The following is a 115,343-nucleotide window of genomic DNA, read 5'->3' as shown; positions in this document are numbered from 1 at the left end:
ACCGACTTCGCCGAGGCCTACGCGGCGTTTTTCGACGCGGTGCGTCGCGGCGGAACGCTGGGCCAGCTTTCGGCTTCGCGCGTGCTGATGGTGCGAGCGGTGCGCACGGGACTGTTCGAGATTCTCAAGGTGCAAGCGGTGGTGACGCTGCTGGTTTTCGCGTTCGGGGAAGACCTGCTGCGACTGGCGGGCGTGCCGACTGACAGGCAGGCGGTCGTGACGCTGTTGCGCGTGGACGTCGTATCGGCCGGATTGCAGGTGTTGCTGCTCGGTGTGCTCAATGTGCTGTTCTACCTGGATCGTCGGCGCGATGTGCTGCTGCTGAGCGCTTTGCTGGTGGCGCTCAACGCGTTCTTCACGTGGGCAAGTCTGCGTCACGGGCCTGCGTCTTACGGCTATGGGTTCGCGCTCGCGCTGGGGTGCGTGCTCGGACTGGGCGCCCATCGGCTGTCGCGCCGGCTCGCAGCGCTCGAATTCGATACTTACATGGGGCAGGGGAAGTGAAGCGATAAGCCCGACGCAAGGCGGACGACAACAAGGCCCACGACAGCAGAGCCGACGTGCCGATGGCACGCAAATGGCAGCGGTCTACGGCAGTCAGGCCTCGATGCCGGTAGATGAAACGGCGGCGCTGGCGGCCGTCGCGCGGGTGGCGCTCGGCAAGCGGCCGCTGCTCAACGTCTATGGCGGCGACTGGCCCACGCCGGACGGCACGGGCATTCGCGACTACATCCGTGTGGTGGACGCCGATCATTGGCGCTGGCAGCGGCTCAATCCCGACGGATACCGTTGAGCGCAACGGCCCCGGAGGCCCGTCCGATATGCCAGATAGGCATATTGATATGCCTTAAATGACTCAGGGGACAAATGAAAGCAATTCCCAATTGGGGTAAAATGGCGACGTTTTCCCGTCCATAACCGATAGTGCGTATACCTGATGCGCCTGGGAGTCCGGGCATCAGGGCCGTCAGGGACGGTCCGCGAAAGCGCTTTTCAGGCGACTCCAACTGAGCGGGCAAATTGTCCGGCCAGTGGCGCCGAAGTGCCGAGCCGCCGTTCTCCGTCACACGTCAAGTCAATATGAGCATTCAGAATCAACAAACCGTGTTGGAAGTCCACCACTGGACCGACACGCTGTTCAGCTTCAAGACCACTCGCGACGCTTCGTTCCGTTACGTCAATGGCCAGTTCACGATGATCGGCCTGGAAGTCGACGGCAAGCCGCTGCTGCGCGCCTACAGCATGGCGAGCGCAAATTACGAGGAAGAGCTGGAATTCCTGAGCATCAAGGTGCAGGACGGCCCGCTCACGTCGCGTCTGCAAAATATCAAGCCGGGCGACAAGGTGATCGTTGGCCGCAAGCCGACGGGCACGCTGATCGACGACAACCTCCTGCCGGGCAAGAACCTGTATCTGCTCTCCACGGGCACGGGGCTGGCGCCGTTCATGAGCATCATTCGCGATCCGGAAGTCTATGATCGCTATGAGCACATCATTCTGGTGCACGGCTGCCGCTTCACCAGCGAGTTGGCTTATCGCGACCTCATCACCCAGCATCTGCCGGAGCATGAGTATCTGGGCGAGTACGTTCGCGACAAGCTCATTTACTACCCGACGGTCACGCGTGAAGAGTTCGAAAACCAGGGCCGCATCACGGAACTGGTCGAGTCGGGCAAGATTTTCACGGACATCGGCCTGCCGGAGTTCTCGCCGGAACACGACCGCGTGATGCTGTGCGGCAGCCCGGCCATGCTCAAGGACACCCGCGAACTGCTGGAAAAGCGCGGCTTCGTCGAAGGCCATAACCACGCGCCGGGCCATTATCTGGTCGAGCGCGCATTCGTCGGCTAAGCCAACGAACGCAGGGCACAGACGCCCGTGTGACAAGTCTGGCGCAGCGTGCATCGCCGCGTCAGCAAAGGAAAGGCCGCTCATCGAGCGGCCTTTTTGTCATCTTTCCCTCATCTTTTCGTCACCGCTTCGTCATTACGTCAACCTCTCACGCGGCGATCAGAAGTCCATCGTGGCGCTGGCGAGGAAGGTGCGGGTCGAGCCCGGCAGCACGAAGCCGTTGTAGGTGGTCGTCCAGTAGTGCTTGTCGGTGACGTTGTTGATCGCTGCACGGAACACGACCGATTTGCCCGCAATGCGCGTGGCGTACTTTGCCGACAGGTCGATGGTCGTGAATGCGGGAATCGACAGCGTATTGGCGGCATCGACCTCTTGCTGCCCGGTCACCTTGACGCCTGCCGCCACAGTCAGGCCGCGCACGAACGGCGTGTCGTATTCAACACGACCGGTCACCACGTAGCGCGGCGTAGCGTAGATGCGCTTGCCCGCCACGCTCGGATCGTCGACGTCCACTGCCTTCGTGTTGAGCAGCAGCACGCCGCCCATCACGCGCCAGTCACGCGCCAGGCGCACCCAGCCGCTCGCGTCCAGCCCCTGAAAGCGCTGCGTCCCGTCCTGCACGTAGAAATTCGACTGGTTCGTGTAGCCATAGCCGCGCTCCACACGGAACAGCGCCAGATTGGCGCCCCACGAGGTCTTGTCCGCCTTCCAGCCCACTTCGTACTGCTTGCTCTTGAGCGGACCGTATGTCGTCGGAAAGTTGACGTTGGTGATGCTGGCCGAGCCGCCCGGCTCAAGCGATTCGACGTAGCTCACATAGGCCGTCGAGTCGGCGTCCGTCTTGTACATCAATGCCAGCGTCGGCGTGACCGGCTTGGCCGTGTACGAGGTGCCCGTTTGCCCGGAGATGTCGTAAAGGTCGTCGTTGAACTGGGTGTAGCGCAGGCCGACCAGTGCGGAGATGCGCGACGTAATGCCGACGGTGTCGCTCGCGAAGATGGCGCGCTGCGAAATCTTTTCGCTGCGATACGGCTGGTAGTCCAAGCCGATATCCTGATTCGGAAGTAGCGACGGGTTATAGATATTGCTTGTGCCGAGCGCGATGCCGTTGCCGCCCAGCCCGTTGTCGTTGAGCTTCACCTGGGTCTGATAGGCCACCCCGAACACCACGTCGTGCTTGAGCGGGCCAGTATCGAATTTGCCCTGCACCATGGCGTCCCACGCCTGATAGTAGTAGGCGGTCTTCCACTTGTACTGCGTGTCCGCATAGTCGCCGGCGGCATTGAGCACCGACAGGAAACTGTCGCCGTTCAGGCGATTCTGTCGAGCAAAGCGGTACTTGAAGTTCGCCTTCCACTGATCGTTGATGCGGTAGTCGATGGCGGTGCCGGCGGTCAGGGCATCGGTCTCGTAGTAGGTGAACGGCTGGGCGAGATTGCGGGCGACCTTGTTGGCGTCGGCCACGGCGCCTGCCCCTGCGAAACTCATGCCGAACAACGTGCCGGTCGTCTGGCGCTTCCAGTACGCCACGTCGGCCGACCAAGTGAGGTCGGGCGTGATACGGAAGTCGGTGGCAAACGAAATGGTCTTGCGGCGCACGTGGTTGTTCGGCTCTGCGGTGTTGCCTTCCTCGTTCACGACGTTCAGGCGGTAGCCGAAGCGGTTATCCGGGCCGAAGCGTCCGCCGAGGTCGAGCTTTTCGCTCCAGACATTGCTCGCTTCGTACCCGACCGAGAACTGGCGAAGGGGTTCGTCCGTGGGGCGTTTGAGCACGTAATTCACAATACCGCCGGGCGCGCCGAAGCCGTACATGAAACCGGACAGGCCCTTGAGCAGTTCGACTTGCTCGAACGGTTCGAGCGGAATGTCGGCCTGCCACGACACAAAGTTCTGCCCATCGATCTTCGTGCCGTCGAGCATGTCGACGCGCATGCCGCGAACCGCAAAGTACGAATTTTCGTTGCGCTTGTTTTCGGAAAGCGTGGTGACGGCGGGGTCCCACTTGAAGGCATCGGTTGCCGTTTGCGCCATCTGGTTCTTGATTTGCTCGCTGTTCACGCCAACGACGGAGAAGGGCGTGTCCACTGCGCGTCGCGTGCCGAGCGCACCGCTCGAGACACGCTCGACCTTCACGTCGTCGTCTCGACTGCCCGACACCGTAGTCGCCGGCAATGCGGCGGCGTCCTGCGTCGCCGATGATGTCGATGCCGCCGCCGACCCCGTTGATCCCGCTGGTGCGGCGGACGTCTGCGGTGCCTGCGAGGTTTGTGGCTGTTGCTGCGCGTGGACGGTACCGGAAACGAGCGTGAGCGATGCGGCGCAAACGGCGAAAACGCTGGCGACGGCGCGCGTGACGCAAGAGGGGGTGAGGTCGTGCGCAGCGTCGGGACGAGCGAATCCACGCTCCGCGAGCGGGCGGTGTTGCAACATCGGTAAATCTCCCTGTTGTCGACGCGACGTGTGCCGGCGCGTCTGTCCTGAATGATCTTTTTGTGTGGGGACGTGCGCGATGGCGGTGGCGAGCGCCGTCCGCCTGCGCGATCAGCCTCTCGCGGGATTCGGTGGTTCGGGCAGTGCCGTGGCCACCTTTGCGATCTTTGAGACTTCCGGCCCCCCCGAGTCGGGTGTGTCGCCGATGCCCCTGCCGGACGGCGTCGCCGGGTCGTCGGCCGACAGCCCGCGAGCGCTGGCCACCGGGTACGCCCACACGCTGTTCGGGTCGCCGTGTCGGGCGCGACGCCACGTCGCACGGGCGAACAGCGCGAAGATCGCCGCGCTCGCGAACGCGATCAGATCGACCCCCGCGAGAACCCAGTCGCCATTTGCCAGTGTGCGTGCGACGTTGTCCGGCGTGAGCGTTGCGTCGACCACCGGGATGGCAAGGCAGCCGAGTGCCGTGGCGACCAGCAGGCCGGTTGCGGCGACGGCCGGAGCGGTAGCCGCCGCGAAAAGCACGGCGAGTCCGAGCGTGACGACGAAGATCGACAGCGCGGTGGCCGTCGGCGCAACGACCGCGCCGACGAATGCCGCCGCGATCCCGAGACATGTGCCGAGGAAGACCCCGGCCGTCGCCTTCGCCATCCAGCGCAAGTTGGCCGGTTGGAGGGCCGCATTGCGCTTGCGACGCGATTCCAGCCAAAGCAGGTTGCCGCTATAGACCAGCACCGCACCCATCAGGCCGAGGATGAAATACACCCAGCGCATGGCGTCGCCCGCAAAGTTACCGAAGTGCGCGCCATAGATCATGCTGAGTACCGCGTGGTTTGTGTCGCGTACCCCCGGGCTGTGCTGGCCGACGATTTCGCCGTCGTTCAGACGCACGGCTACCGCGCCGAACACGCCCAGTGAATCGCTCGCCTCGCCATACACCTCGGCCACGGCGTCGGGCTTGCCGTAGCGCGACCAGGCGACAGCCGTTGTTTCCAGGTCGGGGGCGGCGTGTTCGGCCCGCGCGAGCACGGCCTGGAGATCGAGTGGCTTGCCCTCGACCGGCGCGATCTTCGCGGGGACAGCGCCCGTCATCTGCAAGAACTGCGGCGCGAGCTTGTTCTCGAACGTCAGCACATTGAACGCCATCATCAGCGGCAAGCTCAGGCAGAGCAGGGCGCCGGTGAGGGCGAAAACGATGTGGAACGGCAGGCTCAGCACGCCGATGGCGTTGTGCGCGTCTTGCCAGAAACGCTTCAGGTTGCGTCCCGGGCGCAGGGCGAAGATGTCGCGCGTGACGCGCGGCAAATGGACGATCACGCCGGAGATGAGCGCCATGCCGTAGAAAAGCGACACCACGCCCATCAGATACAGCCCGTATGTCGGGATCGATAACGAGTAGTGCAGCGCGTTGACCGTGTTCGACAGGCCGGGGCGCGCGTCGCCGGTTACCAGCGACGCCGCGCTGCCGTCCGAATGCAAACGCAGCCGGGCCTGCATCCATTCGCCGTCGGGCTGCTGCCAGTAGGCAAACGGTACGGGCGAATGACTGGGCAGCACCACGCCCATTTGCTCGCGTGCGGCTGGAAACTGTGCACGAACCAGATCGGCGAGTTGTTCCGTCTGCGCCAGCGTGAGCGGCGCATGACGCGTAGCCGGTTGCTCCCAGCGTTCGATCTCGTGATGGAAGACGGTCAGTGCGCCGCCCAGCATGGCGACGAACAAGGCGAAGCCGGCCACGATGCCAGCCCACGTATGGACACTGAGGTATTGACGTAGCGTTTGAGCGCGCATCGGGTGATCCTTACCAGACGGCGCGCGCCAGCAGCAGCGCGGCCCAGGCGACAACGGTGGTAGCGCCCATGCCGATCCAGGCGCGCGCCGCGGTGCGGCTCGCGTAGACCACGGCAAACAGGCCGAGCCACACAAGCGGGAAGAGGGCAATGACGGGGATGGCGGCCGTGTGCCAGCCGGACGGCGTCATGTAGGCGAAGGCGCCGCACAGTGCCATGGCCGCGAAGAAACCGAGCACCAGGCCCGCAAGCGTTCTACTCCACATGGGCGTCTCCGCGCAGCCAGTGCAAGCCGCCGGCGGCATACGGCCAGAACAGCAAACCGAAACACAGCGACATGAATGCCGAGGCGATGCCCGCCGACGGACCGGCGGCGAGCCACCAGCACAGCACGCTGGCGATTGCGGCGACGAGCGCCAGCGTTCGCGCCGGTTGCGCGTCGAGGCGATGCGCACGCAGGCGCTGGTGTTCCGAAGTGAGGTAGCAGGCGCCGCCTGCCGCCCATGCCAATGCAATGGCCAATGCAATCAACATGCTCGTGCGTCGTTGAAGATGAGCGATGGAAAACGGGGGCCGCCAGTGCAGGGCACCGGTAGCCCGGACAAATGCGGACTAACGAAAACCAAACGTAAACAATGTGAAAACGCCGCCCTTGGGCGACGCGACTGATGGCGTCACATCGCAAAGGGTGACGCTCGACGCCAGTTCAGGCATCACGCCCGCGCATTGCACGAACGCTCAGGGTTACTCATTGAACGTAAACGTTAACGAAAACGATTCGCATTTATATCATGATTCTGGCGATTCCCGAAAGCATTCGTCTGAATTCCGATACCGATGCAGGCCGGACGTGGCGCCCGGACGACGTCGCGCGAACCCGCCGTCCGAGCACCACATCCGGCAGTTCAGGGGAAGTCGCGCGACGCTTACACGGTGTCGCCGCGCAGGCTGCTCGCGGGCAACGGTCCGGCAAACTGCCGGAGCACCGCTCGCCAGTAGGCAATCACCGGGCCCTGGGTGGGTTGCGCGGCATCGATTTCCGGCAACAGATGCCAAGGGGCGGTCGGGTACTGGTGATGCACCCGGTGCAGATGATGATTGAGCACGAGCCATCGCCCGAGCGCGGTCGCATGAAAGTTGCGTGCTCGCGCCGGCTCGTCCATCGCAACGCCGAAGTGCGGCAAGTTGTCGGCGATCGACAGCCAGACGCCGCGGGCGACAAACGTCGCCACGAACACCGGCCACCATGGTCCGTACGCCCACAAGGCCAGCCCTAGGGCGGCGAGCAGGAATAGGAAGTCTCGTTGAATGCGCCGCCGGCGCACCGGGTCGGTGGCGAACATGACGGTCCGCCGACGAACGTCTTCGTCTATCGGGTCGGCGCCCAGTGCGCGCCGGGCGAGGGCGGGCAGCCGTTTAGCCGGAATCCATGTGATAAGCGGTGCAAACAGTTCGGATAACCACATGCCGCCGAGCAGACGCGACTGGTAGCCGATCCAGCGCCCGGCGCGCGAGGCGAGCGACGCGTCGGCGCGAAGCGTCGAGATGTCGGGTTGATCGTATGGCTGGCGGGTGAATCGATGGTGCATCAGATGCCCGAAACGCATGATCTCGTAAGGCAGGCCGAGCAGTAACGACAGGGCGCGTCCCGTGCGCTCGTTGGCGCGTGGCTTAAGGCGCAACTGGCCATGAATGGACTCGTGAATCAGGCCCCAGTGCATCGGGGTGAGCAGCAACACGGGCAGCGCACTCAGGGCAGCTAACTCCCCCCAATGGCGCAGCGCATATCCGAGGCCCAGCCATTGCCATAGGCCGGCTACGCCCGTCAGGCCGATCAACCATGGATTCCAGCGCGATGGTTTTGCGTGACGCCACAGGGCAGGAGACGGTATGGCTTCGCTCGCCAGCGTGGCGCTGGCGCAGGGTGTGTCCGACGGCTGCACAGGCGGGGTAACCGGAGGCGCGATGGCGGACGCGGCGCCCGACAGGCGCGATAGGCGGGACGGCTCGGCGCTTGCCGTATCGACCGGGATGGGGGCGAGGCTTGCGTGGGGAGAAGCAAGGGGGAAAGCGAGCGGGGAAGCGAGCGGGGAAGCGGCAGGGGCAGCGACAGGCGAAGCGGCGTCGATCTCGTCCGGGCGCGCAACGACGTTCTCCATGGGGTCTCCGGTCTCCGTGACGTGGCGTGAATGCAACGTGAATGCAACGTACAACGTAACAACGCAAATGGGGCATGCCGGACGCCATCTTACGCAAATTCAGCGTGCGCCCGGCACACGGCGTTGAGAGTGTATGCCGCGACCTGGGAAGAGAATATGTCAGTCGTGTTGCAGCGCCTTACTTTCGTCGCATTTCCGTCATATCGACGTCGCATCGACCGCGCCTCCGGTCACCGTCCGACATCGTTGCCGACAGTGGCATCGGTAGCGCCCGTATTGCGCAGGCTATCCAGTTGAGCGGCGCCCGCAGGGGTGAGTCGTGCCAGCGACAAACCGCGTTCGCCGTCGTCAAGCGCGACCCATCCGGCATCCGTGAGCACGCTGAGGTAGCGCAGCAGCGTGCTCATCGGCAGTGCGCTGCGCTTGGCGAGACGAGCGAGCGAGAGCGCCTCGCGACCTTCGCGTCGCCCGTCGGCCAACCGTTGGAGCAGACGAGCGAGATCCTGCGTGGTCTGCGCGAGATCGTCGCTGCCGCCGTCTACGTTGGCCCCAACGTTTGCCGGAATGTCATCCAACGCGTTGCTCCAGCAACACGGGGATCGACTTGGATGTCGGCGTGCCCGCGCCGTCGGCGATGGCGTCGAGCGGCACGAGCGCGTTGGTCTCCGGATAGTAGGCGGCGATGCTGCCGCGCGGGATGTCGTACGCGACAAGGAGAAAGTCCTCCGCCCGCCGCGCGATGCTGTCGTGCCACACGCCCACGATGTCGACGCGTTCACCGGCACGCAAACCCCGTGCATCGAGATCTTCCCGATTGGCGAACACGACGCGACGCTGCCCGAACACGCCGCGATAGCGGTCGTTGAGACCGTAGATCGTGGTGTTGTACTGGTCGTGCGAACGGATCGTCGCGAGTTGCAGCACCTGTGCACCCCGCTCGCCGGCCTGTCGGCGAGCCACGTCGATGGGAAGTTCGGCGGGCAGTGGATGGCAGGTGAAATTGGCGCGCGCATTGGCGGTGCGCCATTGACGCGCCGAGGGCGGGACCGGCAATCGAAATCCGCCCGGATGCCGCACGCGGCGATTGAATTCGGCGAATTCGTCGAAAGTGGCGGCGATGGCGTCGCGAATGCGGTCGTAGTCCTCGACATACCAATGCCAGTCGTCATGCCCGGCGAGCGCGCGGCCCATCGTGGCCTGAGCGATGCCGGCAACGATCGCAGGCTCCGAGCGCAAATGCTCGGACGCCGGAGCGTTGATGCCGTACGACATGTGCACCATGCTCATCGAGTCTTCGACCGTCACCCCCTGCACGGTGCCATGCTGCATGTCGATTTCGGTGCGCCCGAGGCAGGGGAGAATCAGGGCGTCGCGTCCGTGCACGAGGTGACTGCGGTTGAGCTTCGTCGCGACGTGCACGGTCAGGTCGCACTGACGCAATCCCGCCCAGGTGCGTGGCGTGTCCGGGGTGGCCATCGCGAAGTTGCCGCCCATGCCGATGAAGACCTTAATGCGGCCAGCGAGCATCGCGGAGATCGTGTCGACGACACCGAGGCCCTCACGGCGCGGCGGTGCGAAGTCGAACACCTTGGCGATCCGGTCGAGAAAGGCGGCCGACGGCTTCTCGTTGATGCCCACGGTGCGATCGCCCTGCACGTTGCTGTGCCCGCGCACGGGACACAGGCCAGCCCCCGAGCGCCCGATGTTGCCGCGCAGCAGCATCAGATTGACGATCATCTGAATGGTCGCCACCGCATGCTTGTGCTGCGTGATGCCCATGCCCCACGTCGCGATGACGCGCTCGCCCCGCAGGTAGACGTCCGCGATCTGACACATCTGCGCCCGCGATACGCCGGCGGCGCGTTCGAGATCGTCCCAGCGCTCGGTGTGCACATCGGCGGCGAAGTCCTCGAATCCGTGGGTGTGCTCGGCGATGAACGCGTCGTCGAGCAGTGCCGCGTCGCCATTGGCCCGTGCGTCGGCGTCGCGCTCCAGCACGTGCTTGATCACCCCCTTCACGAAGGCGAAGTCGCCCCCGATGGCCGGGGTCACGTAATGGCCGCTGATTGCGGTGCCCCCCATGCTCAGCATTTCGCCGGGGCTTTGCGGATCGGCAAAGCGCTCGAGCCCGCGCTCATGCAGCAAATTGATCGACACGATGGTGGCGCCCCGTTTGGCGGCTTCGCGAAGCTCGCCCAGCATGCGCGGATGGTTCGTCCCCGGGTTCTGGCCGAAGAGCAGTAGCGTATCCGCCTGCTCGAAGTCTTCGAGCGTGACCGTGCCCTTGCCAAGGCCGACAACGGGCGGCAGGGCCACGCTCGTCGGCTCGTGACACATGTTCGAGCAGTCGGGGAAGTTGTTCGTGCCGTACTGGCGAACGAACAACTGGTACAGGAATGCGGCTTCGTTGCCGGTGCGCCCGGAGGTGTAGAACGCGGCCTGATCGGGATCGGGCAACGCCCGCAGGTGTTCACCGATCATGGCGAACGCGGCGTCCCACGCGATGGGTAAATAACGGTCGGTCGCGGCGTCGTAACGCATCGGATGCGTGAGGCGACCGTAGCCTTCGAGCGTGTAGTCGTCGAGCGCCAGCAATTCGCTCACGGTGTGCGAAGCAAAGAACTCGGGGGTGACCCGCCGCTTGGTCGCCTCGGCCGCCACCGCCTTGGCGCCGTTCTCGCAGAATTCGAACGTCGAGGCGTGCTCGCGATCCGGCCAGGCGCAGCCCGGGCAGTCGAAGCCGCTGGGCTGATTCGCACTGAGCAACGTACGTGCCCCTTTGAGCGGGATTCCCTGCGTGACGAGTTGGATGGCAACGTTCTTGAGCGCGCCCCAACCGCCGGCGGGGCGATCGTACGGGGCAATTTTCGGGGCAGGCATGACGAGGTTCTGGCAAGGGTGGCTGACGCGCCGCGCGGAAGTCGGGGGAGCGGGGTGTCAGAAAAGCGGTGATAAGGGCGACGGCAAATGGAACGACAGTAAGAAGAACGGGAGCAGAAACCATTGACGCCAAATAGGCAATTTGATGCATAATTGGTTCACATCGCGGTTCGCATCAACTTGATCGAGAACGCCAAGATTCCTGTTTTTTCAACGTTTCCAGGCATCTTATCAGGAATCTGCATAGATTAATTTATGCAATGAATAGCATATAAGGTGGGGTCATGAAGCGTATTTCCATTGCACCGCAGTTGCGCTTTCGTCACGACGGCAACGAACTTGCGCTCGACAAGGTGCTGTCGTTGCTCACGGAAGTGCAGGCACACGGCAATTTGCAGGCGGCCAGTCAGGCGCTGGGGCAGTCGTACCGTGGCGCGTGGGGGCACATCAAGGAGGTCGAGTCGCTGATGGGCGCGCCGTTGCTGACGATGGCCCGGGGGCGCGGTGCGGTGCTCACTCCGCTTGCGCAGCGCTTGCTCTGGGGACAGAAGCGTTTGCAGGCACGGCTGGGGCCGTTGCTGGAGACGATGGCGTCCGAGTTGCAGACCGAACTCGACGATCTGTTGCTTGAGCAAAGCGATCAGTTGCGGCTCTTTGCCAGTCACGGACTGGCCGTGGCGGCGCTGGTCGACTTCGCGGGGCGTGCGGGGCTGCCGGTCGATGTGAGCTATCGCGGCAGTATCGAAGCGATCGCTGCGCTGGCCAAGCACGAATGCGAGGTCGCGAGTTTTCACGTACCGATCGGTGCGCTCGCCGAGCCTGTGCTCGATCAGTACGTGCCGCTACTCAAGGGGAAGTCATACCGTGTCGCCGATGTCGCCTCGCGACGCCTTGGTCTGCTTGTGGCGCGCGGCAATCCGCTCGGTATCCAGTCCTTGGCCGACGTGCCACGAACCGGCGCGCGATTTGCGAATCGGGAGCGCGGGTCGGGGACCCGCATCATCTTCGACTTGCTGCTCGCGCGTGAGGGCATCGACCCGTCCACCGTCGCGGGGGCCGAGAACATCGAGTTCACGCATGCGGCCGTCGCGGCCTACATCGCCAGCGGTCGCGCCGACACCGGTCTGGCGATCGAGGCAGCGGCAAGTCAGTTCGGGCTCGACTTCATTCCGATACTCACCGAGCGCTATTGCCTGATGTTCCCGGAAAGCGCTGGTGAATCGCCGCACCTGCAATCACTGCTGGCGATTCTCCAGAGCGATGCGTATCGCCAGGCCGTCCACGCCATTCCCGGCTACAGCGAAAGTGCCACCGGCCGGGTCACGCCGCTGTCGGAGGCGTTTCCGTCGCTGGGGTAATTAATATGCATTTAGTTGCATATTTCGTGCGCGGCGCTTTTTCCCGGGAAACTGGCTTGTTAGCTAGGTTTGTGTCGAAATCGCATGCCGTCATGCGTCGAAATGCGCGATTTGGGGCTATCGGTGTTTCCACGAGGCTTGTTGTGGCGCGGCGTTTGGACTAATGTCTAAGCACTGAGCCCCCAAAAGATGTGTGGTGATCATATGCAACCAAGAACATATGAAACACCATCTTGCCCCAGGAGACAATTCGAGATGGTCCCCACCCCTCATGCGACGCTCGCGCCGCTGCTGGCTCGCCACGCTGGCCGTGCACACGAGTTGTTGCCATTGCTGCATGCGTTGCAGGACAGCGAAGGCTATGTCGACCCGGCACACGTGCCCGGCATTGCTGCCGCACTGAACCTCTCCCGTGCCGAAGTCCACGGCGTCATCACGTTCTATCACCACTTCCGTAGCGCGCCGCCGCCGCCGACCGTCGTGCAGGTCTGCCGGGCAGAGGCGTGTCGCAGCCGCGATGGCGAAGCGCTCGTCGCTCACGTGGAAGCCGCTACCGGCGCGCATATCGACGGCGAGCCATGCCAAGGGATCGGGGTCGAATCGGTCTACTGCCTTGGGCAGTGCGCGCTTTCCCCCGCCGTGACCATTAACGGCGAATTGCACGCGCGGGTCAGTCCGGCGCGGTTCGATGCATTGCTTGCTGCCGCACGAGAGGAGGTCGCCCATGACTGAGACCTCCGGGATGCGCGCGCACCGTGTTTACGTCCCGCGCGATTCGGCGGCGCTGGCGCTCGGCGCCGACCGGGTGGCTGCGGCAGTGGCGGCCGAGGCCGCCAAACGAGGTATTGCCGTCGACATCGTTCGCAACGGTTCGCGCGGGCTGTTCTGGCTGGAGCCGCTGGTGGAAGTGCAAACGCCGCGTGGTCGCATCGGCTACAGCAACGTGCAGGCGTCGCAGGTGGCGGCGCTTTTCGATAGCGGATGGCCGGCGAGCGCGGCACTGGACGGTGAAGACCGTGAGCGCGAGATGTCGCCGCTCGATCCGGACGGAAGCTGGGAGGCGCCGATGCCCGCGTGCGTGGGCCGGGTGGACGCGATTCCGTATCTGGCAAAACAGCAACGTCTGACGTTTGCCCGTATCGGTGTGACCGATCCGCTGAGCCCGGCAGATTACGAAGCCCATGGCGGTCTGGCCGGTTTGCGCGCCTGTCTCGCGCTCGACGCGGAGGCCGCGTGCCAGACCGTGCTCGACTCGGGGCTTCGCGGGCGCGGCGGGGCGGCCTTCCCGGCGGGCATCAAATGGCGCACGGTCTGCCGTGCCGAGGCATCGCAGAAGTATGTCGTGTGCAACGCCGACGAAGGCGACTCCGGCACGTTCGCCGATCGTCTCATCATGGAGAGCGATCCGTTCGTCCTGATCGAAGGCATGGTGATTGCGGCATTGAGCGTGGGGGCGAGCGAAGGCATCGTCTATGTGCGCAGCGAGTATCCCCATGCCATTGCGATGCTGGAAGCGGCGATCGAGATCGCGCGTCGCGAAGGCTGGCTGGGGACCGATGTGCTTGGCTCTGGCCGGTCCTGCGAACTGCGCGTGGCCAAAGCGGCAGGCGCCTACATTTGCGGCGAAGAGACCGCGTTGCTCGAGAGCCTGGAAGGCAAACGCGGCGTGGTGCGCGCCAAGCCCCCGATTCCTGCCTTGTCGGGGCTGTTCGGCAAGCCGACGCTCATCAACAACGTGATCACGCTCGCCAGCGTGCCGTACATCTTTGCCCATGGCGCCCAGGCGTATCGCGAGTTCGGCATGGGCCGCTCGCAAGGCACGCTGCCCGTGCAACTCGCAGGCAACATCCGTCGCGGCGGCCTCGTGGAGCTTGCCTTTGGTGTGACGTTGCGCACGCTGCTCGACGAGTTCGGCGGCGGGACGGCGAGCGGGCGACCTGCGAAAGCCATTCAGGTCGGTGGCCCGCTCGGGGCCTATCTTCCGAGCGCTCAATGGGACTTGCCGATGGATTACGAGGCATATGCCGCCGTGGGCGCTGTGGTCGGGCACGGCGGTGTGGTGGTGCACGACGACACGGCCGACATGGCGGGACTCGCGAGCTACGCCATGGAATTCTGCGCACTGGAGTCGTGTGGCAAGTGCACGCCTTGCCGCATCGGGTCGACACGGGGTGTCGAAGTCATCGAGCGCATTCGGCGCGGCGACACGTCGACGCGTCAGGTCACGCTGTTGCATGACCTCTGCGACACGATGGTGTCCGGTTCGCTTTGCGCGATGGGCGGGATGACGCCGTTCCCGGTGCGCTCCGCGCTCGAACACTTCCCGGCGGATTTCGGTCTGCCCGATGGCGCGGGACGCGCCGAAGCCGCCTGACGTCGGACCTTCGACGTTGGCGCATCCGACAGTACAGAACGCCAGGAGGACGCACATGATCCATCCGAATTCGCAAGTATCCCCGGGCCACGGCCCGGACCTGGGCACGCCGCTGCGCCGCAGTGAAGTCGACGTCACGCTCGAGATCGACGGCCAGACCGTGACGGTGCCGGCCGGCACGTCGATCATGCGCGCTGCCGCAGGCCGCGACGTTAACATCCCCAAGCTGTGCGCCACGGACTCACTGGAGCCGTTCGGCTCATGCCGTCTGTGTCTGGTCGAGATAGAAGGGCGGCGCGGTTTTCCGGCCTCCTGCACGACACCCGTCGAGCCGGGCATGAAGGTGCGCACGCAGTCGCCGAAGTTGCAGGATCTTCGGCGCAACGTGATGGAGTTGTACATTTCGGACCATCCGCTCGACTGTCTGACGTGCGCCGCCAACGGCGACTGCGAGTTGCAGGACATGGCGGGCGTGACGGGCTTGCGCGAGGTCCGATACGGCTTCGAAGGCGACAACCATCTCCACAGCGCCAAGGACGAATCCAACCCGTACTTCACGTACGACCCGTCGAAATGCATCGTCTGTAACCGATGCGTGCGCGCATGCGAGGAGACGCAGGGCACCTTCGCGTTGACGATCTCCGGTCGCGGCTTCGAGGCCCGGGTGTCGGCCGGGCAGGATCAGCCGTTCATGGACTCCGAGTGTGTTTCATGCGGCGCGTGCGTCGCGGCATGCCCGACGGCCACGCTGCAGGAGAAGAGCGTCATTGCGATGGGGCAGCCCGAGCACGCCGTGGTGACGACGTGCGCGTATTGCGGCGTCGGCTGCGCGTTCAAGGCCGAGATGAAGGGCGGCGAAGTCGTGCGCATGACGCCGTACAAGGACGGTCTCGCGAACGAAGGGCATGCATGCGTGAAGGGGCGCTTCGCCTGGGGCTACGCCACGCATAAGGAGCGCATTACCAAACCGATGATCCGTCGCAAGATCACCGACCCGTGGCGGGAAGTGTCGTGGGACGAGGCGCTGGACTACGCGGCGTCGGAGTTCCGGCGTCTTCAGGCGAAGTACGGCGTGGACGCGATCGGTGGCATTACCTCGTCGCGCTGCACGAACGAGGAGACGTATCTCGTGCAGAAGCTGGTGCGTGCGGCGTTCGGCAACAACAACGTCGATACCTGCGCCCGCGTTTGCCATTCGCCGACCGGCTATGGGCTCAAGCAGACGCTTGGCGAGTCCGCCGGCACGCAGACGTTCAAGTCGATCGAGCATGCCGACGTCATTCTGGTCATGGGCGCCAACCCGTCGGACGGACACCCTGTTTTCGCCTCGCGCCTGAAGCGGCGTGTGCGCGAAGGGGCGAAGCTCATCGTGATCGATCCGCGCCGGATCGATATCGTCGACGGACCGCATATCAAGGCGGCATTCCATTTGCCGTTGCGTCCCGGCACCAACGTGGCGATGGTCAACGCGCTAGCGCACGTGATCGTGACCGAGGGGCTGCTGGCCGAGTCGTTCATTGCCGAGCGATGTGAGGATCGCGCGTTCGCCCAGTGGCGTGACTTCGTGGCGCTGCCCGAGAATTCTCCCGAGGCGGTGTCTGTCGTCACCGGCGTGCCCGCCGAGCAGATCCGGGGCGCGGCGCGCCTGTACGCCACGGGCGGCAACGCGGCGATCTATTACGGCCTTGGCGTGACCGAGCATGCGCAGGGCTCGACCACAGTGATGGGCATTGCGAATCTGGCGATGGCCACCGGCAACGTGGGCCGGGAGGGCGTGGGCGTGAACCCGCTGCGCGGGCAGAACAACGTGCAGGGGTCGTGCGACATGGGGTCGTTCCCGCACGAGTTGCCGGGCTACCGCCACGTGTCCGATACCCTGGTGCGCGAGGAATTCGAGGCCGCGTGGGGCGTGACACTTCAGGCCGAGCCGGGGTTGCGCATTCCGAACATGTTCGATGCGGCGATTCACGGCAGCTTCAAGGGGCTCTACTGCCAGGGCGAGGACATCGTTCAGTCCGACCCGAACACCCAGCACGTGGCTGCGGCCATGGAGGCGATGGAGTGCATCGTCGTGCAGGACATCTTCCTGAACGAGACGGCCAAGTATGCGCACGTGCTGTTGCCGGGCACGACTTTCCTTGAGAAGGACGGCACCTTTACCAACGCCGAGCGTCGCATTTCGCGCGTGCGTCGTGTCATGGCGCCGCTGCCTGGCATGGCCGACTGGGAGGTGACGATCGCCCTCGCCAAGCGTCTGGGGTACGAGATGCCGTACACGCATCCGTCACAGATCATGGACGAGATCGCGCGCCTGACGCCGACCTTCCGTGGCGTGAGCTACCGGCGTCTGGACGAGGTGGGCAGTCTGCAATGGCCCTGCAACGACGAGGCGCCGCAAGGCACGCCGATCATGCATGTCGACGCGTTTGTGCGCGGCAAGGGGCGCTTCATCATCACTCGCTACGTGCCCACGGACGAGAAGGTCACGCCGCGCTATCCGCTGCTGCTCACCACGGGACGGATCCTCTCGCAATACAATGTGGGAGCGCAAACGCGCAGAACGCACAACGTCCACTGGCATGACGAGGATCGGCTGGAGATTCATCCGCACGACGCGCAGGAGCGGGGCATCAAGGATGGCGATTGGGTCGGCATCCGCAGCCGCGCCGGTGAGACCGTGCTGCGCGCCGTGATCAGCGAACGTATGCAACCGGGCGTGGTGTACACGACGTTCCATTTCCCGGAGTCGGGGGCGAACGTCATTACGACGGATAACTCCGACTGGGCAACCAACTGTCCGGAATACAAGGTGACGGCGGTACAGGTGTTGCCGGTGGCGCAGCCCTCGGCCTGGCAGGACAAGTATTCGAAATTCAACCGCACGCAGCTCGAATTGCTCGATGCGGCCCGCAACCCCGCCGAACCGGTGCCGGCAAAGTAGGGGGGGCGAACCCTGGAATGAAGTGGAGTCAGCGTTAAACGATGTCCAACCCCTTGCTTGATACGGCAGAGACGGCAGAGGCGGCAGATATGACCGGTGCCGTCGGTGCGCCCGACGATGGCGTCGTCGCGCCTGTGTGCGACGTGGCGCCCGCCGCCATCGACCCCGAGAGCCTGACGCCGCATGCGACATTTGCCGTCCGGCGATTTCGTCACGGCGCGTGGCAGCAGGCGAGCGATGCGCTGGCCGAAGAGGTTCCCGTCGCGCTGGAATTCAACGGTATTTCGCACGTCGTGATGCTCGCGACGCCCGCCGATATCGAAGATTTTGCGCTGGGGTTCGCGCTGTCCGAGGGCATTCTGAATGACAGACGCGAGTGCTATGGCATCGAGGTCTCGGCGACCTCGCTGGGCATTACCGCGCACATTGAGATCTCGTCGCGGGCGTTCGCCGGGCTCAAGGAGCGGCGGCGCAACCTCACGGGGCGCACCGGCTGCGGGTTGTGCGGCACGGAAAGTCTGGATCAGGTCCTGCGTCCCTTGCCGTCGGCCGGCGAGCCGCTGCGCGTCACGCATGCGGCGCTGACGGCGGCGCACGCCGGGCTGGCGTCGCATCAGCCGCTCAATGCTGTCACTGGCGCGGTCCACGGGGCCGCCTGGTGCTCGCCGTCGGGTGAGATTTTGGTGCTGCGTGAGGACGTCGGTCGCCATAACGCGCTGGACAAGCTCATCGGCGCACTCGCGCGCGAGGGGCAGGCATTCGATCGGGGTTTCGTGCTGATGACGAGTCGGGCGAGCGTCGAGATCGTGCAAAAGGCCGCGCAGGTCGGTATCCCGATGGTCGCCGCCGTTTCTGCGGCGACGGCGTTGGCGGTGCACACGGCCCAGGCGGCAGGCGTGGCGCTGGTGGGCTTCGTGCGTGGCGAGCAGTGTGTCATTTACTCTGGCGGGGCGGCGCTCGACGAGCGCGCCTGACGACCAACGATACGAAAGCAGCAGGAGATGCTCGATGGACGGTAACAATCTCGTGCGGATGGCGAATCGCATCGCAGACTTCTTCGAATCGTTGCCCGATCGTGAAGAGGCGCTTGGCGAAGTTGCCGCCCATCTTCACAAGTTCTGGGATCCGCGCATGCGCACCCAGATTCTCTCGCTCGTCGGCACGCCGGCGGCCGACGACATGCACGCCTTGGTGCGCGAAGCGCTCGAACGACATCGCGCGCGGCTCACCCCGGCAGGCTGAGCCCTAAGCCCGCTCGAGGGGCGCTGACCTCCGCCCACTGCGCTCGTCGCGCGCCCCGGTTTTGGGCGAAGGTACGCTGCTCGCGGTATAGTAGGGGTGACGGTCGCGCACCGGCGCGGCCCTACGACTAGCGGAGGACTTGATGAGCGATACCCCCACGCGCAAGCCCAGCCCACAGCGCCCTGACAAGGAAGACGAAGTGGAACGCGACCTCGACGAAGCGCTTGAGGAGACGTTTCCGGCAAGCGATCCCGTATCGATCGAGGTCGACAAGCCCAAGCGCGGTTCGGCGTCGAAATCGTCGGTGGCCAAGCGGCTCGACGAGGGACTTGAGGAAACGTTCCCGGCGAGCGATCCGGTATCCATCGACACAGGTAAGTCGCCGAAGCGTTGACGTTGGCTGTGCGATGCCGGTAAATCGTGCCGCGATGCTTTCAAAATTCGCTCGCAGCCCCGTCCGGCGGGGCCGCTCGCGAGAAATAAATGTCCGTTCCGACGCGGGTTTGCCGCCCGGACAGGTCGAATTCGTGGCAAAATGCCGCGCCTGACTCTCTCAGGCTGGGACTGTAGGAAATAAATGGCGGCAGGTACGGTAAAAAAAGTTCGACGCTACGCGCTGGAAACCATCGACGTGATGGGACAGAGCGGGCTTGGCGTCGTCGAGCGTCCGGACGGGCGTTTCGTCATGTATCCGGAGTATTGGACACAGACGCAGGCGCTCAGCCAGAAAATGCGTACGCTTTACCGCCGTAACTGCCAGCTTGAGTATCAGCTGGCCAAGCTCACGCGCGAGCTCGACCGACTGCGCAGTGTGGTCGACACGCCGCGCCCGGCGGGCAATCCCCAGGCGTCGTTGCCCGGTACTGACGTGCCGCAGCCCGAACCCAAGCGCGAACGCAAGTCCACCACTGCCGCCACTGCTGCCGCTTCCCCCGACTTACCGCCACGACGACGCAAACGCGCCGCCTGAGCACGATGGCCGCAACGGCCGCCGTCCGTTTTTCGATTTGTGCGCTGCTCGCAAGGCAAGTCTTTCAGGTTCACCCGGTAATACTAGCGAATTCCCGTCATTAGCCAGCCTTCTGCCCGCTTCGCCGACCATCATGGCGCTTACTGCTTCGCAACTCGAAACCTTCCGTAACGACGGTTATCTGATCCTTCCGCACTACGTGGCGCAGGCCGACTGCGAGGCGATCCTGGCCGATGCGCGAGCGCAGTTGGCGGCGGCGACGCTGCCACTGGAGTTCGAAGCCGATGTCGGCTATGAAGGGGCGCCGCAGTCGCGCGACGCCGTCGGTGGTCAGACGGTACGGCGTCTGCTCAAGGCGTATGACCGGGGCAACGCGCTGCGTCGATGGGCCACGCGCCCCGATCTGATCGAATCGCTCGCGCAGATCTTCGGCGAGGATGTCGTGCTTACGCTCGCACACCACAATTGCGTGATGACCAAGCACCCGCACTTCGGCACGGCCACGGGCTGGCACCGGGACATCCGCTATTGGTCGTTCCCGGAAAACTCGCTGATTTCCGTGTGGTTGGCGTTGGGGCCTGAGACACGAGCCAACGGTGCGCTTCGTTTCATCCCCGGTTCGCATCGCGAGCAGCTCAAGCCGCATCAACTGGATTCGCTCGACTTTTTGCGCCCGGACGAACCCGACAATCAGCCGCTCGTCGCGCGTGGCAAGCAAGTTGAACTCGCGCAGGGCGACGTGGTGTTGTTTCACAGCGGCCTGTTTCATGCCGCCGGGCGAAATGAAGGCGATACCACGAAGTTCTCGGTCGTCTTCGCGTACCGTGGCGTGAGTAATCCGCCAAAGCCGGGCTCCCGCTCGGCATCGGCGGGTGAGGTCGAACTCGGCCACTGATTTTTTGTGCGGCGCCGCCAGCGCCGTTCATGTGGCGCAAAGGGCCGCCGGATATCCGGTACGGTCCGCGATGGACGAACCTCGCCCTTCCCATTGGCGTGCCGATGGTCCTGCCGATTGTGCTCGCGATAGTGCCCCCGATAGGCTCTCTTTAGGTGCTTTCCTAAACCGACAAGCATCTTTTCCCGCGTAGACTCTTCGGCCACCCTTGTGGTGTCTTGCGCTGGTGCACCTGCGCCGCGTCGGCGCGTCGCCGATGCCCCGGGCCGCACCAGTAATCTGCCTGACGCCATGCCATGAACCCGTGACGTATCAAAGCCATGCGGATGCCATGCCGCGGGCCGTGCGCGTCCGTTTCCGGAGGAAATACGTGTCCCGTTCACCCATCACTCCTGCTGCGCCCGCGGCACCACCCAATCGTTCGCCGGCGCCCGGCGCAGCCACTCGCGCCACCTGGGGCTCGCGACTGGGGTTCGTTCTGGCCGCTGCCGGCTCCGCCGTAGGGCTGGGCGCCGTCTGGAAATTCCCGTATGTGGTCGGCGAGCATGGCGGCGGCGCATTTCTCACCGTCTATCTCGGTTGCGTATTGACGCTGGGCGTCGCGCTGTTGCTCGCGGAGATGACCATCGGGCGACTCACAGGTCAGTCGATTACCACGGCGATGCGCACATTGGGCGGTCGCGCCTGGGCATGGGTTGGCCGAATCGCGACGTTCAATGCTTTCGCGATCCTGTCGTTTTACGTCGTCGTCGGCGGCTGGACCGTCGCGTATTTGCTACGCGCGATTACCGGCTCGGTGCTGGCCAGCGACACGACCCGGCTGGTCGGTGAGTTCTCGGCGTTCACCGCGAACCCGGTCGCCTCGCTCGCGAGCATGGGCGCATTTCTCGGTCTCACGGCACTCATCGTTGCCGCAGGCGTTCAAAAGGGCATTGAACGTGCTGGCAAATGGCTCATGCCGGCACTGTTTTTTCTGATGCTGCTCGTGATTGCCCGTGCGCTTACGCTGCCCGGCGCAATGGCCGGCGTCGCCTGGTTTCTCACGCCCGACTTCTCGGTCATCACGGGCGACACATTGCTCGAAGCGCTCGGGTTGGCATTCTTCTCGCTGTCGCTGGGCGCGGGCATGATCGTCGTCTATGGCTCCTATCTGCCCAAGGACGCGCGCCTCGCGGGATCCGCCGTCTGGGTGGCTACCCTCGCCACGCTCGCCTGTTTCCTCGCCGGCCTGATGATTTTGCCCGCGGTGTTCGCCTTCGGCGTCGCGCCCAACGCCGGCCCCGGCCTCACGTTCATCACCATGCCGGCGATCTTCGCGCAGATGCCGTTCGGCCACGCCATTGCCGTGGCATTTTTCCTGCTGCTGCTTTTTGCGGCGCTCACGTCTGCCGTTTCGCTCTTCGAGCCGGTCACGGCCTTTCTGATCGACGAGTATGGGTGGCGTCGCGGTCCGGCGGTCGTCGCGGTGCTCGTTGCGACGTTTCTTTTCGGCGCGCCGGCCGCCTTGTCCTTCGGCATCTGGTCGGACGTGCGACTCTTCGACCGAACGATCTTCGATCTGATGGACTACGTCACCGTCAATCTCCTGATGCCCGCCGGAGGGCTGTGCGTTGCGCTCTTCGTCGGTGGGCGTATCTGGCCCACCGCGCGCACCGTGCTCGAAGGCTCGCGTGCGCAGTGGTTCGTGCCGCTTTGGCGTGTATTGCTGCTGGTGCTTACGCCGATCGCCATCTTCGGTGTCTGGTATCAAAGCCTCTGACGCGTGGGGCCGACGCGGGCGGCGTGACCCGCGTCGATTGCTCACTCACGGGCCACTCACCGTGCTGATCGATGTGTCGAACCGTGTGGTCATGCCACCGGCGTGCGCATCGTCACCCATTCTTCGGCAGCGGTCGGATGCACCGCCAGCGTGCGATCGAAATCGGCCTTCGTGGCTCCCATCGAAAGGGCCACACCCAGCAACTGCACTTGTTCGCCTGCGTGATCGCCCACCATGTGCGCACCGACGATCTTGTCGGTCGCACCATCCACCAGAAGCTTCATCAGTGTTTTTTCCTGGCGACCCGACAACGTAGCCTTGAGCGGACGGAACGAGGCCTTGAAGACCTTGAGCTGCGCATACTGCGCGCGTGCCTCGCTTTCGGTCAGTCCCACAACACCGATTTCCGGCGTGCTGAAGACGGCGGTCGGAATGCGCTTGTGATCGACCCGCGTCGGGCGTTCTCCAAAAACGGTATCGGCAAACGCTTGTCCTTCGCGAATGGCCATCGGCGTGAGATTGACGCGATCGGTCACGTCGCCAACAGCGAAGATCGACGGTACATTGGTGCGCGAGAACTCGTCGACGATGACCGCGCCCTTATCGTTGAGCGCGACACCGCTGGCCGCCAGTCCAAGTCCTTGCGTGTACGGCACGCGCCCGGCTGCGCTCAACAGAACGTCGGTTTCGTGCGTGCTGCCGTCCGAGAGCGTGACGCGCAAACGGTCCTGAACCTTCTCCGCACGCTCGACGGTGCGCTCGAGTGCGATCTCGATGCCGCGTTCGCGGTAGGCCGCTTCGAGCGCCGTACGCACTTCCTCGTCGAACCCACGCAGCAGATGTGGTCCCCGATGCACGACCGTCACTTGCGAGCCCAGCCCGGCAAAGACGCCCGCAAACTCCAGCGCAATGTAGCCGCCACCGATAATCGTGATGCGCTCGGGCAGCGATTCGAGATGAAACACTTCGTTAGAGGAAATTGCGTGCTCGCGGCCCACGAAGTGCGGCTGGTCGGCGGGACGACCACCGGTCGCGATCAGGATATGGCGCGCCGTAATGCGCTCACCCGTGGCGGGCAGCACGACCGTGTGCGGTCCCTCGACCACGGCGCGCGCGGCGACGAGTTCAGCGCCCGCGCGCTCGAGATTGGCTCGATAGATGCCTTCGAGTCGGGCGATTTCCGCGTCCTTGCGGGCGATCAGCGTTTTCCAGTCGAAGGTCGGGGAGGGCACTTGCCACCCGAAACCTGCGGCATCCTCGAATTCGTCGGCGAAGCGGCTCGCGTAGACGAGTAGCTTTTTCGGCACGCAACCCCGAATGACACAGGTGCCGCCGACGCGAAACTCCTCTGCCACTTTCACGCGGGCGCCGTATTGCGCGGCGACGCGTGCCGCGCGCACGCCGCCCGAACCGGCGCCAATTACGAACAGATCCACATCGAACTGGGACATTGCTGACTCCTATATGTCATTGGGTGCATCGCACTGTGTGTCGACGCCCATGGCTGAATGCGTTGAGCGATTGTGCCAGAGACATGCGCCATACATCCGGCCACCCCTGTGTTTTAGGGGACGTCCGATGTGTCCCTCGGACTGGGCCTCAGAGTGCGGTTCACATCGAGATTCGGAGCGCATGGCATCGTCGCCCGATCATCGGTGACGTCACAGGACCGATTCAACGTCAATCGGGGTTTTCGCACGATCGTGCATTTTCATTGACGCATATCAATGCGTCAGGCGAAACGCGGGCCGACAATCGAGGGCGTCGAAGGTCGATCAATGCGTCACCGGCGCATGACACGCGGGTCCATGAGGCCGGGCGTGTGCGCTGCGCCGATGATCTGTCGCGGCAGCCCGATGTTTCTGAAATGAAACACTTCTCGGAAATTTTTCGGACTTCTCGCGAATGGTGGAATTAGAAGTGCATAAGAATCAAGAGGTTGTCGATCGTGGTCCGGAATTTGCTGTTAGGGATTCAGGACAGGCGGGATTCACCGCCGGCACACGAGGATGTCATGACGAAGTCGCTTACGCCCCTCGCGGGCGCCACGTTGGCGCTGGCGTTGTTGTGTTGCTTCCGGATGGCGGCATCGGCACATGCCGCCAGTCCACCCGCCACTGTGAATCAAACCGGTGTGTCGGCGACGAAGTCCATAACGGCCAGCAGCACGCATGGCGCCCGGCCTTCTCGGGCCGCACGCGCCAGGCGTGCGGCCCGAGCGTCGGCCTACTCACCGCCTGGGTCACCGCCGCCTGCGCTCGTGGGGGCGGCCCCAGCGCCCTGGCACGACGTGTTTGCGCAGGCGGGCGCCTGGGCGTCCGATCCGGTCATCGTGAGCGGTCGGACCTTGAGCGGCACGCTCGGCAATGCCGGGCTGACGACCGGGGTGGATGGCCTGGTGACCGGCCCGCGTGCCGGGCTGACCGGGCTGTATCAGACCGTCTGGCATCGTGCGTTGACCAACCCCGCGTTGAGCACGCAACTTTTCGCCGGGGCGCCGGAATACTTCGGACTGCATTTCTAAGTCCGACTTCGGCAGTCCGCCGCACAGGCGGCACGGCAGAACGCCGCATCCCTCTCTGTTCCCTCCGTACTCTGTGTGCTGAGCGCCCCGACACGCCTGCCGCCGGTACGTACGCCCTTGACGCGACGCGCGCCGCGGTCAGTGCACGCCATTCCCTCGTGCTTGCCTCGCCAAGTTCAATGCGGGTAGGATTAACCCGCAGTTCAAGCGTGGCATTTTCCCAAGACATGCCGACTGCTGGCATGCCATTCCGTTCTGGAGCCCCCCTATGAGCACGCCTGACGTATCTGTGCAAAGCCCTCCCCAGAAAAAAACGATTCCTATCGGGCTGTTTGCCGGTGTGATCGTGATGATCGCCGTGCTCCTGATCCCCATGCCCGACGACCTGCCGGTGGCGGGCCATCGCATGCTGGCGATTCTTGCCTTCGCCGTCGTCGTCTGGATTACGGAAGCCGTGTCGTACGAAGCCAGCGCCATCATCATCACATCGTTGATGGCATTCCTCGTGGGCACGGCACCCACGGTGCAGGACCCCAGCGTCGAATACGGCACCTCACGCGCTATCAGTATGGCGCTTGCGGGTTTCTCGAATTCGGCGCTCGCGCTCGTGGCCGGCGCGCTGTTCATCGCCGCGGCCATGACACTCACCGGCCTGGACCGGCGCATAGCGCTCGTCACGCTCTCGAAGATCGGCACCAGTACCCGGCGCGTGATGATCGGTGCGGTGGCCGTCACCATCCTGCTCTCGCTCGTCGTGCCCAGTGCGACGGCGCGCAGCGCCTGTGTGGTGCCGATCATGATGGGCGTCATCGCCGCGTTCGGCGTCGACAAGCGCTCGAACATTGCCGCCGGGGTCATGATCATCGTGGCGCAGGCCACCAGTATCTGGAACGTCGGCATTCAGACCGCCGCGGCGCAAAACCTGCTGACCGTCGGATTCATGGACAAGATGCTCGGCGACCGCATCACGTGGGCCGAGTGGCTCGTGGCCGGCGCGCCCTGGGCGATCATCATGTCGGTCGTTCTGGTGGTGCTCGTGCTCAAGATGATGCCGCCCGAGGCCGACGCCATCGCCGGTGGCAAGGAGGCCGTCGAGGCGCAACTGCGCGAGATGGGACCGATGACGAGCGCACAGAAGCGTCTGCTGGCCGTGTCGATCGGGTTGCTGCTGTTTTGGGCAACGGAAGGCAAGCTGCATCGCTTCGACACCACGTCGGTGACCTATGTCGGACTCGTGGTGCTGATGCTCCCGCGCTTTGGCGTGATGACCTGGAAGGACGTGCAGTCGCGCATTCCCTGGGGCACGGTGATCGTGTTCGGGGTGGGCATCAGTCTCGGTACGGCATTACTCACGACGCAGGCAGGGCAGTGGCTGGGTAACCACGTAGTGGCCGCCACTGGACTGGACACGTTGTCGACGTTGTGGATCTTCGCGATCCTCGCGGCATTCCTCATCCTCATTCACCTGGGCTTCGCGAGCGCCACGGCACTGACCTCGGCCATGCTGCCGATCCTGATTGCGGTGCTGCAAACGCTGCCCGGCGACTTCAACCGGTTGGGCATGACCATGCTGCTGGGCTTTACCGTCAGCTTTGGTTTCATCCTGCCGATCAATGCGCCGCAGAACATGGTGTGTCTGGGCACCGATACCTTCACCGCGAAGCAGTTCGCGAAGGTCGGGATCGTCGTGACCGTCATCGGTTACGTCTTGCTGCTCGCCTTCGCCGCGACGTACTGGCGTTGGCTGGGCTGGCTGTAATGCACGCCGCCGAACAAGGAGCCACCATGCGAATCCCTCTGAAAGACGCCGTCGACTTCGGCAAACAACTGTTGCTCGCGCAAGGGGTGCCGGACGACATCGCGCTCGACGTTGCCCAACATCTCGTGGAGTCCGACCGGGTGGGCTATGCCAGTCACGGTCTGTCCATTTTGCCGACGTACCGAAAGGTGTTGGAGGACGATCAGGTCAATCCGACCGGACGCCCGACCGTACTCACCGATCACGGCAACCTGCTGCTCTACGAAGGCAATCGCGGCTTCGGGCAGCATGTGGGCAAATTCGTGGTCGAGCATGCGATTGCGCGCGCGTTCGACAAAGGCGTGGCGATCCTCACATTGCGCAACAGCCACCACCTCGGCCGCATGGGCCAGTATGGCGAGATGGCAGCGCATCAGGGGCTGGTGTTCATGGCGTTCACCAACGTGACGAACCGTCAGCCGATGGTGGCGCCGTACGGGGGCAGCGAGCCGCGCCTGACAACGAATCCGTTGTGCTTCGCCGGACCGTTGCCGAACAATCGTCCGCCGCTCGTGGTCGACATGGCGACGAGCGCGATCGCCATCAACAAGGCGCGCGTGCTGGCGGCCGAAGGCAAGCAGGCGCCGCCGGGATCGCTGATCGACGGTTACGGCAACCCGTCCACCGATCCGAATGCGCTCTTCACCGAACCGTTCGGCGCGTTGTTGCCGTTTGGCGGACACAAGGGTTATGCCCTGGGCATTGTGACGGAACTGCTCGCGGGCGTACTCTCGGGCGGTGGCACGATTCAGCCGGAGCATCCGCGTGCGGGCGTGGCGACGAACAATATGTTCGCCATCGTGCTGAATCCGCAGGTCGATTTCGCGGCCACGTGGCGCTCGCACGAAGTGGAGGCGTTCATCGACTATCTGACTTCATGCCCGCCGCAGCCCGGCTTCGACCGCGTGCAGTATCCGGGCGAGTACGAAGCGGAAAATCGCAAGAAACATCACGATCACATCGACCTGACGGCGCCGATCTGGGAGTCGTTGCTGAAGATGGCGACGGATTTGGGCGTGGCGACGCCGCGCACGTGGTAAGGGAGACGACAGACCCATGGCATTACTTAAGGTGGACGTGGTCAGTACCGAACGTTCGATATTTTCGGGCGAAGCGCGCTTCGTGGAAGTGCCGGGTTCGGCAGGTGAGTTGGGGGTATTGCCCGGGCACACGCCGTTACTCTCGGGCGTGCGCCCGGGCACCGTGCGAATCGAGGCCGAGGACGGTACCGAGACGTTCCTGTACATCGCCGGTGGTTTCGTCGAGATCCAGCCCGACCGGGTGACGGTGCTGGCCGACACGGCCATGCGCGCCGACAGTCTCGATCAGGCGCGCGCAGAACGGGCACGCGAAGCGGCGGCGGCATTGCTGGAGCAGCAGACCGGCGACATCGACTACGCCAAGGCGCAGGCCGAACTGACCGAAGCCGTGGCGCAGTTGCAGGCGATCCGGCGCATGCGCAAACAGAAGTCGCGCACGCCGACCGGGTGAAGCGGGGCACCGTCGCACCGGGTTCCACACGGCGGGGCGTCGCCGTGTGGTCAGAACCATTTGATCTGTTCCATGCCTCTCCCCTTGGACACATGGTAGTCCCCGACACCATGAATGAAGACCTTCTTTTCAGCGACATTGCGGGTGTATATGAGACGCCATACACCACGTCCCCCCTGTCCGTCTCTGACGTCGGCTGACCAGTAAGAGGTGTAGCCGGGGAGCACCCCCTGGGCGTGTTCGTTGTCCCCCGGTGTCTCCCCGTTCTTGAGTCGTTCCTCCGATTCATCCAGGCTGGCTGTCATGATTCTTGACAGCGCGAAGTCGTTTCTCATCGCTGTGTATCGCTCCGACTTGACGATGGTCCATTTTTCCTCAGGCACCGGGGCTCTTTCGGGCGCGACCGGCCGTGCGGCAGCCCGTTGCGCGATCGGCACGACTTTCTCCTTGGCTTTTTTGGCTGCAGACGCACCCGAAGCCTTTTTTTTTGCCGCCCGCTCTGTGGCCTTTCGTTCCTGCTCCTCTTTCTCCGCAGTGCTTACGGCCATCCCCGAGGAGAAGTTCGATTCGCTGGGCGAAGCGCTTGCCTGACTTAGTATGCTGATGTTCGAAGCACGCATCCCACCGCGATGGAACGACCCGATGGAGCTTGCACTGGATTGACGTCGATGATTGCCACTGGGGGGCGTGTCGACGGTGGCGTGCGGCATATTGGATTGGGGGCTTTGCGAGTTGACGCGTTGCCGCAGGTTAGCGGAGGGCGGCTTGCCCTTCGGAGATGCGGACGCGCGTCTGCCGGGCGCCAGTTGACTGACTGCTTTGCGGGCTTTGCGGGCTTTGCTGGTGAACCAGAAATAGCCTGCTACCAGGAACAGCAACGCCGCGAATGCCAAAGACGCGAATGTTCCGCCGATATGGGAGCGATTCGGCTCCTCGGCTGCCAACCCCTGCCAGTCGGTCAGCGTCATCGGATTGTTACCGACCATCGCAAACAAGTTCAGGCCGTCGACATCGCCTGCCGGATCGGGGGTGATCCAGCGATGCAACCATGGCGCGAGATAGCGGTAGCCGTAGTAGTACAACCCGGTCGCATCGCGTTCGCGTCCCGCATATCGCAGCACGCGATATTTAACTTCCACGGTGTGACGGCTCGCCTGCCATGCCGTGCTGCCGAACGGGTAATAGCCTTCTCTGCTCGTGATGTTGGCGTCGGCATCGAGTTCGCAGACATTGCTGCCCAGCCGGTCGTCGAGCCGGAATCTGACGCTGTCGTTGTCGATGCCTTCGGGAAGCCCCTCGTTCCAGTGGAGCAGTCGAACGCTCGACGCGCCGCCCGGCACGGCAATCACGTGGAGCACTTCGCCCGTGGCGGTGTCGGTGCGAATCTCCAGTCCCGGCAGGTAGCGAACCTCGGCCAGATGGGTGACACGTTGCGCCACGCGCCGCGTGACTTTGCGTATCCGCCGCCCGCCTGCGTCGTACTGATAGCATTCGTCGTCGTCGACCGCGTCGTCGCGTGCGATCTGTGTCACGCGGCGCAGTTCGTTGCGTGCCGTCCAGATCATGGACTGCCCCGGCGCCAGCGTCTGCATATTGCCGTTTTCGTCGAAGGCCTTATCGAAGTCGGGCGGCGTGACGTCGTCTTTCCGTAGCGCGCGATTACTGGTGGCTGCGACGACCATCTCCGACGTGAACGGTCGATCGCCTGTGTGCAGCATACGGGTCAGATTGCCCCCGTGGTCGTAGGTGTATTGACGCACATAGGGCACAAGCAACGTCTCATCGCCCGGTGTCGGCAGTTCCGGCCCTTGCGACGGCTGTGCGCTTTCCCGGCCGGTCGCCTCGACGAGCCGCGACATCGTGTCGTACGTGTACAGGCTCACGCCATCGGTGCGTCGGTTGCGGTGAAATCGTGGTGCGACGGTCAAGTCCTCGATCCGTACCACATTGCCCACCGGATCGTATTCGTAGAGCAGCGCCTGCACGGTACTTCCATCGGCTTTGCGCGCATGTTGACCGATCAGTCGCCCATCGGTCGCGCGGTAGACGAATTCACTTGTGACGCCATTGCCTGCCGTTTGCGCGCACAGGTGCCCCATGGCGTCGTAGATCATGTCGCGCACGACGATCTGCTCGCTGCGCTTGCCGGCTTGCAGCAGAGTGGCCGTCTCGAGCGCACCGGCGACGTCGACGCGCTGCGATGTCGTATTGCCGCAAGCGTCTGTCTGTCGCCAGACCTCTCCGAGCGCATCGGCATGCCATGTCGTCGTCCATTCGATCGCCTCAAGCCACGTCTCGCGCTCGCTCTCGTCTTCCGGCCAGTCGGGGGAATCGACTTCGTTGAGAAAGCGTCGTGTCTCGGTCAACGGCTGTCCGTTCAGATCGAAGGCTTCGCGGCGCAGGCTGCCGGCGGGGTCGTCGTGACGGATACGCTGCGCGCACGCGTTGGCGTCGAAGGCGTCCGGTCCGGCGTAGGCCATGCGCTCGGTGCAGCGCTCGGACACCTCGTCCCGAGCGCCCTCGAAGATCGCCGTCGGTCGGGCGAGCGCGTCGTACTCGAAACGTTGGTGAGTGCCTCTGGCGTCCCAGCCGAGGCGCGGCAGACCGGCGACGTCGATCAATGCGACCTGCCATCCGGCATCGACGCTTTCCGTGCGCAGCACCTCGCCCGACAAGCTATGCAATGTCGTTTGGTTCTGCACAGCGCCGGATCGAAGCGTCGGGCGTTTTCCCGACGTCAACGCCAATGCACCAAGTCGCGGGTCTTGTTGCGAGGTAAGACGCTGTCCCGTGCTCAGGTAATTGCGCGTGATCAACGGGGTCAATTCGTCTTCAGCACTGCGCAAGTAGTCAATGCCGCGCGTCGTCGCGCCGCGCGCATCGACCGCTGTGACGGACGGCGTGTGCGCGTGCAGTGAGGTTCGACGCGTCGTCATTTCGATGCGTCTCCAGGCTCGCCGGTGCGTGCCTGTTCGAGTTCATGCGCCGTATCGTTTTCGTCTTCCGAGACGGTGTGCCACGGCCAATAGGTCTCACGACGTCGATATCCGGCCGCCGTTACGGTCAGGGTGGGGCGGCCCAGCGGGTCGTAGGATTGACGGTCGCAGTGACCGAACACACGCATGGCGGCGTCGTCGACGTAGCGATGGCTGTTCGCGAAATAGGGCCGATAGACACGAACCACGAGCCCTTTGTTGTCGTACTCGACACGCTCGCTGACTCGCCAGCGGGGGTTGGCGAGGGCGACGACCGGCTGTCCATCGTCGTCGATGGCGAGCGAGCCGTCGTCGAGGACCTGATAAGCGTCTCCCGGCGGGACCCGTTGCTTTTCCTGAAGTGTACGGGCGAAGCCGTCCGAATCGACGAGGTGCATGCGGATCTGCCGCTCGGGGTCGTCGGGGTAACGGTCGGCGAGCAAGTGCAACCCGTGCGGCGGACGGCGGTTTGTCGCGAGCAGGGTGTCGGCGACGGCGTCGGGCATGGCCGTTGCCGCTGCGTTGTCCGCTGTATGGTCAGTCGCGCCGTCAGTCGTGCCGTCAGTCGTGCCGTAGATGTGCACTACGCTTGGTCCGTCATCCCGCCCACCACGCGCACCACGCGCACCACGCCCACCACGCCCACCACGCCCATCGCCGCGCGAACGCTGCGCCACGACGTCTTCTGCGCGAGCGCGTGCACTGGCCCGCACGTAGCCTTGTGGCGTCACCCAACGATGCCGGGCCCATGTCTGCCGGGTCTCCGGTGAGGGCAGATGCTTGTCTTCCACGCGACCCATCCACGACAGCGAATCGAAGAACCACGCATTGGCAACGTCCTGAAGCGCCGCTTGGGGTTGCGCGATGGCCTCGTCGGGCGACGTGACGTCCCGCAAGTAATCGGACATCGGCATGAAGCCTGCGGGCTGTCCCTGAATCGTGCCGTGGATCGTGCTGGCGACGAGCCGCCCGAGACCGTCGTAGCGTGCTTCCTGCGTAATCCTGTTCGGATCGGTCACGCTGACTGGCTGCATCGTTCGGTAGTCGATGACCGCCTGCGTCGCGCAGCCGTCTGCCGTGACCACCCGGACCTGCGCGCAGTGATACGCGTCGTATTCGAGCGTGGTGTCGCCCAATAGGCTCGCCTGACGCCACGTCCGGACGTGATGAAACGTATCGAGCGGGCCATATGTCGTGCAGTCCCGATGTGCCGCCCACAACGTCATTGGGTCCTCCGGCAGGAAAGCCTGCATGCGAACGTAGCCCGCTGCCTCGAGTTCGACATCGAGTTCGGTCTCGTTGAGAACGTCGTCGTAAGCGCTCAGGGCAATCGCGTCCAGTTCGGCGTGTTCCTCGTACTCGACCAGTCCGGCGAGGAGCAGCGCTGTGTCGTCGTTCGAGACGTAATGGATCTCGGACATGGCGCCAAGCTGGCGTTCGTCTGGTGCGGTGAGCGGCCCGTCGCTTGCGATGAACGACTCGTAGCGGATGCTGGACGGCGGCAAGTTGCCCGCATGGAACGCCAGTGCGTCGACGCGCGAGCGCCAGGGCATGGCGGCGCGCCACTGGTCGTCGGTATCGATGTCTAACCAGGCGAGCTTCGATTCGGACACATAGCTGATGCGCTGGGCGTCGTCATGTGCATCCTGCCACCAGCGAATCTGCCAGACATCGTCGTCATCGAACGGCGGCGGGCCGTCGCGTCGCGCGTAATGCACCTGCACCGCATGTAGCGCCGCGCCGTGCGTATCCCACCGCAGGCCGATCGCATGGTCGCAACGGGGGTCGCTCGGCTGCCGCTCGTAGTGATGTTCACGTGTCTCCAGCACGAGCGGCCGCACGACCGAATGCCGCGCCGCGGGGCCACGCGGTTGCATCATGCGTACCAGATGGCGGGTTTCGGCAACGGTATAGGGCGACGCCGCGGCGACATCCATGCCGAAGATCTCCACACGTCGCGCCGAACCGCTCAATGCCCGCGCCATGTCGAGGCGCGCCTCGTTGTCCCAATCGTCTGCGGGGGTGTCGACGTTTTCTCCGGTATCGAAATGGCAGCGCAACGTTGGGCCAAGCGGCAAGGCGTCGGGATCGCTGTCGTCGAATTCGTCGGTCCGCACGTCGTTGGCCTCGTCACGGCCCACGTGGTACCACGTGCGTGTGAGTTGCGGCGCGGTGAAGACATCGTCGGAAGTCTCAGAGGGCTGTTCGCTGTCGTAATGCAGCACGAGACCGAAGCCGCGCAGCTCACGGTCGACAGGGTCGTAATAGCCTTGACGGTATTGGAATCGTTCGCGGCGTTCGCCGCCGGTGATCTGGTCGACTTGCGACTGCTGCGAGACAAGCGGAATCGGGAACGGAATGCCGCTGCGCGCCGGTCGGTCAAGGGCGGTCAACTCACGCTTTTCGTCGAGCCATTCCTGTGCGGAGCTACGGTAGCGAATCGTTGCTGCGAGCCCCATGTTGTTGTCCGACGCTTCAAGCAGGTAGGGCTTGCCGTGGGGCGCAAGGTCGCATCGCCAATGTCGGGGCGTCAGATGCGGCACGGTCTGCGGCACGCTCAGCACGAGACTGGCGCACCCGAGCCCTTGCAGGTCGGCAACGCTCAACTGGCATGTGCGGTCGTATCGCACGCCGGCCGGCCATGAGATGCGCCCGGCCCCCGACCAGCCGTTGCCGCTGCCGTTGCGGAAGATCAGCGCGGCGTCAGGTTGCAGATAAATCAGGTCGACGGCGCCACTGCCGTCGAGGTCGGCGAGCCTCACGTGTGAGACGTCGAAATCCTCGGCATCGAAAGGCAACTTGCCGAATAGTCGGGGGGCGCCGAAGCGGCCATGTCCGAGGTTGGGCCATATCGTTACGCCATCGTGTCTTACACGAGCCAACTGCGGTTGGCCCGCGCCGAGAAAGTCCGCGAAGGCGATCAGCTCGGCGCGGTCGTCAGATAATCCCGGCAGGCGGGATTCCTGTGCGATGTCGACCGGCGCGGCGAATCCCGCTTCGCGTCGGTTGGCATACAGGCGCACGCTTCGCGGACCGATCATCGCAAAGTCTTGCAGCCCGGCGCCCGTCAGATCCGCCAGTTGTCCGCGCGGATCGGTGAATTCCGTGGGGAACGCCGCGAAGGGCAGAAAGGTCGACCATTCGCGATCCGGACCGATGCTGAAGTATCCCGCAAAGCCGGGCTGGACGACGAGCCAGTCGAGTCGTCCGTCGCCGGTCAGATCGGTGAGCGTTTGTTGCATCGGCGCCTGCGCGTCGGCTATCGGCACGCGGTCGAGCCGCACAAGCGGGCCGAAATGCATGCTGTCGTTGCCATCGCCACTGTTGTCGGCGCGCACCGGCTCCCGGTAGTACCAACCGCCGCTGGCACGGTGCAGCACGCCAGCAATGCCTTCTCCGTACAAATCCACCAGTTGATACGACTCGCCATCGTTCATGCCGGGCATGTCCGGCATGGGAACGAAAGCATCGTCGTCCGCACCCGGCAAGGTGAAGGCGGTGTAGGTGAACTCCAGTGGTGCGCCGAATGCGACCATGTTGTCGGCGTCGTAGCCCATCTCGTGGGCGGCGCTCAGTGTTGTGCACATGGTGTTCTCGTCATACTCCAGCAGTGTTCGGCGCACGAGCACCGGCGCTTCGCCGAGTTCGTCGAAGCGATGGAACATCAGCACTTGATGGCACAAACGCCGTTTGCGAACCTCGAAGCCGAACGCAAAGGAGGAGAACGGGTCCTGACGCGCGGGCCACGGTGTCTGTGGTGCGTAAGTCGGCAATTCGTCGATGCCCGTGGCGCGCTCGCCGAAGTCGAAGATCAGTTCGAAATGCCACGTCATGTCGTCGGTTGCACCGAGTAGCGAGGGCGGTACCAGACGGGCGACGGCGTTGCCGTAGCACACGCGTTGCAGGTAGTGGGTGTCGGCGCGATGCTGCGCCATCTCGTCGCCGGTGTCGTGCTCGTCGTCACGGGCGTACTCGTAGCGAATCTGTTCGCCATTCGGGGCAACGGATTCGTCGAGCCACCATTCGGCGATGCGTGGCAGATCCACGGCGGGATCGAGCGACGGGGCTTGCGTGCGGGTGCGCTTGCCGAAGAGGTGGACGCCCCCGGTGGCGTCGTGCATCAGCCAGAACCATTCGCCATCGGTGTCGCCGCGCCACGATTCGATACGTACCGGCTCGCCGAGCACACGCGGCAAGTACTGGGTGACGGTGTAAGACTGGGCAAGCGCCGCGCCGCGAAAACTCGACATCGTGCGGGTAACGGGCTGGCCGTTCGCCCCGATCTCGGGAACGATGACTTCGCCGGTCGGGCCGATCAGGTCGTCGGTCAGGTTGAGGTCGTCGAAACGCGGCGTGCCTTTGCCGGTGCGTCGGGCGACGCGAGGCAAGGGCATCTGCCACCCCTGACCGAATTCCGACCTGCCCGCCTGGCTGCTGTACCCGAGTGAGAGGGCCGGAGCGAACCCACGCCCGGCGGAGATCGGCAAGGCGATGGAGATCGTCGCGGCCCCTGTCGCGCCCACGCTGCCGAAGCCGTTGCCGACGCTATGGATCGCGCCACCGCCCTTGGGCAGCGCAGGCGGGTGGATGGCGAGATTGGCGGTGTCGTTCATGTCTCGTCCTCATCGGGTTCGCTACGTCTATGTCCAGTGCAGCAGCACACGATCGATCGCACGTGAGTCTCCCGCCACGACCCGATACAAGTCCACGATTGGAGAAAACGCGGTGTCGCTGGTCAGCCGCGCACAGGCGACGTCACCGAATGTGAACGGATAGATGAGGCTGTACGGCGGCCCGATGGTGTTGGTCACGCGATAGTGCTCGCCGGGCTGATAACTGGTGTATGTCGGCCATTGAACGTAGATGGATTCGCCGACGGCAGCCGACCTGACGGGCGCATAAAGGAACGGTGGCTCCGGCAGATAAAATCGCCCCGGATGATCTTTCCGGGTGTCGACATCGAAGTCGAAGTGAAACGTCTGCGCGAACGAGCCGATTGCGCGGATATGCGCGACGACGATTTCCGAATAGTCGCCGGGATCCAGGTCCGTGTCCAAGCGTACTGAAAGGGTGGACTCGGCCGACGTGGACGCACTCGCGATGTATGGGCCAAGGGTTTCACCGTTTGCCTGCAGGAGCCGGATCTCCACCGCATCGTCGTAAATGCGCCCCGCAATCGGGTGCGGGCCAACGCCGTCCATGAAGTATTTTCCGACAATGGCATATACGCGCAGGTGAGGCGTGGCGTATTGCTCACCGAACCGAACTCCGGTCGGCCGGGATAGATGACGGCGATGGCTGTCGACTCGTCCGGGTCCGATGGTGTTCGCCTGAAATCGACGCTGTGGCGTTTGGCCTGTGCACCGCCGACGATGGTGAATTGCGCTGGCGAATGCAGACCGTGATCCTGACGGTAGGTGACGGGAAACACGGCTGCGCCGTCGGCGTCCGTACGTTTGACGACATCGATCGGCATGGACAGCGCGCCCTCGACAATGGCGGTGTCGGGTATCAGGCTTGCGATGTAGCACGGCGCGTTGGCCACCGGCTCGCCGTCGGGAATTGCCCGCGCTTCCACCCGGATGCCGCTCTCCGAACCGTAGGACGGTCCGAAGACGAAAACCTCGCCGCGCATGCTTGTTTTCGGCGTTGGCAATGCGACAAGATCGAACGGTCTGTCCGCGACCGTGCCATGCGTCGAGATCGGTGACTTCCACGGCTCGCAGGTGAAGTCGAGTTCGATGAAGTAACCGGGGGCGTCGGCATCGGGGTCGACCGTGACGGTCCATTCGAGGCCGTTGGCATCGATTTCGCGAGAAACGCCTGGCGGGGGCTCGAAGCTCAGGGCGCCGTTCGCCGGCAAATCATCGGTAATCCGGAAGTCGACGGCACATTGCCGGTTGAGCGAAACGTTGTCCGACGTCGGCTTTAGCGCCAACGTGTGAGGAGACGATTGCGCGCCGAAAACGACGCGACCTTCGACGGGGTTGATTTCTCGTCCGTCCAGCGTCAGAACGAACTGAGTCCAGGGTAATGACGAAATCGTTCGAACCTCGACCGACGCATTCAATGGAGCTTCGTTGTAGGGGGCGTCGATTGCCGCAGTCACTGTGGCATCTGCCTTTGGGAGAAATTCGAATTCTGCCCAGCCCTCGTCGTCGGTACGTGTCGTTCCGCTATCGACCCCATTCAACCGCCATTGGACGGGCACTCCGGTCGCTGCGATGGCGGCGGCGGCGTTCAGCACGCGCGCGCGCACGACCGCGGTCTCACCCAAAGGTATGCACGGCCAGTAGGCGGGCGGATCGACGGATTCGAATGCCCGTTTGAAATGGCCGGTAACACAGTCGAGCGGATAGGGTGGGGCGTGGTAGATGCTCTCGACGACGATGGTGTTTGCGACGTCGGGATCGGCTTTTATGTCGCATCGCAGTGTCCAGGGGCTTCGGGCGAGTTGGGCGTCGTCATCGGGTTCGATCGGCGCTGTGGGTTCGATTGTCAGCCCTTGCGCATCCGCGCCGTTTTCGTCGTCCCAGTAGGCGTACGCTTGCGAGCCGGCATACGTGCCGTCGGCGCTGCCTGCCCAGCCGCATGCTTCGTCGATCGGGAGCGCGAGCACGTGCGCGGCGCCGATGCAGATGGGCAGTTTGCCGTCGATGGTCCAGCGCGGGACAACCCCATCGAGCGAGACGGGCACCGGTGACTCGTGAAGCGCGAGCGCGGGTAGATGCAAGTTGACGGCGATGCCCGGGTCGCCGGGGATTTGAATCAGTGCGCCGGAGATATGCACTTGTCCGGGGCGAACCGGCCAGTTTGGCTCGCGACCGTCGTCGACGTCGTCATCCTGCCCGTGCAGCTCCGTCGGCGGGTCTTGTCCCTGTTGGCCCGAGGCGAGATGAAGTTCGAAGGCGTTGTCGCACGCGACTTCGGGAACATCGGCTTCGATGGTGAGCCATTCCCCGGTGTTGCGGGCGCCCTCGCCGGGAACTGGTAGCGGGAGCACCACGCGCTGCCCTGATGGGTGGCTGTACAACGTGGCATTGGGTTCCGGCGGCGTTTCGTTCTCGGTGGGCTGATAACGCATGTGCAGTCGGTATCCCAAGCCGACGCCCCCGAGCACCATGGGGTCGACAGGCATCGGTACCCGCTTCGAGATGAGCGTCGTACTCAAAATATCCAGATACGTACGAACGCCTTCGACCAGCCGTAGGGATACGCCGCCACTGCCGTTGACGTTGGTCCACCCGTCGCGCCAGTCGTTGCCGAGGTTGCCGTAGGGCAGGAGGCTGCGGTGGGTTTTGCGGTTGCGTGAGGTCTTCATGACATTCTCCGATCGGCATCGGCATCGTCGAAAAACGTCTCTTCGACTTCCTTTGCGAAGGTCGGGCCACCATCCGCTGCGGTGTACTCGATGTGAATGACGATATCGGTGATTGCGGCGAGAATTTCCTTGTGGGGCGACACGCCGGGGCGTGCGAACCCGATTTGCCACGTCGAGATGGCCCCCATTCGCTCGAAGGGCTCGTAACGGTCGTTGTCAAAGAGAAAGCGCATGCCTGTACCGTCGTCGTCGAGGCCGGTGCTCACCGCCACCTTGGGCGTCATCCGAAGGTTGTGCCGGACATACTGCGAACTGCCTTCCGTGTCGGCAGGGTTGTAGACGTAGCGCATCGCCCGGATGTCGGGCTTGATCACGAGCAGACTGCCCAGTTGGGTGAGCGTCATGTTCAGTGTCTGATACGGCCCGATCACCGCGGGGACGGTCACGGAGACGCGCCGCAATTGCCGCAGGTAGAGTCCGGGATGGTCGGCGTCGAAGACCTGACTGTTGAGCGAGAAATCGAGCTTGCCGTCTTTCTGCAATTTCTGAAGATCGTCGTCCCATGTCGCGGCAAGGTGCGCTTTGAGCGAGATATTCTTCTTGATGACCAACTGTCGCTCCCGGCGATGCAGGAATGCCGAATCCATCTTGAGCAGGGCGAGCGACAGAGATTCGCCGGCGGTCAGTCCGTAATACCCGTCGAGCCAGTTACCCGGCTCGATGAAATGCGTTTCATAATCGCCGACCTCGTATTGCCATCCGGCCTGGGCGGCCTGACACAGCGTCGTTGTGGCGTCGAACGCCTGAAAGTAGAGGGTTGCCATGCGACTTTGCAGCCAGCGATAGAGCGAGGCGCGGCTGCCGCGCGTCTGCGTGAGGAACGTGTACATTTCCTCGGCTTGCGCCATGGCGCGGGTCTGCTGTTCGAGCGACGTACGACTAGCCTGAATTTGCACGTCCTGTGCGGCAAGCTGCGTGTCGATCATGCGGATCTCGGCATCTGCCATCTCGCGCTGGAAGGCCCATTCGACCCGACGACGCCGGAACCCCTCGGCGCGATCGAGCAAATGGGCGCCCATCGTCAGCGAATTCGAGGTGACTTCCATTCCCCTGGCAGCAGCGTGGCCAACGGCGCCATATTGGGCGCCGCCGGTGGCCATCCCGTAAATGTTCGGGATCGAATCCGCGATGGCAGCTGCGAGCGACGCGATGGGGACCATGGTTTGATAGAGCTGTCCGGCAGCGAGTAACGCGGTGGACGAGAGCTCCGTCGGCGACACGTCCTTGTCGACCATTTGCTTGAACCAGTCGTGCCGCAACTTCGCGCTCGCACGCGCGGCGACCATTGACGCGCGCACGGCTTCGGCGTGGGCGAGCATCTCCTCTTGGGTGCGGATGATGAAACGCGATATCTCGATGACGTGCTGCTGGGCGATCTCTTCTTGCTGTGCCCGGTCACCTTGCTCGATGTACTGACGCACCAGATTGCCGAATTGGCATAGCGTCTGAACCGCCTGCTGGGCGCGCGGGAGGATCGTCGCGAACCGGAACGGCAGCACCAGCAACCCGCCGCCGATGTCGCGACGATGCAAACCGCCGTCTCCCGACTGCGCCCGCATGAGATCGAACGGCGAAACCGGCGTGTCGTACAACGGTAGTTGCAGCGGCTTGCCGTCAATGGTCAGGTGATGCCGAAGGTTGAACAGTCGGGACGAAATCGTCTCCCAAAGCGAGAGCAGGTCGAGGTTGAGCGGCAGGCGGAACGCCGGATGCGCGAGAAGTTCTGCGTTCAGCAGGCCGCCAGATGTTGGGGGCAGGTCGGCCAGATCGTCGTCGGTGATGTCGGCCTCGATGGCAGCGAAGCGCGTGGCGTCGTGCTGTGCGTCGAGCTCGGAGAGCGACGCCGGCGTCCAGTGCGGTGCGCTCTTGAAGTCGGGGGCCTGGCCCATCATTCGTGCGGCGCGGACGTACAGCATTTTCGCTTCCGTAAGACTGTCGCGCGACACTTGGCGGTAGAGCATGTCGCCCCATTCGATCAGCGTCTCCACGTAGTCGCGAAACACGCGTTTGCGGTAATGCACGGGGTTACTGTAGGCGATGGCGTCGGGATCGGCTGGCTCGGCCACCTCGTAACTGTCGTCGCTCGCGTCTACCAGCGGCCGCACCCGCCAGTAGCGCGGCGTTTCGGATTTCGCCGCAAGAATGGGGCGTGCAGGATCGAAAAGATAATTGAGCCAGACCAGCGCGTCGCTATAGCTCATTTCGGCGCGAAGCTGATACGCGACCAAATGGGGTAAGTGGAAAAAAATTTCCCAGAAGTAGCGTCCGTTGGCCCCGGTGAAGTCGATTTCCTCAGGCGTATCGGGGGTGTCGGGAAACGGGGGTTCTTCGGTGGTTTGTGCGTCCCAGTCGAGCAGGCGTTCGAGGGAAATGGACGCACGCTGAATCAACGCCCCCGTAAAAGTCGTGTTCAGGCGGACGTCTCTGGACGACAGCTCGCCTTCGTCGAATCTCAGGAACTGCCCGCCACGCGCGCCATTGACGATCTCGGGCAAATCGCCGACATGTTCGGCCAGCGTCACCTTGTAGGTATTGCGCCAGGAGGGGGGCGAGACCGCACCGAAGGAGAACATGTGTTCAAGTTTCTCCGCGTCTGCCAGCGAGTGCTTGGACGTTACGCTGATGCCGCCATTGGCGACCATGGTTTTCCGCCATGACTGAACGCCCTCATGCGAGAGCGAAAATTCCATGGACTTTGGCACGGTGTCGCCGCTGATGAGGTCGCCACGGAAGTGGGGGTCAACCGATGGCAGCGTGGGAATAATGAGCTCATTGACGCCAAGTCCGGCCCCCTCGCGAAATGCAGCTTCCGAGATGTTCAGAATACGTTCGGCGTCGGAGCCGCTCAGCGTGAAGAACTGGTAGGGGGTGGGATCGAAAATGCTCCAATTCGTGCCGATCAGGTTCCCGGACGGCATCTTGATCTGTACCCTGCGCAGAAACGGGTGTAGGGCTTGCATGACCACGACCACGAGACTGTCGGAGGCTTTTGTCATGTGCAAAAACGCCACGTTGCGGTACACCCCATGGGGATCGCGAACCTTGAGCACCAAACGGCCTACCCTGAACTTGAAATCGGGGACAACCGCAGTACACAGCGCTGTGACTTCCAGATTGCCGCTCGGATTTTCGCTGCTGCCCGTCACGAAGTACTTTGCCCGAAGCGACAATTCCGATGCGATGCGTGCATCGGTTGTCGATGCCTTTCCCTCCGGCGTGGCGACAATGTCGGCGACGTAAAGGTTCTTCGGGTCGATGACCGCGTCGAGGCTCGGGAAGCGGTTCTGCAACACGAGCGAGCTGGCAAAGCGCCCGGTGGCAAGCGCGCGAAGCGTAACGAGGTAGGCGTCGGGTGCAATGGGATTGAACAGGGCGTCCCACAGGTGAACGCTATCGAGCGATGCGTCGTCCTTCGCGATGAGAGCCGCCGCCATCGACGATTCGCTCGGATGTGCGGCATCGAATCCGATAGCGATGAGGCGAAAGTCGGTATCGCGATCCGCTTCGACCTCGTCGACCAGTGTTGCTGGCGCCCAGAGACCGTTCAGGTCCACGAATGAGTAATGGAGCTTGAAATGCCACGTCGACGTGCGGGTGCCGGACGCCGGTGGCAACTTTCTCTCATGCCGCTCAACCCATATGACAAAGAGGCGGCCGTTCACGCAGACGGGACGGATGTGCGTGACGTCATCGGACATTTTGGCCCCGATCGGTTGCCATTCGCCCCACGCTGTCGGACTCAGACGCGTCTGCTTTTCGCCGAGGAACACGTTGGCCTTGCGCCAGTAGTACTGTCCCGGCACAGCTTTATGCCGACCGATGAAGTAGTAGGGCGCGTCACGCCGGTCCGAGCCATCGATGTAACCGCTCATCACGTCGAGATTGGCCACGTGTTCGAACGCACGCAGGTAAGAAAGAATCGCCACGCGCGCACGATCCTTGTTGAGCCGGGCTTGTCCCAGGTCGTTTTCCAGCGTGCGGAAGAACTCGCTCTTGCGAATGCGCAGCGTCGGGTCGATGTAGTTCTCCGGGTATGAACGTAGTTGCTCCGCGCCCGCCCAGATATCGTAGCGCGACTCCCAGTCTCGCCAGCGGCCCACGTCGTCCGGGTCGAACGGTTCGGAAAAACCGGGTTCCTCCCCGGCGTACACGGCGTGAATGTAGCGTTGCAGTGAAGCAATCAACTCGCCGACGACCGACGTCGTCGGCGCGGTTTCGACCAGATGGTCAAGCAGTTGATAGTGGTTGAGGTCCTCTGTCGTGACCGGTGTGCCTTGGGCGACTTCTGCCCTCACCACTACCTGTCCGAGGTAGAAGTCGGTCAGGGCACGCTGGCGGGTTCTGGCGAATACGTCGTACATGCCGCGAATGTCGTCGCTCATGAGGTGGCTCCTGTAGGGGGTCACGCCGCGGATGCCGGGGCGATCCGTACGTTGATCCATCGCACGTGACGGGGATCGACCAGCCGTATGCCAATCGCAAAGCGCGCGCTCTCCGACGGTTCTCGCCGGCAGTCCAGCGTCCATTCCAGCCCGGCCGACGACATCTCGCGGATCTGCATGTAGCTTGGCGTCGCGAGCAGCCCCTGACCGGTCGGGTTGGCGCCTTCCCATGTGAGCAGCACGTGCTCGCCGACGAGATGCTCATGCCCCGGCGCGGGCTTGATTCGCAGCACGCCGGTATCGCCAACGCGCATTGAGAGAAGGTCGGTGATCGCGGCGCCGTCGAGCGTGATCGTCCACGCCGGTGCGGCAACGACGCTGATCGAGAATTCGACGGGTGCGAGATCGCCGGGCGTGGCCTTGATCGTGTGCGTGCCCGGCACCGCCAGCGAGACGGGCGCGCGACTGTGTCCGGCCAGATCGGTAAATGCGGTCGCCGTCTCGTTGCCGGGGAATGTCCATGTCACAGGCAGATCGGCGATTGGCGGTCGTTTGCTGCCGGGAACACCGCTGCCGGGAAACTGAGTGGCTTCGACCAGCACCCCGACAAACGCCAGTCGCTGCGCGTCCTCGATGAATTTCTGATCCTTCGGCGTGATGGGCGTGGCCAGCGGTACATCGACGATGTCGAACTGCGACTGAATACGCCGCCCGTGAACCGATGCCGTCACGACGATGGTGCCCACGGCGAGTGCGGACAAGTCGAGCGACGCGAATCCGTTGGCGTCCGATTCCGAGGTGGATGCCGGCTCGCCATCCACGATCCACGAGACCGTTTCGTCTGGCGCGGGGCGGCCGGTCAGGGAGAGCACCTGACATCGCAGTGTGATGGCCTGATTCGCGAGCAATGGCGTCACGGGGCGGATGCCGTAGTCCCCGCTGACGTAAGCCTTGTCAACGAACTTGAGACCGGTGAAGAGGACGTTTGCGGACCCGCCGCCGAAGCGCGCGATCACGGCGACCGTGCCTGTCTCGCGGCTCACCAGCGACGTTTTTGCGACGCCGTTCCGATCCGTAAAGCTGGAAGTGCGCAGCAAACGGCCGGGGCCGTCCGTCACTTCCCAGCGAATTTCGCGGCCGATGACCCGATTGCTATGCAGATCGTCGAGATAGACGGACAGCGGCATGACTTCGCGCTCACCCGCAAGCGCGTCGCCTGGCGGGTCCATCTCATGCAGGTTTACCGTCGCCTCGTCGCAATCCACGCGCACGGCCGGTAACGCAATGCGTTGATCCAGGCCGATGGTGGCAAACACGTACGCCATGCCCATCGTCAGTCCGGGGTAGAGCGTCAGACGTGCGACGCCGTCGGCGTCGGTCGTGGCCGAGTCGGCATCGATCACGCCCACGCCCGACTGCGACCACCGTACCGGCACCCCGGCCAGCGGTGCTCCGCTCAGATCGCGAAGGGTCAGCGCGAACCGCGCTTCGTTGTCGTCTTCTCCGGAGGCGTCGTCCCAGTTGGCCACGAGCAGTTGCTTCGACACGGTGCAGGTGCTCGTCGCGCCTTGTCCTACCTCGGGTGTCACCTCAGCGGTATCTGCACCGTGCTCCTGAGCCGAGGCGCTCAGGCAGGCGAGGGCGTCCTGCACTGCCTGGCGGTACTCGGCGGTGCCCGAGCCTTCTGCGAGACGACCGAGCCGGTCCAGTGCAATGACGCTCAGCCCCGTCACTTGCGAGAGGTGCAGCACACGCAGCAATCCGGCAAAGTCACTCAGCCGACGCACGATGCCGTAGGGGCTGACCATCATGGCGGCGTCGAGCACATCGCGAGCGCCCGCACCGATGAGCGACGCCACGTGACCTGCCGCCGCGTCACGCATCAGACGTGCATAGCCCTCGTTCGCCTCGAGACCTGCTTCGTCGATGATGCCCGGCGTGTTGACGAGCGCAAGATATGCCAACAGGTCCGCCGGGGCGCAATGCCCGCGCTCGACGATGTCCCGGTATGTCCGGAGGTAATAGAAGTCGCGTAGTGTCTTGCCGCCGGGCGCGAAGCCGAAGGCATCGCGCTCGCGCGACTCCTCCTGACGGGCGTTCTGCGCGTGTTGCGCGAGCATGGCGCCGTCAAGCGAGAAATGCACGACGATGTCGGCTTGCCGCCGCAACTCGCTCAGTTGGTAAAGCATGACCTCCGACGCTTCGAACCGATGGACATCTCGGCTCGCCTGCAGCGAGGCGGGCCAGGTGAGAATGGCGTCGATCTGGCGGCGTGCCATCTCAGGCACCGGCTCGGGGATGGCTTTCCACGCCCACCCCAGAATGTCATAGACGCTTTGTCCGGCCCAGTCGACAAGCGGCAGCACCAGTTCGCCGGCAATGCCCAGATAACTGCCGAGATGTTCCTGCACAATGGCGCGTTGTGCTGCACGCGTACGCACGACGATCGAAATGAGCGTATCGACGATCTGGTCGCGCAGCGGGACTCTGCCGGGCGGGATATCTTCATCGACGTTTGGGGCATTCTTCATGCCGACATCGAGGCACTCGTAGATCTCGCCTTTGAATAGCGCTTGTACTGCGGAACGGATGATCGCCGCGGCGCTCGCCTCGAAATCGACGTCCGTGCCCGACACGCCATCGCGCACAATGCCGTCGGTGTCGACCACTTCCGACAACTGACAGAGCCAGTCGGGCGTGATCGGGGCAGGAAGGTCTTCTTCGGGGTCTTCCGGCGGATCGGACAATTGCAGCGATTCCGGTATGCCCGCCTCGAACAGCAGACTCAGCGTAATGCGCGACGTGGCTAACTGGTTCTTGAGGCTGCGGATCAGCGTCTGTTCGGGACTTCCCGCGATTTGCGGCGTCGAAGGCGCACGCAGATGCTGAATCATCCATGCAACGTCGATGCCGTTGTCGCGACACCATCTCAAGCACCCTTCGACGGCCACCAGGGCACTGAGAAAATCGGTGTCTCCGAGTGTCGCGATGGCCTGCACACGAGGCGTTCCCGCGAACTGGCTTACCACTGGCGCGCCCGCTTGCCCGAGCGTTTCGAACAGGCCGACGAGCACCGTCGGCGAGATCGAAAGGTGGCGTGCAAGGCTGGCAATGCGATAAAAGGCCGAGACCACGTCGAGCGAGCGCGTTAGCGGTCGATCGCCCAGGGTCGCCGAGATGGTACGCGCGATGTAGATGAACTCGTCGGGACTGAGGCCCAGCGCAACTGCGATGTGCTGCGCCGCCTGCGCACCGGGGGCCTGTCCCATGCGACTAAGCCACTCGATCGGTCCACCGTCGAGCACCAGCGGCGTCGAGTGCAGGCGCGGCTCGTTGAACACGCGATCGAACTGCGACGGGCCGTCGTCTCCAAGACTGTAAGGAGCAAGCGTGCTCATCCACGCGGCGAAGTCTTCCGCACCGACCCCGTAGCGTGTCTGAAAGTCCTTGAAGACTCCCAGCGCGCGAAGGGTATTCGTGGTGATGACCGGCGCGCCGGTGGACTGCTGGGCAATATGCGCCGAGATGATCAGTCGATCCGTTTCGCAATAGGTGAGTTCAAGCCAGCGACTGAGTCGGATGATGCGATGTATCCGGTCGGCACGATTCGGGGTCAGGCCGGTGAAGTAATGCGGGGGATTCACTGGTTCGGTGTCGTCATCCTCCTCATTGACGTGCGGCATGTCCGCTCGTACCGGTCTGCGTGCTGTCTCGGGCGGCGGGAGGGTCTCGATGGCGATAGCGGGCGTCTCTGCGCCGTTCAGATAGACCGCGCCAAATGCCGCTGCGCTCGCGGGCGGCAGACCCGGCACGTTCTCGGAGGCCACCGGCGCGGCGGTCTGCACGGCGAACAACTGGGGCAAGGCGTTGCTTTCCGTATGGGTACGTGCGCAAAAGATCGACGTATCGATGAGTTCGGTCAGGTGATTCACGCCGAACGTCTGGAGGTAGAAATCGGCGTCGCTTTCGTCTGTACCGGTGCCGGTGAAGTAGGGAGCCGTGAGCAATTCGCGCCGGTTGGGGCCTAACGGCAAGCTCAGCAGCATGGCGTCGTCCCCCCAAGTCGATTGCATGCTCTGATCCACGAAATAGTGGTATTTCGGATCCACCCGACGAGCGACTTCGCCCAGTGAGAGTCGCTCGCCTCGCGCGAGCGAGAGAATTTCGCGAATCTGCGTGGCCCAGTGTTCGTACGGCATCGACATTGGGTAGCGCACTTGCGACATGGCGATGTCGATGTCCGGCGCGGTATCTTCGCGGCCCGACAACACTTTCAGATAGGCGGAAATCGCGAATTCGAGTACGCGCGTCGAGACCGATAGCGTCGGAATTTCGGCATTGAACGCTTGCTCGTCGATGACTTCGTCGGCAATGTCCGGACGACGGTCGTCCAGTTTCAGACGAAAGGGGCTTTGCGGCTTCGAGGCTTCCAGCGACCGCGCGCGGCGATACAACATTGTTAGATACGCAACGGGCGAGGTGCGCGCCTCGATGGCGTTCGGCCGTGCCATGGCGGCCCAGTTTTCGTCGAAAAGGTTGCCGTACTGCGGGCCCTTGGCCAGCGCCTCGAAACCCTGCGCGATGTCGGGCGACGTCTGCTCGCTCCGGATCAGTTCCCGCTCCCGGAACCGTCGGGCGACGACGATGCCCGCCGCCGCCGCGCGCTGTTGGAGCCGACGGGCTTCGTCGATATGCAGGTCGGGACGTCGGTCAAGCAATTGCCGTGCCGACAGGCTGCCCAGCGTCACCGCATCGCCTGCTGCCTGCGCAACTTGCCGTGCGGCGTCGGACTGCGTCTTCGTCAACCGCTCGATCAGCGGGCTGGTGTAGATCGATGCTTTTGCTTTGCGACCCATTGAGAACTCCCCGTGGCACAGTCCGATGGCGGATGAATTACGTCCAGCTCAGCAGTACCGCATCGATGAACTTCTCAACGCCATCCACCTCTCGATAGAGAAACACGTTAGGTGACCAGGCCCTGCTACTCGTCAGACGTGCGAGCGCCACTTCGCCGAAGGTGAACGGCAAGATTTCGACGTCCATCCCGCTGCCCTCGGTCAAACGGTACTTCTCGCCGGGTTGCTGATTGGCGTACGTCGGCCACTGCAAGTAGATCGGCTCGCCCACGGGGGCTGACTTGACCGGGGCATACAGGAACGGCGCCATCGATTTTTCGATGAGCGGCGGATGGTTTATTCTGATGTCGATGTCCGGGCCGCCGATGTGGTATCGCGCGTTGAGCGGTGGCATCACGTAAGCATCCATGCTGCCGAGGTCGTAATCCGTATCGTCCCCAGGCAATGTCTCATCGTGTCTGAACGAGATGCTGCCATCCGACTGCGAGAAGTGCATTGGCGCGCTGAAGGCAAAGATGACCGAGCCGTCGCGTCGATAGAGTCGAACGGAAACCTGGGCGTCGGGGTCAGTAGGCACGCCTGCGGCGCCGTGAGCGTATCGAGCGGCGATGCCATAGATGCGGATATGGTCGTGCCCGTAGGCTTCGCCGAGTTCGGGACGGGCAGGATAGACGACGGCCATGTAAGTGGCTTCGTCCGGATCCGACGGACACCGCATGTAGTAGACCGTGTATTGCTTGGTCGTCGGGCCCCCGGCGATCATGAACCGGGCCGAGGAAAACAACCCGGCATCCTGGCGATACGTCACCGGAAATTCCGCAACGCCATTGGCGTCGGTGAATCGGGGCTCCCCGATCGGCATTCCCATTGCGCCGCTCGTTATCGCGTCATCCGGCGTAAGGGAAACAATGCTGCATGGGATACCTTCCATTGGCTCACCGCCGGGCAGCGCGCGGGCTTCGATCAGGATGCCGCGCACGCCCCCACCGGTCGGTCCGAAGACGAAGGCGCCCGAAGCACCCATACTGGTCTTGGGCATCGGTTTGGCGAAAAGCTCGAACGTGTTCGAACTGCCCGCGTCCGCGTTTGCCTTCGGCTCGTTTGCATCGTTTGCATCGTTTGCATCGTTTGATGTGCTCATGGCGCTCTCCTGATTTCATTCCCAATGCAGCAGTACCGTATCGATGAACTTCTCGACCCCATCCACCTCTCGATAGAGATACACGTTAGGTGACCAGGCCCTGCTACTCGTCAGGCGTGCGAGCGCCACTTCGCCGAAGGTGAAGGGCAAAATTTCGACGTCCAGTCCGCTGCCCTCGGTCAAGCGATACTTCTCACCGGGCTGCTGGTTGGCGTACGTCGGCCACTGCAAGTAGATAGGCTCACCCACGCGAGCAGATTTGACAGGGGCATACAGGAACGGCGCCATCGATCTTTCAATGAGCGGCGGATGGCTGTTTTTGACGTCGATTCCGGCACCGCCGATGTGATACGACTCGCCAAGTGGCCCGGTCGTACGAACGTCCATGCTGCCGATGTCATAGGTCTCGTCAGACCCCGTTCTCGTGTCGTCCATCCGAAATGACAGGGTGTAGTCCGCCTCGGAAAGAAACGCGTCCGCCAGGAAGGACCACATGACGGCGCCGTCGGTTTGATAGAGGCGGACGTTCACCGAGTGTTCGAGATCGGGCAGATCTTCGGCACCGCGGACATAACTTCCTGCAATGCCATAGACACGCAAATGGGGGTAGGCGTAAGCCTCGCCGAGTTCCGGGCGGCCGGGGTACATCACCGCGATATACGTGGCCTCATCCGGACTTCCCGCGCATCGCCTGTAGTCGATCTGATATTGCGTGCTGGAGGGGCCGCCAGCGATGGTAAATCCGGCGGATCGAAACAACCCGGCGTCCCGCCGATAGGTCACCGGAAACTCTGCGATTCCATCGGCATCCGTGAATCGGGTCTCGCCGATGGGCATCGTCATGGCACCGCTACTCACCGCGTCGTCCGGACTGAGACTGGAAATACTGCAAGGGATGCCTTCCATCGGTTCTCCGCCGGGAAGCGCACGCGCTTCGATAAGAATGCCGCGCTCGCCAGCCCCCGTCGGGCCAAAAACGAAGACCGAGTTGTATCTATCGCCGTACATACTGGTTTTGGGCATCGGCTTGGCAACAAGCTCGAAAGTGTTCGACGTGTCGTTGCCCGGGGCGCCCTGGGACTTGTTCACTTTGTCCGAAGCGTTCATGACATCCTCCAAAACTTGAAAGTCTCATCTCGCCAATGCGGGACGCTCTCGCCCAAAAACTGGCCAGACTCCGGCCACTGTCGACGCTGGTGACTTTGGTGTCATCGTCGACCCCGGCCGACATGTCTGTCGGCTTACTCCCAGCGCAGCAATACCCGGTCGATCAGCGTACTTTTTCCGTCCACCTCCCGGAACAGATCGATGACAGGTGAGAACGCCTTGTTGCCGATGATGCGAGCCAAGGCGACTTCACCGAACTCAAAGGGGAAGATCTGAACACTCAGGCCATCGCCGCTGCTCAGTCGGTACTCCTCGCCGGGCTGCTTGTTCGCATACGTCGGCCATTGCAAATAGATGGGCTCGCCTACCGGTGCGGACTTGACAGGGGCGTAGAGGAACGGCGCTTGCGAGTTCTCGAGAAGGGGCGGGAAGTCGTTGTTGACGTCAATGCGACGGCGCCCAATGTGATATTCGCCGGCAAGATCCATGGTCGCCTCGACGTTCATGCTGCCGATGTTGTAGGTCTGCTCGATCCCTGTCAGCGTTTCGTCGTATCGGAAGGAAAGCGTTTTTTGAATTTCCGAAAATTCGGCTTTCGCAGCGACCTCCCACATCAATGACCCGTCTGTTTGAAACAGACGCGCATGGACAGGGTCCTTGATCTCGGGCACTCCCGTGGCGGGATGAACGTAACTCCCGGCAATGCCGTAGACGCGCAAATGCGGATCGGCGTATGCCTCGCCGAGTTCCGGGCGGCCCGGGTAGCACACCGCCATATAAGTGGCCTCGTCCGGATTCGACGCGCACCGCCTGAAGATGATTCGATAGTTCTTGTACGACGGTCCGCCCGCGACGACGAACGTGGCCGGTGAAAACAGCCCGAGATCCCGTCGATACGTCACAGGAAATTCGGCAACGCCATTGGCGTCGGTAAATCGGGTCTCGCCAATCGGGAGCGTCATGACCCCGCTTGTCACCGAGTCAGGCGGGGTGAGGCTGATGATGCTGCAAGGGATGCCCTCCATCGGCTGCCCGCCGGGCAGCGCACGCGCCTCGATGAGAATGCCGCGGTCACCGCCGTCCGTCGGCCCGAAGACGAAGATGGTCGCGCCGGATCCCTCGTCGTACATGCTGGTCTTCGGCATCGGCTTTGCCACGAGTTCGAACGTGTTAGACGTGTCATTGCCCGAGTTGGCACCGGACTTGTTGCTGGACGTGCTCATGATGGCCTCCTGCGAGGCAGAGAAAGATGCGGCGGATGAAGCGAGACAACGCAACGCCATCGTCTGCGGTTACCCATACACCCACAACTGTCAACGTTGACAGGTCACTCATCTCTCACGCGCGCCTCGGCGCGAGGTGCAACCGCCTGAGGTAAACCCTGAAGCGATTCGACTTGCGCCATTTTTTTGAAATAACTATATTTCTTTCAAATAACAGTTATTGCACTGAGATAACTGTTTAGCGAAAAATGCGTTGACCGCATTGTCGTCATCTCAATGCACGCGTGATGTCACGCGTCGATGTCCATGGAGTTCAAATGAGCGAGACCGCAAAGCAAACGGAACAGGAAGTTCTCTTCACGCAGGTCGGCAAGGTTGCCGTGATTACGTTGAATCGCCCGCAAGCGCTCAACGCCTGGACCATCGCCATGCGCGAACTGATCATCGACGCGCTCCAGCGCTTCAACGCTGACGAGAATGTGGCGGCCGTGATCATGACTGGCGCCGGGCGCGCATTCTCGGCCGGGCAGGATCTGGCCGAAGCGAAGCACTTCGACGGCGACACCGCCATCGAGTGGATCAAGGGCTGGGAGCATTACTACGACGTGATTCGCAGCCTGAAGAAGCCGCTGGTCATGGCGCTCAACGGCACCGCCGCCGGCTCGGCCTTCCAGGTGTCGTTGCTCGGCGATATCCGGGTGGGGCACCCGGGCGTGCGCATGGGCCAGCCGGAAATCAATGCCGGCATCGCCAGCACGACCGGCCCGTGGATCATGAATCACATGCTGGGCCTGTCGCGCACCATCGAACTCACGCTCACGGGCCGCCTGATGGACGCCGAGGAGAGTCATCGACTCGGTCTGATTCATCACCTCGTGCCCGAAGACAAGGTGTTCGACAAGGCGCTGGAGATTGCGACGGAGCTGGCCGAGAAGCCGCCGGTCGCCATGCGTCTGGACAAGCAGCGCTTCCGTGAAATGACCGAGGGCACGTTCCAGGACGCCATCGAAGCCGGCATGCGCATTCAGCGCGAGTCGTACGAGTCGGGCGAACCGGCACGCATGATGGCCGCGTTTTTTGCCAAGCGTGCCGCGAAGTCGGAAACGGCCAAGGCGTGACGCGAACGCGCTTCCCAGACGCGCTTCCTAGACGCGTTTCCCAATAGAGATCGCTACCGACCGAAGCGAATGAAGTTACGTCACGCGTTGCGGCCCGTCGCCGCGTGACGATCCACACAGGACTTGCGCCGCGCGCACGTCCACTGCACAGCGGAGTTCCTTATGTCTGACTCGCACGACCCGCAAAACCCGTCCCGTCGCCGTCTGCTTCAGATGGCAGGCGCCACTGCACTGGCCGGCGCATTGCCGCTCGCGACCTCGCACAACGCGTTCGCCCAGGCCCGGCAACTGATCGTGTCCGATCCGGGCGGCCCGTACACCGTGGCGTATCGCCGCGCGTTCTACGATCCGTTCGAGAAGGCGACCGGCATCAAGGTGGTCAGCGTGGCACGCGATTCGCAGCCGGTGGCGCAGTTCGCGGCCATGGTACAGACGAAGAACTTCGTGTGGGACGTCACCACGCTCACGCTCTCGGCCGATATCCCGTATCTCGAATCCAAGGGCTTTCTCGAACCTATCGGCATGAAGGCGGGGGATTTCCCCGGCATCATGCCCGAGGCCGTCACGGCCGACTGGCTGGGCGTCGATGTGTATTCGACGGTCCTGGCGTACCGCACCGACAAATTCCAGAAGGAAGCGCCGCAAACGTGGGCGGACTTCTGGGACGTGAAGCGCTTTCCCGGCCGTCGCTCGCTGCGTCGCAGCCCGCTCGACACGCTGGAGCAGGCCCTCATGGCCGACGGCGTGCCTATCGACAAGCTGTACCCGCTCGATCTCGACCGCGCGTTCCGGTCGCTCGACAAGATCAAACCGCACATCAACCTGTGGTGGACATCGGGTGCGCAAGCCATGCAGGCAATCCAGAGCGGCGACGTCGACATGATGTCGACCTGGAACGGACGCGCGCAAGCTGCCATCGACAACAAGGCGCCGGTGAAGATCGTCTGGAATCAGGGGCTGTACTCGATCGAAGGGTGGGGCATTCCGAAGGGCACGCCGCGTGCCGAGTTCGCCCGACAGTTCGTGCGCTTTTGCGGCGATCCGGCGCGTCAGGCGCTCATTACGCAGGATCTGGCCTACGGCCCGACCAACCTCAAGGCCTTCGACGGCATTCCGAAAGAGCGTGCGCCGTTGTTGCCCACCGCCCCCGCCAACCTCAAGGGCATGCGTCTGCCGAGCCCGCAGTGGTGGGCGGAGAACCGCGCCAAGGCCACCGAGCGTTTCAACGCGTGGTTGTTGTCGTAAGCGTCGCGAAGACCGGAGCCGTGGAGCAGGATGAGCACGAACATGAGTACCAAACTGGAAACCATCGGTCTTGCCAAGACGTATCGCGAGACCCCCGCGCTTCTGCCGACGGATCTGCGCGTCGCGGCAGGGGAATTTCTCACGCTGCTCGGGCCGTCCGGCTCGGGCAAGACCACGCTGTTGCAGATGATCTCGGGGCTGGTCGAGCCCAGCGCCGGGCAGTTGCTCATCGACGGTCGCGACGCCACGCACGAGGCGCCGGGCAAGCGCGGCATCGGCATGGTGTTCCAGAGCTACGCGCTGTTTCCGCATATGACCGTCTGGGAAAACGTGGCGTATGGGTTGCGCATGCGCAAGCTGCCGCGCGCCGAACTGGCGCCGGCCGTCGACGCCGCACTGGCAATGGTCAAGATGCAGGCCTTTGCGCAGCGTCTGCCGGCGGAACTCTCGGGCGGCCAGCAGCAGCGCATTGCGCTCGCGCGCTGTTTCGCGTTCCGTCCGTCGATCATTCTGCTCGACGAACCGCTCGGGGCGCTGGACAAGAAGTTGCGTGAGCACATGCAGCTGGAGATTCGCCGGCTGCATCAGGAACTGGGCGCAACCTTCATCTACGTGACCCACGATCAGGATGAAGCGCTCACGCTGTCCGACCGCATCTGCCTGATGAATCAGGCGCGCATCGAACAGATCGGCACGCCGACGCAGTTGTATGACCGGCCGGCCACCCGCTTCGCTGCAGATTTTCTCGGACATTCGAATTTGCTCGACGGCATTGTGGAGCGTCTGCCCGACGGGCGCGTGGCGCTGCGGGTGGGCGCGCGCCTCGTGCCTGTCGGTCCCAGCCCCGATCTGCCGGCGGCGGGCAACGCCAGCCTGCTGGTCCGGCCGGAAGCGGCGCGCCTGACGTCGCCGGAGGAGGGCGCACTCGCAGGCACGATTCGCGAAGTCGTGTTTCTCGGGGCCGACACGCGCGCCATCGTGTCGCTGGGGCAGGGTGCCGATGCCCAGAGCGTGCCGGGAGGCGACGCGGCGGACTTCACCGTGCGATGCCCTCGCGATCTGACGCCTCGCGTGGGCGATCGGGTGGGACTCGCCTGGGACCACGCGCGCGCCACGCTGCTCACTCGCTGAGTCGCTTCGCCGCCAATCGGGGTGTTCGCATGAGCGCCCCAATCATCCGCTTCAGGAGTATTTGCCATGTGGCTTGTTCAACGCCTGCCTCAGGCGGGGCCTCGTATTGCCTGGCCGAAGCATCTGGCCCGCTGGCTGCCGGCCTTGCCCGCGCTGCTGTTCCTCGCTGTGTTCTTCATCGTGCCCGTCGTCGAGATTCTGCAGGGCGGCCTCTACGATGCCGATGGCGCGTTGTCGGTCGCGCAGTTTGCGCGCATGACGCATTCCGCTGTCTATATCAAGGTGCTTGGCTCGACCTTCTGGATCGCCTTCCTGACGGCCGCGCTCTCGGTGCTGCTCGGCTATCCGGTCGCCTATCTGCTCGCCCGCCTGCCGGCGCGTTCGCGTGAGCGCTGGCTGCTGTGGATCGTGCTGCCATTCTGGACGAGCTATCTGGTCAAGACGTACGCCTGGATGCTGTTGCTCTCGAAGACGGGGTTGCTCACGACGCTGGCGACACATCTGGGGCTGATCGATGGCGCGGGCACGCTGGCGCCCTCCATGACCGGCGTGCTGATCGGCATGGTGCACGCGATGTTGCCGCTGGCCGTGATGACGATGCTGCCGATCATGCGCGGCATCAACATGCAACTCGTGCAGGCCGCGCAGACGCTCGGCGCGGATCGCGCGACCGGGTTTTTCACCGTCTTTTTGCCGCTGTCGAGCGCCGGGGCCGCAGCGGCCGGTCTGCTCGTCTTCATTACGAGTCTGGGGTTTTTCATCGTACCGGCACTGCTGGGTTCGCCGCGCGAGTCGATGGTGGCGCAACTGGTCATCACGTCAGTGCTGGAGCTGTTCGATCTGCGCTTCGCAGGGGCACTCTCGACGGTCTTGCTCCTGTGCTCCATCGTGGTGTTCTTTGTCTACGACCGTGTGGTGGGACTGTCGTCGCTGGCGGGCGAAGCGCCGCAGCGACGCGCCGGTTCAGGCGGGCGCATGCTGCCGCTGCTCATTGCCGTGGGGCGCCTCGCAGGCAAATTCTCGTTCTCTCGGGGACGTGAGCGCGCCGATGGCGGCGTTGGACTGAAGGCCTACACGTGGGCGGTCGTGCTTGCGCTGGTGCTGCCGATCGCATTCGTTGTGCCGCTGGCGTTCACGCGGCAGTCGTTCGTGTCGTTCCCGCCGGAGTTGTTCACCGTCAAATGGTTCGTGGCGTTTCTCGAATCGAGCGTGTGGCAAGCGGCGTTGCTGCGCTCGCTCGGCGTGGGTTTCGCCACGGCGGCACTGGCGCTGGTGCTCGGCTTCGGCGCAAGTCTGGCGCTGGTTCGGTTGCCGTCGCGCTGGCGCAAGCCGCTGTTTGCCGTGTTCATTGCGCCGCTGATCGTGCCGCGCATCGTGGTCGCCGTCGGACTGCTTTATCTCTTCGCCCGTTGGGAACTGGCGGGCACCAATGCGGGGCTCGTGATCGGTCACACCGTGCTGGCCATTCCGTATGTGGTCGTGACCCTGTCGGCGAGCTTCAAGCGCTTCGACTGGCGACTCGACGATGCGGCCAAGATGCTCGGCGCCTCCGCTTTCACCCGCGTGCGCACCGTGCTGTTGCCGTTGCTCGCGGCAAGCCTCGGCTCGGCATTCCTGTTCGCGTTCATCGTGTCGTTCGACGACCTGACCATCGCCATCTTCGTCTCCGGCGGCATCAATACCACGCTGCCCAAGCAGATGTGGGACGACATTCAACTGGCCGTCACCCCGACGCTCGCCGCTGTCGCCACCTCGCTGGTGTTCCTGATGGTGTTCGTCGTCTGGCTGTCTTCCATCTTCAAACGCAAGAGCTACTGATATCTCCGGATTCCCGTATGTCCATGTCTAACGTTGCCCGAGTCGCGCCGGTGAATGCGCAGACGCTTTGCCCTGCGCAACAGGCTTCGCCGTCGGCGTCGCATCCTTACACGCAGTATTTTCCGCAGCGGGCCGAGGGCGACCGGCTCGATGTCGTGCCGCTGCTAATGGCAGGGCTTCATGCCGGATCGACGCATCCGGTCGTGGTTTTCGAGGGCGAGGCCATTGATCGGGCACAGATGGCCGCACGGGTCGGCGCCATGCAGGCGTGGCTCGCTGCGCAGGGGCTAATGCCCGGTGATCGCGTGGCCGTCATGCTGGGAAATAGCGCGGCGCAGATTGCGCTCATCTACGCATTGATGCTGTCCGGCCTCGTCTGGGTGCCGGTCAACACGCGTCTGAAGGGCGACGGCATCGAGTATCTGCTCGGCCACGCCAAGCCGAAGCTGCTGATTGCCGAGCCGGCTTTCGCGCAGGTCATCGATGCCGGCGTCGCGCTCGCGGCCGAGCAGGCGGGGCACCATGGTCCGAGCGTCACGCGTGTCTGGCTGTCCGATGTCATGACGCAAGCCCAGGCGCACGCCGGTAAGTTGCCCGTCGCCGCGAATGTGACGCCGGCCTCGGTGCTGTGCATCATCTACACCTCCGGCACGACCGGCGCGCCCAAGGGGGTGCTGTTCACGCATCGCATGATGCGTATCGCCAGCGAGGCAGCATTGCGGGTGGCGGATGCGGGCAGCGGCGACCGGCTGTTCCTCTGGGAGCCGCTGTGCCATATCGGCGGCGCGCAGATGTTGCTGCTGCCGTTTCTCGTCGATGTCGAAATGCATGTCGTCGAGCGCTTCTCCGCCAGCCGCTTCTGGCAGCAGTGCGAGCAGGCGCAGGCAACGCATCTGCATTACCTCGGCGGCATTCTGGACATTCTCATGCAGTTGCCGCGCGACGCGCAGCCGGCCACCAACTCGTTGCGTGTCGCCTGGGGCGCAGGCGTGTCGGCGAGCGCATGGCAGGCCACGCGCGAGCGTCTGGGGTGTGCATTGCGCGAATGCTACGGCATGACGGAATGTTCGAGCTTCGCCACGTTGAACGACGCCGATCAGCCGGGATCCATCGGTCACGCATTGCCCTGGCTGACGCTGGAATTGCTGGACGACGACGGTCGTGCGGTCGCAGACGGGGAGCCGGGCGAAATCGTGCTGTCGAGCGAGGTCGAAGGGGTCTTCCTGCCGGGCTACCTCGATAATCCCGAGGCCACCGCCAAAGCGCTGCGCGACGGCAAACTCTATACCGGCGACAGTGCACGGCGCGGCGCCGATGGCAGCCTCGTCTTCATTGGTCGCCGTACCGACAGCATGCGCGTGCGTGGTGAGAACGTGTCGGCCTGGGAGATCGAGCGCGTTTTTGCCCGGCATCCGTCGATCGCGGCGTGTGCGGCGATTGGCGTTGCGAGCGACGTCGGCGAGCAGGACATCCTGTTGTACGTGCAGTTCCGCGACAAGCCGCTCGATTGGCCAACGCTGTCGCAATGGGCGTCGGAGCGGCTCGCCAGCTATCAGCGGCCGCGCTACTATCGCGAGACGGCCCAGTTCGAGACGACGCCGTCCGAGCGGATTCGCAAGCATCTGTTGTCTCGCGACACGGCGCTTGCGTGGGAGTCCGGCTCGACAAGGTGAGCAAAGTGAGGTTGTGTGGTGGTCAAGCGATTATCGCATGTAAATAGAATGTTATTTTCATGAGATAATCGGAAAAAATCTGTCCGACATTCGACGACCTGTGGCCACCACCAAAACCCCACGCACTCGCGCCAAAGCGACCAACGCGACCAAAACAGCCAAAGCCGCCAACGCTACTGAGGCGACTGACACGCATGCGGACACGACGACGGCATCCAGCGCGCCCACCGAGTCCACGCTTTACGTCAACTCGGTCGAAAAGGCGATGAAAGTGCTGACGGCGTTCGACGGTTCGAAGCGGCATCTGTCGCTCTCCGAAATCGCCTCGGCCACCGGGTTCGACATCAGTGCCGCGCAGCGTTTCACGTTCACGCTCTCGGCGTTGGGTTACCTGCTCAAGGACCCGCAGAGCAAGAAGTACGAACTGTCGCCGAAGCTGCTCGACTTCACCTACCACTATCTCGTCTCCAACGAACTGGTCAGTCGAGCTGCGCCCTACCTTCAGCAACTGGCCGCAGAGACCGAAGAAGCCACGAACCTGACCGTGCGGCTCGACACGGACATCGTCTTCGTGCTGCGTATCGTGAGCCGGAGTGTGTTCAACGCGAACGTGATCGTCGGCTCGCGCCTGCCGGCATACTGCACCGCACCGGGGCTGGCCATGCTCGCGACGCTCGACGACACGGAGATCGACGACATCCTCGCGCGCACCCATCTCGTTCAGTTCACCCCGGCGACCGTGGCGCAACCGCGCAAGATCAAGGAACGACTCGCCCGAATTCGCAAACAGGGCTACGCGCACACGGAAGACGAGTACTTCATGGGCGACATCTCAACGGCAGCCGCGGTCGTCAATCAGGACGGCAGGGCCATCGGTGCGATCAACATTGCCGTGCCGCGCGTGCGCTGGAATGCCGGGCGCGACGAGCGGCGCTTTGCCGATCTCGTGATCCAGACCGCCGGTGCGTTGTCCGCGCGGCGCCGTCAGGAAATGTGACGACAGTAATCGAAAGCACCGGGAAGGACCGGGAAGCATCGAAAAGGAAATGTAAGGCAGGTTGAGACTTCCTTTGCCGACGGGCCTGAGCGCCGGTTGCCGTCCGAAATTGACGTGCTAGAATCCCGCCCCATGCGTTTGGAGACACGAAACCGATGGCCGGACCGGGGCGGCCAGACGGTGCGCCACATACGGCGCGCAAGCGGCTACCGCGTTTGTCCCTCTCCAACCTGTCGAAGCGCTGATGGAACCGCTGATCGAACCGCTGCGCGTTCCATCAGGGCTTATCCCCCGAACTTCAAACTGCGTGTCGCGCCCGGGACGGAAATGCCCCTCCGTCTGCCGCGACGCGTACGGGGGACGGAGCCATGGCTCTTGGTTTGTCGTTGCCGGCGTTGGATCTGCCGACACTACAGTTCGTGACCTTTCTGTTGAGCATTGCGACAGGCATTCTGTTCATGCTCGATGCCCTGCGGCGCGACGAAGCCGAATCTCCGCGATGGTGGAGTCTGGCGTTCCTGCTTGCCACATTCTCTCCCGTTCTCTATTTGCTCGCGGCGCGAAGCACGCAACTCGCCATCCTCTATCCGTTGGGCAACGCGGTGGCGACACTGGCGTTCGCGATGGTGTGGAGCGGCGCGCGGCGCTTTTACGGCCGTAGCGTGCAGTGGGTCGGCGTGTTCGGCGGTCCGGCGATGCTGCTTTGGGGAACCTGGCTGTTTGCCAGACCGCTGGGGGCGTGGAGTGGTGGTGTGTTGTTCTTCTCGCTGCTGGCGATTTATAGCCTGATGGCGGCCAAGGAGTTCTGGCAGGCGTCGGGGCCGCGGTTGCCCAGCAGCATCGTGCTGGCGGTCGTGGCGGTACTGCACGGCTCGTTTTACACGGCGCGCGCCGTGGCGCTCGTCTGGCTCGGGCCGCGCGACGCCCAGTTTCTCGCGTGGTTCGGCCCGCAGGTGTCGACGACTGAAATGCTCGTACTCATCGTGGTGGCGAGTTTCCTCATGGTGTCGTTGGGCAAGGAGCGTTCCGAGATCGCACTGCATCGGGCCGCGACGCGCGACGGCCTCACGCAAGCGTTCAACCGCCCGGAGTTCACGCGTCTGGCTCGTGAACAGCTCCGCCGCCACGCGCTCGCGCGCGCGCCCGTGGCGCTGCTGCTGCTCGATCTCGATCACTTCAAGCGCATCAACGACACCTACGGGCACCCGTTCGGCGACACGGTGCTGTTGTTGTTCGCGCGCACCGCTGCACAGCAACTGCGCTCGGACGATATCTTCGGGCGCTATGGCGGCGAGGAGTTTGCCTTGTTCCTGCCGGGCGTGGGCGCCAATGAGGCGCAGACGATCGCAGAGCGCGTACGTGAAGCGTTCGAGCGGGCGGCAAGCGTCGTGCAGGGCGAGCGGGTCGCGGCGACGGTGAGCATCGGTATTGCCTGCGATGAGCGTTCGCGCGGCGAATTGTCATCACTCGTGCAGCGTGCGGACCGGGCGCTCTATCAGGCCAAGGCGGCCGGTCGCAATCGCTGCGTTCGTTACACGCCGGAGACGGTGATGCCAGTTGTCGATCAGCGCGCCGACGTCACGGCGCCGGTACTGCGCGCAGCGGCGGGCGGTTGACGCGAGGAGGGCGCCGGGGCTCGGTCCGCGCCCAGCCTCCGCTCAGTGTCCGAACGTGAAGTTCAACCCCGCGAAGATTTGCCATTTGGGGACGTTGCCCGAATGCGCCACCGAATACTGTGGCTCGACAAAAGCATTGACGATCGTTTTGCCCATCTTCCACGCCTTGCCTGCGCCGAGGCCCACCGGAATGTAGTAGCTGCCGTGTTGCAGATCGAACGTCCAGGTCCCGGTGGAGCGCAGATACCAGCCCTCTGGCAGGTTGTAGATGATGAACGGCTGCCCCGTGAGTGTCTGCACCGTCGGCCGGTCGCCTTGTCCGGCAAAGGAGTGCTGCCACTGCACGAGCGCACCGAGCAATCCCGTCTTGCTCGCATGCACGCCAACTGCCGCCAGACCCGCCTGCCATTTGCCGGTGCCCAGCGATTTATCGGTCGCTGTGGGAATCGTCACCAGCGGCCCGACGCCGAACTCCATGGCAGCGCCTGGGTTCAACAAGAAGATGTCGAACAGGTTGATGTCGCCAAGCCCGGTCTTGTAGCCGCCGTTTGCGTCGGGGCGTGTGCTGATCGGTATGGTGCCGCGCAGGATCTGCGGTACAGGCACGATGCCATTCGGCCCCAGCGGCACCGTCGGGCGCAGGAGGAAATCGTTCGTATGCGTGTCGGTGCCGAAAATCGACGGCGTGTAGTAGTTCTGGACGTTGAACGACGCCGCTAGATTGAGCGGGTTGTTGCTCTTGTTGGCGTCCTCGGCGGACGTTTGCGCCTGTGCGCAAGTGCAGCCCGCAATCAGCATGCCCGTAACAAGACACCGGCGACTTAGCGTCATTACAGCCCCCCATTTCGTCGATTAGTTCATTAGTGTTGCGCCAATGGAGTCTGATTCTAGATTTGCCGGTGATGATTTGCGATGGTTATTTGATTTTAATGATTCGATGATAATAAAAATAATCACCGATGAAAATCAATGTCTGCCATGCGGTGCAGTGTTCGCGTTCCGGTCAATGTAGTTGTTGTCGATCATTGACGGCGAGACCTGACTGACGGCGCATGCGGATGGGTGCTGCGGGGCTGGAAAACCCCCGTCGGCAATCGATGTCGACGGGTGGTGACGTGAATGATGCGCTTTACGTCGGGATGCAATTGCGTCGTCCTGATTCGAGAATTGACATTTTCATCTGGCTAAAAGAACATCGAAATGAATTTGCAAATCGACGGGTAATTTAAATACTCATTGGTTCGCTTCGTTTCATTTTTGATCGTCTCCCCAAAGGCCGGAGGAATTTGCAATGCGTCGATTGAATCGTTGTCTCCTTGCACTGACGGTCGGTGGCGTTTTCGCAGCCAGTGGACCGTCGCGGGCTGCGGACGCCAATCCGTACCCGTTCAAGCAGGGCTATCCCACGCCGACGGCGTCGCAGCACGTGCGCGCCGACGAAGCATTGCAGCGCGCGATCATTGCGTACCGGTTCTGGTACCCGACGGTCTCGATGGAAGGCATCTACAACGGCAATCGCGCGGCCGGTATCGAAGACGGGAAGCAATGGGGTATCGCGGCCACAGGACCACGGCAGGTCGGCTTTACGTTGAATTCCGACACGCCGTATGGCTCGGCAGTGCTGGACCTTTCCGGCGGGCCGATGCTGATCGATTTGCCGCAAGGCGCTTTCATCGGTCTCGTCAACGATCACAATCAGGGCTGGGTCGCCGATCTCGGACTTCCGGGACCGGACGCAGGCAAGGGAGGCAAGCACCTGATTCTCCCGCCGGGGTATCAGGGCAAGGTCCCGGACAAGTCGGAGGGCTACTTCGTATCGCAATCGCCGTCGCTCAAGACCCTGCTGGCCATCCGCTCGATGCCGGTCGGTGGCGATCTGCCCAAGGCCATGGCCGCCTTCGAGACGATCAAGATTCAGCGCTGGACGCCACAAGGTGTCACGGGACCGGCGCTGGCCATCGTCGACACTTCAAAGGTCGCGCTCGACAGCTCGTCGTTGAAGTGGGAAGACAACTTCCAGTTCTGGGAGAAGCTCGACAAGATCATTCAGGAGGAGCCGATTCAGGGGAAGTACCTGCCGATGTACGGGTTGCTCGCAGAAGTCGGCATAGAAAAGGGCAAGCCCTTTACGCCGGACGCCCGCACGAAGGACCTGTTGGCCAAGGCGGCGCGTCTGGGACGAGACCAGATGCTGGTCTCCGCGTTCGACAGCCAGCGTGAGGGCATCAGGAACTGGCCCGATCGCCACTGGGAATGGGTGGGGTTGGTGCCGGGGACCGCACAGTTCGAGACGCCGGCAGGCATGGATCTCGACGCGCGCGACCGCTGGTTCGCGCAGGCGATCGTCACTTCGCCCGCGATGTTCAAGCGCGATGCCGGGGCCGGATCGCTCTACTGGCTGAGTGCACGAGACAGTCAGGGTGTCTATCTGGATGGCGGCAAACAGTACACGCTCACCGTGCCGCAGCCGGTGCCGGGCAAGCTTTTCTGGTCGGTCACGTTGTACGACGCCCAGACCCGCTCGCAGGTGCAAACCGATCAGGACAAGGCCGCCTTGCGCTCGTTGTTTGAACTCAAGAACATCGATACGAGCAAGCCGGTCGTGCTCTCGTTCGGGCCGAATCCGCCCAAGGGCGATGCGTCGCACTGGATCAAGACGGTACCGGGGCGCGGCTGGTTCGCGTACTTCCGGATCTACGGACCGGAGGCGGCGGCGTTCGACAAGACGTGGAAGCCGGGAGACATCGTGCGCGAATCCGCCCGATAGGGCAGGGCGGCAAGGAGGGCGGTGGCGTGGCGGGCTAGCGGGGAATTCGCGTTGGCGAACCGCTCCACCTGCCATTCACCACCGCCAGCGAAGGCCGAGGGTGGCCGATACGCTCTGCTGGCGCGTGTCGTCGAGCTGTGTGAGATAGGCGAGCGTGGCGTACACGCTCGCATTTTTGTTGAAGCGCCCTGCGACCCCGATGCCAAACTGGGCAGCCGTGCTGTTGACGCTGGAGACGATCGGTGTGGTGCCGCCGAAGATCGCACGGCCGTCGTTGCCGAACGTGTGCAACAGATTGAACAGAAGATAAGGGCGCAACAGGCCGCGCGCGCCATCGTAGTTGCCTTCCAGACGCGCACCGATGCGCGCCAGCCAGCTATTAGTACTGTCGAACGACACGGTGGAGACCGCGTCTGACAGGTCGTTGAGCGACTGATGCTGATAGACGATCTGCGCCTGTGGTTCGAGCGTCAGCGTCGGTGTCAGGCGGATCGGCCAGCCGGTCTCCAGCGATGCCGAGATGGCCTTGCCGTGCGTGCTCGTGTTCATACCGCTGACCGGCCTCGATTCGTATTGCATGGCAGAGCCCAGCACGACCGCATCGACGTACGCCATGCCCGGCATCACGTGTGTCCAGTACAGACCGGCGCTGTACATGTCCAATCCGAGCGAGCCCGTATGCGTGTCCATCGCGCCGAGGGCGCTGCCTTGCGTGTCGCCGTAGGCGCGCGTCCATCCGCCCAGTATCCCGATGTGGTCGTTGTGTCCGCTGTCCGTGCGACGCGAGACGATGTCGTGACCGACCTGCACGCCGCCGATGTTGCCGTCGAACTGCGGCGACACATCCCCTTTGGACCGGTACTGTTCGGTCTGGCCCCAGACACGGGCCCATGCGGCGCCCAGCCATCCATTCTCGTCGAGCAAGCCTTGCTGGCCTTGTCGCTCGTGAAAAGTCCCCATCTGGGCGAACCCCGCCACGCGGGCGATTTCCGGCATGGCCGAGTAGACCGGGACCTCCACGCGGTAGATCGGCATCGGCGTCGACCCTTCGGCGGCCGTGGGCGGACTGCCGATGGCGCCGACCGGGGAGAGCACGGTGCTGACGGTTTGCCCTGTGGTGGGATCGACGAAGGTGACGGTGGTTGCCACGGGCACCGTGGAGCGCAGGAACCAGCTGTCGGCGGTGCCGGGCGTCGTGCCGCCCTTGTAGAGATAGTAGGTGTATGCCCCCTGGCTCACCGGGCCGCTGAGCGCGAACGCGCCCGCGGCCGACGTGGTGCCGCCCACGGCGTTGACCATCGGGATACCGTTGCCGGTGGTGAGTCCACCAACGCCCCCCATATTGTTCACGGCGATGGTTGTGCTGCCGCCGAGGGTGCCGCCGCTCACCGTGAGCGGTGCGACCTTCGACGTGTCGTCGCCCAGCACGGTATCGATAGCGAGTCTGCCGTTCTGACCGGTGTAGTTGCCGGACACGGTCAGCGTGCCGTTGCCACTGCCGTCCCCGGGATGCACCGTGCCTGCATTGGTCAGGTTGCCCGTGAGTGTACCGGTGCCGGTGAGCGTGGCGCCGGAGGCGACCTGCGACGTTGCGCCGCCGAGCGAACTGTTCAGGCGGAATACGCCGCGCTGAAATTGTGCCGAAGTGAAGTCGCCGCTCCCCGTCCAGGTCCAGTCGTCGCCTTGCATGTTGAGCGTGCCGAAGTTGACGAAGGCATTGCTCGCGGTGCCGGTGCCTTGCAGATTGACGCGGCTCACGGCACTCGCGCCGCCGTTTGCCGTGCCGATGATCTGCGACCCCGTTTGCAGCGTGAGGGTATTGGATCGAGCGGCAGCGTTCATGGCGATGGCGGTGCCCACGTCACTCTCGATCAACCCGGCGTTGGTGATGGTGATCGTGCCGTTGACCGTACGCACAGCGAAGCCCTGGCGGCTGACGATCTGCCCGCCGGACTGGTTGACGATGGACGAGGTGAATCCCGAAGCGGTATTGGACACCACCGCATCGCTATTGATGCCGCGCGCTTCGACGTAACCGCTGTTGGTGAAAGTGTTGTTGTTTCCCTGCATGAAAACGGTGAACGACCGGTTCGATGCCGTGCCGCCTGTCGTGATGAGCGTGCCGCTGTTCGTCACCGTGCTTTGCCCGCCCACGACACTGATCGCGCGGCTGCCGCCGCCGTTGGCCGTGATGGTCCCGGTGTTGACGAAGGTGCTGTACAGGCCGAGACCGGAGGATTGCCCCCAGGCGGAGGTCATGCCGAACGCGTTCGGGCCGTTCACGGTAATGGTGCCGTTGTTGGTCAGCGAGCCGTGATTGCCGTTGATGGCCATGCCGTCGTTTTCGTAGCCGGACGTTGAAATGACGCCGGTGGAGGTGTTGACCAACATGTTGTAGTCGTGCGCGCCGAGGATGGCGGCGCCGCGCCCGGGCTGCGGCTGGTTGGTCCCGGTGATGCTGACCGTGCCTGCGTTGGTGATCGTGCTCGAAGAATCCACGGTGATGGTGGCGACGTCGGCGGTGGTGCGGTTCGATGCGACGCTGGCGCCCGACTGCACGTTGACGGCGACGCCCGTGCTGCCCGATTGCGCCGCCACGATACCCCCGGTCCCCCCGGTCGCCGTGCATGTCACCGTCATGCCGCTCGCAGGCGTGACATTGTCGCAGGCCGCCCGCGCTTGTGCGCTCAAGCAAAGCGATAGCGCGAGAATCATCGGCTTGAGCGGCAGCGGACATCGCACCGCGTCGACCGCTTTGTCGGATATGACGGATACGATGGATATGACGAATGGGGGCGTTGCAGAGGTCAGGGAGGCACGAGAGGATCGGGTGAGCCGAATCGCACGGAACGTGATAGTCATATCGTACTCCTAATAGTATTCAATGCTTAATCCATCGGTCTTGATTCAGCTGAATTCAAATTAGGCGTTTAATTCGCTTCCGAAAAATGTCGTCGTTGTATTTTTGTGAGTTGTAAAAAGTTGTTACGGATGTCTCGATATTCTTGGGAATCGAGATGCAGGTTTTTGAGGGTGATGGGATTTAAATCATCGTTGATGCCGGAGGGGGCGAAAGCCAGGCGTGGCGATGATTTCATGGCTCCTGTAAAGTGGCGGATCGCCCAATGACTTTGTGGAAACCTTTCTCATGCCGTCGTCCGTTCAAAATTCGCTACTCTGGGTCTTTGAACCTTTCGAACGCAACGAAACGTATTTGCGCAAGCGAATGTTCGGCTCGGAAGCCGCCTATGTGAATGGTCGGCAGTGCCTTGCGGTCATCGATCGGGACGCGCCATGGGATGGGTTGCTTGTTTGTACCTCGCACGAACATCACAGGTCGCTCATGGAAGAGATGCCGGCATTGCGCCCGCATCCCGTTCTCGGGAAGTGGCTTTACGTCCCGCAGTCGGACGTCGCGTTCGACGCGGTGGCGAAGCGGCTTGCGGCATTGGTGGTCGCGGGCGATCCGCGCATCGGCATCGAGCCGAAACCGCGCAAGCCGCGCGCGGCCGCCCACAAGCGCCCGCGCAAGCTGCCTGCCTAGGCGAGGGGCAGGGCAAGCCCCTTCGCGTCGAAGTGCCGCGTCAGTCTGCGGCGATATGCATCATCTCGTCGGCCTCGTCAGGCTTGCCCGTCGTTTTCTTTTTCATCCGGATGAACAGCAGCAGGGGCATGACGGCCACCGTCAGGAACAGCATCAGCCGGAAGTCGTCGAGATAGGCGATCATCGCGGCCTGTCGCGTCACTTCCGCATTGAGTGCCGCCATGGCGGCCGCGCCGTAGGTCTGCAAGTACGGCTCGATGCCCTGTGTAAATGGCGTAATCCGCTCGGACAGCACGGCGTGATTGACCTGGGTGTTCTGCGTGAGCAGCGTCTGCACGACCGAAATGCCGATACTGCTGCCGATGTTGCGCGACAGACTGTAGATCGCGGCGCCATCGGCGCGGAACTGGCCGGGGAGCGTTGCGAAGGTGACCGTCGTCAGCGGCACGAACACGAAACCCAGCCCAAAGCCTTGAATGACGCCCGGCCAGACGATGTCCGACGGGCTCAGCGTGAGCGAATATCCGGCCATCAGGTACAGCGAATAGGCCGTCAAGGCAAACCCGAAACCCAGCAGATAGCGCACGTCGACTTTGCCCACGAGGCGCCCGACGACCAGCATGGCGGCCATCGTCCCGGCGCCGGAGGGGGCCGTGACCAGACCGGTCAGAATGGCCGGGTAGCCGAACAGGCTTTGCAGCATTGGCGGGAGCAGCGCGCGCGTGGCATAGAGAATGATGCCGACCACGAAGATATAGATGACGCCGGTATTGAAGTTGCGGTCGCGTAACAGTGCGCGGTTGAAAAACGAATGTTCGCCTGCCGTCCATGTGTGAACGATGAAGTACGCGAAACATATGATGGCGCCCAGCATCTCCAGCCAGATTTCCGTCGAACTGAGCCAGTCCTGCTGCTCGCCCCGGTCGAGCAGCAACTGCAACAGCCCGATGGCCAACCCAAGCGTGACGAAACCCATGGCGTCGAATTTCCCTGCCTTTTGTTCCTTGGGCTCCTTGAGATAGGCCGCGATGCCGAGGAAGGCAATGAGCCCGATGGGCAGGTTGATGTAAAAGACCCACCGCCAGTTGTAGCTGTCGGTCAGCCAGCCGCCCAATGAGGGCCCGAGAATCGGCCCGACCATCACCCCCATGCCGAACACTGCCATGGCGGAGCCGTGCTTGCTCGGTGGGTTGATGTCGAGCATGGTGGCTTGCGACAGCGGGACGAGGGCCGCGCCGCAGATGCCCTGGAACAGGCGTGCCGCCACGATTTCGGTGAGCGAATGGGCCATGCCGCACAGCGCCGAGGCGATCGTGAAGCCGGCGACCGACCACAGGAACACGCGTCGACGTCCGAAGTGGGCGCATAGCGTGCCGGTCAGCGGCGTTGCGATGGCCGCGGCGACGATATAGGACGTCAATACCCAGGTAATCGAGTCCTGCGACGCGGACAAGCTGCCCTGCATGTGCGGCAGCGCGACGTTGGCGATTGTGCTGTCGAGTGTCTGCAACACCGTCGCCAGCATGACGGAGATGCTGACGAGCGCCCGGTGCTTGCCGGGATCGTCAGTTTTTGCGGGGGATGCCACGGTATTTCCTTTGGTGAATCGTCGTGCGAGCCGCGATGCACGTGAGCGGCGCACCCGACGGTGCAGTTCGGTGCAATGGCGTGATGCCTCGCCCGAACATCTTGTTTGTCGACCGGCTTGTCTTGCTCGTCTCCTGCCCTTGTTTCCTGTCCCTCTGCGTGTTTGCGCTAGTCCGGTGGCGTCTCCTGGTTCAGGCGGCCGGCGTCGCGCGTGCCGCTCGCGGGTTTCGCCGACGCGGGACCTTCGGCCTCGGCGCGTGTCAGGTTCGCCAGGACCTTGCCCAGCAGTCGGGAAAGCTCAGCGCGCTCGGCGGGGGTGAGGTCGGCCAGTGCGTCACGCTCCACTCCGTTCGCGAACGCCACGATGGTGTCGATCTTGGCTTCGGACGCCTGCGTCAGATAAAGCAGATGCGCGCGCTTGTCATGCGGATCGCGCTCGCGACGCACCAGCCCCTTCTCGCGCAGGCGGTCGAGCAGGCGCACAAGCGCCATGGGCGTGAGTTCCATGCGTTCGGCCAGTTCGGCCTGTGTCTGCACGCCATAACGGTGGAGCATGACCAGCACGCGACATTGCGCGCGTGTCAGGTCGAAGTTGCCCCGGGCACGCCGGTCGAAGCGCCGCGAATAAACGCGCGCGACATCGTGGACCAGCGTGCCGAAGCGGGAGGACCAATCGATTTTCGACATGGTGTCGTCTTGGCGTACAGATTGACTGAGCGGGTGGACGGAGGCGGCAGGGGCATCCCGTGTTGCCGCGGCCCATGGGCTTGTCGTCCGGTAAATTGATAAACAGGTTTAGCATTTTGCCAGAGTCACTCTTCGGACGGCAACTGTCGTAAATACGTGACAGCGAATCGGATCGGAGCGCTGAAGAAAGCCGATTCGTGGCGGTTTTGTACGGTGCGACGCGGGTTCCCGGGCGGTCGGCACGACGATTGGCAAGGGCGCGGCTGCGGCCCCATCGAGATGTGAAAAACGTAGCGAAAATAAGCACTTGACACTTCGCCTCGGCGGGTCAAGAAAGGCATTGTGCGGTGCACCGGAGAGAACGCCCGGGCACCGCACCAGCCCTTTCATTGACCTTAAGGAGTGTCAATCATGTTTGACCTTGCACAAGCTTCGGACGTCCTCTCCATCCCGCGCGCCGAATTCCCGAGCCGTAACCCTCACCCGGCAGCGTTGCCCGCTGCGGCTCGCGCGCCGGTGGCCGACTTGCCGCAGACGACGGCGTTGCGCGAGGAGCGTCTGCCTTTCGTCATCACGATTGCGAGCGACGAATCGTCGTTGCGCGACGCCGTCGCCATGCGTCAGGCCGCTTACGGGCGTCATCTGCCCGATCTCGCTGCCACGCTGAGCGAACCGGAGACCAGCGACCGGGAGCCGGGCGCCATCGTACTCATGGCGCGTGCCCGTCTGGATGGCGCCGTGCTCGGCACGATGCGCATTCAGACCAACCGCTATCAGGCATTGCATCTTGAGGATTCCGCACCGTTGCCGGCATGGCTGGATAGTGCGGCGCTGGCCGAGGCCACGCGTCTCGGGGTGGTGGCGGGCCCCGTGGGCCGTGTCGTCAAGACGGCGCTTTTCAAGGCTTTCTATCAGTATTGCCTGCTCTCGGGGATCGACTGGATGGTGATCACCGCGCGTCCGCCGTTGCATCGACAGTACGAAGCCCTGATGTTTACCGATGTGTTCCCGGGACAGGATCTGATCCCGATGGCGCACGTGGGCGGGATCGGGCACCGGGTGCTGGCGCTCGATGTCGCGCAGGCGCGCACACGTTGGCAATCGGCGGGGCATCCGTTGTTTGCCTACATGTGCCTGACACATCATCCGGACCTGCGCCTCGGTATGCCGGGCCAGAACGCAGAAGAGGAAGCGGTGAGCGTCGCAGAGCGGGGCCGCGAGGTCGGGCCGGTGCCGGTCGAAGCCAATGTTGGCGCGCATTTGCGGGATTTATCTTTTAGTGCCGACGAGGTACGATGCGTAGCAGCAGGCTTCAGCCTGGCGGTGTAATGCCGTTATGCGAATTAACGTTATCCCGTCGCATCCCGCAGGGGTTGGGGATGGCGAAGGCGGTGACGAGAAGTACGGGCAAGAGACACCTGACCGTGCAGGCCGAAGACCGGCCGCACGGGACAGGGCCGGCCCGGCCGGCAAGGTGCGCCGCAACGTGAGTTGCAAGGCGAGCCTTGTCCGGGATTCGACACGGGGGCGACCAACGAGATAAGGGCACAAGAGTCATATGGCGGGGGACCTCGGCAACGAGCGTGACGATCACGGCCGTAACACGAACGATTTCGCCGATGAGTTGAACGAACTCACCGGCGCGCGACGCCGTTGGCGCATTACCGCGAGACTCGACGAACTCTTTCGAAGCATCTCCCTGTATGCCGTGCCCGCGGCCATCATGCTGCTCTCGGGCATCGTGCTCCTGTTTCAGGAAAGCCAGTACGCCGTGCGCGGTGCAACGCCGGTGAGCTTTCAGGCGCAAGGCGATCTTCCCGCAACGTTCGGTCCGCCCATGGCGCAAGGCGCGCTGGAGCGTGTGTCGCCCGTGCAGCAGTTCAGTACCCATCTGTCCGAAGCGCCGGTCTGGTTCCGATTCACGGTGCCGCCCGTGGGAGGCGAGGAGCGCACCTTCATCGAATTCCCTTCACGTCACGCGCAGACGCTGGCGTGCTGGCGAAACCCGGACGCGCCGGCCATCGGCCGCGCCGACCGCAGCGGCGTGAGTGGGGCGATACGCGTGTCCAAAGCCGGTTTCGCCATCGATCTGGGTCACATCGTCGAGCCTGTCACGCTGCTCTGCCAGGGCACGTTCTCCGGCCCGGCACATCTGTCGCTTACCGCCTGGCCGGGCGCCGAGCTTCGTATTTCCGAGAAGGAATTTCATCGCAGCAACGGTCTGCTCGAAGGCGGTCTGCTCACGCTGTCGGCATTCGTGCTGGTCACCGCCATCATCAACAAGGAATGGCTCTATGTCCTTTTCGCGGCGTGGCTGATCGGCAACCTGCGGCTCGCGGCGAACTCCCTGGGTGCCGACACGCAATGGCTGGAGCGCGCCATTCCGATGGATTGGGATGCGCTCGTGCGCAAGGCAACGTTCGCGGTCTATTACGTGCTGACTTACTCGCTGTTCACGCAGTTGTTCAAGAAGGAACTGCAGCGCATTGGCTTGCGATGGATGGTGATGGTGCTGCAATGGGCTGGCGTGGTGCTGTGCTGCGCGGCGATCGCATTGCCTTATGCGCACTTCATCCCCGTACTGTGGGCGGTGGCGGCGCTCGGCATCGTGATCGTGCTGGTGTTGCTCGCGCGAATTCTCGTGCTGACCCGTTCGCGGGTCGCCGTCTGGTACAGCGCGTCGCTCGCCATCGTGTTGTTCGCCACATTTTCCGAAGTGATCGCAGCGGCCTTCAACGCCCGGGCGTTGTCGTCGGCGCTCAACAGTGTGACGGCAGCGCTGTTTTCGAGCCTGATGGCGGCACTCGCCATTGCCGAGCAGATGCGCATGGAACACAAGGGCAAGCTCGAAGCCCAGACCGAATTGCGCAACGCGTACGACGTCACCCCCGTGGGCCTGTTCACGCTCAACGATGAGGGTGTGTTCGTACGCGGAAACGCCGCGCTGCACACCATGCTGGGCATCCCTCATGCCGGCGCACGCACCTATCGCTGGGACCAGTACTTCGGTCAAAGCACCTGGCGCATGCTGCTCGACGTCGCACAGCACAGCGACGAATCCGAGCTCGAAATACTCTCGCTGCCACGCGACGACGGACGTGTGAGCCGCTATCTGGTCAAGGCGATCTTCTCGGACGGTCGCATCGAAGGCTCGTTGCAGGACATTACGGAACGTGCCCGCACGATGGAGCAATTGCGCTATCTGGCGGAGAACGATCCGCTCACCGGTGTCTCGAACCGGCGGGGCATCGAAAAGGCGCTTGGCGAGGCGATTCGCACGCTGTCCGACGACCGTCCGGCGGCGTTGGCCTACCTGGATCTGGACCGTTTCAAGCTCGTCAACGACCTGTTCGGGCATGCGGCCGGCGACGAAGTGTTGCGTCAGGCGTGTGATCGGATGCGTGCACGTCTGTCGACCGACCAGAGCGTTGGACGAACCGGGGGCGACGAATTCATTGTGGTCTTTCGCGACGCCACCATCAAGGAGGCCGCAGCAGTGGCGCGCCGTCTGGTCGATGCTATTGCGGGTGAGCCGTATCAGATCGGTGATCGCGCGTTTCAGGTGCGTGCGTCTGCGGGCGTCATCGAACTGACGACGGACATGCGCGTGCCGGACGCCATTTCGTCCGCCGACCGGGCTTGCCGCGAGGCGAAGAAGAGCCGACGCGAGCTGGTCGTCTACGAGCGCGGCGCGGCGGCGTTTCGCGAACGGCTCGCTGAGCTGCGTCTGATCGACGCGCTCGATGCCGGTCTCACGCCCAATACGCTCTTTCTCGAGATGCAGCCGATCATGGAGATGGCGTCGCCTGGCGAGTCATTGAACTTCGAGGTGCTGCTGCGCATGCGCGATTCGGACGGCAACATCGTGCCGGCGTCACGCATCATCAGTGCGGCCGAAGAGAACGGCACCATCGGCATGATCGACAAATGGGTGCTCACGAACACGCTCACGTGGATCGACGCCCACCGCGACCAGCTCTCGAAGACCCGCTTCGTGTGCGTGAATCTCTCGGGGGCATCGCTCAACGACGAGCATTTCGTGCGGGACATCTTCGCGACGCTTGCCGCGCACGAGCGCTCGGTGGGCTTGCTGTGCATCGAGATTACGGAGACGGTGGCGCTTCACGATCTGGACAATACCCGGCGCTTCGTCGACCGCATCCATCAGTTGGGCGGACGCATCGCGCTCGATGATTTCGGCGCAGGCTTCAGTTCGTTTTCGTATCTCAAGGACCTGGCGGTCGACGCCATCAAGATCGACGGCGCTTTCGTCAAAAGTATGGCGGCGCACCCCGCCAATCTGGCGATCGTCGAGGCTATCGTGGCGCTGGCGAAGAATCTCGGGATTCGCAGCGTGGCGGAATGGGTGGAAGATGCTTCGACGCTCGAAGCGCTCTCGGAGCTTGGCGTCGACTACGTGCAAGGTTTTCTGATTGCACGCCCGCAGACGCCGGAAGCCATTCTCGCCGCCGATTCCGCAGCGAGCTTCGTGCGCGATCCGCAACTCTCCGCCTTGCTCGTCGAGTTGGAGAAGTCCTTTTACCCGCGTCCGGGCGGGAGCGCCGCGCTGCACTGAGCGCGCCCAGTCGTTCAGGATCGCTGACGAACTGGCGGGGGCGCGATGGACCGGAAGCGTTCCCTGCGAAAGGCGCATCAATCGCGTTTTCCGGTTCAGCATTGTCTGTATTTCGCGCAATGCTGTATTTCTCACAAATTTCCTTTCCTTCCTGCCAGCGCAGCTGCAGCGGCCCGGAAACCCGCATGACGAGGGGATTCCGGTGTCAAGCATGTCGTTCCTCAACTGCGCTTGAAGGTAACTCAGCGTAAGATTTCCAACTGGAATAAATCTTGTCCCCGGCAAAGTCCGGGTGGCAGAATTTATTCATCGACGTGATGGGGCAACGTCTTCATGCGATTTGTGAGCCGGTTCGCGAGCTTGGGGGCACGCGGCGCAGCACCGCTTACAAAGACTCGGCATTTGATCGACACGCGATACGTAACCATGTAACGGGGTTAGGACCGTCCGTCCAAAAGGCGAGTGCGGCGCAACCAGAACACCTAACCAGAACAACGACAATGTTTTCGACCTTACTCAAACTCGTCTACCGTCACAGCCATACGGCCAAGTGGCGGCACAACGAACGGTTGTGGCCGCATGCGCGCATCGAGCGCGATGCGATGGGGGCCATCCAACGATTCACATGGCGCGGGCGCCATGTGCCGCTCGCCGGTCGCGCGGAACTGCAACGTCTGCGACGCCTGCCGTGCCACATCATTGCCAGCGGGCCGTCGATCGCCGAGATCGACTACGAGGCGCTGCCCATGCATCACGTCATGGGCGTGAACGGTGCGATTGCGCTGAGCGCCCGTGCACCGGTCAAATTCGATTACTACTGCATTCTCGATGCCGGTTTTGTGCGTCAGCGGCCTGACCTCGCGCGCCGCATCGTGGCGCGCGACCTGGTGCTGTTCGTGACGCCGGTGGTGCTGGCGCGCCTGCTCGATATGTTTCCCACATCGGCCTTCGGCTGCCGCGTTTATCTCGTCGACGATATTTTCAAGCGCGGCCTGGAGGCGGCGCGCACGACGTCGACGCTGCGTGGCGACGCACGGGTTGCGGCCAGCGCATCGTTCCTGAGCGACGACAGCCAGATCGGCTTCAGCTTCGACATCGATAACGGATTCTTCCACGGCGGCACGGTGGCGTATTTCGCGTTGCAGGTTGCCACGTGGCTGGGCTTTACCGAGATGTACATGCATGGACTGGACCTGCGCGATGCCTCGCAGACGCCGCGTTTTTACGAGACGATGCAGACCCGCGCGCCCACCCGTCTGGACGCGGAATTCACCACGCTTATCGAACCGTCGTTCCGTCACGCCGCCGAAGTGTTGCGCGCGCGCGGGGTGCGCGTCGAGAACCTGTCGCCCACGAGCGCACTCGGCGCGGATATCTTCGCCAAGGTCGACTGGCGCTCGCTGCGTCGCCGGAACCTGAGTCTGGTGGTGCCGGACGAGGCGTTGCCGGTCGCCGCGGTCGAGCGTGTGGCGGTGGACGCCGTGACGACATTGCGTCCCACGGGAACGCACGGTCGCGCATAGCGCATAACGGCCGCGCATAACGCTCACGCATGACGGTCGAACATAATGCAGGGCCCCGGCATGCCGGGTGCGCAAAAGTCCGTGCAGTCGGGCCGCCGAGGGGGTGACCTACCTGCTACAATCGCTCTCCGGGTTTTCCTGAAGCAATGAGCGATTATGGGGTTTGGCTGGTTCGGACTGTCGACGTTTTGGTTGCTGGCGTTGTGCTGGCCTGGCGTACGGGGTCTGCTTGGCGGTGAGATAAGAATCTTCGGCCCCGGCACGCTCCGTATGCTGTTTGGCGTTCCGCTCACGATGGTGTCGAGCGCCACGCTTGCTGCGCTCACCGGCGCAGACAGCACCACTGCCGGAGGCAGCGTCGGCCAATCTCTGGCACACGGCATGCAAGTTGCGCTTGGTAGCACGCTCGCGATGGGCGTTGCAGGTTTTGTCCTCCTTTTTTCCCTTCCCCTTGTCTTCGGCACCACCTGGTGGGGCATGGTCTCGCGCGGTCGAACGACCGGCGAAGATGACGATGCGGCGTCGTTGGAATCGCGCGATTCACGTGAGTCGCGTTTCGACACCGTTGCACGCGAGCCGGTACGCGGCCTTTCGCAGATGTCGTTCGACGCTGCAGAACGCGGCGAGCGAGGGGGCTTCACGCCGACACTTGGTCAAGGTCATCACAACGTTGGCAGTCTGACGCAAGAGCCGGTGCCCCGCCGCCGTGGACTGGCTGCGCAGCCGCGCTGGAAGTTGACGGACGAAGAGCGCGCGAGGCTCGACGCCATGCAGCCGCCGCCATTGGCCGTTCGCGGTGCCCCGCGCGCCGAACCGTCCTTCGGTAGCAGCGCACGGATTCGACCGACAGGGAAGGGGGCGCCGGCCGGACGCTCAGGCGCGGCAATCGGCGCCACGGTGGGCATGGCGGGGGCTGCCGCGACAGCTGGTCATGCCACCGGCGCGACCCGTGCTGTCATGCCGCGTGGTACTTCCGCTGGCACTTCATCCAGCAGTTCACGTGACACTTACGCGACCGGCCCGAGTCGCGGCGATGCCCTACGCATGACCGAATTCGTTCGTGCCGAGCCGGGGTTGTCGTCGCGCGAACCGCGCGTCACGGCGCCTCACGGCGCGTCGGGCTCACCTTCGATGCCGTCTGCCGCGATACCACGTGCGACGTCTGCGGCGGCGGCTTCAGGCGCAACGGCGGGCCCCACCGTGGGCACAACGTCGCCCATGGATCCTTTGCATTCGACATCGATTCCGGGCACGACGGGCTATCGACGTCCGGTCGGCATGGCCCCGGCGCACTTGCGCGGCACGGTCGTACATAGCCCGTTTCGCAAACCGCAGTTGGGACTGGAAGATGTTCCTCCGCGCGGTGCGCCGCCGGTGGCGCCGCGAACTCAGGCGCCCATCGATCGGACGACAGAATCCGCAATCCTTAATACAAGTGTAGCGGCGTCCGCCGCGCAGACATCCTCTGCGACACCCGACGCCGTCTCCGCTTCATTGCCGGGCGCCGGCGTGGCAAATTCGGCCGCCGGGTCCGTCATGCGGGGTGCGGCGTCATGGTCCGCAGCGGATGCCGCCACGCCGTTGTCGTCCGACGTTTCCGATTTCTCGCCCATCGACTGGTCGGTCAACGACATCGATGCGTCGCCCGTCGAATCCACGTCGCAAGCATCGACCTCGGAGATGCGCGCTCAGGAGGCGGAAGCCGCGCGTGTGGCGGAGCAGGCACGTATCGAGCAGCGGGAACGAATCGAAGCCATGGCCGCGCTGCGCCACGAAGCCGAGGCACTGCTTCGCGATCTGCGTCAGTGGAGCCGTACCGATGCTGCCGAGGCGGGCGACGTGACATCCGCCGAGCCGACGCCAGCGCCTGCGCGAAGTGATGTGACCGAAATTGGCGTGGCGCCGGTGGAAGGGGACGCAGTGAGCGCAGGGATCGGAACGAGCGGAGGCGGCGAAACGGTCGCAACCGCCGGTGCGATGGGAATGACCCAACCGGCGCCGTCTACCGACCCGATCGCACCGACTGCGCCATCCACTCAGTCGGAAGGGCTTGCGATGGGAACATCGCTCGCGCCGGAGGATGTCCTCAACCTGCCGCCGACAGTGCTCTTGCCGAAGTCCGCCGTCGCGGCGTCGTCATCGTCATCGTCATCGTCATCGTCATCGTCGTCGGCGGCGGCGACAGTACCCCTTGCGCGCACATCGGCCGCAGTGCCGTCGCGCCCCTTCGTTTTTGCCGACGTACTCGCGAGTGTCGTTGCCCATGACGCGCCGCTCGAACGCAGCACGCCGACCCGGACGACCGTTCCGCCCGAATCGGAATTCGCGTCTGCGGCACAGCCGCCGGTCATCGAGCCGACGTCGGCGCCTGCGACCACGCCATCGCTGGTGACCACGGTGACCGAAGCGCCGTTCGACGTCGCCCACGAACCGCCGCCGTTCGACGTTGCCGATGCATCGGAAGTGTCCGACGTGCCCACGAGCCCCAACGATGCTGCTGCTGCTGATGATGCTGCCGACGTGTCCGAGGCCAGCGAAATCGACGGCGCCGTTGGCGATCCTGCACCGTCGTCGAAGCCGCACTACGTGCTGCGTGCCGACGGCACATGGGCGCGTGCCGACGGCGTGCCGATGACGAGCGAGGAAATCACGGCGCGAGGGAATGTCGCGCCGCAGACGAGCGCACCGTCGACGCCGGCCACATTCGCGTCGCCTGCCGTGTCGCCCCCGTCGTCCCCGTCGTCCCCGTCGTCCCAGTCATCCGTGCCGTCCGTGCCCGCGATTCCCTCTTTTGGGGCGGTGTCTCCGGCCGCCCAACCCGCTGCAAATTTTGCGCCGGACGCGCCCTACGAACTCCCGCCGCCGCGCGTGGCCATCGACTACGACTTGCCCGCGCTGGATTTGTTGTCACCGGCGACCTCGCAAGACGTCGCCAACGTCGTTTCCGACGAAGCGCTCGCCGCTGTCAGCCAGTTGATCGAGCAGCGCCTTGCGGAATTCAAAGTACCGGTCACGGTCGTCGGGGCGTCCGCCGGGCCGGTGATCACGCGCTTCGAAGTCGAACCCGCCGTCGGCGTGCGCGGCGCGCAGGTCGTCGGGCTGATGAAAGATCTGGCGCGGGCGTTGGGTGTCACGTCGATTCGCGTCGTCGAGACGATTCCCGGCAAGACCTGCATGGGACTTGAACTGCCCAATGCACAGCGTCAGATGATCCGACTGTCCGAAATTCTGACAGCGCCGGCATTCGATGCGCATCGTTCGCGCCTCGCGCTGGCGATGGGCAAGGACATCACCGGCGAGCCGATCGTGGCCGATCTTGCGCGCGCGCCGCACCTGCTGGTGGCGGGCACGACCGGTTCAGGCAAGTCGGTGGCCGTCAACGCCATGATTCTGTCGTTGCTGTACAAGGCGACGCCGGACGACGTGCGCCTGATCATGATCGATCCGAAGATGCTCGAACTGTCCGTCTATGGCGGTATTCCGCATCTGCTCGCCCCCGTTGTCACCGACATGAAGCAGGCCGCGCACGCGCTGAACTGGTGCGTAGGCGAGATGGAAAAGCGCTACCGCCTGATGTCGGCCCTCGGCGTGCGTAATCTGGCCGGCTACAACGAGAAGATCGACGCGGCACGTGCTGCCGGCGAGAAGGTGAGCAACCCGTTCTCGCTCACGCCGGATGCGCCCGAGCCGCTGGATCGGTTGCCGTTCATCGTGGTCGTCATCGACGAACTGGCCGACCTCATGATGGTGGCGGGCAAGAAGATCGAAGAGCTGATCGCACGACTCGCACAGAAGGCGCGGGCGGCCGGCATCCACCTGATTCTGGCGACGCAACGCCCGTCGGTGGACGTCATCACGGGCCTGATCAAGGCGAACATTCCCACGCGTGTGGCGTTTCAGGTGTCCTCGAAAATCGACTCTCGCACGATTCTCGACCAGATGGGGGCGGAATCGCTGCTCGGCCAGGGCGACATGCTGTTCCTACCTCCGGGCACCGGATACCCGCAACGCGTGCACGGCGCGTTCGTGGCGGACGACGAGGTGCACCGTGTCGTTGAGCACTGGCAGCAGTACGGCGAGCCGGATTACGACGAAGCCATTCTCGCGGGAGATCCCGCGGACGCTGCCTCGGCCGACCTGTTCGGCGACACGGGCGGGGACGCCGAGGCCGATCCGCTGTACGACGAGGCTGCCGCGTTCGTGCTGAACTCACGGCGCGCGTCGATCTCTGCCGTGCAACGGCAATTGCGCATCGGTTACAACCGTGCGGCGCGACTCATCGAGCAGATGGAAGCGGCGGGACTCGTCACCCCCATGGGGCGAAACGGCACGCGCGAAGTCGTCGCGCCGGGCGACTGATTCCGCGAATAATCGCTCTCGCTTACAACTCCCTTACGACCCGTCACCCGAGTCGAACTCTTTGGCACTCCGTGCCGTTCTCCAGACACGCGCCGTACATGGGCGCGTGCCGCTAAATTGCTTGGAAACCCGCATCAAATGGTGCTAACGGGGCGCAAACCCGCGTCCCCGTAGGGGTATTCCCGCCTTTGCGGGCGAAACTCAGCGATCACATAATCGGCGCGCTAGGTTGGTCGTTCGACGCGTGCTTGACGGTATCGCCCTGATACGAATTACAAGGACCGGGGCGGTGTGAGGGGGGCAGTATCCCGTGAATCGCGCATCCACGGCAGGGCCTGCGACACCAAGGAAAATCGCAGCAGAAAAGCGTCATATCGAAACGCATCGCACCGAAGGAGACCCTTATGCAATTCCGATTCAAGCTCATGGCCGGCGCCGTGGCGTTCGCCCTGTCCGCCTCGATGGCGATCGCAGCCGATCCGATCAAGATCGGCGTGTCCGGCCCGTTCACCGGCGGTTCGTCGTCGATGGGCGTGTCCATGCGCGACGGCGTGCGTCTGGCCGCAGCGGAAATCAACAAGTCGGGCGGCGTGCTCGGTCGTCAGATCGTGCTGGTCGAGCGTGACGAAGAGGCCAAGAACGAGCGCGGCGTGCAGGTCGCGCAGGAACTGATCAACAAGGAAAAGGTGGTCGCCACCGTCGGCTACATCAACACCGGTGTTGCGCTCGCCTCGCAGCGTTTCTATCAGGACGCCAAAATTCCGGTGTTCAACAACGTGGCCACGGGCACGGTCATTACCGACCAGTTCAAGCCGCCCCAGTACCCGGACAACTACGTCTTCCGCAACTCGGCCAAGGACAGCATTCAGGCGCCGATGATCGTCGAGGAAGCCATCACGCGTCGCGGCTTCAAGAAGCCCGCCATTCTCGCCGACTCGACCAACTACGGTCAGCTCGGTCGTGAGGATCTGGAAAAGGCGCTCAAGGCCAAGGGCATCACGCCCGTCGCCGTCGAGAAGTTCAACATCAAGGACGTCGACATGACGGCCCAGTTGCTCAAGGCCAAACAGGCAGGCGCCGACGTGATCCTCACGTACGGCATCGGCCCGGAACTGGCGCAGATCGCCAACGGCATGGGCAAGCTCGGCTGGAAGCTGCCGATCGTGGGCAGCTGGACGCTGGCGATGGCGAACTACATCGACAACTCGGGAGCGAACGGCGAAGGCGCCCGTATGCCGCAAACGTTCATTCAGGAACCGAATACGCCCAAGCGCAAGGCCTTCATCGACGGCTATCTGGCCATGTTCAAGCCGAAGAACAACCGCATCGATTCGGCGGTCTCGGCAGCGCAAGGCTACGACTCGATCTACCTGCTGGCCGCGGCCATCAAGCAGGCGGGCAGCACGGACGGCCCGAAGGTGCGCGCAGCGCTGGAAGACCTGAAGACGCCGGTCGAAGGGGTGGTCACGACCTACGACCGACCGTTCACGCATGACGATCACGACGCCATCACGGCGAACATTCCGGTGTTCGGTGAAGTCAAGGGCGGTCGCGTCGTGTACGCGTACGACGCCGATCTGAAGGCCGGCAGCAAGGTTCGCGAGAAGGCAGCCACGGCTTCCAAGTAAGGCGTCTTTCGTCCCGGCGCTGCATTTTGCAGCCATGACGGGTGAACGACGGCGCGCGTCGTCTTCGTTCCGGTGCCTCGACCAAGGGCACCGGCGCGGGGCGGGCGCGCTGTCTTCACGCCACCGTTGCCCGCCGCCGGCACTCGGGACCGGCGTGCGGCACACGCATCGAATGCCTCCCGAGCACCGTTCGTAGGCTCGTAGGCTCGCACTCGCGAGAGAGGACCGCATGACCATCCTGATTCAACTCATCTACAGCGGTATCGCGCTGGGGATGATTTACGCCGTGATCGCCTTCGGTTACCAACTGACGTTTGCGACGTCCGGCACCCTGAACTTTGGCCAGGGCGAAGCGCTGATGCTCGGCGCACTGGTCGGCCTGACGCTGGTCGACACCCTCGGTCTGAACTACTGGCTGATGATTCCCATCGTCTGTCTGTTCGGCCTCGTCCAAGGCGCTTTCGTCGAGCGCATCGGCGTGAAACCTGCACTACGCATCAAGTCGGAATTCGGCTGGATCATGTCGACCATCGCACTGGGCATCATCTTCAAGAACGTGGCGGAAAATCTCTGGGGCCGAGATGACCTCAAATTCCCGTCGCCGCTGCCCGAAGCCCCGATCAATCTGATGGGCGCAAATGTGCTGCCCATGGAACTGCTCGTTGTCGTGGGCGCGCTGCTCATGATGGCCGCCGTCGAGTTCTTCAACCGTCGCTCGATTTACGGCAAGGCCGTGGTGGCGACCGCGAACGATCGCGACGCCGCCGGTCTCATGGGCATCAACACCAGTCTGGTGATTACGTTCTCTTATGCGCTGTCGTCGATGGCCGCGGCGTTTGCCGGGGTGCTCGTGGCACCGCTCACGCTGACCGGCGCCACGATGGGCGCCGTGCTGGGGCTCAAGGCGTTCGCCGTGGCGATTATCGGCGGCTTGTCGAGCGGCATGGGCGTGCTCGTGGGCGGCGTGATCCTCGGCGTGGCCGAGACCACGACCGCGTTCTACATCTCGACCGGCTACAAAGACGTGCCGGGTCTCGTACTGCTGCTGCTCGTGCTGGCCGTGAAGCCGGCAGGCCTGTTCGGCAAGACCGCCATCAAGAAGGTGTAACCATGACCGCACAGACCTCCACTGCACGCGGGGCCGGCGATCTCGGCGGCCTGCGCGCGACGACCAAACTTGCCGCGATCGTCGGCATCGTCGCGCTGTTCGGCTTCCCCATGGCCGTCAGCAATCCGTATTACATCCACATGATCGAGACGATCATGATCTACGCGATCCTGCTCTTCGGGCTGGACATCGTCGTGGGTTACACGGGGCAGGTGTCGCTCGGCCATGCAGGGCTGTTCGGCATCGGCGCCTATGTCGCGGGCGTCTTTTTCGCCAAGCTCGGGCTCACGCTCTGGCTGGCGCTGCCCGCGGCGATTCTCGTCACGGCGGCGTTCGGCGCGGTGCTGGCCTTGCCCGCACTGCGCGTGATCGGGCCGTATCTGGCAATGGTGACGCTGGCGTTCGGCACCATCATCCAGATTCTCATCAACGAGATGGACTTCCTCACGTCCGGGCCGCTGGGCATCAAGCTCACAAAACCGGTCATCGGCGGGCATCCCATCGACGAGGTCGAGTACTACTGGATCGTTGCGGTGCTGCTGTTGCTGAGCATGCTCGTGGCACATCGCATTCTGAAGTCGCACCTCGGCCGTGCGTTCGAAGCGCTGCGCGATTCGCCGGTCGCATCGGACTGCATGGGCGTGTCGGTGTATCGCTACAAGGTGTATGCGTTCGTGATCAGCGCCGGTTTCGCCGGGCTCGCGGGCAGCCTTTACGCCTACTCGGAGCAGTACATCTCGCCGAACACGTACAACTTCGAGCTCACGATCCTGTTCCTGCTGGCCGTCATCATGGGCGGTCGCAAGACCCGCAGCGGCTCGTTGCTCGGCGCGGCGATCATCGTGTTGCTGCCGCAGTTGCTCGACGACATCAATGTCTTCCGTATCGTGGCGTCGCTCATCGCCGTGGTCACGACCGTTGCGGCCATCACGGGCGTGGCGCGTGCCCGGACCACGCTCGCGAAGGCCGCCGTGCCTGTCATCGGCACGATCGCACTCGCCGGCGTGACCTGGTGGCGCGAGAGCATCACGGACTGGCGTCTGACGATCTTCGGTCTGATGATTCTGTTCGTCGTGTACTACCTGCCGGACGGCATCATCGGTTTCCTGCGCTCACGTATTCTGCACCGCCGCCGCACGCTCACCGTCTCCGCCACGCAAGTGGACGATTCGGCCGCCGGCAGCAATGACCCGGTACTGGCAGAGGCAGCGAATGGGCCGGAAGAATTGCTCAAGGTGCGCCAGTTGCTGATGCAGTTCGACGGGCTCAAGGCGCTCAACCAGGTCGATCTGACCGTCAAGCGCGGCACCATTCACGGCCTGATCGGCCCGAACGGCTCCGGCAAGAGCACGATGATGAACGTGCTCACGGGCATCTACGTGCCCACGGCGGGCAGCATCGAGTTCGCCGGCGAGTCGCTGGCGGGGCGTACGTCTGCCGACATTGCGCTGTCCGGGGTGGCGCGTACGTTCCAGAATGTGCAGCTCTTCGGCGAGATGACTGCGTTGGAAAACGTGCTCGTCGGTCTGCATCACACGTTCAATTCGACATTGGTGGATGTCTCGTTGCGCCTGCCGCGATACAAGCGCGAGGAGGACGGCGCGCGTGCCCGGGCCATGCGGCTGCTGGAATTCGTCGGGCTGGCGTCGCTGGCGGACGAAGAGGCGCGCAACCTGCCGTACGGGAAGCAGCGTCTGCTCGAAATCGCGCGCGCGTTGGCCCTCGATCCGCGTCTGCTGCTGCTCGACGAGCCGGCTGCCGGTCTGACGGCGCCCGACATTCGCGAGTTGCTCGCCATCATTCGCAAGATTCGCGATCACGGCATCACGGTGATTCTCATCGAGCACCACATGGATGTGGTGATGAGCACGTGCCAGACCGTGTCGGTGCTGGACTTCGGCCAAAAGATCGCCGAAGGTCTGCCGGCGCAGATTCAGGCCGACGAAAAGGTGATCGAGGCGTATCTGGGCGGTGCATCGACCACGCACTGACGCACACGACCGAATCGACGAATAGACGAATAGACGGAAAAACGGAACTCCTATGCTTTCCATTCGTAATCTGCAAGCCGGCTACGGCAAGGTGCAGGTGCTGCACGGCATCGATATCGATGTGCCTGGCGGCCAGGTCGTCACCCTCATTGGCTCGAACGGTGCGGGCAAGACGACGACCATGCGCGCCGTGTCCGGCATGATCAAGCCGTCGGCGGGTGAGATCACCCTCGGCGAGAAGCGTATCGACGGGCTCGACTCTCATCGCATCGCCAAGCTGGGATTGGCGCACTCGCCCGAAGGGCGGCGCGTGTTCGCCACCATGTCGGTGACGGACAATCTTCGCCTGGGGGCGTTTCCACGTCTGACCGGCAGTCGGCCGCGCGGCGATGTGGCCGCCGATCTGGACCGCGCAATGGACTTGTTCCCGCGACTCAAGGAGCGGCGCAATCAATTGGCGGGCACGCTCTCGGGCGGCGAACAGCAAATGCTGGCGATGGCGCGGGCGGTCATGCTGCGCCCGGATATCGTGCTGCTCGACGAGCCGTCAATGGGACTGGCGCCGATTCTGGTCGACGAAGTGTTCCGCATCATCAGCAATCTGAAAGCGGAAGGCGTGACCATGTTGCTGGTGGAACAGTTCGCCGCCGCCGCTTTGGCCGTCGCCGATTACGGTTATGTGCTCGAGAACGGCAGCATTTCCGTGCATGGTCCGGCGCAAAGCCTGCGCAATGACGATAAGGTGCGTGCGGCCTATCTGGGCGGAAGTCACTGATCTCGGCACTGGCGTCCGTGCCAACAGCATGGGCGACCGATCGACGGATCGGTCGCCCATTGTCATTTGCGGCCGCGCGTGTTCAGCGATTGACGTCGACGACCACGCGCCCGTGGATCTCTCCCTTGACGATGCGTTGACCGACGGCGATGGCCTCCGCCAGGCCGACGTCATGTGAAATGCCGCCGAGTTTCTGTGGCTCCAGATCGCGCGCAAGCCGCTGCCATGCCTCTTCGCGCAACTCACGCGGCGCCATGACACTGTCGATGCCATGCAGGGTGACGCCGCGAAGAATGAAGGGCGCCATGTTCGCCGGGAAATCCATGCCCTGCGCGAGACCGCAGGCCGTGGCCACACCGCCGTAACGCAATTGTGCGATGGCATTGACCAGCGTGTGGGAGCCGACGGCGTCGACCACCGCTGCCCAACGTTCCTTCTGCAACGGCTTGCCCGGCTCGGAGAATGCGGTGCGGTCGATGACTTCCGCGGCGCCTAGCGATTGCAGATAGTCTGCCTCATGCAGCTTGCCGGTGGAGGCCACCACGCGATAGCCGAGCGAGCTGAGCAGTGCGATGGCGACCGACCCAACCCCGCCGGATGCGCCCGTGACGAGTACGTCGCCATGGTGCGGCACGACGCCGCTGCGCTCGAGCGCCATCACGCAGAGCATGGCCGTGTACCCGGCCGTACCGATGATCATCGCGTCACGCGGCGTGAAGCGCTCGGGCAGTCGCACAAGCCAGTCGCCACGCAGCCGGGCCTTCTGCGACAGGCATCCCCAATGCGTTTCGCCAACGCCGTAACCGTTGAGCACGACACGATCTCCCGCGCGCCACGCCGGGTGCGACGATTCGAGCACGGTGCCCGCGCCATCGATGCCGGCGACCATCGGCCATGTCCGCACGACGGGCGCCTTGCCGGTGATGGCAAGGCCGTCCTTGTAATTGATGGTGGAGTAATCGATGGCGACGAGGACGTCGCCACTGGCGGGCAGCGCATCGTCCTGCAATTCGGTCACGGCCGCTTGCGTCGTGCCGTCGGACTGCGTCAACAAGATTGCCTTGAACATGCCTGGGTGTCTCCGATTTTATGGGCCGGGTATTCCCCGCTCAGAGCGCAACGCTCAGTTCGCGCAGCGAGTCAAGCGTCTGACGCAATTCGGCGCGCAACACATCAACCAACTCAGCCGCCGGCATCGCTCGTGCGAGTGGCGCTGCCTGACCTGCCCATTGCGCGGCGTAGTCACTGTTGCCCTTGGCTTTGGCGGCGGCGTGGATCGCCTTGCCGGCGTCGTAGGTCACGGGATAGGCGGGCAAATCGGGACGCCCGGCTGTTTGTTCGATGGCGTAGAGCCGGTTGACGAAGCCGCGAGCGGGGCGGCCCGAGATGGCGCGGATGAGTGCCGTGCGCGGCGGATTCGAACTCGTGAGACGTTCGCGGTATGCGGCGTCTGCTGCCGATTCCGGGCAGGCGACGAACGCCGTTCCCAGCTGTGCGGCCTGCGCTCCCAGCGCGAGCGCGGCGGCAATGCCCGCGCCGTCCATGATGCCGCCCGCCGCAATGACAGGTACCGACGTATGCGTGACGATCAGACGCACGAGTGCGAGCGTGCCGAGTTGTTCGTCGTCGGTAGGAACGCGGTCGCCGAGATCCTCGAAGCGTCCGCGATGGCCGCCTGCCTCGAACCCCTGAGCGACGATGGCGTCGATGCCTGCGGCCTGAACGGCCTTGGCTTCCGTGAGATTCGTTGCCGTGGCGAAGAGTGTGATGCCCGCGGCGTGCAGCGCGTCGATTTTGTCCTGTGAAGGCAATCCGAAATGGAAGCTGACGACTGCCGGGCGTTCTTCGAGCAGCATCTCGTACATGGTGTCGTCTGCGACGAAGCTCTTGTAGATTTCGCTGAGCGTGGCGGGCGGCGTCGCGTCGAAGCGGGCGAATTCCGGCGCGAGATAAGCGAGCCATGCCGCGTCGCGCGCGGCATCGAGCTTGGCGGGCGCGTGGCAGAAAACGTTGACGTTGAACGGCTTGCGCGTGAGCGCGCGCGTGTCGTGGATGGCCTTGCGCGCGGCATCCGGACCGGCGGCCGCGACGCCGATCGAGCCGAGTCCGCCTGCGTTGGAGACGGCGGCAGCGAGCGCCGGTGTCGAGGTGCCCGCCATCGGGGCCTGAATGATGGGGGTCTGCAATCCCAGACGTTCGACAAGGACGCGATTGCGGGACGGGGAGGTGTTGGAGCTGAGCATGACGATCTGCACCTAAAGTGTTCGAAGGGAGGAACCGCGGCAGTCATTGCAGGCGAAATGTCCAATATGTCCACTATGGCATACGCCCGGCGCGATAAAAGATACCACTTAAATGCATCTTTATGTTGACCAGGGTGCGGTGTCATTGACGACCGAACGGGTATCGCATCGGGGCGGCAGAACGTGCTTCGCGTCGTTGTCGTCTTCCGGGTCAGGTGTTGGCTTCATCCTGCGCGTTGGGTTCGTGGGCGATGTCGGACTCATCCGCTCCCATCAAATCGGCTGCCCGTGAGCGTTGCATATCCGCGCGACGGAAATAGCCAACGACCGTGGCGACGCTCGTGTGGCCGGTCATCGTCATCGTCTCGGCCAGCGGCACCTGCTGAAGTGCCGCTTCGGTCACGAAGCCCGCACGCAACGAATGCGCCGAGAAGTTGCCCTCCAGGCCGGCGAGGGCGCAGCGCTCGCGCACGATGTCGCGAACGGCGGCTTCGGAGAGCGCTTCGCCGACATGCCCGCCGCGCCGCACGCGACGGAAAATCGGGCCGCTTTCGATGCCGGACGCACTAAGCCAGTCCGTCAGCGCGGCAGCGGCGGCGCCGGTGACGGGCTTCTCGTTCTCCGGCAGATCCGCGCCCTGCTGATTCGTTTTCGACCACGAGAGCGTGTAAAGGTAATGCGCTGGCCCACAACGTCGGACGTTCTCGCACGTCGCACGCACGACTTCGGAGCGTCGGCGTCCACCACTGGCCCACGCGAATAGCAGCAGCGCCCGGTCGCGCTTGCCTCGCAGCGAGTCGTCGCAGGTGGCGAGCAGGGCGCGTAAGGGCTCACGTGTCAGGGCGTCCTTGCGCGTCGTGCGAACGCCGCGCTTCGCATAGGCGCGGCGCGTTTTGGCGAGCAACTCACGTACGGCGGGCTCCGTGCACGGGTTGGGGAGGTCGCGCGACGTATGCCACTTGGCAATGACGCTGATCCGGTGCAGCAGTGTCGCGAGCGCGAGCGGCCCGGGGCGCGCCTTGAGTCCTTGCGCGACCAGTGCGCCGTCGAGCGCATCGGGCATCTCCGTCGTCAGACCGTGATGGCTCTGGCGTTGCGCGTGATCGACGATGAACTGCACGACCACTGCGGGCGGCAATGGCGCGACGAGCGCCTCGCCGTACCGCAGGCGGTACCAACCCATCCAGTAGCGCATCGCCGACTGATAGCTTCGTCGCGTGTTCACCGAATCGCCTTCGCGGGCCAGGGCTTGCGCCGCTTCGCGCGCATCGGCGTCAAGCACGGCGGGGTTGAGCGGCACGGGCAAGCGCGCGGCGGGTGATTTTTCGGCGGTGCCGCCGCCGTCGGATTTACGCGACGGCGCACCTGAAGTGCTAATTTTTCTGTCAAACATATGATTTCATATGTATTATGTGCGAAATATAACGCATCTGAAGAATAACTCACGATAATCTTCCATTATCGTGAGTTATTTAGCAATGCCGCCGACTTCAAGGAGTGCTTCGCGATGACTGCGTCCCAAACACCGACATCCGCTTCTCTCATGCCGTCGCCAAGGCAAGGCGGCCGAGGCATTTCCGAGCATGACGTCTGGGCGGCGGCGGATGCCCTGCTGATGGCGGGGCAGCGCCCGACGATCGAACGCATTCGTCAGCAGTTGGGCCGAGGTTCGCCCAACACCGTGAGCCCGTATCTGGACGCGTGGTTCGCTGGCCTTGGCGCACGTTTGCAAGGGCCGGGCGACGGAGTTGCCGGTGTGCCGGCAGGCATTGAGATGCCGGAATCGGTCGCGCGTGCGGCACTGAACCTGTGGACGCTGGCGCTGGAGGAAGGACGCGCCGCGTTGGCGGAAGAGGTGGCGGCCCGACGCGCAGTGCTCGACGCACGCGAGGCGGAATTGAATGCAGATCGTGAGGCATTGGCCCAGGCGCGCGCCGTGCTTCATGAGCGGATTGCGTCGGCGGAGACGGCTGCAGCCGATGCGCGGCAAGCGCGGGACGAAGCGCAGGCGCAGGCGCGCCGTGCCGAGGCCTTGCTGATCGACGCGCAGGCCGACGCCGTCGCTTCACGTCAGGCGCTGTCGGCCGCCCGCGACGCCATGCAAGCGTTGCAGGAAGAGCATGCGACGCATCGCGCCGGTTGGGATGCGGAGCGAGCCAAAATCACTGAGCGCGCCGAGGCGAGCGAACGCCGTCTGATGCTTGAGTTGGACGCTGCCCGCGAGGCGATCAAATCGCTGCAACAAGAACGCAAGCAGACACAGCGGCAGGCGCTGGAAGCCGAAGCCGCGCTTGCCGCGATGACGGAAGCGCAACAAGAAATGCGTGCGGCGAAGACGATGCAAGACGCTGTCGTCGCACGCTTGCGTGAGCAGGTCAGCACGCAAGAGGCGCTGGTGGCGACCTATCAGACGATGTTGGCATCGCGGCCGACCGCGGCTCCCGGTGCCGGCGGTGCGGGAGGCGTTGCGCGAGGCGCCGGAGCGGGGGCACGGCGCCGCGCGAGCAGTGCCGCCACGCCGTCAACGTCGGTCTTGAGACGGCTGCGTCGTTCGTAGGTCCGCCGCCAGATTCATGTCGGACGTCCATCCACCGCCCAGCGCGCGGAACGTCGCGACGGCGGCGCGCGCGTTGTCGGTCTGCGCCCGGGCGTCGGCGTCGCGCAGCGTCAACAGTTGCCGGTCGGCGTCGAGCACTTCGTACAAGCTGACGGTGCCGCCGGTATAGGCGTCCTGCGCGCTGTCGCGGGCCCTCGTCTGGGCGTCCACAGCGCTCGTCAGATCCTTGCGCTGCTGCTCCAGTTCGACGAGCGTGACGATGGCGTTCTCCACATCCTCGGTGGCGCGCAGCATTGCAAGCCGATATTCCGCAAGGGCCTGGGCGTTCGCCCCGCGCGCCTGCGCCACTTCTGCGTCGATGCGTCCAAAATCGAACAACCGCCAGCGAAGGCCTAGCGCGGCCAGCGGCTGGAACGTGGCGGCGCTGGGCACCCGTCCGCCGGCCAGCGTATCGAAGCCGAGTGCGCCGGATAGCGAAAGCTTCGGGTAATACTCGGCGAGCGACGCGCCAATCCGCTCGTTCGAGGCTGCGAGCTTGCGCTCCGCTGCTATCACGTCCGGCCGACGGCGAAGCAGGTCCGCGGGGGCGCTGGCATCGCCAATCGCGGGGATCGTCAACGCACGGGCTCTCACGTCGTCGGCCTGCGTGGGGGCATTCATGCGGCGTGCGTATGTGCCTGGCGCGGCACCCATCAGGACATCGAGTCGGTTCAGTTGTGTCTCGCGCTCGATGCGCAGCGGCGGCAGTGTAGTACGTGCTTGTGCCAACAGTGCCTCGGACTGCGCCAACTCGCGCGCCGTCGCCAGGCCGTCCTTCAGGCGCAACTTCACGATCTCCATCAGACGCATGTCCGTATCGATCTGATCCTGCGCAATCGCCAGGCGCCGCTGCGCCGCGCGAACCCGAAAGTAGGCGTCTGCCGCATCGGCCACGATGCTCACCCGAACGCCATCGCGCTCTGCCTGCGCCGCCTGTTCGAGCGCGCTTGCCGCCTGCGCCGAGCGTTGTAATCCGCCGAACAGGTCCAGCTCCCAACTGGCACCCGCGCCGATGTCGTAGATGGTCATGTTGCGGTTGTAGCCGGGGACGGTGCGCGCCACGACCCCCAGCGGACTGTCCAGCGACTGATGCTCGCGCGTGACGCTGCCATCGAGTGTCAGCGACGGCAACCGTTGCGCCCCGGCCGCCTGAGCCTGCGCGCGCGCCTGCGCCACACGCGCCATCGCTGCCTGTAAATCGAGATTTTGCGCCAGCGCCTGCTCGACGATGCCTGTGAGCACGGGATCGTGAAAGCGCGTCCACCAGGTGTCCAGCGAGAGGGGCGTATCTACGCTTGCATGCGTCGCGTCGCGCTGCGCCAGCAATGCGCTGCCTTCGAAGTGCGGCGGAAGCTCGGCGCTCGGGGCGACATAGTCGGGGCCGACGGCACAGCCCGTCAAAGCGCTTATGCACAACGCCAACGCGGCGTTGCGCAGCTTAGGAAAGGGTGTCGGGCGCAATGTCGACGAGGGCATCGGCAAAGACGTCGGCAAAACCGGCGGCGAGATGGGATTCATGGAGTTCAATGAGTTACTTGCAAGATGATAGTTGCAACTCTATACTCACTTCCATTATGAAAGCAACCCCTGGTTGCGTGTCGTATGGACACCGCCAGATATCCCATCCAGAGCGAAGAAGGACCGACCCATGACATCCCCCAGCACGCCAACCCACAGCGACAGCCAGACGGGTGGCCATCCCCATAAGCGAGCGTTCCCGCGCGGCCTTGTCGTGCGAGGCGCCGTAGTTGTGGCAGCGATTGCCGCATTGGCGTACGGGACTTACTGGTGGACGACCGCGCGATATTTCGAGACGACGGACGATGCTTATGTCGGTGGCGACGTGACCGTCCTCGGCCCGAAGGTCCCGGGATATATCGCCGAGGTGCTGGTGACCGATAACCAGACAGTGCGGGCGGGCGACGTGCTCGTGCGCCTGGACGATCGCGATTACCGGGCCGCGCTGGCAAAGGCCGAAGGGGCGGTTGCCGCCCAACAGGCGTTGTTGGCCAATCTCGACGCGACTGCCAGATTGCAGACGGCTGTGATCGCGCAGGCGCGGGCGAGTGTCGTGGCGGTGACGGCGGACGCACGCCGTGCTCACGACGATCAGGTGCGCTATCAGGATCTGGTCGCCAAGTCGGCGGTATCGGTGCAAAGCGCCCAGAAGGCGGACGCGGACTACAAGCAGATCAGCGCGAATCGCGAGCGGGCCGAGGCCGGCGCGGTGGCCGCCGAGCGTCAGCTCGACGTCATCGCTACGCAAAAACAGCAGGCGCAAGCGGCGTTGGCGCAGGCGGTGGCCGATCGCGACATTGCCCGGCTCAATGTGGAGTACACCGTGCTGCGCGCGCCGGTCGATGGCACGGTCGGCAATCGTCGCGCGCGCACTGGCGCCTATGCGCAAGCGGGCACGCAACTGCTTGCCATCGTGCCGGCGCATGGCTTGTGGGTCGATGCGAACTTCAAGGAAGGACAGGTCGCGCATCTGCGTCCGGGCATGCCGGTGAAGATCGAGGCCGACGTGCTGCCCGGGCGTGTCTTCCACGGTCGCGTCGCCAGCCTCGCGCCGGCGACCGGTGCGCAGTTCAGCGTGCTGCCGCCGGAGAATGCGACAGGTAACTTCACGAAGATCGTTCAGCGCGTGCCGGTACGTGTGCAACTTGACGACAGCGACGCGCGTCTGGGGACGTTGCGCCCGGGCCTCTCGGTGACCGCGGAAGTGGACGCGCGAGGTGAGGGCCATGGTGACAAGGCGCTTGCCCCGGCCGCCGCGAAGGTGGCGGCAAGATGAGCGCCGCGCAAGCCGGAGCGGTGCAGCCGCTTCCCACGGGCGTGAGCGACGCCGCAAAGCCCGCACATTCCGCGAACGATGCGCGGCCGGGACAACCATCATCAACGTCATCGCCGACATCGTCGACATCGCCTGCCGGCGGCGGATTCTCGGCGGACTCCATGTCCACGCCTGCCAAGATCATTGCCTTCGGGACGATGGTCGTCGGTATGTTCATCGCGCTGCTCGACATTCAGATCGTATCGGCATCGCTTCGGGACATCGGCGGCGGATTGTCGGCCGGTGCTGATGAAACGGCCTGGGTGCAGACCAGTTACCTGATTGCCGAGATCATCGTGATTCCGCTCTCGGGCTGGCTCTCGCGGGTCATGTCGACGCGCTGGATCTTCGCGGCGTCTGCTGCGGGCTTTACGTTGGCGAGCTTGCTGTGCGGTGCGGCGTGGAACATCCAGAGCATGATCGCGTTTCGCGCATTGCAAGGGTTTCTGGGCGGGTCGATGATCCCGCTGGTGTTCACCACGGCGTTCGCCTTTTTCAGTGGGCCGCAACGGGTTGTGGCCGCCGCGGTGATCGGCGGTCTGTCATCGCTGGCGCCTACGCTGGGTCCGACCATCGGTGGATGGATCACCGATAACTATTCGTGGCACTGGCTTTTTTTCATCAACATCGTGCCGGGCATTTTCGTGACGGTGACGGTGCCGCTGATGGTGCGCATCGACCGTCCGGATGTCTCATTGCTGCGCGGCGCGGACTATCTGGGCATGGTGCTCATGGCCGTCAGTCTCGGTTGCCTTGAGTACACGCTGGAGGAAGGGCCGCGCTGGGACTGGTTCGGCGACGATACGATTCGCACCACGGCATGGCTGGCGGGATTGTGCGGCGTGGCATTCATTTGGCGCTCCCTCGTATACGCCCAGCCCATCGTGGACCTTCGGGCACTGAAACAGCGCAACTTCGCGCTGGGCTGCTTCTTTTCGTTTGCCACGGGGATCGGCATTTTCGCGACGATCTACCTCACGCCTCTGTTCCTTGGGCGGGTGCGCGGGTTTTCGGCGTTCGAGATCGGCATGGCGGTCTTCTCGACAGGCATCTTCCAATTGCTGTCGATCCCGGTGTACACGATGCTCGCCAATCGCGTCGACCTGCGCATATTGATGATGGTCGGGATCGGCGGTTTCGGCTTGTCGATGTGGCAATTCGCCCCGATCACCCACGACTGGGGCACGGCGCAACTGCTGTTGCCGCAAGCATTGCGCGGTGCGGCGCAACAGTTTGCGGTCGCGCCCATCGTGACGCTCACGCTCGGGAGCCTGCCGCCTGCACGGTTACGCCTGGCATCGGGGTTGTTCAATCTCATGCGAAATCTGGGCGGCGCTATTGGCATTGCCGTCTGTACGACGGTGCTCAACGACCGGACCAATCTGCACTTTTTCCGGCTTGCGGAAAATATGGGGCAGGGCAATCCGGCCGTCGGTCAGTGGCTGGCAGGTGTGGGGGCGCGAATGGGCGCGGCGGGCCTCGATGCGCTCGATGCGCAGACGGCGGCGCTGCGTCAACTCTGGCTCCTGACGTTGCGCGAGGCGCAAACGATCACGTTCGGCGACATCTTCGGCGGCCTGGGTGCGATCTTCCTCTTCGTCACGTTGATGGTGCCGTTGATGCGCAAGGTTGCACCGCCCAAAGCACCGAGTGCAGACGCGCATTGAGGTCTTCGGCAGAAGAATTCACTTTAAATAATTTACTTCTCTATCGAATCGTAAGTTATTGATATTCATCGATGTTCATCATGAACCTTGGTGAGGTTTGCGCTCAAGGACCGCGCGTCGCCCCTCAGTGACTTGCCCGACGGGGTCGACGCGCTTATGCTCACTTGCATGCTAATAGGCAGGGCGTGACGCGCACCGATGTCCGATGCCGTCACTTCTCTGAACGCGAGGAAACCGTATGCACCGAAAAACATTCCGCGATATGCAATGCCCCATTGCCCGAAGCCTTGAGCGTGTGGGGGAATGGTGGAGCATTCTGATTCTGCGCGAGGCGGGGTATGGGACGACGCGCTTCGACGATTTTCAGCGTCGCCTGGATATCGCGCCGAACATGCTGACGCGACGACTGAATGCGCTGGTCGAGGAGGGACTGCTCGAGCGTCGTCAATATTGCGACCGGCCGCCGCGCTTCGAATACGTGCTTACCGACGCAGGGCGCGATTTCCGTCCGGTATTGTGGGCGCTGCTGGCGTGGGGAAACCGGCATTTCGCACCGGAGGGAATTGCGGCGCAACTGGTTGACCGCGAGACGGGCCAGGTCGTCGAGCCGGTGGTGGTCGATGCCGTGACTGGTGCACGTCTCGACCCGAAGCGTCATATCCCGAGCGCCGGGCCGGCGGCCAGCGAAAACATGCGGGCGCGGCTCGCGCGAGCGGCCGAGTTCGTGACGGGCGAGTCGAGCCCGGAGACGCCGGACGGTCGGTCCGTCGACGATGAGGCGACTGCCGTGTGAGAAGCGCTTCGACACAAACCACGATTTGTATTTTGAAAATACAAATCAGGATTTGTATGACGTGACGCAAGTCCCGGCAAAAACCAGTTACGCCATCGCCGGGGCGCCGGAAATGCCCGGCAGTGAGGCGAGCAGTCGGGCAAAGGCGTCGCTCGTGAGGGGTTTACCCAGCAGGAAACCTTGCAACTCGTCGCAATCGAGCGTCCGAAGCGCTTCGCGTTGTGAGGCCGTCTCGACGCCCTCGGCCACTACGTCCATGTCGAGCGAGTGGGCCAGGGCGATGATCGCGGAGACCACCGCGCTGCCTTCGCGCCCGCAAGTGTCCAGACCGTTGGTGAAGAATCGGTCCATCTTCAGTTGCTTGACACGGAAGCGCTGCAGATACGCCAGACTCGAATAACCCGTGCCGAAGTCGTCGATGGCAACTTCGAAGCCATGGTCCTGAAACGCGCGGATCACGTCGATCGTGTGCTGCGCGTCCGACATCGCCACCGTCTCGGTGATCTCGAACATCAGTCGCGAGCATGCAATGCCGGCATCGCGCACGATCTCCAGAATATTCTCGACCAGCAGCGATTGCGCCATCTGCCGGGGCGAGAGGTTGATCGCGACCTTGACCGGCGGCAAGCCCGCGGCATCCCATTCCTGGATGTGGCGGCACGTCTCCCGGACCACCCAGTAGCCGATTTGCACGATCTGGCCGGTGCGCTCTGCCACCGGAATGAAATCGGCCGGCTGCAACTCGCCGAAAGTCGGGTGCGTGAGGCGCAGCAGCGCTTCGGCACCGGCAAGTGCCTCCGTATCGCCCCGGTACTTCGGCTGGAAATGCAGCGAGAAGTATTGTTCGCTCTCCGCGTCGTGCAACGCCTGCTGGATTTCCCAGGTGCGTTGGGCCGCAGCATTCATGCGCGGCTCGAAGTAGCGGAAGATGCCGCGTCCGGCGCGCTTCGCTTCATACATGGCGGTATCGGCATGCTTTAGCAGCAGATCGATGCTGTCGCCATCGTCCGGATACAGTGCCACGCCGATGCTCGGCATCACGTGCAGCGACTGGTCGCCGACCTTCAGGCCGTCTCGCATGTCGTCGAGCAGACGCTGCGCCACGCGGCCGGCGACTTCGGGCGACGACAGGGAGCCCAGCAGCACCACGAACTCGTCGCCGCCAAGCCGCGCCACCACATCGTCGCCGTTCACGTTCTTGCGCAGGCGCTTGGCAAATGCACGCAGCACATCGTCGCCCACGTTGTGGCCCAGCGAATCGTTGATGGTCTTGAAGCCGTCCAGGTCCATGAACAGCACGGCGAACCGTCGCTGGTCACGACGCGAATTGATCAGCATGCGCGCTGCAGCGTCGTGTAATGCACGCCGATTGGGCAAATCGGTCAGCGCGTCGTAGGTCGCCATGCGTGCAATCTGCGAGTTAAGTTGCAGGACCGAGCTGGCAAGGAAACTGGTGCGGGCGTCGAGCCGGGAGACGAGCAGGGTCGTCACCAGAATCAGGAACGTAAAGAGGCTGACGGTCGTGACCAGCCACGACGAACTGACGCCGTTGGCCGCCCCGCAGATGGCCCCTGGCGCAAAGGTTGCCGCCGACATGCCGGTGTAGTGCATCGCCGTGATGGCGAGCCCCATCACCCCCGCTGCGGCGATGCGCTTGGCCATGACGTAACGCAGACTGCCGTCGCGCAACGTCCGCGCGATCCAGAGTGCCGCCGTGGCGGCAGCAATGGCAATCAGAATCGACGCCGTGAAGAGCACTGGGTCGTAATGGATAGCCGGATCCATTTTCATGGCCGCCATGCCCGAATAGTGCATCGCGGCGATGCCCATACCAAGGGTCACGCCCGCACAGCCCAGTCGCCACCGCGTGAACCGCTCGCTCGCCACGAGCCAAAGGGCGGCCCACGAGATCGTGACGGCAATGCCGAGCGAAGCTGCCGTGATGGCCGGGTCATAGCCCAGCGCAAGCGTGGCTTTCGAGTCCAGGGGCGACCACGACGGCGAGAGCGACAACGCAAGCATGCCGATGAAGTGCATTGACCAGATGCCGATGCCCATGGCGGTCGCGCCCACGGCGAGCCACGCGTGACGCATGCCACGGTGGGTCATGAGATAGATGCGACCTGAAAGGTCGAGCGCCGTAAACGACGCCAGCACGGCAACTGCTAGCGATAGCGCAACGAGCCAACCACTGTACGAACTGGACATATGAAAACCGACCGAAAAGTCCCGCTTAACTGGTTATCGGCACGTGGCGCCGAGAGTTGAGGATTGCGGTGGAATATTTCCAAGAGCCTTGGCAGCGGCAGATGCCCGCGACGTGTCATGCCGAAGCGTTTCGATCTGCGTCGATGCTCGACAGTGCCGATGCCATAGTGAATAATCCGTCCATACCTGTCCCCTGGCACCGCTTTATGCGGTGAGTGCGTACGGCGAATGCGAAGACTTCGACGTCGTATCGCAGTCGTATCGCGCTCATGTAGTGTGCCGGGTGGCAAGCCGTCGGGGGCTACGCAATCAGGCGTGACTTGAGAACACTATCGGGGGGCAGAGCACGGCAGCCCTAGATTTTGCCTGAATTCCGTAGGAATTCCTCTTACTGAGTGCAATCTGGGTGGCCAACTTGCCCGCAGGAGCCGTGATATGCGCATTCGCATGGGGCTGTTGCAAGTGCTGGTGGTGTGTGGAATGGCCGTGGGGCCGGGGTTTGCGGCCATCTCGGCAGCGTTTGCCCTCGAAGTTTCATCAGCCGGCGCAGTGTCGGCGCAAGGCAACGTTACGACGGCCCCTGCCGGGCAATCGGCGCCTGAGGCCGACGCGTCCGCCGGCGATCCGCGCGACGGCGTGGAGCTTCGCTTCATGGATCGTCCGATCGTAACGTTTCGCGGCACGCTCGGTGGCGCGAGTCCCGAAGTGCGCGCCGCGCGCGCCAAAGCAGTGCTCGACAGCCTGCCCGGTAGCGCCTTCGATGCGCCTGTGGACGTACTGCGTGCATCGCTTGGCGGTGTCTCGGGCGTGGCGTTTCGGCTTCAGGACCGGATTCTCTTTGCCTTGACGACCGACGATCTGGCGCAAGGCGATCCACGCACGCTCGATGCCGCCGTCGCCGACGTTCAAAACCATCTGAAAATCGCTTTTGAAGCGCGTCGCGAGCAACTTCATTTACCGACCATTCTGCGCGGCATCGCGCTTAGCGCCCTCGGCGCCGTGGTGCTCGCCATGCTGGTGATCGCCATCGGCCGTGCGCGGTCGCGGCTAGAGTCCCGGTTGCAGACCGCGTTCGAGAAGCGTGTTCTGCAACGCACGGCGCGCACGTTCGACTGGACGGGGTCGGCCGTGCATCTGGTCCATCAGGTAGTGCAGATCGGCGCGGTCTGCCTATCGCTGGCCTTCGCATACCTCTATCTGATCTTCGTGCTGATGCAGTTCCCGGCCAGTCAGCCGTTGGCGGGCCGTTTGTCCGATTTCCTCTGGTCGCTGGTCGACCGTTTCGGCATCGGCGTGGCCGCCTCGATTCCGGGCATCCTGACGGTCATCGTCATTTTCCTGCTCACACGCGCCCTGCAAAGCCTCATCAATAACGTTTTCGATGCAGTCCAGAGCGGACGCCTTGCCATTCCCGGGATGCATCCCGAGACCGCCGGCGCCACGCGTCGTCTGGTGTCGGTGGTGGTGTGGGGGCTGGCGCTGACCTTTGCCTATCCCTACATGCCCGGGGCGCAGAGCGACGTCTTCAAGGGACTGTCGGTGCTGCTGGGGTTGATGGTGACGTTGGGCTCCAGCGGCATCGTCAATCAACTGATGAGTGGCATGGTCGTGATCTACAGCCGCTCGCTGAAAAAGGGCGATCTGGTGTCGATCGGCGACGCGACGGGGGTAGTCGTAGGGGTGGATGCGCTATCGGTGAAGCTGGTCAATCTGGCGCAGGAAGAGTTGACGATTCCAAATGCGGTGGTAGTGGCGTCCACCGTGCGTAACTTCACGACGCAGGGACGCGCGCGTGGCGTTGCGATCAGCACGACGTTGACCATCGGATACGACACGCCGTGGCGACAGGTGCACGCCATGCTGATCGAGGCGGCGGGTCAGACGCCGCAGGTCGCGGCAAGTCCTGCGCCGTATGTGCTCCAACGGGCGTTGTCGGATTTCTACGTCGAGTACGAAATTTTCGCCACCCTGCGGGATCCTGCTACGCGATTCGCCGCGATCTCCGCGCTGCACGAGAGCATTCAGGACGTCTTCAACAAGTACGGCGTGCAGATCATGTCGCCGCATTTCGAAGAGCAGCCGCATGCGCCGCTGACGATCCGACCGGAACATTGGTATCCGGCTCCGGCGCGTGCCCCCGAAGGTATGGACGCCTCGCCGTCGTCGGCTGCGACATCACAAGAACAAGGAGTCGGCCATGCCCGTGAAGTCCCTGAAGTCCGTTAATTCCGGTAATTCCGGTGAGCCGTTGACGCAAAAGGCCGGTTCGCCGGATGTCGGGGCGTCCGCGACCTCTGTGCGCAGGATTTCGACGCAGGCAGCGACAGCAGCGCCGACAGCGGCATCGACGACGGTTGTCTCGCAGCCGGCCGTCCCGGCGGTGCCGTTCGAAGCGCGCCTTGCGGCCGGACGCCAGTTGCGCGAAAAAACGCCGCGCAGCAGCCATTCGCATCTCGGGAACACGGACCGGGATATCGTGGAATTGCTGCGCACGAGCAGCGAAGGCCGCGTGGCGGCGCTCGTGCCGCTGCGTTACGGCCGCATGCTGGCGTCGCCGTTCGCATTCTACCGGGGGAGCGCCATCGTCCAGGCGCATGATCTGGCGGGCACACCGAATTCCGGGCTCACGATGCAGATCTGCGGCGACTGTCATCTGGCGAACTTCGGCGGTTTCGCGACCCCCGAGCGCAAGCTCATCTTCGATCTGAACGATTTCGACGAAACGGCGCCGGGGCCGTGGGAGTGGGATCTGAAGCGTTTGTGTGCCAGTCTGGTGCTGGCTGCGCGGCAGTTCGGTTTCGGCGACACGCTTGGCGTGGAGATGGTGCGCGCGGCCGTCGACGCGTACGCGCGCCGTCTGGACGAGTACGCGCACATGCCGACCATCGAGTTGTGGCACGAGCAGATCACGTTCGAGCGCATGCTGGAGATGGCGGGGACCGACCGGGTGCGCGAGGGTGTCAAGCGCGGCATTGCCCGCGCCGCCGGGCGCACCCATGAGAACGTGCTGCCGAAATTCGCCCAGCAGATCGGCGATCACTGGCAGATTCGCGATACGCCACCGACCGTGTTTCATGTGCACGGTGCCACGACCCTGTTCGGTCCCGAGGACGACTGGCTTGGTCTGGGCGACTGGCGCACGCTGTTCGCCCCCGTCTACAAGAGCTACACCAGTTCACTGCCGCCCGATCGTGCCCGGATGCTCGAGAGCTATACGCAGCAGGATCTGGCGTTCAAGGTGGTGGGTGTCGGCAGCGTCGGCACGCGCTGCCTCGTGCTGCTGATGATGGATACGCACGAGCAGCCGCTGTTCCTTCAATTCAAGGAGGCGTCGAAATCGGTCGTCTCACGTTTCTTCAAGAACGTCACGCCGAAGCACGACGGACGTCGCGTGGTCGAGGGCCAGCGTCTGATGCAGGCGGCCTCGGACGCCTTCCTCGGTTGGGGCACCGGGCCGTTTGGACGGAGTATCTATGGGCGTCAGTTGCGCGACATGAAGATTTCCGCCCAGTTCGAATTGTTCCGTGCCGACGGCTTTCGCGAGTACGCCAGCCTTTGCGGATGGGTGCTCGCCCGCGCGCATGCGAAGGCGGGCGGATGCGCTGCGGAACTGGTCGGGTATGTGGGCAAGGGCATTCGGCTGGGGGAAGCCCTCATCCATTACGCGACGGATTACGCCGATCAGGTGGAGCGGGACTACGAGGTCTTCCGCAAGGCATGCCGGGACGGACGCCTCGAAGCCCGGACCGATACCGACATGGCGGCCGATTTCATGGCGTGACGCCGTACAACTTCGCACGACCGCCGCGCCATCGTGGTGCGTTGTGGCCGGACGCCCAAGGACATCGAGAAACATCGGGGAACATCGTGGAACATCGGGGGCGCCCGTGATCGATACCCTGATGCACCGAGTGCACTGTGAGTGAGCAGAGCCGGAGAGTATGCCGATGCATCGATTGCGTGCACGTCTGGTGGTGGCGGTGAGTACGGCAGTGCGGTGGGTATCGCGCACGCCCACGCTGATCGTCTGGAGTGGCGTGGGTATTTCCGTACTGGTCATGGTGGTCGCCGTGGCGCTTCTCTACGAGGGGCGGCTGCTGGTGCTGGCCCGGGCGGCGGACAACCAGCGCAATATCGCCGAAGTGATGGAGCGCGATCTCGAGCTCAATTTCCATGTCTATGAAGCGTCGCTCGACGCAGTAGTGAAGCTGCTGGCGCGCCCGGACGTCGACGCGCTGACACCGGAGCTGCGCCGCGAACTGATTTTCGAGCGCGCAGGCGCGTCGCGCTATATCGGGTCGCTGGTGGTGCTCGATGCGCAGGGCAACATCGTCATCGACGCCGAGAGCGAGGTGCCGCGTCCTTTCAACTTCTCGGATCGCGATTACTTCCGGGTGCATCGCGATGACGCGCACGCAGGGCTTTTCGTGAGCGGCTTCCTGCATTCCCGCCTTCGCGACAACAAGCCGACCATGGTCCTGAGCCGGCGCATCACCCGCCCGGACGGGGCGTTTGGCGGTGTGGTGTCGCTTGCCGTCGACACGGAATACTTCCGTCGCCTGTTCGATCACATCGAAGTCGGGCGCGACGGGGTCATCCTGCTGCTGGGCAAGGACGGCGCCATTCTCATGCGCAAACCGTATGACGAGAGCGTGATCGGCCTCACGATGGCGCAGACCGGCCGCTACGAGGCGTTGCCCCCGGGGCGCGACGATCACCGCATCTATCCCATCCGCTTTCTCGGGCGCGATGGGCTGATGTCACGCCGGTTCCTGAGCAATGTGCCGCTCACGCTGATCGTCGTGATGTCGAGCGAAGAGACGCTGGCGCCATGGCACAAGCGGGTGATCGAGTTCGGTGGCCTGTTCCTGTTGCTCAATATCGGGTTCGTTGCTACGTCGGCGTTGCTGGCGGCACAGTTGCGGCGGCGCTTGCGCGCGGAGCGCGAATTGAGCCTGCTCGCGCGCACCGACGGTCTCACGGGGCTGTCGAATCGCCGCTCGCTCGACAAAATCCTGGCAAACGAGTGGCGCCGCATGCGGCGGGCGGGGCATTCGATGGCGGTGGCGTTCATCGATATCGACTGGTTCAAGCGCTATAACGACACGCACGGGCATCAGGCGGGCGACGCCGCGCTGGCTGCCGTGGCGAGCGCCATCGGGGGCGCCTTGCAGCGGCCGTCCGACGCCGCCGGACGGTACGGCGGGGAGGAGTTCATCGCCGTGTTGCCGGACACCGACACGATCGGCGCGCAACGGGTAGCCGAGGGAATTCGACTGGCGGTCGATCGGCTGAATCTCGCGCACGCGTCGAGCGATTTCGGACACGTGACGGTGAGTGTCGGTGTGGCATGCCGTAAGCCGCGTGAGGGGGAGTCGGTCGACGCGCTCGTCAAGGCCGCAGACGACGCGCTTTATCGCGCCAAGGCAACCGGCCGTAACCGGGTCATTGTGGCGTCGGACGACGACACGCATGACAAGCACGACAGCCGCTACGCAGACCCCGCCACGCCCACACCGCCGGCTTGACGCCAACTCACCGATCCTGCGCAGCCTCGCGTAGGAATCGTCTGGTTTCTTCTTCAGTAACAGGGGCCGCGATTGCATTGCGGCCCCTTTTTCTTGTCGCTCTCAATCCTCCGTCAGTGCTTCAGGAAAAACTGATAATGCGTTGATTTATCGGTGGATTTTACTCGTCAAATTCGGTGCGAGTGCGGGGCAATTGCGCTTGACAGTGCCCGCCTACACATCTTTCAGATTCCGCCGATTCGCCGAATGAACCCGGCTCTCTACAATCGATTTCAACAAGTCACGTGCCAGCCTCGACAGCACGGACTGCAGCCAAGGAGTTTGTCATGGCGAAGCGTATCCCCCCGTCGCCGAAGCCGCGCCAGATGCGCGAGATGGCGAGTGACGAAAAGCAGCGCGAACAGGACCAATGGCAGCACCAGCATCACGCATTGACGCATGAAGACGGAGACGCCGAAACGAGCGGCGCGCAACCTGCAGAATCGGACCGTGCCGAACAGGTGCAGTCGCATGAGGCCAGACAGTCCCGGGAGCGCGACGCGCAGGCGGCTCACGCCCACCAGCAACGCGATCCGAAGTGGCTGGGGGCATCCGAGCCGAAGCGCGCCGGAACAAAGCGCGAAAGCAAGGGCAATGGCGATGTGCCGGCAGCGGCCGGCACCGACGGCCGGGCAAAGCATTCGACCAGTGGTTCGGGCGGTCATGGTTATGCACCGGAGATCGCTCATGGCGAGGAGAGTGGCTATGGACCTGCGGATGCTGCGCCAGGCGCGCATCCCAGGTTCGGTCGGCAAAGCGGATACGGGCCGCATGACGATTACGCGGGCACCGGGCGCGATGCCGCGGGGTTTGCGGATGCAGGTGGAGCGGTGAAGAGCCCGTCGGAAGCGCGTCGCGTCGACTGGCCGGAAGGGACGGTCGGTGCGCCGCGGACGGAAAAGCGTAGCTCGGCAAGGTCCGACGCGGCGGTCCATGACGACATTCGCAAGACGTTGTCGGACGCCATCGATCTCGACATCTCCCATGTGGAGGTGACGGTGACGTCGGGGCTGGTACTGCTCACCGGCTATGTGCCTGAACGCTGGATGCAACATGTCGTGCAGACGGAAGTGGCCAAGGTCGAGGGCGTGCTCGGCGTCGACAACCGGTTGCACGAACGCCGGGTGAAGGCAATGAGCCGCCCCGGCGAGAGCCAGGAAGGCCACAAGATTTGAGTTTGAAGATTTGACGTTGTTTCGGCACCGCAGGTTTGGGACTCGATCGATCTCGACCGGGGGCCGGGGGCCGGCCAGTACGGAACGAAACGGAACAAAAGGACACTCGGTACCCGCGATGCGACGACGCGTCGGCGGGTGCCGGTCAAAAGGCAAGACCGGGCATCTCCAGGCGAGGGGATGTATCACCTAAGACTCGGTCGTCGCATGGGCGCCGCACGTGAAGTGTGCTGGAGGTGACGCCCCGAGGCAGCAATGCTGGCGATGTGACGGCTAATTTCGGGAGGTCAACAATGAAACAAGCCAATCTGCTCAAGTTCATCATGGCGGGCGCGCTCGCCACGACCGGTATCGCCGCGCATGCGCTCGATCAAGGCGGGATCATCAAGATCGCCGACAACGCGAGCGCCAGCAGCGCGATGAACGATACGGGCCGCAAGATCGACGACTCGGCGCTCACCGCCAAGGTCAAGGCCGAGCTCCTGGCCAAGAAGGATGTGCCGTCGACCAAGGTGCACGTCAAGACGGTGCGCGGTGTCGTGCATCTGACGGGCTCGGTGCCTGAGGCGGCACAGAAGACGCTCATCGAGGATACGGTCAAGGGCGTGGACGGCGTCGTCGACGTCAAGAACGACCTAAAGGTGTCGGCCAAGTAACAACGCAACGCCGGACACGCCGCAAAGCGACAGGCCCGACGCCAGTCGCAGTATTTGCAGGACACGGCGTCGCGTTGCACGAGTAGCAGCGCGACGCCGCGCAAGAGACCGCACTCTTTCCATGCCGGCGCGCCAGCCAGTCAGTGTGAGCATCGGCGCCCCGACTTCACTTGTGACGGAGGAAGGAATCATGACCATGCAAACCGGCCGGGGCCAGACGCCCCAGACAGGGCAGACAGGACAGACAGGACAATCAGGGGCACGCATCGTGGGCGCTTCCCATAAGCTGCCCGACGGTCCGGGCCCCTCGGTAATGGCCGCCGATACGCTCGATGCGGAAGACGTTGTCAATCCCGCGGGCGAGAGCCTCGGCAAGGTCAAGCACATCATGCTCGACGTGCAGCGCGGCACCGTGGCGTACGCTGTGTTGTCGTTCGGGGGATTCCTCGGCATGGGCGACAAGCTGTTCGCCATCCCGTGGCATGCGTTGCAACTCGACGTCGAGAACAAGCGCTTCATTCTCGACATTGACAAGGAAGCCCTCAAGAAGGCGCCGGGTTTCGACAAGGATCATTGGCCGAGCATGGCCGACATGCATTGGGCCGAACAGGTGCATACGTATTACACCGTTGATCCTTACTGGCATTGAGGCCGGGGACAACTTGCCTATGCCGAGCGACACCGACATCTGCCGGCCAATGATGCAGGGTCCCCGCCGGTATGCCCATCTGCCCGAGCCATTTGACCCGAACGGGCCGGGCAAGCCGCCGGGGACGCCGCCGCCGAAGTCGCCTCCGGATGAGGACGAACCGACGCCGATGCCCCCGCCGGACCGACCGCTCGACCCGCCGGTGGAGGAGCCACCTGCCAGGCCGCCGGGCAAATATGCAGCGCATGTCGTGTAAGTCGCGCATGTCCCGTCAGCCCGGGAGCGCGCTTTGGCGCGCCCGATAGGGCGGCGGCAGGCAAACATTGCTGAACATTGGATCGGCAAGGGAGGAAAGTCATGCTTGGCACCATCTTGTTGATTGTTCTGATTTTGTTGTTGATCGGCGCGCTGCCTGCGTGGCCGCATAGCCGGGAATGGGGCTACTACCCGTCCGGAGGCATCGGGCTGATCGTGCTTATCGTCGTGTTGCTTGTGGTGATGGGGCATATCTGACGCCCGTCAATGTTGCACAGGCGCAAGTCGCACAAGGAGGACCCGTCATGCCGTATCGACAGACGCATGAATTGCCGTCGAGTGTGAAGGATCATTTGCCGGCGCACGCGCAGGAGATTTACCTCAAGGCGTTCAATTCGGCCTGGGACGAATACAAGGATCCGGGCGAGCGGCGCGGTCACGAATCGCGCGAAGAGACCGCCCATAAAGTGGCGTGGACCGCCGTGAAGAAAACGTATGAAAAGGATGACAAGTCCGGTCGGTGGCACGCGAAGAAGCATCACTGATCGGTAGTTCCAGGGGGTGAAGCGCAAGCCGCTCCCTGACGACCCCCAATACGATTGCATCCGGTTCCCGCAACCGGAGCGCAACCGTACCTTGCCGGCCCACCCACTGGGCCGGCTTTTTTATGTGCTGCGCGGGCGTGTTGTCCGGGCCGTTTGCCTGCCGTCTACTTGCCCTCGATGCGCGGTCATGAGGCGCTGTTCTTGACGGACATTGCACTGCCCCGTTCGATTATTGCGGTGCGGGCAAACGAGGGATTCATGATGGCGAAACGCACGTCATTGTGACGTTTTTATGATGTTGCATTGCGGCAGTCGGCCTGCAAGGATTGCCCCGTTGACGTAAAATCCACGTCTTTGAAGGGAAGATCTTGCTGCGAGCGCGACCGTATTGCGCCTGTGGCGTAGCGCCCCATGCCGACGTTTTTCCATTTCCCCATCGCCGTCGTCACCGACACGGACGACGAACGTTGCCGGCGCCATGCCGGCCGTCACGACCGAATCCCATGAGCACCCCCCAAATTCTCCCCGCCGAGGCGTCCGAAGCATTGCCGCCGTCGTCCATCCCCGTCTGGCTGTCTTTCGTGGCGCTGGCCATGGGTGGGTTCGGCATCGGCACAGGCGAGTTCGTCATTATGGGTTTGTTGCCCGACGTTGCCAAAGGCCTGGACATTACGATCCCGCAAGCCGGTCACGCGATCAGCACCTACGCATTGGGGGTTGTGATCGGCGCGCCGCTGCTTGCTGTATTGGGTGTGCGTTTGCCGCGTCGGGCGTTTCTGATTGCGCTCATGGCGATGTTCGCCGTCGGCAATTTTGCCAGCGCCATGGCGCCGGGCTACCTCTCGCTGATCGTTCTGCGATTTCTGAGCGGTCTGCCACACGGAACGTACTTCGGCGTGGCGGCGCTCGTCGGCGCGTCGCTCGTGCCGCCGCACCGGCGCGTACATGCCGTCGGGCAGGTCATGCTGGGGCTCACGCTGGCGACCCTTTTCGGGGTGCCGCTCGCTGCCGGACTCGGGCAATGGCTCGGGTGGCGTGCCGCGTTCGTGCTGGTCGGTCTCATTGGCACGTTGACCGCATTTCTCGTCTGGCGATGGGTGCCCGATGCGCCGGCACCGCATGGCGCAAGTCCGCTGCGTGAGCTCAATGCGCTGCGCAACTCGCAGGTATGGCTCACGCTTGGCATTGGCGCGATCGGTTTTGGCGGCATGTTCGCGGTGTTCAGCTACATCAAGCCTACGCTCATGCAGGTCGCGGGCGTTCCCGAAGCCTGGGTGCCGTTCTATCTCGCGCTGTTCGGTGTGGGCATGGTCGGCGGTACGATCATCGGGCCGCGTCTGGTTGCTGCCGCTTCGCTCATGCGCGCGATTGGCGGCACGCTTATCTGGTCGGCGGTGTTGCTGATCGCCTTCACGTTCACGTCGGCGAATCCCTGGCTGGCCGGTGTCAACGTCCTCGCCATCGGCACGATCATCATCATCGGCCCGGCCTTGCAGATTCGTCTCATGGATGTCGCAGGCGAGGCGCAAACCCTTGCGGCGGCGCTCAACCATTCGGCGTTCAATATGGCCAACGCCGCCGGCGCATGGCTCGGCGGCGTGGCGATCACAGCCGGTTACGGCTGGACTTCGACCGGCTGGGTCGGCGCTTTGCTGTCTTGCGCGGGCATGGTCATGTTCCTTTGGGCACGACGCGACGCGCGACGGAAGGCCCGGTAGCACATCCCCTGCATGGCCAGCATGGCGATGAAGGCGAGCGGATACGCCCACCAGATGCCGGTCAGTCCGGCGATCCGCTCGAACCACCATGCGGCCGGCACCTCGATGCCCAGCAGCCCGACGACGCCAAGCAGCGTCGGCACCCAGACCTTGCGGCTCGCGCGCATGGCGCCGGTCATGATGACCGTCGTTCCCATCACCAGGACGCTCCACGCGACGATATAGAGCAGGTGCGTCGCCAGTTGCAGCACGTCGGGATCGGTCAGGAACCCGCGCAGGATCGTCGGCGCAACCAGATAGATCACCACGACCAGCGTGCCGGTGAGGCCGAGATTGCACAGCAAGCCCGTGCGCACGATCGCGCCGATACGGTCGCTGCGTCCTGCCCCGATGGCGTGGGCGCAAAGGATCGATGACGTGATACCGAGTGTCATCACGGGCAACTGCAGCCAGCTCATCACTTGGTTCACCGCGCCGTACGCTGCCGTGGCATTGGCCCCGTGACGGTTGACCATGCTCAGCAGCGCCATTTCAGCGATGGCCATCGTCAGCATCTGAATGGCCGTGGGTACCCCGATATGCAGGATGCCGCGCGCCAGTTCCCCATTCCAGCGAAGTGCAAGCCAAAGCGCGCGATTCGGCGCGAGGGGGTGGCCTTTGCGTCGCCAGTAAAGGCCCATCCAGACGAGCGCGACGGTGAATGCCAGCAAGGTCGACGCCACGGCACTCGTGACGCCCAACGCCGGGAAGGGGTCCCAACCGACGATGAACGCCGGCGTAAGCCCGATCGAAAGCAGCGTGGCAATGAGCAGCGCGAGAAGCGGCGAGACGGCATCGCCCGTGCCGCGGCTCATCGACGTCGTCAGCCAGAGCAGGAACACGACGGGCATGCCGACGAGCATCCCGCGGGCGTACTGCGTGGCCGCTTCGAATACGGGCTCAGGCGTGCCGAAAGCCTGCATGAGCGGCGTGGCGAACCAGCCACCGAGCACGCTGACGAGAACGCCTGCGCCGAACATCATTACCAACGCCGTGCCCGCAATGTTGCGCACGCGGGCGAGATCTTTTGCGCCCCATGCCTGCCCGATCATCACGGTCGCGCCGGCCGACAGGCCGATCACGATCGCCAGCAGAAAGAAGAAGACGGGGAAGAACGCCGAGACGGCGGCAATCGCGTCGGTGCCGATCAGGTGGCCCAGGTAGATGCCGTCGACCGTGCCCGCCATCGACTGGAGCGCGTTGGTCAGCATCATGGGTACCGCGATCAGGAGCCAGGTTTTCCAGAGGGGTCTGGGCGGGGGCGGCGAAGCCGTGGTGGTTTGGGTCATGGTGTGTTTTCTTTTGGAACGGTACGAAGCACGGGCAAAAAAGGCATCCACCCGGAACGGCGGTCCGCCCGGTGTGCATGGAAATCAGGGAAATCAGGGAATTGACGGAATTGACGCGATAGGGTGACGCGTCTCGCTTGCGTCACCTGCTGCGCTTACGGTGCGGCGCCGGCGAGATCCTCGGTGGACGTCAGACGCATCAAATGCGTGCGTACGTCCTGCGGCCATTCGGCAATGCGTGCCTGTAGCGCGTCGAGGTCTTGCGCAAAGAGCGCGCGCGATGCCTCTTCGAAGTGGGGCAGGTCGCCCGCCATCGTCGACATGAAGCTGTACGCCCGTTCCTGCGCGCGACGTTGCGTGTCGCGCTCGGCATTGGCGCGGCGCGCTTCATCGATCAGTTTGCGAAGCGCGACGGAGGCGCCGCCGCGTTGCTCGGCAAGCCAGTCCCAGTGGCGCGGCAACAGCGTCACTTCGCGCGCGATGACACCGAGCTTGGGGCGTCCCCGGCTTTTCGGCGAGCTGTCGCCAGCGACGGTCGGGTCGGTGGGGGCCGCAGCGTCCTTTGCAGTGGCCGTGTCGGCAGCAGCTGCCGGCTCTGGGTAACGCGCGCGGATGTCCGCTGCGGTGCCGCGCACGTCGACGTCGCGCGTATCGCCCGTCAGGTTGTCGAAGATGAGGACCGAGGCGTTCGGGTCGGCGAGCATCGCCTGCTGAAAGGCGATGGCGGCGTCGGCAAGCGAGCCTGCGGCAATGCGGCGCTTGTCACGAAAGACGGTGTATCCGAGTGATCCGATGGGGGAGGCGGTGGTCACGGCAGACTCCAGTAGCGATAGTGTGGTGTCGATACCGGCGAATATTACCCGGGTGTTAATTGGATTGCAATATTATCCGGGTAATATTTTTGTGCTCATTGATCCATGCACTCAGGCAGTCAACGCCACACCGCCATTCAGACGCTCCAGCACGGTAGCCTTGACCGCGGGAGGGGCGTCGTCGAGCAGGGCTGACCAATCGGCCTGTGCTTGCTTCACCGTTTCTCGTGCAATAGTCATCAGGCGAGCGCTACGCAACAGCCCGGCGCCCTTGATAAGGGCTTCGAGGGCGGCCCAGTCAAACGCGCGCAGCGTCTTGTCGATCGCGCGATTCACGCCATAGTGCGACGGCGGCACGTCGTGGAAGAACGCGGCCACGCACACCGGATCGTAGACCGGCGCGAGTTGGGGCGTTCGGGCGTCCGGATAGATCAGCGCCCAGTTCTTGAGATGCGCGTCCGTATTGCCCAGCAGGATGAAAGCGATCAGCCGGCGCAAAAACTCCCGGACGTCCTGTACGGGCTGGCCGGAGAGTTGATCCAGCACGCGCAGCATCGTCGTGTAGTCGATGTCCAGACCGCGTCCGTACTTGCTGCGCGGTGGGTATTGAAGCACCTGGGCAAACTCTTCCATGTGTACGCGCCGGCCGTCGGGCAGACGATCGAAGCGCGGCACGGCGAGAATGTGTTCGAACGGCACCTGCTCGGGCAGATCTGCGTCATGTCGGGAGATGATTTCGGCTTTGGCGCAGTCGAGCGAGAGGGCTTCGCACAGACGGTAGCCGGTGAATTCGTTCTCGACGAGATCCGGATGGCGTGTCGTGGGCAGCTTGAGGATGACCGAGCCTGCACGTCCCTGACGCTTCACGACATAACGCCGCCCGTCGCGAATCGCAGAGAACTTCGTCACCACGCCCGGCAGGGAGGCGGCGTCTTCCACGGGCGTATCGACGAAACCCGGTTCGACCATTTCCAGCCCCAGCGCCGTATGCCAGCGATGCACGACGTCCGGCACGCCTTCACGGGCGGGTACCGGTTCGACTTCCAGCGCGCCCATCAGATCATGGCCTGCGGCGGCGAGCAGTTCGAATTCGTCATCCGGGCTGCAATGACGCTCGGCGGCCAGACGCTCGCGATTGTGGCCTTCGGGCAGCAGGTTTTCGAAATACACCGGCCAGCGCCCGTCGGTCCGCACGAGACGGACGTCCTGAGGCGATGCAAGAATTTCGCGCGTTGCGCTTTCGTTAGCACCGCGATAGGCGAGCGAGAGTACCGGCCGCCGGGCGTCGGCGATGTAGTCCTCGTCGAACGACATGCGAAGGATGTCGCCGTACTGCGAGAGGTAGCCGATGGCACAACGCGTGCCATCAGGCTGATGCAAATAAGCGCGCAAGTATTTGATGTTCATGGCAAGCGTCTCATTGACCCCGTTTGTCTTTTCTGGCTCATGGGGCTCATCGGGCTCATTAGGTCTGGCAGGTCGACGGCGTCATCGCGGGGCGAGCTCGCACGGAGTGGCCGGATCAGCCTCCGAGCGTCTCGACGATGGAAGGGGGGGCTGACACCCCGCTGGGCTGCGCAAGGTATTTGCCGCCCGAGCGAAGAAATGCCTCGACTTCCTGCCGCAGGCCTGCAGGCACCAGCATGGGTTCGAGGCCGAGCGCGCGGGCCAGCTCCAACACGGTCGACATACGGGGGTCGAGGGCGCCGGACTCCATTTTCTGCACGGTCATGCGCGACAGGCCGGCCCGATCGGCGAGTTCAGCCTGTGTCAGTCCGGCGTCTTTGCGGGCGGTAACCAGCGGTTCCATAAAGCTCATAGCAATGTGCTTTTTACGGGAAATGATGCTTTATCTTAGCATTTCCTCAAGACATTGCTAACGAAAAGCTAATAGAAATTAGCTTTTAGGTAAAAATGTTAATAATAGTTAGCATTACTCATCCCGACCCGACTGAACCTTCCCGCGCGAGGCCTTGACCCGCGAGCGAACTTGTTTGGCATCGCGACGGCGCACCTGACTCGCAAGCGTCGGCCGAGTCGGCACGCGGCGTCGTGGGATCACGGCGGCTGCGTCGACGAGGGCTTGCAGGCGCGCAAGCGCGTCAGCCCGGTTGAGCTCCTGCGACCGGTGTTGTTGTGCCTTGATAACGATCACGCCGTCCTGGGTGATGCGGCTGTCGAGCCGGGCGAGCAGGCGCGCCTTGATCTCGTCGGGCAGCGACGAGCGCATGACGTCAAAGCGCAGGTGAATGGCACTGGAGACTTTGTTGACGTTTTGACCGCCGGCGCCTTGAGCGCGCATGGCCGTCAATTCGACGTCTTCGGGGGCGATGAGAATGCGTCGGTTCATTGCGCAAGGATACCGTTGCCGCCAAGCCATCCACAAGCGCGCGCCGATGCAGCCCGGCACGGACTGACGGAATGAAAATGGCGCCGGACGCAATGTCCGGCGCCATTCGTGCAGCCACGCGCGTTCGGCAAGACGCGCGCCTCAGTGCGGTGCCGCAACCACGACGAAGTTGACTGTGGTGCCGGAATAGACCGGCTGATACCACGTCGAGCCGCAATGCTGATAGGCCACGTTGTTGACGACCGTGCTCACGCAACTGGGTGGCAACGAGGCGACCGTCGAGCCGATGATCGCGGCCGACACCCCAATGGTCACGGCTGCCGCCACGGGGTCATACCAACCACCGCCCCAGTAGTAGGGAGGGGGTGGCGGAGGCGGCGGAGGCGGCGGCGGGGGCGGATGAGGCCCCGGGCCGGGCCCCGGTCCGGGGGGCGGTCCTGGCGGGTGAGGTTGTGGCCCCGGGCCAGGACTTGGCCCCGGACCCGGCGGATGCGGGCCCGGGCCGGGGTTGGGTGATGGATTCGGCCCGGGCCCCGGGCCAGGCCCGGGATGCGGTCCCGGCCCCGGCGGTTGCCCGCCTGCATGGGGCGGCCCACCGGATGGACCACCCGCATTGGCGTGCATCGGGGCACCGCCTCGGGTGGCGCCGCTCAAGTTGCCCTGACGGGGGGCGCCGCCGCCCTCGAATCCACCGCCGCCATGAAACCCGCCACCGCCGTGGAATCCGCCACCGCCGCCGGCATGCAGGCTGGTGCGCGCACCGCCACGGAAACCGAACCCGTGGCTTGCAGTGGACGTCATGACGAGAACGGCCGCAGCGGCCAGGCATGTGGCGCGCGCGATGGTGCTAACACGCGGCTTGCGCAATTTTTCGGCGTTAAAAGAAGACAAAGACGAAGACGAGGCTGAGGTCGATCGCATCATTTCTGACCTCCTGTCGGGGGAGCGCCTTCCGCAGCGGGTGGACGCATCTCAATGCGCTGCGCGCCGGCCGGCACCTTATACGTGAACGTACCTGCCGCAAACGTGGGATTGACGTCCCAGCGGTAATTCACCGAATGCCGCGGGCGTGACGGCTGCGACGTATCCGTAATCACGAACCGGCAGGGCACCGGTCGCGAGCCGGCGCTGATCCACAGTTCCCAGTCCACGTCCGGTTGTTGGTAGGCGTAGTGATTGCACCATTCTCCACCGACCCGGTCGAGCCCGATAAACAAAGCCGAACGTAACTGCGCTGCGTCGTCGGGATCCATTCCCCAATAGAAAAGATCCGCCAGCGGCATGCCGATCCGGTATTTCTCGTCGATATCCCGAATCAGTCCGTCAATCGTTGGCGGGGCGCCGACCTGGCTGTAATAGCGCTTGCCCTGCGATTGCTCGTAAAGCGTAAAGGTCTTGCCGTCATAGACGAAACCGCGATTGCGCGCCTGACCGGTCACGACGGCTCGCACTTTGTCGGGACGCTGAACCGATAACTCGGTGTGATGCAGAAACCCGACATTTTGTCCGGTACTCAACACGGCGTCCGTTACCGTATCCGCGTCCACGTGAAAGCGCTTGAGCGAGCGCAAATACCGACTCATTTTCGTGAGCGCGTCAACCGCGCCCTGTTGCATTTCCGGCATGCCCTGAACGGGCAGGGAACTGTCCGCCTGAGGCGCCTGAGACATGGCCGGCGTGGTCGCGAACAGCGTGCCTGCCAGCATGGCCATGGCAAGGGCGCGGGGCGGATTTCGTCGGGGAATACGTCGAGAGTACGGGAAAGGCACTGTGTGACCTCATTCGAATGGTGGAACTGAACGGGACGACAACCAATGCAGACGCGACGCCGGATGGCGCGCAGGCATGACCATGCGACAAAGCCCGATGCCCGTGCGGTGTCGAGACAGAGTCGAAATCCGCCCCCGTGCAGCCTGATGCCGAGGGAAGGTCGGGTCAAAATGCGTGGAGCCAGAATAGTGATTTGGATTGCAAACTGTCAAGGCCGGAAACCATCATCCGAACGGATTAAGAATTACTTGAATTACACGGATAATTTTGTAACAAGGTGTGACGGTATCCACGTAAGAAAGGAATTCGTTACTACTTTCGCTGGTGAAAAACGTTGATCTGCATCAAGGCGCGATATTTATTGAACCCATGCATCGTCATTTTTCCGCCCATGTATGGAAATTCGCGGGTAATTTAAATTACTTTTATCTGTTTTGATATTTGGTATGCAATCCGAAATCAACTTGCGCCTTTGAATTATTTTGTTACTATCCGATGGAAACATACG

At 63.6% G+C, this 115,343-nt stretch carries 80 protein-coding genes and 1 pseudogene (1 of these 81 running past the window's edge); 48 read left to right on the top strand and 33 right to left on the bottom strand.

Annotation, left to right across the window (positions count from 1 at the left end; all coding sequences use genetic code 11):
- The 3 genes and pseudogenes from pelG to PCA31118_RS05230 all read left to right on the top strand — a co-directional run.
- On the top strand, positions 1 to 504 hold the final stretch of the coding sequence (gene pelG / locus PCA31118_RS05240; RefSeq protein ID WP_150623532.1) for an exopolysaccharide Pel transporter PelG. 882 nt of this gene lie to the left of the window's left edge; 504 of the gene's 1,386 nt are visible here — the last part of the coding sequence; its start codon lies off the left edge, out of view; its stop codon occupies positions 502 to 504.
- A 136-nt stretch (positions 505 to 640) separates the two neighbouring features.
- Positions 641 to 745: pseudogene (locus PCA31118_RS27585) on the top strand (UDP-glucose 4-epimerase); the annotation flags it as partial.
- Positions 746 to 1,080: 335 nt separating this feature from the next.
- Positions 1,081 to 1,851: a ferredoxin--NADP reductase gene (locus tag PCA31118_RS05230; protein ID WP_044455659.1), complete on the top strand. Its 771-nt coding sequence runs from the start codon at positions 1,081 to 1,083 to the stop codon at positions 1,849 to 1,851.
- Between the two features lie 159 nt (positions 1,852 to 2,010).
- Here the strand turns inward: PCA31118_RS05230 and PCA31118_RS05225 are convergent, their stop codons facing one another.
- The 7 genes from PCA31118_RS05225 to PCA31118_RS05195 all read right to left on the bottom strand — a co-directional run bounded on the left by PCA31118_RS05225 (position 2,011) and on the right by PCA31118_RS05195 (position 11,110).
- A complete protein-coding gene (locus PCA31118_RS05225; RefSeq protein ID WP_150623530.1) occupies positions 2,011 to 4,281 on the bottom strand; it encodes a TonB-dependent siderophore receptor in 2,271 nt (756 codons plus the stop codon).
- 111 nt (positions 4,282 to 4,392) lie between these two features.
- Positions 4,393 to 6,072 (bottom strand): PepSY-associated TM helix domain-containing protein, encoded by a 1,680-nt coding sequence (locus PCA31118_RS05220; protein WP_150623528.1) that lies wholly within the window; start codon positions 6,070 to 6,072, stop codon positions 4,393 to 4,395.
- A gap of 10 nt (positions 6,073 to 6,082) precedes the next feature.
- The gene (locus tag PCA31118_RS05215; RefSeq protein ID WP_150623526.1) at positions 6,083 to 6,337 is read right to left on the bottom strand and encodes a hypothetical protein; all 255 of its coding nucleotides are present in this window, start codon (positions 6,335 to 6,337) and stop codon (positions 6,083 to 6,085) included.
- Positions 6,327 to 6,605, bottom strand: coding sequence for a hypothetical protein (locus tag PCA31118_RS05210; protein WP_150623524.1), 279 nt, complete (start codon positions 6,603 to 6,605; stop codon positions 6,327 to 6,329). The genes PCA31118_RS05215 and PCA31118_RS05210 overlap by 11 nt, the downstream gene beginning before the upstream one ends.
- 392 nt (positions 6,606 to 6,997) lie before the next feature.
- Positions 6,998 to 8,230: a fatty acid desaturase family protein gene (locus PCA31118_RS05205; RefSeq protein WP_150623522.1), complete on the bottom strand. Its 1,233-nt coding sequence runs from the start codon at positions 8,228 to 8,230 to the stop codon at positions 6,998 to 7,000.
- Between the two features lie 230 nt (positions 8,231 to 8,460).
- Positions 8,461 to 8,805 (bottom strand): helix-turn-helix domain-containing protein, encoded by a 345-nt coding sequence (locus PCA31118_RS05200; RefSeq protein ID WP_246190067.1) that lies wholly within the window; start codon positions 8,803 to 8,805, stop codon positions 8,461 to 8,463.
- Positions 8,798 to 11,110 (bottom strand): FdhF/YdeP family oxidoreductase, encoded by a 2,313-nt coding sequence (locus PCA31118_RS05195; protein WP_150623520.1) that lies wholly within the window; start codon positions 11,108 to 11,110, stop codon positions 8,798 to 8,800. The genes PCA31118_RS05200 and PCA31118_RS05195 overlap by 8 nt, the downstream gene beginning before the upstream one ends.
- A gap of 284 nt (positions 11,111 to 11,394) precedes the next feature.
- Between PCA31118_RS05195 and PCA31118_RS05190 the strand changes: the two genes are divergently transcribed.
- The 10 genes from PCA31118_RS05190 to PCA31118_RS05145 all read left to right on the top strand — a co-directional run bounded on the left by PCA31118_RS05190 (position 11,395) and on the right by PCA31118_RS05145 (position 22,649).
- On the top strand, positions 11,395 to 12,468 hold the full coding sequence (locus PCA31118_RS05190; protein ID WP_150623518.1) for a substrate-binding domain-containing protein: 1,074 nt from the start codon (positions 11,395 to 11,397) through the stop codon (positions 12,466 to 12,468).
- 255 nt (positions 12,469 to 12,723) lie between these two features.
- Positions 12,724 to 13,200, top strand: a complete 477-nt coding sequence (locus tag PCA31118_RS05185) for an NAD(P)H-dependent oxidoreductase subunit E (protein WP_150623516.1) — start codon at positions 12,724 to 12,726, stop codon at positions 13,198 to 13,200.
- The gene (locus tag PCA31118_RS05180; protein ID WP_174990332.1) at positions 13,193 to 14,842 is read left to right on the top strand and encodes a formate dehydrogenase beta subunit; all 1,650 of its coding nucleotides are present in this window, start codon (positions 13,193 to 13,195) and stop codon (positions 14,840 to 14,842) included. The genes PCA31118_RS05185 and PCA31118_RS05180 overlap by 8 nt, the downstream gene beginning before the upstream one ends.
- Positions 14,843 to 14,897: 55 nt before the next feature.
- The gene (gene fdhF, locus PCA31118_RS05175) at positions 14,898 to 17,783 is read left to right on the top strand and encodes a formate dehydrogenase subunit alpha (RefSeq protein ID WP_150623515.1); all 2,886 of its coding nucleotides are present in this window, start codon (positions 14,898 to 14,900) and stop codon (positions 17,781 to 17,783) included.
- Positions 17,784 to 17,824: 41 nt separating this feature from the next.
- A complete protein-coding gene (fdhD, locus tag PCA31118_RS05170; protein WP_246190066.1) occupies positions 17,825 to 18,757 on the top strand; it encodes a formate dehydrogenase accessory sulfurtransferase FdhD in 933 nt (310 codons plus the stop codon).
- Between the two features lie 34 nt (positions 18,758 to 18,791).
- The gene (locus PCA31118_RS05165; protein ID WP_150623514.1) at positions 18,792 to 19,025 is read left to right on the top strand and encodes a formate dehydrogenase subunit delta; all 234 of its coding nucleotides are present in this window, start codon (positions 18,792 to 18,794) and stop codon (positions 19,023 to 19,025) included.
- A 142-nt stretch (positions 19,026 to 19,167) separates the two neighbouring features.
- A complete protein-coding gene (locus tag PCA31118_RS05160; RefSeq protein ID WP_150623512.1) occupies positions 19,168 to 19,419 on the top strand; it encodes a hypothetical protein in 252 nt (83 codons plus the stop codon).
- A gap of 183 nt (positions 19,420 to 19,602) precedes the next feature.
- Positions 19,603 to 19,995: a hypothetical protein gene (locus PCA31118_RS05155; protein ID WP_150623510.1), complete on the top strand. Its 393-nt coding sequence runs from the start codon at positions 19,603 to 19,605 to the stop codon at positions 19,993 to 19,995.
- 133 nt (positions 19,996 to 20,128) lie between these two features.
- On the top strand, positions 20,129 to 20,890 hold the full coding sequence (locus PCA31118_RS05150; protein ID WP_150623508.1) for a phytanoyl-CoA dioxygenase family protein: 762 nt from the start codon (positions 20,129 to 20,131) through the stop codon (positions 20,888 to 20,890).
- Between the two features lie 370 nt (positions 20,891 to 21,260).
- Complete coding sequence (locus PCA31118_RS05145) at positions 21,261 to 22,649, top strand: sodium-dependent transporter (RefSeq protein WP_246190065.1); 1,389 nt, start codon at positions 21,261 to 21,263, stop codon at positions 22,647 to 22,649.
- Positions 22,650 to 22,738: 89 nt separating this feature from the next.
- On the opposite strand, the gene gor is transcribed toward PCA31118_RS05145, so the two are convergent.
- The gene (gene gor / locus PCA31118_RS05140) at positions 22,739 to 24,100 is read right to left on the bottom strand and encodes a glutathione-disulfide reductase (protein WP_150623506.1); all 1,362 of its coding nucleotides are present in this window, start codon (positions 24,098 to 24,100) and stop codon (positions 22,739 to 22,741) included.
- A 563-nt stretch (positions 24,101 to 24,663) separates the two neighbouring features.
- Between gor and PCA31118_RS05135 the strand changes: the two genes are divergently transcribed.
- The 4 genes from PCA31118_RS05135 to PCA31118_RS05120 all read left to right on the top strand — a co-directional run bounded on the left by PCA31118_RS05135 (position 24,664) and on the right by PCA31118_RS05120 (position 28,462).
- Entirely contained in the window at positions 24,664 to 25,173 is a 510-nt protein-coding gene (locus PCA31118_RS05135; RefSeq protein ID WP_150623504.1) for a hypothetical protein, read from the top strand.
- Between the two features lie 268 nt (positions 25,174 to 25,441).
- Positions 25,442 to 26,932: a DASS family sodium-coupled anion symporter gene (locus tag PCA31118_RS05130; protein ID WP_150623502.1), complete on the top strand. Its 1,491-nt coding sequence runs from the start codon at positions 25,442 to 25,444 to the stop codon at positions 26,930 to 26,932.
- 26 nt (positions 26,933 to 26,958) lie between these two features.
- The gene (locus PCA31118_RS05125; RefSeq protein ID WP_150623500.1) at positions 26,959 to 28,011 is read left to right on the top strand and encodes an Ldh family oxidoreductase; all 1,053 of its coding nucleotides are present in this window, start codon (positions 26,959 to 26,961) and stop codon (positions 28,009 to 28,011) included.
- A gap of 16 nt (positions 28,012 to 28,027) precedes the next feature.
- A complete protein-coding gene (locus PCA31118_RS05120; protein ID WP_150623498.1) occupies positions 28,028 to 28,462 on the top strand; it encodes a F0F1 ATP synthase subunit epsilon in 435 nt (144 codons plus the stop codon).
- A 50-nt stretch (positions 28,463 to 28,512) separates the two neighbouring features.
- Here PCA31118_RS05120 and PCA31118_RS05115 read toward each other — a convergent pair whose 3' ends face one another.
- The 9 genes from PCA31118_RS05115 to PCA31118_RS05080 form a co-directional block, all read right to left on the bottom strand.
- Positions 28,513 to 31,398, bottom strand: a complete 2,886-nt coding sequence (locus PCA31118_RS05115) for an RHS repeat domain-containing protein (RefSeq protein WP_150623496.1) — start codon at positions 31,396 to 31,398, stop codon at positions 28,513 to 28,515.
- The gene (locus PCA31118_RS05110; protein ID WP_150623494.1) at positions 31,395 to 36,050 is read right to left on the bottom strand and encodes a SpvB/TcaC N-terminal domain-containing protein; all 4,656 of its coding nucleotides are present in this window, start codon (positions 36,048 to 36,050) and stop codon (positions 31,395 to 31,397) included. The genes PCA31118_RS05115 and PCA31118_RS05110 overlap by 4 nt, the downstream gene beginning before the upstream one ends.
- A 27-nt stretch (positions 36,051 to 36,077) precedes the next feature.
- A complete protein-coding gene (locus PCA31118_RS26965) occupies positions 36,078 to 36,248 on the bottom strand; it encodes a hypothetical protein (protein WP_174990331.1) in 171 nt (56 codons plus the stop codon).
- Positions 36,245 to 38,227 (bottom strand): hypothetical protein, encoded by a 1,983-nt coding sequence (locus PCA31118_RS05105; protein WP_150623492.1) that lies wholly within the window; start codon positions 38,225 to 38,227, stop codon positions 36,245 to 36,247. The genes PCA31118_RS26965 and PCA31118_RS05105 overlap by 4 nt, the downstream gene beginning before the upstream one ends.
- A gap of 527 nt (positions 38,228 to 38,754) precedes the next feature.
- Positions 38,755 to 43,200, bottom strand: coding sequence for a Tc toxin subunit A-related protein (locus tag PCA31118_RS05100; protein ID WP_150623490.1), 4,446 nt, complete (start codon positions 43,198 to 43,200; stop codon positions 38,755 to 38,757).
- 20 nt (positions 43,201 to 43,220) lie between these two features.
- Entirely contained in the window at positions 43,221 to 48,056 is a 4,836-nt protein-coding gene (locus tag PCA31118_RS05095; RefSeq protein ID WP_150623488.1) for a Tc toxin subunit A, read from the bottom strand.
- A gap of 37 nt (positions 48,057 to 48,093) precedes the next feature.
- The gene (locus tag PCA31118_RS05090) at positions 48,094 to 49,197 is read right to left on the bottom strand and encodes a hypothetical protein (RefSeq protein ID WP_150623486.1); all 1,104 of its coding nucleotides are present in this window, start codon (positions 49,195 to 49,197) and stop codon (positions 48,094 to 48,096) included.
- Between the two features lie 15 nt (positions 49,198 to 49,212).
- Complete coding sequence (locus tag PCA31118_RS05085; protein WP_150623484.1) at positions 49,213 to 50,304, bottom strand: hypothetical protein; 1,092 nt, start codon at positions 50,302 to 50,304, stop codon at positions 49,213 to 49,215.
- A 134-nt stretch (positions 50,305 to 50,438) separates the two neighbouring features.
- Positions 50,439 to 51,527 carry a hypothetical protein gene (locus tag PCA31118_RS05080; protein WP_150623482.1) on the bottom strand — a complete coding sequence of 363 codons (1,089 nt, stop codon included), beginning with the start codon at positions 51,525 to 51,527 and terminating at the stop codon, positions 50,439 to 50,441.
- A gap of 317 nt (positions 51,528 to 51,844) precedes the next feature.
- On the opposite strand from PCA31118_RS05080, the gene PCA31118_RS05075 reads away from it, so the two are divergent.
- From PCA31118_RS05075 to PCA31118_RS05045, 7 genes are all read left to right on the top strand, one after another.
- Positions 51,845 to 52,645, top strand: coding sequence for an enoyl-CoA hydratase/isomerase family protein (locus tag PCA31118_RS05075; RefSeq protein ID WP_044455685.1), 801 nt, complete (start codon positions 51,845 to 51,847; stop codon positions 52,643 to 52,645).
- A 162-nt stretch (positions 52,646 to 52,807) separates the two neighbouring features.
- Complete coding sequence (locus PCA31118_RS05070; protein ID WP_150623480.1) at positions 52,808 to 53,890, top strand: ABC transporter substrate-binding protein; 1,083 nt, start codon at positions 52,808 to 52,810, stop codon at positions 53,888 to 53,890.
- Between the two features lie 42 nt (positions 53,891 to 53,932).
- Complete coding sequence (locus tag PCA31118_RS05065) at positions 53,933 to 55,021, top strand: ABC transporter ATP-binding protein (RefSeq protein ID WP_150623478.1); 1,089 nt, start codon at positions 53,933 to 53,935, stop codon at positions 55,019 to 55,021.
- Between the two features lie 66 nt (positions 55,022 to 55,087).
- Positions 55,088 to 56,839, top strand: a complete 1,752-nt coding sequence (locus PCA31118_RS05060; protein ID WP_150623476.1) for an ABC transporter permease subunit — start codon at positions 55,088 to 55,090, stop codon at positions 56,837 to 56,839.
- A 17-nt stretch (positions 56,840 to 56,856) separates the two neighbouring features.
- Positions 56,857 to 58,512 (top strand): AMP-binding protein, encoded by a 1,656-nt coding sequence (locus tag PCA31118_RS05055; RefSeq protein ID WP_150623474.1) that lies wholly within the window; start codon positions 56,857 to 56,859, stop codon positions 58,510 to 58,512.
- Between the two features lie 100 nt (positions 58,513 to 58,612).
- Entirely contained in the window at positions 58,613 to 59,509 is an 897-nt protein-coding gene (locus PCA31118_RS05050) for an IclR family transcriptional regulator (RefSeq protein WP_246190064.1), read from the top strand.
- A gap of 368 nt (positions 59,510 to 59,877) precedes the next feature.
- Positions 59,878 to 61,125, top strand: coding sequence for a GGDEF domain-containing protein (locus tag PCA31118_RS05045; protein ID WP_150623472.1), 1,248 nt, complete (start codon positions 59,878 to 59,880; stop codon positions 61,123 to 61,125).
- A 42-nt stretch (positions 61,126 to 61,167) separates the two neighbouring features.
- On the opposite strand, the gene PCA31118_RS05040 is transcribed toward PCA31118_RS05045, so the two are convergent.
- Entirely contained in the window at positions 61,168 to 61,956 is a 789-nt protein-coding gene (locus PCA31118_RS05040; RefSeq protein WP_246190063.1) for a hypothetical protein, read from the bottom strand.
- A 460-nt stretch (positions 61,957 to 62,416) separates the two neighbouring features.
- On the opposite strand from PCA31118_RS05040, the gene PCA31118_RS05035 reads away from it, so the two are divergent.
- The gene (locus PCA31118_RS05035) at positions 62,417 to 63,892 is read left to right on the top strand and encodes a DUF1254 domain-containing protein (RefSeq protein WP_150623470.1); all 1,476 of its coding nucleotides are present in this window, start codon (positions 62,417 to 62,419) and stop codon (positions 63,890 to 63,892) included.
- A 75-nt stretch (positions 63,893 to 63,967) separates the two neighbouring features.
- On the opposite strand, the gene PCA31118_RS05030 is transcribed toward PCA31118_RS05035, so the two are convergent.
- Positions 63,968 to 66,754 carry an autotransporter family protein gene (locus tag PCA31118_RS05030; RefSeq protein WP_246190062.1) on the bottom strand — a complete coding sequence of 929 codons (2,787 nt, stop codon included), beginning with the start codon at positions 66,752 to 66,754 and terminating at the stop codon, positions 63,968 to 63,970.
- Positions 66,755 to 67,040: 286 nt separating this feature from the next.
- Between PCA31118_RS05030 and PCA31118_RS05025 the strand changes: the two genes are divergently transcribed.
- Entirely contained in the window at positions 67,041 to 67,436 is a 396-nt protein-coding gene (locus PCA31118_RS05025) for a hypothetical protein (RefSeq protein WP_150623468.1), read from the top strand.
- A 40-nt stretch (positions 67,437 to 67,476) separates the two neighbouring features.
- Here the strand turns inward: PCA31118_RS05025 and PCA31118_RS05020 are convergent, their stop codons facing one another.
- Together PCA31118_RS05020 and PCA31118_RS05015 are read right to left on the bottom strand one after the other, a co-directional pair.
- A complete protein-coding gene (locus tag PCA31118_RS05020) occupies positions 67,477 to 69,024 on the bottom strand; it encodes an MDR family MFS transporter (RefSeq protein ID WP_150623466.1) in 1,548 nt (515 codons plus the stop codon).
- A 167-nt stretch (positions 69,025 to 69,191) separates the two neighbouring features.
- Positions 69,192 to 69,710 carry a MarR family winged helix-turn-helix transcriptional regulator gene (locus PCA31118_RS05015; protein WP_150623464.1) on the bottom strand — a complete coding sequence of 173 codons (519 nt, stop codon included), beginning with the start codon at positions 69,708 to 69,710 and terminating at the stop codon, positions 69,192 to 69,194.
- 411 nt (positions 69,711 to 70,121) lie between these two features.
- On the opposite strand from PCA31118_RS05015, the gene PCA31118_RS05010 reads away from it, so the two are divergent.
- The 8 genes from PCA31118_RS05010 (at position 70,122) to PCA31118_RS04975 (ending at position 85,670) form a co-directional block, all read left to right on the top strand.
- Positions 70,122 to 71,039: an N-acyl amino acid synthase FeeM domain-containing protein gene (locus PCA31118_RS05010; RefSeq protein ID WP_174990330.1), complete on the top strand. Its 918-nt coding sequence runs from the start codon at positions 70,122 to 70,124 to the stop codon at positions 71,037 to 71,039.
- A 229-nt stretch (positions 71,040 to 71,268) separates the two neighbouring features.
- Positions 71,269 to 74,286 carry a putative bifunctional diguanylate cyclase/phosphodiesterase gene (locus PCA31118_RS05005; RefSeq protein WP_150623462.1) on the top strand — a complete coding sequence of 1,006 codons (3,018 nt, stop codon included), beginning with the start codon at positions 71,269 to 71,271 and terminating at the stop codon, positions 74,284 to 74,286.
- Between the two features lie 500 nt (positions 74,287 to 74,786).
- Positions 74,787 to 75,809, top strand: coding sequence for a hypothetical protein (locus PCA31118_RS05000; RefSeq protein WP_150623460.1), 1,023 nt, complete (start codon positions 74,787 to 74,789; stop codon positions 75,807 to 75,809).
- Positions 75,810 to 76,079: 270 nt separating this feature from the next.
- The gene (locus PCA31118_RS04995) at positions 76,080 to 80,168 is read left to right on the top strand and encodes a DNA translocase FtsK (RefSeq protein WP_246190061.1); all 4,089 of its coding nucleotides are present in this window, start codon (positions 76,080 to 76,082) and stop codon (positions 80,166 to 80,168) included.
- Positions 80,169 to 80,572: 404 nt separating this feature from the next.
- Positions 80,573 to 81,796 carry an ABC transporter substrate-binding protein gene (locus tag PCA31118_RS04990; protein ID WP_150623456.1) on the top strand — a complete coding sequence of 408 codons (1,224 nt, stop codon included), beginning with the start codon at positions 80,573 to 80,575 and terminating at the stop codon, positions 81,794 to 81,796.
- A 229-nt stretch (positions 81,797 to 82,025) separates the two neighbouring features.
- On the top strand, positions 82,026 to 82,904 hold the full coding sequence (locus PCA31118_RS04985) for a branched-chain amino acid ABC transporter permease (RefSeq protein WP_044455695.1): 879 nt from the start codon (positions 82,026 to 82,028) through the stop codon (positions 82,902 to 82,904).
- Positions 82,905 to 83,014: 110 nt separating this feature from the next.
- Entirely contained in the window at positions 83,015 to 84,895 is a 1,881-nt protein-coding gene (locus PCA31118_RS04980) for a branched-chain amino acid ABC transporter ATP-binding protein/permease (protein WP_150623790.1), read from the top strand.
- 52 nt (positions 84,896 to 84,947) lie between these two features.
- Positions 84,948 to 85,670: an ABC transporter ATP-binding protein gene (locus tag PCA31118_RS04975; RefSeq protein WP_044455696.1), complete on the top strand. Its 723-nt coding sequence runs from the start codon at positions 84,948 to 84,950 to the stop codon at positions 85,668 to 85,670.
- Positions 85,671 to 85,752: 82 nt separating this feature from the next.
- Here PCA31118_RS04975 and acuI read toward each other — a convergent pair whose 3' ends face one another.
- The 3 genes from acuI to PCA31118_RS04960 form a co-directional block, all read right to left on the bottom strand.
- A complete protein-coding gene (acuI, locus tag PCA31118_RS04970) occupies positions 85,753 to 86,739 on the bottom strand; it encodes an acrylyl-CoA reductase (NADPH) (protein WP_150623454.1) in 987 nt (328 codons plus the stop codon).
- A 40-nt stretch (positions 86,740 to 86,779) separates the two neighbouring features.
- Positions 86,780 to 87,913, bottom strand: coding sequence for an NAD(P)H-dependent flavin oxidoreductase (locus PCA31118_RS04965; protein ID WP_150623452.1), 1,134 nt, complete (start codon positions 87,911 to 87,913; stop codon positions 86,780 to 86,782).
- A gap of 211 nt (positions 87,914 to 88,124) precedes the next feature.
- Positions 88,125 to 89,306, bottom strand: coding sequence for a site-specific integrase (locus PCA31118_RS04960; RefSeq protein ID WP_150623450.1), 1,182 nt, complete (start codon positions 89,304 to 89,306; stop codon positions 88,125 to 88,127).
- A 114-nt stretch (positions 89,307 to 89,420) separates the two neighbouring features.
- Here PCA31118_RS04960 and PCA31118_RS04955 point away from each other — a divergent pair, with 114 nt between their 5' ends.
- On the top strand, positions 89,421 to 90,470 hold the full coding sequence (locus PCA31118_RS04955) for a DNA-binding protein (protein WP_150623448.1): 1,050 nt from the start codon (positions 89,421 to 89,423) through the stop codon (positions 90,468 to 90,470).
- Here the strand turns inward: PCA31118_RS04955 and PCA31118_RS04950 are convergent.
- Positions 90,435 to 91,910, bottom strand: a complete 1,476-nt coding sequence (locus PCA31118_RS04950; RefSeq protein ID WP_246190060.1) for an efflux transporter outer membrane subunit — start codon at positions 91,908 to 91,910, stop codon at positions 90,435 to 90,437. The two genes, PCA31118_RS04955 and PCA31118_RS04950, sit on opposite strands and share 36 nt — an antisense overlap.
- A 7-nt stretch (positions 91,911 to 91,917) precedes the next feature.
- On the opposite strand from PCA31118_RS04950, the gene PCA31118_RS26960 reads away from it, so the two are divergent.
- The 4 genes from PCA31118_RS26960 (at position 91,918) to PCA31118_RS04935 (ending at position 95,802) form a co-directional block, all read left to right on the top strand.
- The gene (locus PCA31118_RS26960) at positions 91,918 to 92,055 is read left to right on the top strand and encodes a hypothetical protein (RefSeq protein ID WP_174990279.1); all 138 of its coding nucleotides are present in this window, start codon (positions 91,918 to 91,920) and stop codon (positions 92,053 to 92,055) included.
- A 102-nt stretch (positions 92,056 to 92,157) separates the two neighbouring features.
- The gene (locus PCA31118_RS04945; protein WP_150623446.1) at positions 92,158 to 93,303 is read left to right on the top strand and encodes an HlyD family secretion protein; all 1,146 of its coding nucleotides are present in this window, start codon (positions 92,158 to 92,160) and stop codon (positions 93,301 to 93,303) included.
- 161 nt (positions 93,304 to 93,464) lie between these two features.
- Positions 93,465 to 95,009, top strand: coding sequence for a DHA2 family efflux MFS transporter permease subunit (locus PCA31118_RS04940; protein ID WP_246190059.1), 1,545 nt, complete (start codon positions 93,465 to 93,467; stop codon positions 95,007 to 95,009).
- A 238-nt stretch (positions 95,010 to 95,247) separates the two neighbouring features.
- Positions 95,248 to 95,802 (top strand): winged helix-turn-helix transcriptional regulator, encoded by a 555-nt coding sequence (locus PCA31118_RS04935; protein WP_150623442.1) that lies wholly within the window; start codon positions 95,248 to 95,250, stop codon positions 95,800 to 95,802.
- Between the two features lie 87 nt (positions 95,803 to 95,889).
- Here PCA31118_RS04935 and PCA31118_RS04930 read toward each other — a convergent pair whose 3' ends face one another.
- Entirely contained in the window at positions 95,890 to 98,010 is a 2,121-nt protein-coding gene (locus PCA31118_RS04930; protein ID WP_150623440.1) for a putative bifunctional diguanylate cyclase/phosphodiesterase, read from the bottom strand.
- A 435-nt stretch (positions 98,011 to 98,445) separates the two neighbouring features.
- Between PCA31118_RS04930 and PCA31118_RS04925 the strand changes: the two genes are divergently transcribed.
- The 9 genes from PCA31118_RS04925 to PCA31118_RS04885 all read left to right on the top strand — a co-directional run bounded on the left by PCA31118_RS04925 (position 98,446) and on the right by PCA31118_RS04885 (position 108,575).
- Positions 98,446 to 100,236, top strand: a complete 1,791-nt coding sequence (locus tag PCA31118_RS04925; protein WP_150623438.1) for a mechanosensitive ion channel family protein — start codon at positions 98,446 to 98,448, stop codon at positions 100,234 to 100,236.
- A complete protein-coding gene (locus PCA31118_RS04920; protein ID WP_246190058.1) occupies positions 100,208 to 101,791 on the top strand; it encodes a DUF2252 domain-containing protein in 1,584 nt (527 codons plus the stop codon). The genes PCA31118_RS04925 and PCA31118_RS04920 overlap by 29 nt, the downstream gene beginning before the upstream one ends.
- Before the next feature lie 166 nt (positions 101,792 to 101,957).
- Positions 101,958 to 103,538 carry a GGDEF domain-containing protein gene (locus tag PCA31118_RS04915; RefSeq protein ID WP_150623436.1) on the top strand — a complete coding sequence of 527 codons (1,581 nt, stop codon included), beginning with the start codon at positions 101,958 to 101,960 and terminating at the stop codon, positions 103,536 to 103,538.
- Positions 103,539 to 103,864: 326 nt separating this feature from the next.
- On the top strand, positions 103,865 to 104,752 hold the full coding sequence (locus tag PCA31118_RS04910; RefSeq protein ID WP_150623434.1) for a BON domain-containing protein: 888 nt from the start codon (positions 103,865 to 103,867) through the stop codon (positions 104,750 to 104,752).
- Positions 104,753 to 105,045: 293 nt separating this feature from the next.
- Positions 105,046 to 105,408: a BON domain-containing protein gene (locus PCA31118_RS04905; RefSeq protein ID WP_150623432.1), complete on the top strand. Its 363-nt coding sequence runs from the start codon at positions 105,046 to 105,048 to the stop codon at positions 105,406 to 105,408.
- Positions 105,409 to 105,598: 190 nt separating this feature from the next.
- On the top strand, positions 105,599 to 106,057 hold the full coding sequence (locus PCA31118_RS04900; RefSeq protein WP_150623430.1) for a PRC-barrel domain-containing protein: 459 nt from the start codon (positions 105,599 to 105,601) through the stop codon (positions 106,055 to 106,057).
- Between the two features lie 357 nt (positions 106,058 to 106,414).
- Positions 106,415 to 106,570: a DUF3309 family protein gene (locus tag PCA31118_RS04895; RefSeq protein ID WP_150623428.1), complete on the top strand. Its 156-nt coding sequence runs from the start codon at positions 106,415 to 106,417 to the stop codon at positions 106,568 to 106,570.
- Between the two features lie 47 nt (positions 106,571 to 106,617).
- The gene (locus PCA31118_RS04890; protein WP_150623427.1) at positions 106,618 to 106,857 is read left to right on the top strand and encodes a ChaB family protein; all 240 of its coding nucleotides are present in this window, start codon (positions 106,618 to 106,620) and stop codon (positions 106,855 to 106,857) included.
- A gap of 503 nt (positions 106,858 to 107,360) precedes the next feature.
- Positions 107,361 to 108,575: an MFS transporter gene (locus tag PCA31118_RS04885; RefSeq protein ID WP_150623425.1), complete on the top strand. Its 1,215-nt coding sequence runs from the start codon at positions 107,361 to 107,363 to the stop codon at positions 108,573 to 108,575.
- Here the strand turns inward: PCA31118_RS04885 and PCA31118_RS04880 are convergent.
- From PCA31118_RS04880 to PCA31118_RS04855, 7 genes are all read right to left on the bottom strand, one after another.
- On the bottom strand, positions 108,473 to 109,903 hold the full coding sequence (locus PCA31118_RS04880; RefSeq protein ID WP_217431240.1) for an MATE family efflux transporter: 1,431 nt from the start codon (positions 109,901 to 109,903) through the stop codon (positions 108,473 to 108,475). The genes PCA31118_RS04885 and PCA31118_RS04880 overlap by 103 nt on opposite strands.
- 155 nt (positions 109,904 to 110,058) lie before the next feature.
- Positions 110,059 to 110,715 carry a DUF2239 family protein gene (locus tag PCA31118_RS04875; protein WP_150623423.1) on the bottom strand — a complete coding sequence of 219 codons (657 nt, stop codon included), beginning with the start codon at positions 110,713 to 110,715 and terminating at the stop codon, positions 110,059 to 110,061.
- A gap of 111 nt (positions 110,716 to 110,826) precedes the next feature.
- A complete protein-coding gene (locus PCA31118_RS04870; protein ID WP_150623420.1) occupies positions 110,827 to 112,122 on the bottom strand; it encodes a type II toxin-antitoxin system HipA family toxin in 1,296 nt (431 codons plus the stop codon).
- 115 nt (positions 112,123 to 112,237) lie between these two features.
- Positions 112,238 to 112,534 (bottom strand): helix-turn-helix transcriptional regulator, encoded by a 297-nt coding sequence (locus PCA31118_RS04865; RefSeq protein WP_150623418.1) that lies wholly within the window; start codon positions 112,532 to 112,534, stop codon positions 112,238 to 112,240.
- A gap of 114 nt (positions 112,535 to 112,648) precedes the next feature.
- Positions 112,649 to 113,065 carry an alternative ribosome rescue aminoacyl-tRNA hydrolase ArfB gene (gene arfB, locus PCA31118_RS04860; protein WP_150623416.1) on the bottom strand — a complete coding sequence of 139 codons (417 nt, stop codon included), beginning with the start codon at positions 113,063 to 113,065 and terminating at the stop codon, positions 112,649 to 112,651.
- A 141-nt stretch (positions 113,066 to 113,206) separates the two neighbouring features.
- Entirely contained in the window at positions 113,207 to 113,380 is a 174-nt protein-coding gene (locus PCA31118_RS26955; protein ID WP_174990329.1) for a hypothetical protein, read from the bottom strand.
- Positions 113,381 to 113,985: 605 nt separating this feature from the next.
- Positions 113,986 to 114,777, bottom strand: coding sequence for a DUF2092 domain-containing protein (locus tag PCA31118_RS04855; RefSeq protein WP_150623414.1), 792 nt, complete (start codon positions 114,775 to 114,777; stop codon positions 113,986 to 113,988).
- Between the last annotated feature and the right edge of the window lie 566 nt (positions 114,778 to 115,343).

Source organism: Pandoraea captiosa (genome assembly GCF_902459775.1).
Classification (GTDB): domain Bacteria; phylum Pseudomonadota; class Gammaproteobacteria; order Burkholderiales; family Burkholderiaceae; genus Pandoraea; species Pandoraea captiosa.
The sequence above is the reverse complement of the archived record's forward strand: the minus strand, read 5'-3'. Positions and strand labels throughout refer to the sequence as shown.

Bases quoted from the DNA above. Each gene is read 5' to 3' on its own strand.
- PCA31118_RS05230 (WP_044455659.1), top strand. From the start codon at position 1,081: ATGAGCATTCAGAATCAACAAACCGTGTTGGAAGTCCACCACTGGACC.
- PCA31118_RS05225 (WP_150623530.1), bottom strand. From the start codon at position 4,281: ATGTTGCAACACCGCCCGCTCGCGGAGCGTGGATTCGCTCGTCCCGAC.
- PCA31118_RS05220 (WP_150623528.1), bottom strand. From the start codon at position 6,072: ATGCGCGCTCAAACGCTACGTCAATACCTCAGTGTCCATACGTGGGCT.
- PCA31118_RS05215 (WP_150623526.1), bottom strand. From the start codon at position 6,337: ATGTGGAGTAGAACGCTTGCGGGCCTGGTGCTCGGTTTCTTCGCGGCC.
- PCA31118_RS05210 (WP_150623524.1), bottom strand. From the start codon at position 6,605: ATGTTGATTGCATTGGCCATTGCATTGGCATGGGCGGCAGGCGGCGCC.
- PCA31118_RS05205 (WP_150623522.1), bottom strand. From the start codon at position 8,230: ATGGAGAACGTCGTTGCGCGCCCGGACGAGATCGACGCCGCTTCGCCT.
- PCA31118_RS05195 (WP_150623520.1), bottom strand. From the start codon at position 11,110: ATGCCTGCCCCGAAAATTGCCCCGTACGATCGCCCCGCCGGCGGTTGG.
- PCA31118_RS05190 (WP_150623518.1), top strand. From the start codon at position 11,395: ATGAAGCGTATTTCCATTGCACCGCAGTTGCGCTTTCGTCACGACGGC.
- PCA31118_RS05185 (WP_150623516.1), top strand. From the start codon at position 12,724: ATGGTCCCCACCCCTCATGCGACGCTCGCGCCGCTGCTGGCTCGCCAC.
- PCA31118_RS05180 (WP_174990332.1), top strand. From the start codon at position 13,193: ATGACTGAGACCTCCGGGATGCGCGCGCACCGTGTTTACGTCCCGCGC.
- fdhF (WP_150623515.1), top strand. From the start codon at position 14,898: ATGATCCATCCGAATTCGCAAGTATCCCCGGGCCACGGCCCGGACCTG.
- fdhD (WP_246190066.1), top strand. From the start codon at position 17,825: ATGTCCAACCCCTTGCTTGATACGGCAGAGACGGCAGAGGCGGCAGAT.
- PCA31118_RS05165 (WP_150623514.1), top strand. From the start codon at position 18,792: ATGGACGGTAACAATCTCGTGCGGATGGCGAATCGCATCGCAGACTTC.
- PCA31118_RS05160 (WP_150623512.1), top strand. From the start codon at position 19,168: ATGAGCGATACCCCCACGCGCAAGCCCAGCCCACAGCGCCCTGACAAG.
- PCA31118_RS05155 (WP_150623510.1), top strand. From the start codon at position 19,603: ATGGCGGCAGGTACGGTAAAAAAAGTTCGACGCTACGCGCTGGAAACC.
- PCA31118_RS05150 (WP_150623508.1), top strand. From the start codon at position 20,129: ATGGCGCTTACTGCTTCGCAACTCGAAACCTTCCGTAACGACGGTTAT.
- gor (WP_150623506.1), bottom strand. From the start codon at position 24,100: ATGTCCCAGTTCGATGTGGATCTGTTCGTAATTGGCGCCGGTTCGGGC.
- PCA31118_RS05135 (WP_150623504.1), top strand. From the start codon at position 24,664: ATGACGAAGTCGCTTACGCCCCTCGCGGGCGCCACGTTGGCGCTGGCG.
- PCA31118_RS05130 (WP_150623502.1), top strand. From the start codon at position 25,442: ATGAGCACGCCTGACGTATCTGTGCAAAGCCCTCCCCAGAAAAAAACG.
- PCA31118_RS05125 (WP_150623500.1), top strand. From the start codon at position 26,959: ATGCGAATCCCTCTGAAAGACGCCGTCGACTTCGGCAAACAACTGTTG.
- PCA31118_RS05120 (WP_150623498.1), top strand. From the start codon at position 28,028: ATGGCATTACTTAAGGTGGACGTGGTCAGTACCGAACGTTCGATATTT.
- PCA31118_RS05115 (WP_150623496.1), bottom strand. From the start codon at position 31,398: ATGACGACGCGTCGAACCTCACTGCACGCGCACACGCCGTCCGTCACA.
- PCA31118_RS05110 (WP_150623494.1), bottom strand. From the start codon at position 36,050: ATGAACGACACCGCCAATCTCGCCATCCACCCGCCTGCGCTGCCCAAG.
- PCA31118_RS05100 (WP_150623490.1), bottom strand. From the start codon at position 43,200: ATGAGCGACGACATTCGCGGCATGTACGACGTATTCGCCAGAACCCGC.
- PCA31118_RS05095 (WP_150623488.1), bottom strand. From the start codon at position 48,056: ATGGGTCGCAAAGCAAAAGCATCGATCTACACCAGCCCGCTGATCGAG.
- PCA31118_RS05090 (WP_150623486.1), bottom strand. From the start codon at position 49,197: ATGAGCACATCAAACGATGCAAACGATGCAAACGATGCAAACGAGCCG.
- PCA31118_RS05085 (WP_150623484.1), bottom strand. From the start codon at position 50,304: ATGAACGCTTCGGACAAAGTGAACAAGTCCCAGGGCGCCCCGGGCAAC.
- PCA31118_RS05080 (WP_150623482.1), bottom strand. From the start codon at position 51,527: ATGAGCACGTCCAGCAACAAGTCCGGTGCCAACTCGGGCAATGACACG.
- PCA31118_RS05075 (WP_044455685.1), top strand. From the start codon at position 51,845: ATGAGCGAGACCGCAAAGCAAACGGAACAGGAAGTTCTCTTCACGCAG.
- PCA31118_RS05070 (WP_150623480.1), top strand. From the start codon at position 52,808: ATGTCTGACTCGCACGACCCGCAAAACCCGTCCCGTCGCCGTCTGCTT.
- PCA31118_RS05065 (WP_150623478.1), top strand. From the start codon at position 53,933: ATGAGTACCAAACTGGAAACCATCGGTCTTGCCAAGACGTATCGCGAG.
- PCA31118_RS05060 (WP_150623476.1), top strand. From the start codon at position 55,088: ATGTGGCTTGTTCAACGCCTGCCTCAGGCGGGGCCTCGTATTGCCTGG.
- PCA31118_RS05055 (WP_150623474.1), top strand. From the start codon at position 56,857: ATGTCCATGTCTAACGTTGCCCGAGTCGCGCCGGTGAATGCGCAGACG.
- PCA31118_RS05045 (WP_150623472.1), top strand. From the start codon at position 59,878: ATGGCTCTTGGTTTGTCGTTGCCGGCGTTGGATCTGCCGACACTACAG.
- PCA31118_RS05040 (WP_246190063.1), bottom strand. From the start codon at position 61,956: ATGACGCTAAGTCGCCGGTGTCTTGTTACGGGCATGCTGATTGCGGGC.
- PCA31118_RS05035 (WP_150623470.1), top strand. From the start codon at position 62,417: ATGCGTCGATTGAATCGTTGTCTCCTTGCACTGACGGTCGGTGGCGTT.
- PCA31118_RS05030 (WP_246190062.1), bottom strand. From the start codon at position 66,754: ATGACTATCACGTTCCGTGCGATTCGGCTCACCCGATCCTCTCGTGCC.
- PCA31118_RS05025 (WP_150623468.1), top strand. From the start codon at position 67,041: ATGCCGTCGTCCGTTCAAAATTCGCTACTCTGGGTCTTTGAACCTTTC.
- PCA31118_RS05015 (WP_150623464.1), bottom strand. From the start codon at position 69,710: ATGTCGAAAATCGATTGGTCCTCCCGCTTCGGCACGCTGGTCCACGAT.
- PCA31118_RS05010 (WP_174990330.1), top strand. From the start codon at position 70,122: ATGTTTGACCTTGCACAAGCTTCGGACGTCCTCTCCATCCCGCGCGCC.
- PCA31118_RS05005 (WP_150623462.1), top strand. From the start codon at position 71,269: ATGGCGGGGGACCTCGGCAACGAGCGTGACGATCACGGCCGTAACACG.
- PCA31118_RS05000 (WP_150623460.1), top strand. From the start codon at position 74,787: ATGTTTTCGACCTTACTCAAACTCGTCTACCGTCACAGCCATACGGCC.
- PCA31118_RS04995 (WP_246190061.1), top strand. From the start codon at position 76,080: ATGCTGTTTGGCGTTCCGCTCACGATGGTGTCGAGCGCCACGCTTGCT.
- PCA31118_RS04990 (WP_150623456.1), top strand. From the start codon at position 80,573: ATGCAATTCCGATTCAAGCTCATGGCCGGCGCCGTGGCGTTCGCCCTG.
- PCA31118_RS04985 (WP_044455695.1), top strand. From the start codon at position 82,026: ATGACCATCCTGATTCAACTCATCTACAGCGGTATCGCGCTGGGGATG.
- PCA31118_RS04980 (WP_150623790.1), top strand. From the start codon at position 83,015: ATGGCCGTCAGCAATCCGTATTACATCCACATGATCGAGACGATCATG.
- PCA31118_RS04975 (WP_044455696.1), top strand. From the start codon at position 84,948: ATGCTTTCCATTCGTAATCTGCAAGCCGGCTACGGCAAGGTGCAGGTG.
- acuI (WP_150623454.1), bottom strand. From the start codon at position 86,739: ATGTTCAAGGCAATCTTGTTGACGCAGTCCGACGGCACGACGCAAGCG.
- PCA31118_RS04965 (WP_150623452.1), bottom strand. From the start codon at position 87,913: ATGCTCAGCTCCAACACCTCCCCGTCCCGCAATCGCGTCCTTGTCGAA.
- PCA31118_RS04960 (WP_150623450.1), bottom strand. From the start codon at position 89,306: ATGTTTGACAGAAAAATTAGCACTTCAGGTGCGCCGTCGCGTAAATCC.
- PCA31118_RS04955 (WP_150623448.1), top strand. From the start codon at position 89,421: ATGACTGCGTCCCAAACACCGACATCCGCTTCTCTCATGCCGTCGCCA.
- PCA31118_RS26960 (WP_174990279.1), top strand. From the start codon at position 91,918: ATGCACAACGCCAACGCGGCGTTGCGCAGCTTAGGAAAGGGTGTCGGG.
- PCA31118_RS04945 (WP_150623446.1), top strand. From the start codon at position 92,158: ATGACATCCCCCAGCACGCCAACCCACAGCGACAGCCAGACGGGTGGC.
- PCA31118_RS04940 (WP_246190059.1), top strand. From the start codon at position 93,465: ATGTCCACGCCTGCCAAGATCATTGCCTTCGGGACGATGGTCGTCGGT.
- PCA31118_RS04935 (WP_150623442.1), top strand. From the start codon at position 95,248: ATGCACCGAAAAACATTCCGCGATATGCAATGCCCCATTGCCCGAAGC.
- PCA31118_RS04930 (WP_150623440.1), bottom strand. From the start codon at position 98,010: ATGTCCAGTTCGTACAGTGGTTGGCTCGTTGCGCTATCGCTAGCAGTT.
- PCA31118_RS04925 (WP_150623438.1), top strand. From the start codon at position 98,446: ATGCGCATTCGCATGGGGCTGTTGCAAGTGCTGGTGGTGTGTGGAATG.
- PCA31118_RS04920 (WP_246190058.1), top strand. From the start codon at position 100,208: ATGCCCGTGAAGTCCCTGAAGTCCGTTAATTCCGGTAATTCCGGTGAG.
- PCA31118_RS04915 (WP_150623436.1), top strand. From the start codon at position 101,958: ATGCATCGATTGCGTGCACGTCTGGTGGTGGCGGTGAGTACGGCAGTG.
- PCA31118_RS04910 (WP_150623434.1), top strand. From the start codon at position 103,865: ATGGCGAAGCGTATCCCCCCGTCGCCGAAGCCGCGCCAGATGCGCGAG.
- PCA31118_RS04905 (WP_150623432.1), top strand. From the start codon at position 105,046: ATGAAACAAGCCAATCTGCTCAAGTTCATCATGGCGGGCGCGCTCGCC.
- PCA31118_RS04900 (WP_150623430.1), top strand. From the start codon at position 105,599: ATGACCATGCAAACCGGCCGGGGCCAGACGCCCCAGACAGGGCAGACA.
- PCA31118_RS04895 (WP_150623428.1), top strand. From the start codon at position 106,415: ATGCTTGGCACCATCTTGTTGATTGTTCTGATTTTGTTGTTGATCGGC.
- PCA31118_RS04890 (WP_150623427.1), top strand. From the start codon at position 106,618: ATGCCGTATCGACAGACGCATGAATTGCCGTCGAGTGTGAAGGATCAT.
- PCA31118_RS04885 (WP_150623425.1), top strand. From the start codon at position 107,361: ATGAGCACCCCCCAAATTCTCCCCGCCGAGGCGTCCGAAGCATTGCCG.
- PCA31118_RS04880 (WP_217431240.1), bottom strand. From the start codon at position 109,903: ATGACCCAAACCACCACGGCTTCGCCGCCCCCGCCCAGACCCCTCTGG.
- PCA31118_RS04870 (WP_150623420.1), bottom strand. From the start codon at position 112,122: ATGAACATCAAATACTTGCGCGCTTATTTGCATCAGCCTGATGGCACG.
- PCA31118_RS04865 (WP_150623418.1), bottom strand. From the start codon at position 112,534: ATGAGCTTTATGGAACCGCTGGTTACCGCCCGCAAAGACGCCGGACTG.
- arfB (WP_150623416.1), bottom strand. From the start codon at position 113,065: ATGAACCGACGCATTCTCATCGCCCCCGAAGACGTCGAATTGACGGCC.
- PCA31118_RS04855 (WP_150623414.1), bottom strand. From the start codon at position 114,777: ATGGCCATGCTGGCAGGCACGCTGTTCGCGACCACGCCGGCCATGTCT.